The organism is Pseudomonas sp. Z18(2022) (assembly GCF_036346535.1).
Taxonomy (GTDB): domain Bacteria; phylum Pseudomonadota; class Gammaproteobacteria; order Pseudomonadales; family Pseudomonadaceae; genus Aquipseudomonas; species Aquipseudomonas yamanorum_A.
This window is the reverse complement of the sequence record NZ_JAOTOA010000003.1, coordinates 1-110,132: the sequence shown is the minus strand read 5'-3', so window position 1 is coordinate 110,132 and position 110,132 is coordinate 1. Positions and strand designations below refer to the sequence as shown.

General features: G+C 61.7%; 109 protein-coding genes and 1 pseudogene (1 of these 110 running past the window's edge). 61 read left to right on the top strand and 49 right to left on the bottom strand.

Annotated elements, in window-relative coordinates:
* The 7 genes from V3W39_RS08550 to V3W39_RS08520 form a co-directional block, all read left to right on the top strand.
* Positions 1-451, top strand: the 3' portion of a protein-coding gene (locus V3W39_RS08550) for a peroxiredoxin (RefSeq protein ID WP_177112435.1). 188 nt of this gene lie to the left of the window's left edge; 451 of the gene's 639 nt are visible here — the last part of the coding sequence; the start codon falls outside the window, past its left edge; its stop codon occupies positions 449-451.
* A gap of 315 nt (positions 452-766) precedes the next feature.
* Positions 767-1,360 (top strand): NADPH-dependent FMN reductase, encoded by a 594-nt coding sequence (gene ssuE, locus V3W39_RS08545; protein WP_177043808.1) that lies wholly within the window; start codon positions 767-769, stop codon positions 1,358-1,360.
* 107 nt (positions 1,361-1,467) lie between these two features.
* Positions 1,468-2,436: a sulfonate ABC transporter substrate-binding protein gene (locus V3W39_RS08540; protein ID WP_177043809.1), complete on the top strand. Its 969-nt coding sequence runs from the start codon at positions 1,468-1,470 to the stop codon at positions 2,434-2,436.
* 25 nt (positions 2,437-2,461) lie between these two features.
* Positions 2,462-3,610 carry an FMNH2-dependent alkanesulfonate monooxygenase gene (gene ssuD / locus V3W39_RS08535; RefSeq protein WP_003213905.1) on the top strand — a complete coding sequence of 383 codons (1,149 nt, stop codon included), beginning with the start codon at positions 2,462-2,464 and terminating at the stop codon, positions 3,608-3,610.
* Between the two features lie 9 nt (positions 3,611-3,619).
* Positions 3,620-4,408, top strand: a complete 789-nt coding sequence (gene ssuC / locus V3W39_RS08530; protein WP_010167854.1) for an aliphatic sulfonate ABC transporter permease SsuC — start codon at positions 3,620-3,622, stop codon at positions 4,406-4,408.
* Positions 4,405-5,208, top strand: a complete 804-nt coding sequence (gene ssuB, locus V3W39_RS08525; RefSeq protein WP_177043810.1) for an aliphatic sulfonates ABC transporter ATP-binding protein — start codon at positions 4,405-4,407, stop codon at positions 5,206-5,208. Before ssuC ends, ssuB begins: the two co-directional genes overlap by 4 nt.
* Before the next feature lie 29 nt (positions 5,209-5,237).
* Positions 5,238-5,453 carry a TOBE domain-containing protein gene (locus V3W39_RS08520; RefSeq protein ID WP_003213899.1) on the top strand — a complete coding sequence of 72 codons (216 nt, stop codon included), beginning with the start codon at positions 5,238-5,240 and terminating at the stop codon, positions 5,451-5,453.
* A gap of 103 nt (positions 5,454-5,556) precedes the next feature.
* On the opposite strand, the gene V3W39_RS08515 is transcribed toward V3W39_RS08520, so the two are convergent.
* Together V3W39_RS08515 and V3W39_RS08510 are read right to left on the bottom strand one after the other, a co-directional pair.
* Positions 5,557-6,192, bottom strand: coding sequence for a TetR/AcrR family transcriptional regulator (locus V3W39_RS08515; RefSeq protein WP_177079207.1), 636 nt, complete (start codon positions 6,190-6,192; stop codon positions 5,557-5,559).
* Positions 6,193-6,442: 250 nt separating this feature from the next.
* Positions 6,443-7,819, bottom strand: a complete 1,377-nt coding sequence (locus V3W39_RS08510; protein WP_003213894.1) for a glutamine synthetase family protein — start codon at positions 7,817-7,819, stop codon at positions 6,443-6,445.
* A gap of 278 nt (positions 7,820-8,097) precedes the next feature.
* Between V3W39_RS08510 and V3W39_RS08505 the strand changes: the two genes are divergently transcribed.
* From V3W39_RS08505 to V3W39_RS08470, 8 genes are all read left to right on the top strand, one after another.
* Positions 8,098-8,877: a gamma-glutamyl-gamma-aminobutyrate hydrolase family protein gene (locus V3W39_RS08505; protein WP_177079208.1), complete on the top strand. Its 780-nt coding sequence runs from the start codon at positions 8,098-8,100 to the stop codon at positions 8,875-8,877.
* 39 nt (positions 8,878-8,916) lie between these two features.
* A complete protein-coding gene (locus V3W39_RS08500; RefSeq protein ID WP_177043813.1) occupies positions 8,917-10,275 on the top strand; it encodes a glutamine synthetase family protein in 1,359 nt (452 codons plus the stop codon).
* A gap of 58 nt (positions 10,276-10,333) precedes the next feature.
* Positions 10,334-11,698, top strand: coding sequence for an aspartate aminotransferase family protein (locus V3W39_RS08495; RefSeq protein ID WP_177079209.1), 1,365 nt, complete (start codon positions 10,334-10,336; stop codon positions 11,696-11,698).
* Positions 11,699-11,905: 207 nt separating this feature from the next.
* On the top strand, positions 11,906-13,000 hold the full coding sequence (locus tag V3W39_RS08490; protein WP_177043883.1) for a polyamine ABC transporter substrate-binding protein: 1,095 nt from the start codon (positions 11,906-11,908) through the stop codon (positions 12,998-13,000).
* A 164-nt stretch (positions 13,001-13,164) separates the two neighbouring features.
* Entirely contained in the window at positions 13,165-14,259 is a 1,095-nt protein-coding gene (locus V3W39_RS08485; RefSeq protein ID WP_177043814.1) for a polyamine ABC transporter substrate-binding protein, read from the top strand.
* A gap of 67 nt (positions 14,260-14,326) precedes the next feature.
* Positions 14,327-15,469 carry an ABC transporter ATP-binding protein gene (locus tag V3W39_RS08480; RefSeq protein WP_003195240.1) on the top strand — a complete coding sequence of 381 codons (1,143 nt, stop codon included), beginning with the start codon at positions 14,327-14,329 and terminating at the stop codon, positions 15,467-15,469.
* Positions 15,466-16,386 (top strand): ABC transporter permease subunit, encoded by a 921-nt coding sequence (locus V3W39_RS08475; RefSeq protein ID WP_177043815.1) that lies wholly within the window; start codon positions 15,466-15,468, stop codon positions 16,384-16,386. Before V3W39_RS08480 ends, V3W39_RS08475 begins: the two co-directional genes overlap by 4 nt.
* Positions 16,383-17,270 carry an ABC transporter permease subunit gene (locus V3W39_RS08470; protein ID WP_177043816.1) on the top strand — a complete coding sequence of 296 codons (888 nt, stop codon included), beginning with the start codon at positions 16,383-16,385 and terminating at the stop codon, positions 17,268-17,270. Before V3W39_RS08475 ends, V3W39_RS08470 begins: the two co-directional genes overlap by 4 nt.
* 142 nt (positions 17,271-17,412) lie before the next feature.
* Here the strand turns inward: V3W39_RS08470 and V3W39_RS08465 are convergent, their stop codons facing one another.
* Entirely contained in the window at positions 17,413-18,054 is a 642-nt protein-coding gene (locus V3W39_RS08465; protein WP_177043817.1) for an HD domain-containing protein, read from the bottom strand.
* 254 nt (positions 18,055-18,308) lie between these two features.
* Here V3W39_RS08465 and V3W39_RS08460 point away from each other — a divergent pair, with 254 nt between their 5' ends.
* Positions 18,309-19,274, top strand: a complete 966-nt coding sequence (locus V3W39_RS08460) for a GlxA family transcriptional regulator (RefSeq protein WP_330212500.1) — start codon at positions 18,309-18,311, stop codon at positions 19,272-19,274.
* On the opposite strand, the gene V3W39_RS08455 is transcribed toward V3W39_RS08460, so the two are convergent.
* Positions 19,252-19,605: a carboxymuconolactone decarboxylase family protein gene (locus V3W39_RS08455; RefSeq protein WP_016973032.1), complete on the bottom strand. Its 354-nt coding sequence runs from the start codon at positions 19,603-19,605 to the stop codon at positions 19,252-19,254. The two genes, V3W39_RS08460 and V3W39_RS08455, sit on opposite strands and share 23 nt — an antisense overlap.
* A 99-nt stretch (positions 19,606-19,704) precedes the next feature.
* On the opposite strand from V3W39_RS08455, the gene V3W39_RS08450 reads away from it, so the two are divergent.
* Complete coding sequence (locus V3W39_RS08450) at positions 19,705-20,607, top strand: AraC family transcriptional regulator (protein WP_259195531.1); 903 nt, start codon at positions 19,705-19,707, stop codon at positions 20,605-20,607.
* Positions 20,608-20,767: 160 nt separating this feature from the next.
* Here the strand turns inward: V3W39_RS08450 and V3W39_RS08445 are convergent, their stop codons facing one another.
* Positions 20,768-23,122: a penicillin acylase family protein gene (locus V3W39_RS08445; protein ID WP_330212499.1), complete on the bottom strand. Its 2,355-nt coding sequence runs from the start codon at positions 23,120-23,122 to the stop codon at positions 20,768-20,770.
* A 226-nt stretch (positions 23,123-23,348) separates the two neighbouring features.
* Between V3W39_RS08445 and V3W39_RS08440 the strand changes: the two genes are divergently transcribed.
* Positions 23,349-24,434 carry a GNAT family N-acetyltransferase gene (locus V3W39_RS08440; RefSeq protein ID WP_177079214.1) on the top strand — a complete coding sequence of 362 codons (1,086 nt, stop codon included), beginning with the start codon at positions 23,349-23,351 and terminating at the stop codon, positions 24,432-24,434.
* Positions 24,431-25,312: a hypothetical protein gene (locus tag V3W39_RS08435; RefSeq protein WP_330212498.1), complete on the top strand. Its 882-nt coding sequence runs from the start codon at positions 24,431-24,433 to the stop codon at positions 25,310-25,312. The genes V3W39_RS08440 and V3W39_RS08435 overlap by 4 nt, the downstream gene beginning before the upstream one ends.
* Here the strand turns inward: V3W39_RS08435 and V3W39_RS08430 are convergent.
* The 4 genes from V3W39_RS08430 to V3W39_RS08415 all read right to left on the bottom strand — a co-directional run bounded on the left by V3W39_RS08430 (position 25,302) and on the right by V3W39_RS08415 (position 27,988).
* Entirely contained in the window at positions 25,302-26,528 is a 1,227-nt protein-coding gene (locus tag V3W39_RS08430) for a DegT/DnrJ/EryC1/StrS family aminotransferase (RefSeq protein WP_177112449.1), read from the bottom strand. The two genes, V3W39_RS08435 and V3W39_RS08430, sit on opposite strands and share 11 nt — an antisense overlap.
* Complete coding sequence (locus V3W39_RS08425) at positions 26,525-26,938, bottom strand: DMT family transporter (protein ID WP_177043825.1); 414 nt, start codon at positions 26,936-26,938, stop codon at positions 26,525-26,527. The genes V3W39_RS08430 and V3W39_RS08425 overlap by 4 nt, the downstream gene beginning before the upstream one ends.
* On the bottom strand, positions 26,938-27,294 hold the full coding sequence (locus V3W39_RS08420; protein WP_177043826.1) for an EamA family transporter: 357 nt from the start codon (positions 27,292-27,294) through the stop codon (positions 26,938-26,940). The genes V3W39_RS08425 and V3W39_RS08420 overlap by 1 nt, the downstream gene beginning before the upstream one ends.
* Positions 27,295-27,403: 109 nt before the next feature.
* Positions 27,404-27,988, bottom strand: a complete 585-nt coding sequence (locus V3W39_RS08415; RefSeq protein ID WP_177043827.1) for a DUF6436 domain-containing protein — start codon at positions 27,986-27,988, stop codon at positions 27,404-27,406.
* A 112-nt stretch (positions 27,989-28,100) separates the two neighbouring features.
* Here V3W39_RS08415 and V3W39_RS08410 point away from each other — a divergent pair, with 112 nt between their 5' ends.
* On the top strand, positions 28,101-29,042 hold the full coding sequence (locus tag V3W39_RS08410; protein WP_330212497.1) for an alpha/beta hydrolase: 942 nt from the start codon (positions 28,101-28,103) through the stop codon (positions 29,040-29,042).
* 103 nt (positions 29,043-29,145) lie between these two features.
* Here the strand turns inward: V3W39_RS08410 and V3W39_RS08405 are convergent, their stop codons facing one another.
* On the bottom strand, positions 29,146-29,898 hold the full coding sequence (locus V3W39_RS08405) for a DUF2059 domain-containing protein (protein WP_177043829.1): 753 nt from the start codon (positions 29,896-29,898) through the stop codon (positions 29,146-29,148).
* Between the two features lie 131 nt (positions 29,899-30,029).
* Here V3W39_RS08405 and V3W39_RS08400 point away from each other — a divergent pair, with 131 nt between their 5' ends.
* Entirely contained in the window at positions 30,030-30,662 is a 633-nt protein-coding gene (locus tag V3W39_RS08400) for a 2OG-Fe(II) oxygenase (RefSeq protein ID WP_330212609.1), read from the top strand.
* A 2-nt stretch (positions 30,663-30,664) separates the two neighbouring features.
* The gene (locus V3W39_RS08395; RefSeq protein ID WP_330212608.1) at positions 30,665-31,159 is read left to right on the top strand and encodes a DUF523 domain-containing protein; all 495 of its coding nucleotides are present in this window, start codon (positions 30,665-30,667) and stop codon (positions 31,157-31,159) included.
* Between the two features lie 109 nt (positions 31,160-31,268).
* On the opposite strand, the gene V3W39_RS08390 is transcribed toward V3W39_RS08395, so the two are convergent.
* On the bottom strand, positions 31,269-32,048 hold the full coding sequence (locus V3W39_RS08390) for a transporter substrate-binding domain-containing protein (protein ID WP_177079218.1): 780 nt from the start codon (positions 32,046-32,048) through the stop codon (positions 31,269-31,271).
* Positions 32,049-32,174: 126 nt separating this feature from the next.
* Between V3W39_RS08390 and V3W39_RS08385 the strand changes: the two genes are divergently transcribed.
* Entirely contained in the window at positions 32,175-32,615 is a 441-nt protein-coding gene (locus V3W39_RS08385; protein ID WP_017139512.1) for a DUF4399 domain-containing protein, read from the top strand.
* 61 nt (positions 32,616-32,676) lie between these two features.
* On the opposite strand, the gene serA is transcribed toward V3W39_RS08385, so the two are convergent.
* On the bottom strand, positions 32,677-33,906 hold the full coding sequence (serA, locus tag V3W39_RS08380) for a phosphoglycerate dehydrogenase (protein WP_003213846.1): 1,230 nt from the start codon (positions 33,904-33,906) through the stop codon (positions 32,677-32,679).
* A 204-nt stretch (positions 33,907-34,110) separates the two neighbouring features.
* Here serA and V3W39_RS08375 point away from each other — a divergent pair, with 204 nt between their 5' ends.
* From V3W39_RS08375 to V3W39_RS08360, 4 genes are all read left to right on the top strand, one after another.
* Positions 34,111-35,505, top strand: a complete 1,395-nt coding sequence (locus V3W39_RS08375) for an FAD-binding oxidoreductase (protein WP_010167808.1) — start codon at positions 34,111-34,113, stop codon at positions 35,503-35,505.
* A 22-nt stretch (positions 35,506-35,527) separates the two neighbouring features.
* Positions 35,528-36,193, top strand: a complete 666-nt coding sequence (locus V3W39_RS08370; RefSeq protein ID WP_177043831.1) for a fumarylacetoacetate hydrolase family protein — start codon at positions 35,528-35,530, stop codon at positions 36,191-36,193.
* 237 nt (positions 36,194-36,430) lie between these two features.
* Complete coding sequence (locus V3W39_RS08365; protein WP_330212496.1) at positions 36,431-37,360, top strand: SdiA-regulated domain-containing protein; 930 nt, start codon at positions 36,431-36,433, stop codon at positions 37,358-37,360.
* A gap of 119 nt (positions 37,361-37,479) precedes the next feature.
* A complete protein-coding gene (locus V3W39_RS08360; protein WP_177043833.1) occupies positions 37,480-38,385 on the top strand; it encodes an SdiA-regulated domain-containing protein in 906 nt (301 codons plus the stop codon).
* Between the two features lie 119 nt (positions 38,386-38,504).
* On the opposite strand, the gene rpiA is transcribed toward V3W39_RS08360, so the two are convergent.
* Positions 38,505-39,176: a ribose-5-phosphate isomerase RpiA gene (gene rpiA, locus V3W39_RS08355; protein ID WP_008438935.1), complete on the bottom strand. Its 672-nt coding sequence runs from the start codon at positions 39,174-39,176 to the stop codon at positions 38,505-38,507.
* Positions 39,177-39,312: 136 nt separating this feature from the next.
* On the opposite strand from rpiA, the gene ilvA reads away from it, so the two are divergent.
* On the top strand, positions 39,313-40,827 hold the full coding sequence (gene ilvA, locus V3W39_RS08350) for a threonine ammonia-lyase, biosynthetic (protein ID WP_003213834.1): 1,515 nt from the start codon (positions 39,313-39,315) through the stop codon (positions 40,825-40,827).
* A gap of 40 nt (positions 40,828-40,867) precedes the next feature.
* Positions 40,868-41,281, top strand: coding sequence for a DUF2269 family protein (locus V3W39_RS08345; RefSeq protein ID WP_330212495.1), 414 nt, complete (start codon positions 40,868-40,870; stop codon positions 41,279-41,281).
* A gap of 120 nt (positions 41,282-41,401) precedes the next feature.
* On the opposite strand, the gene V3W39_RS08340 is transcribed toward V3W39_RS08345, so the two are convergent.
* Positions 41,402-42,058 (bottom strand): HAD family hydrolase, encoded by a 657-nt coding sequence (locus tag V3W39_RS08340; RefSeq protein ID WP_330212494.1) that lies wholly within the window; start codon positions 42,056-42,058, stop codon positions 41,402-41,404.
* A 143-nt stretch (positions 42,059-42,201) separates the two neighbouring features.
* Between V3W39_RS08340 and V3W39_RS08335 the strand changes: the two genes are divergently transcribed.
* Both V3W39_RS08335 and ptsP read left to right on the top strand, forming a co-directional pair.
* The gene (locus tag V3W39_RS08335) at positions 42,202-42,681 is read left to right on the top strand and encodes an RNA pyrophosphohydrolase (protein WP_003176750.1); all 480 of its coding nucleotides are present in this window, start codon (positions 42,202-42,204) and stop codon (positions 42,679-42,681) included.
* Positions 42,682-42,703: 22 nt separating this feature from the next.
* Positions 42,704-44,983, top strand: a complete 2,280-nt coding sequence (ptsP, locus tag V3W39_RS08330; protein ID WP_010167790.1) for a phosphoenolpyruvate--protein phosphotransferase — start codon at positions 42,704-42,706, stop codon at positions 44,981-44,983.
* Between the two features lie 112 nt (positions 44,984-45,095).
* On the opposite strand, the gene V3W39_RS08325 is transcribed toward ptsP, so the two are convergent.
* On the bottom strand, positions 45,096-45,842 hold the full coding sequence (locus tag V3W39_RS08325) for an NRDE family protein (protein WP_330212493.1): 747 nt from the start codon (positions 45,840-45,842) through the stop codon (positions 45,096-45,098).
* Positions 45,843-45,931: 89 nt separating this feature from the next.
* On the opposite strand from V3W39_RS08325, the gene V3W39_RS08320 reads away from it, so the two are divergent.
* The 3 genes from V3W39_RS08320 to V3W39_RS08310 all read left to right on the top strand — a co-directional run bounded on the left by V3W39_RS08320 (position 45,932) and on the right by V3W39_RS08310 (position 48,478).
* Entirely contained in the window at positions 45,932-46,714 is a 783-nt protein-coding gene (locus V3W39_RS08320; RefSeq protein ID WP_177043837.1) for a sulfite exporter TauE/SafE family protein, read from the top strand.
* 66 nt (positions 46,715-46,780) lie between these two features.
* Positions 46,781-47,593, top strand: a complete 813-nt coding sequence (gene lgt / locus V3W39_RS08315; RefSeq protein ID WP_010167785.1) for a prolipoprotein diacylglyceryl transferase — start codon at positions 46,781-46,783, stop codon at positions 47,591-47,593.
* Between the two features lie 51 nt (positions 47,594-47,644).
* On the top strand, positions 47,645-48,478 hold the full coding sequence (locus V3W39_RS08310; RefSeq protein WP_076013026.1) for a thymidylate synthase: 834 nt from the start codon (positions 47,645-47,647) through the stop codon (positions 48,476-48,478).
* 93 nt (positions 48,479-48,571) lie between these two features.
* Here the strand turns inward: V3W39_RS08310 and cadR are convergent, their stop codons facing one another.
* Positions 48,572-49,021: a Cd(II)/Pb(II)-responsive transcriptional regulator gene (gene cadR, locus V3W39_RS08305; RefSeq protein WP_017476559.1), complete on the bottom strand. Its 450-nt coding sequence runs from the start codon at positions 49,019-49,021 to the stop codon at positions 48,572-48,574.
* Between the two features lie 85 nt (positions 49,022-49,106).
* Between cadR and V3W39_RS08300 the strand changes: the two genes are divergently transcribed.
* The 7 genes from V3W39_RS08300 to V3W39_RS08270 all read left to right on the top strand — a co-directional run bounded on the left by V3W39_RS08300 (position 49,107) and on the right by V3W39_RS08270 (position 58,131).
* Positions 49,107-51,377, top strand: a complete 2,271-nt coding sequence (locus V3W39_RS08300) for a heavy metal translocating P-type ATPase (RefSeq protein ID WP_330212492.1) — start codon at positions 49,107-49,109, stop codon at positions 51,375-51,377.
* A 16-nt stretch (positions 51,378-51,393) separates the two neighbouring features.
* Positions 51,394-52,257, top strand: a complete 864-nt coding sequence (locus V3W39_RS08295; RefSeq protein WP_330212491.1) for a LysR family transcriptional regulator — start codon at positions 51,394-51,396, stop codon at positions 52,255-52,257.
* Positions 52,258-52,486: 229 nt separating this feature from the next.
* Positions 52,487-53,551, top strand: coding sequence for a putative 2-aminoethylphosphonate ABC transporter ATP-binding protein (locus V3W39_RS08290; RefSeq protein WP_177043840.1), 1,065 nt, complete (start codon positions 52,487-52,489; stop codon positions 53,549-53,551).
* A 1-nt stretch (position 53,552) separates the two neighbouring features.
* Positions 53,553-55,277: a putative 2-aminoethylphosphonate ABC transporter permease subunit gene (locus V3W39_RS08285; RefSeq protein WP_177120017.1), complete on the top strand. Its 1,725-nt coding sequence runs from the start codon at positions 53,553-53,555 to the stop codon at positions 55,275-55,277.
* A gap of 23 nt (positions 55,278-55,300) precedes the next feature.
* A complete protein-coding gene (locus V3W39_RS08280) occupies positions 55,301-56,326 on the top strand; it encodes a putative 2-aminoethylphosphonate ABC transporter substrate-binding protein (protein ID WP_177079226.1) in 1,026 nt (341 codons plus the stop codon).
* A gap of 126 nt (positions 56,327-56,452) precedes the next feature.
* Positions 56,453-57,577 carry a TIGR03364 family FAD-dependent oxidoreductase gene (locus tag V3W39_RS08275; protein ID WP_177079227.1) on the top strand — a complete coding sequence of 375 codons (1,125 nt, stop codon included), beginning with the start codon at positions 56,453-56,455 and terminating at the stop codon, positions 57,575-57,577.
* Positions 57,577-58,131, top strand: coding sequence for a phosphonate degradation HD-domain oxygenase (locus tag V3W39_RS08270; protein WP_177079228.1), 555 nt, complete (start codon positions 57,577-57,579; stop codon positions 58,129-58,131). The genes V3W39_RS08275 and V3W39_RS08270 overlap by 1 nt, the downstream gene beginning before the upstream one ends.
* On the opposite strand, the gene V3W39_RS08265 is transcribed toward V3W39_RS08270, so the two are convergent.
* Together V3W39_RS08265 and V3W39_RS08260 are read right to left on the bottom strand one after the other, a co-directional pair.
* The gene (locus tag V3W39_RS08265) at positions 58,128-59,501 is read right to left on the bottom strand and encodes a DUF3482 domain-containing protein (RefSeq protein ID WP_177112464.1); all 1,374 of its coding nucleotides are present in this window, start codon (positions 59,499-59,501) and stop codon (positions 58,128-58,130) included. The genes V3W39_RS08270 and V3W39_RS08265 overlap by 4 nt on opposite strands.
* Positions 59,494-60,873, bottom strand: coding sequence for a DUF2868 domain-containing protein (locus V3W39_RS08260; protein ID WP_330212490.1), 1,380 nt, complete (start codon positions 60,871-60,873; stop codon positions 59,494-59,496). The genes V3W39_RS08265 and V3W39_RS08260 overlap by 8 nt, the downstream gene beginning before the upstream one ends.
* A 90-nt stretch (positions 60,874-60,963) precedes the next feature.
* Between V3W39_RS08260 and V3W39_RS08255 the strand changes: the two genes are divergently transcribed.
* On the top strand, positions 60,964-61,476 hold the full coding sequence (locus V3W39_RS08255; protein WP_259195550.1) for a dihydrofolate reductase: 513 nt from the start codon (positions 60,964-60,966) through the stop codon (positions 61,474-61,476).
* Positions 61,477-61,643: 167 nt separating this feature from the next.
* Here V3W39_RS08255 and V3W39_RS08250 read toward each other — a convergent pair whose 3' ends face one another.
* Complete coding sequence (locus tag V3W39_RS08250; RefSeq protein WP_177043848.1) at positions 61,644-63,035, bottom strand: L-cystine transporter; 1,392 nt, start codon at positions 63,033-63,035, stop codon at positions 61,644-61,646.
* A gap of 241 nt (positions 63,036-63,276) precedes the next feature.
* Here V3W39_RS08250 and V3W39_RS08245 point away from each other — a divergent pair, with 241 nt between their 5' ends.
* The 4 genes from V3W39_RS08245 to V3W39_RS08230 all read left to right on the top strand — a co-directional run bounded on the left by V3W39_RS08245 (position 63,277) and on the right by V3W39_RS08230 (position 68,603).
* Positions 63,277-64,335 carry a haloacid dehalogenase-like hydrolase gene (locus V3W39_RS08245; protein WP_256348106.1) on the top strand — a complete coding sequence of 353 codons (1,059 nt, stop codon included), beginning with the start codon at positions 63,277-63,279 and terminating at the stop codon, positions 64,333-64,335.
* 211 nt (positions 64,336-64,546) lie between these two features.
* On the top strand, positions 64,547-65,080 hold the full coding sequence (locus V3W39_RS08240) for an RNA polymerase sigma factor (RefSeq protein ID WP_177079232.1): 534 nt from the start codon (positions 64,547-64,549) through the stop codon (positions 65,078-65,080).
* Entirely contained in the window at positions 65,077-66,024 is a 948-nt protein-coding gene (locus V3W39_RS08235) for a FecR family protein (protein ID WP_330212489.1), read from the top strand. The genes V3W39_RS08240 and V3W39_RS08235 overlap by 4 nt, the downstream gene beginning before the upstream one ends.
* Before the next feature lie 131 nt (positions 66,025-66,155).
* Positions 66,156-68,603, top strand: a complete 2,448-nt coding sequence (locus V3W39_RS08230; RefSeq protein WP_330212488.1) for a TonB-dependent siderophore receptor — start codon at positions 66,156-66,158, stop codon at positions 68,601-68,603.
* 55 nt (positions 68,604-68,658) lie between these two features.
* On the opposite strand, the gene ilvD is transcribed toward V3W39_RS08230, so the two are convergent.
* The 3 genes from ilvD to V3W39_RS08215 all read right to left on the bottom strand — a co-directional run bounded on the left by ilvD (position 68,659) and on the right by V3W39_RS08215 (position 73,349).
* Positions 68,659-70,500, bottom strand: coding sequence for a dihydroxy-acid dehydratase (gene ilvD, locus V3W39_RS08225; protein WP_122716573.1), 1,842 nt, complete (start codon positions 70,498-70,500; stop codon positions 68,659-68,661).
* A 259-nt stretch (positions 70,501-70,759) separates the two neighbouring features.
* Positions 70,760-71,953 (bottom strand): MFS transporter, encoded by a 1,194-nt coding sequence (locus V3W39_RS08220; protein WP_330212487.1) that lies wholly within the window; start codon positions 71,951-71,953, stop codon positions 70,760-70,762.
* 199 nt (positions 71,954-72,152) lie between these two features.
* Positions 72,153-73,349, bottom strand: a complete 1,197-nt coding sequence (locus V3W39_RS08215) for a class I SAM-dependent rRNA methyltransferase (protein ID WP_259195553.1) — start codon at positions 73,347-73,349, stop codon at positions 72,153-72,155.
* Positions 73,350-73,662: 313 nt separating this feature from the next.
* Here V3W39_RS08215 and V3W39_RS08210 point away from each other — a divergent pair, with 313 nt between their 5' ends.
* Positions 73,663-74,475, top strand: a complete 813-nt coding sequence (locus tag V3W39_RS08210; RefSeq protein WP_259195637.1) for an HDOD domain-containing protein — start codon at positions 73,663-73,665, stop codon at positions 74,473-74,475.
* A 21-nt stretch (positions 74,476-74,496) separates the two neighbouring features.
* Complete coding sequence (gene mutM, locus V3W39_RS08205; protein WP_259195554.1) at positions 74,497-75,309, top strand: bifunctional DNA-formamidopyrimidine glycosylase/DNA-(apurinic or apyrimidinic site) lyase; 813 nt, start codon at positions 74,497-74,499, stop codon at positions 75,307-75,309.
* On the opposite strand, the gene V3W39_RS08200 is transcribed toward mutM, so the two are convergent.
* The 5 genes from V3W39_RS08200 to V3W39_RS08180 form a co-directional block, all read right to left on the bottom strand.
* Complete coding sequence (locus V3W39_RS08200; protein WP_003213796.1) at positions 75,306-75,557, bottom strand: YfhL family 4Fe-4S dicluster ferredoxin; 252 nt, start codon at positions 75,555-75,557, stop codon at positions 75,306-75,308. The two genes, mutM and V3W39_RS08200, sit on opposite strands and share 4 nt — an antisense overlap.
* A 183-nt stretch (positions 75,558-75,740) precedes the next feature.
* Positions 75,741-76,220, bottom strand: a complete 480-nt coding sequence (gene coaD, locus V3W39_RS08195) for a pantetheine-phosphate adenylyltransferase (protein ID WP_003176711.1) — start codon at positions 76,218-76,220, stop codon at positions 75,741-75,743.
* A gap of 114 nt (positions 76,221-76,334) precedes the next feature.
* Positions 76,335-77,930 carry a GMC family oxidoreductase gene (locus V3W39_RS08190; RefSeq protein WP_330212486.1) on the bottom strand — a complete coding sequence of 532 codons (1,596 nt, stop codon included), beginning with the start codon at positions 77,928-77,930 and terminating at the stop codon, positions 76,335-76,337.
* A 33-nt stretch (positions 77,931-77,963) separates the two neighbouring features.
* A complete protein-coding gene (locus V3W39_RS08185; RefSeq protein WP_177043855.1) occupies positions 77,964-78,509 on the bottom strand; it encodes a twin-arginine translocation pathway signal protein in 546 nt (181 codons plus the stop codon).
* A 28-nt stretch (positions 78,510-78,537) separates the two neighbouring features.
* Positions 78,538-79,965 carry a coniferyl aldehyde dehydrogenase gene (locus V3W39_RS08180; protein WP_330212485.1) on the bottom strand — a complete coding sequence of 476 codons (1,428 nt, stop codon included), beginning with the start codon at positions 79,963-79,965 and terminating at the stop codon, positions 78,538-78,540.
* Positions 79,966-80,112: 147 nt separating this feature from the next.
* Between V3W39_RS08180 and V3W39_RS08175 the strand changes: the two genes are divergently transcribed.
* Both V3W39_RS08175 and V3W39_RS08170 read left to right on the top strand, forming a co-directional pair.
* Complete coding sequence (locus V3W39_RS08175; RefSeq protein WP_003213791.1) at positions 80,113-80,784, top strand: TetR/AcrR family transcriptional regulator; 672 nt, start codon at positions 80,113-80,115, stop codon at positions 80,782-80,784.
* A gap of 39 nt (positions 80,785-80,823) precedes the next feature.
* Complete coding sequence (locus tag V3W39_RS08170) at positions 80,824-81,678, top strand: sulfurtransferase (RefSeq protein ID WP_330212484.1); 855 nt, start codon at positions 80,824-80,826, stop codon at positions 81,676-81,678.
* A gap of 120 nt (positions 81,679-81,798) precedes the next feature.
* On the opposite strand, the gene V3W39_RS08165 is transcribed toward V3W39_RS08170, so the two are convergent.
* The 4 genes from V3W39_RS08165 to V3W39_RS08150 all read right to left on the bottom strand — a co-directional run bounded on the left by V3W39_RS08165 (position 81,799) and on the right by V3W39_RS08150 (position 86,449).
* Entirely contained in the window at positions 81,799-82,794 is a 996-nt protein-coding gene (locus V3W39_RS08165) for a hydrolase (RefSeq protein ID WP_330212483.1), read from the bottom strand.
* Between the two features lie 199 nt (positions 82,795-82,993).
* Complete coding sequence (gene rsmD, locus V3W39_RS08160) at positions 82,994-83,611, bottom strand: 16S rRNA (guanine(966)-N(2))-methyltransferase RsmD (RefSeq protein WP_177112478.1); 618 nt, start codon at positions 83,609-83,611, stop codon at positions 82,994-82,996.
* Positions 83,611-85,101, bottom strand: a complete 1,491-nt coding sequence (locus V3W39_RS08155; protein ID WP_177043860.1) for a M16 family metallopeptidase — start codon at positions 85,099-85,101, stop codon at positions 83,611-83,613. Before V3W39_RS08155 ends, rsmD begins: the two co-directional genes overlap by 1 nt.
* On the bottom strand, positions 85,094-86,449 hold the full coding sequence (locus tag V3W39_RS08150; protein ID WP_330212482.1) for a M16 family metallopeptidase: 1,356 nt from the start codon (positions 86,447-86,449) through the stop codon (positions 85,094-85,096). Before V3W39_RS08150 ends, V3W39_RS08155 begins: the two co-directional genes overlap by 8 nt.
* 231 nt (positions 86,450-86,680) lie before the next feature.
* Here V3W39_RS08150 and ftsY point away from each other — a divergent pair, with 231 nt between their 5' ends.
* The 4 genes from ftsY (at position 86,681) to rpoH (ending at position 90,761) form a co-directional block, all read left to right on the top strand.
* Positions 86,681-88,090 carry a signal recognition particle-docking protein FtsY gene (gene ftsY / locus V3W39_RS08145; protein WP_330212481.1) on the top strand — a complete coding sequence of 470 codons (1,410 nt, stop codon included), beginning with the start codon at positions 86,681-86,683 and terminating at the stop codon, positions 88,088-88,090.
* Entirely contained in the window at positions 88,087-88,758 is a 672-nt protein-coding gene (gene ftsE, locus V3W39_RS08140) for a cell division ATP-binding protein FtsE (RefSeq protein ID WP_003213784.1), read from the top strand. Before ftsY ends, ftsE begins: the two co-directional genes overlap by 4 nt.
* Positions 88,755-89,777: a permease-like cell division protein FtsX gene (gene ftsX, locus V3W39_RS08135; RefSeq protein WP_177043863.1), complete on the top strand. Its 1,023-nt coding sequence runs from the start codon at positions 88,755-88,757 to the stop codon at positions 89,775-89,777. Before ftsE ends, ftsX begins: the two co-directional genes overlap by 4 nt.
* 129 nt (positions 89,778-89,906) lie before the next feature.
* Entirely contained in the window at positions 89,907-90,761 is an 855-nt protein-coding gene (gene rpoH / locus V3W39_RS08130) for an RNA polymerase sigma factor RpoH (RefSeq protein ID WP_003176698.1), read from the top strand.
* A 195-nt stretch (positions 90,762-90,956) separates the two neighbouring features.
* Here the strand turns inward: rpoH and mtgA are convergent, their stop codons facing one another.
* Positions 90,957-91,679, bottom strand: a complete 723-nt coding sequence (gene mtgA, locus V3W39_RS08125) for a monofunctional biosynthetic peptidoglycan transglycosylase (RefSeq protein ID WP_177079241.1) — start codon at positions 91,677-91,679, stop codon at positions 90,957-90,959.
* A gap of 74 nt (positions 91,680-91,753) precedes the next feature.
* On the opposite strand from mtgA, the gene V3W39_RS08120 reads away from it, so the two are divergent.
* The 4 genes from V3W39_RS08120 (at position 91,754) to trmB (ending at position 93,998) form a co-directional block, all read left to right on the top strand.
* Positions 91,754-92,131, top strand: coding sequence for a DUF423 domain-containing protein (locus tag V3W39_RS08120; protein ID WP_003213781.1), 378 nt, complete (start codon positions 91,754-91,756; stop codon positions 92,129-92,131).
* Positions 92,132-92,202: 71 nt separating this feature from the next.
* On the top strand, positions 92,203-92,403 hold the full coding sequence (gene thiS, locus V3W39_RS08115; RefSeq protein ID WP_010167710.1) for a sulfur carrier protein ThiS: 201 nt from the start codon (positions 92,203-92,205) through the stop codon (positions 92,401-92,403).
* 65 nt (positions 92,404-92,468) lie between these two features.
* A complete protein-coding gene (locus V3W39_RS08110) occupies positions 92,469-93,263 on the top strand; it encodes a thiazole synthase (protein ID WP_010167708.1) in 795 nt (264 codons plus the stop codon).
* A gap of 9 nt (positions 93,264-93,272) precedes the next feature.
* Positions 93,273-93,998 (top strand): tRNA (guanosine(46)-N7)-methyltransferase TrmB, encoded by a 726-nt coding sequence (gene trmB / locus V3W39_RS08105; protein ID WP_177043866.1) that lies wholly within the window; start codon positions 93,273-93,275, stop codon positions 93,996-93,998.
* 138 nt (positions 93,999-94,136) lie between these two features.
* Here trmB and V3W39_RS08100 read toward each other — a convergent pair whose 3' ends face one another.
* From V3W39_RS08100 to V3W39_RS08060, 9 genes are all read right to left on the bottom strand, one after another.
* On the bottom strand, positions 94,137-94,460 hold the full coding sequence (locus V3W39_RS08100; RefSeq protein WP_003213776.1) for a DUF3392 domain-containing protein: 324 nt from the start codon (positions 94,458-94,460) through the stop codon (positions 94,137-94,139).
* Between the two features lie 19 nt (positions 94,461-94,479).
* Positions 94,480-95,682, bottom strand: a complete 1,203-nt coding sequence (gene hemW / locus V3W39_RS08095; protein ID WP_330212480.1) for a radical SAM family heme chaperone HemW — start codon at positions 95,680-95,682, stop codon at positions 94,480-94,482.
* Entirely contained in the window at positions 95,679-96,275 is a 597-nt protein-coding gene (gene rdgB / locus V3W39_RS08090) for an RdgB/HAM1 family non-canonical purine NTP pyrophosphatase (protein ID WP_177043868.1), read from the bottom strand. The genes hemW and rdgB overlap by 4 nt, the downstream gene beginning before the upstream one ends.
* Positions 96,272-96,706, bottom strand: coding sequence for a DUF4426 domain-containing protein (locus tag V3W39_RS08085; protein ID WP_177131998.1), 435 nt, complete (start codon positions 96,704-96,706; stop codon positions 96,272-96,274). Before V3W39_RS08085 ends, rdgB begins: the two co-directional genes overlap by 4 nt.
* A gap of 21 nt (positions 96,707-96,727) precedes the next feature.
* Positions 96,728-97,348, bottom strand: coding sequence for a methionine biosynthesis protein MetW (metW, locus tag V3W39_RS08080; RefSeq protein ID WP_010167698.1), 621 nt, complete (start codon positions 97,346-97,348; stop codon positions 96,728-96,730).
* 7 nt (positions 97,349-97,355) lie between these two features.
* Positions 97,356-98,495: a homoserine O-succinyltransferase MetX gene (gene metX, locus V3W39_RS08075; RefSeq protein ID WP_177043869.1), complete on the bottom strand. Its 1,140-nt coding sequence runs from the start codon at positions 98,493-98,495 to the stop codon at positions 97,356-97,358.
* A 128-nt stretch (positions 98,496-98,623) separates the two neighbouring features.
* On the bottom strand, positions 98,624-99,211 hold the full coding sequence (locus V3W39_RS08070; protein WP_177043870.1) for a YggT family protein: 588 nt from the start codon (positions 99,209-99,211) through the stop codon (positions 98,624-98,626).
* A gap of 24 nt (positions 99,212-99,235) precedes the next feature.
* On the bottom strand, positions 99,236-100,054 hold the full coding sequence (proC, locus tag V3W39_RS08065; RefSeq protein ID WP_010167692.1) for a pyrroline-5-carboxylate reductase: 819 nt from the start codon (positions 100,052-100,054) through the stop codon (positions 99,236-99,238).
* A gap of 33 nt (positions 100,055-100,087) precedes the next feature.
* The gene (locus V3W39_RS08060; protein ID WP_330212479.1) at positions 100,088-100,774 is read right to left on the bottom strand and encodes a YggS family pyridoxal phosphate-dependent enzyme; all 687 of its coding nucleotides are present in this window, start codon (positions 100,772-100,774) and stop codon (positions 100,088-100,090) included.
* A 57-nt stretch (positions 100,775-100,831) separates the two neighbouring features.
* On the opposite strand from V3W39_RS08060, the gene V3W39_RS08055 reads away from it, so the two are divergent.
* Positions 100,832-101,866, top strand: coding sequence for a type IV pilus twitching motility protein PilT (locus V3W39_RS08055; protein ID WP_177112484.1), 1,035 nt, complete (start codon positions 100,832-100,834; stop codon positions 101,864-101,866).
* A gap of 155 nt (positions 101,867-102,021) precedes the next feature.
* Here V3W39_RS08055 and V3W39_RS08050 read toward each other — a convergent pair whose 3' ends face one another.
* Positions 102,022-102,657 (bottom strand): C40 family peptidase, encoded by a 636-nt coding sequence (locus V3W39_RS08050; protein WP_177043889.1) that lies wholly within the window; start codon positions 102,655-102,657, stop codon positions 102,022-102,024.
* Between the two features lie 250 nt (positions 102,658-102,907).
* Here V3W39_RS08050 and V3W39_RS08045 point away from each other — a divergent pair, with 250 nt between their 5' ends.
* Positions 102,908-103,336, top strand: coding sequence for an NINE protein (locus V3W39_RS08045; protein ID WP_177043873.1), 429 nt, complete (start codon positions 102,908-102,910; stop codon positions 103,334-103,336).
* 138 nt (positions 103,337-103,474) lie between these two features.
* On the opposite strand, the gene V3W39_RS08040 is transcribed toward V3W39_RS08045, so the two are convergent.
* From V3W39_RS08040 to gshB, 7 genes are all read right to left on the bottom strand, one after another.
* Positions 103,475-104,746 carry a dihydroorotase gene (locus tag V3W39_RS08040; protein ID WP_177043874.1) on the bottom strand — a complete coding sequence of 424 codons (1,272 nt, stop codon included), beginning with the start codon at positions 104,744-104,746 and terminating at the stop codon, positions 103,475-103,477.
* Positions 104,743-105,747, bottom strand: coding sequence for an aspartate carbamoyltransferase catalytic subunit (locus V3W39_RS08035; RefSeq protein WP_330212478.1), 1,005 nt, complete (start codon positions 105,745-105,747; stop codon positions 104,743-104,745). The genes V3W39_RS08040 and V3W39_RS08035 overlap by 4 nt, the downstream gene beginning before the upstream one ends.
* 24 nt (positions 105,748-105,771) lie before the next feature.
* Entirely contained in the window at positions 105,772-106,278 is a 507-nt protein-coding gene (gene pyrR / locus V3W39_RS08030) for a bifunctional pyr operon transcriptional regulator/uracil phosphoribosyltransferase PyrR (RefSeq protein ID WP_330212477.1), read from the bottom strand.
* Positions 106,279-106,350: 72 nt separating this feature from the next.
* Complete coding sequence (gene ruvX, locus V3W39_RS08025; RefSeq protein ID WP_008434150.1) at positions 106,351-106,788, bottom strand: Holliday junction resolvase RuvX; 438 nt, start codon at positions 106,786-106,788, stop codon at positions 106,351-106,353.
* Positions 106,788-107,357, bottom strand: coding sequence for a YqgE/AlgH family protein (locus V3W39_RS08020; protein ID WP_177043877.1), 570 nt, complete (start codon positions 107,355-107,357; stop codon positions 106,788-106,790). The genes ruvX and V3W39_RS08020 overlap by 1 nt, the downstream gene beginning before the upstream one ends.
* Before the next feature lie 67 nt (positions 107,358-107,424).
* A complete protein-coding gene (locus tag V3W39_RS08015) occupies positions 107,425-108,324 on the bottom strand; it encodes an energy transducer TonB (protein ID WP_330212476.1) in 900 nt (299 codons plus the stop codon).
* 77 nt (positions 108,325-108,401) lie between these two features.
* A complete protein-coding gene (gene gshB / locus V3W39_RS08010) occupies positions 108,402-109,355 on the bottom strand; it encodes a glutathione synthase (RefSeq protein WP_010167673.1) in 954 nt (317 codons plus the stop codon).
* A gap of 196 nt (positions 109,356-109,551) precedes the next feature.
* On the opposite strand from gshB, the pseudogene V3W39_RS08005 reads away from it, so the two are divergent.
* Positions 109,552-110,132 (top strand): annotated as a pseudogene (locus V3W39_RS08005) (hypothetical protein); the annotation flags it as partial.

Here is a 110,132-nt window from a genome sequence, read left to right as displayed (position 1 = left end):
CGTCAAGGCCATTGCCCTGTCGGTCGACCCGGTGGACTCCCACCACAAGTGGATCGAAGACATCAACGAAACCCAGAACACCCTCGTCAACTTCCCGATCCTGGCCGACGCAGACCGCAAGGTCTCCGACCTGTATGACCTGATCCACCCGAATGCCAGTGACACCCTCACTGTGCGCTCGCTGTTCGTGATTGATCCGAACAAAAAGATTCGCCTGACCATTACCTATCCGGCCAGCACCGGTCGCAACTTCCACGAAATCCTGCGGGTGATCGACTCGCTGCAACTGACCGACAACTACAAAGTCGCCACCCCAGCCAACTGGCAGGACGGTGACGAGGTGGTGATCGTGCCGTCGCTCAAGGACGAAGAAGAGATCAAGAAACGCTTTCCGAAAGGCTACCGGGCAGTGAAGCCGTACCTGCGGCTCACGCCTCAACCGAATCGTTAAGGCTGATATCGCCATCGCGGGCAAGCCCGCTCCCACAGTTGAACCGCATTCCCCTGTGGGAGCGGGCTTGCCCGCGATGGCGGCCTGCCAGCAACAGAGAGTTCAGGTTGTAAACCGTTTCACATGCAGGGGTTTTAAGGCCGTTTCGACGGCCTTTTTTTATGCCTGGAGTTTGATGAACGGCATATGCATTTAGGGAATAAACAAATGAAAAAATAAGATTTATAGATATATAAATTGGCTGATATGGTCTGTCCCATCTTGGCGCCATCGCCACATAGCGAACCGCCGACACTTTCCAAAGGAATTTCCTAAATGCTGGTCGTAACACTTGGTGGTAGCCCCAGCCAACGTTCCCGGTCCGGGGTGTTGCTGGATCACACCCGCAACTGGTTGCAGCAACAAGGCGTGGAAGTGGTGAGTTATCAGATACGGGACTTCCCGGCCGAAGACTTGCTGCACGCGCGGTTCGACAGCCCCAAGATCATCGACCTGCTGCAGCAAGTGGCGAATGCCGATGGCCTGGTGATTGCCACGCCCGTGTACAAGGCCTCGTTTTCCGGCGCCCTGAAAACCATCCTCGACCTGCTGCCCGAGCGCGCCCTGGCCCACAAAATCGTGTTGCCGATGGCCACTGGCGGCAGCATCGCCCACATGCTGGCGGTGGACTACGCACTGAAGCCGGTGCTGTCGGCCCTGAAAGCCCAGGAATTGCTCCACGGGATTTTTGCCGAAGACAGCCAGATCGCCTACGGCGAAGGCAGTGCCCAGGCGCAGTTGGTGCCGGTGTTGGAACAACGCCTGAGCGAGGCCCTGGAGACGTTCTACGCCGCCATGGCCCGCCGCCCGAAACCCCTTGATCCCCATGTGTTGAATGAACGTTTGTTGAGTGCTCGCTGGAGCATTTAAGCCTTACCCAGCTTTACCTGGATTCAACAAGTACTACTCACCTTACTCAGCCGCCAACGGCCAAGCAGGTGCAGCCAACCCCCTAATCGTATTGTGGAGAGAGCGCCATGCGCACTGTCATCTTGCGTCGTGGTCTGGTCGCACTGTTTGCTGCGGCTGTGTCCTTCGGTGCCATTGTTCAAGCTCAAGCGGCCGAGACCCTGCGGATCGGCTATCAGAAATACGGCACCCTGGTGCTGCTCAAGGCCAAGGGCTCGCTGGAGAAGCGGCTGGCCGAGCAGGGCGTGCAGGTGCAGTGGACCGAATTTCCCGGCGGCCCCCAGCTGCTGGAAGGACTGAACGTCGGTTCCATCGACTTCGGCGTGACGGGCGAAACCCCGCCGGTGTTCGCCCAGGCCGCCGGTGCCGATCTGCTCTACGTCGCCTACGAACCACCAGCGCCCACCAGTGAAGCGATCCTGGTACCGAAAGACTCGCCGATCAAATCGGTGCAAGACCTCAAGGGCAAGAAAGTCGTCCTCAACAAAGGCTCCAACGTGCACTACCTGCTGGTACGTGCCCTGGAAGATGCCGGCCTGAAATACACCGACGTGCAGACCGTGTTCCTGCCGCCCGCCGATGCCCGCGCTGCGTTCGAGCGTGGCAGCGTCGATGCCTGGGTGATCTGGGACCCGTACCAGGCGGCCGCCGAGAAACAACTGCAAGCCCGCACCCTGCGTGACGGCACCGGCATTGCCGACAACCATCAGTTCTACCTGGCCACCAAGCCTTACGCCGAAAAACACCCTGAGGTGATCAAGGCGCTAGTGGAAGAAGTGCGCGCCGTGGGCGAATGGTCCAAGGCCAACCCGGAACAAGTCACCGAACAAGTTGCACCGCTGCTGGGCCTGCCCGCCGACATCACCCTGACCTCGGTGAAACGCCAGGGCTACGGCGCGCTCTTCCTGACCCCGGAAGTGGTCGCCGCGCAGCAGAAAATCGCCGACAGCTTCTACCAACTCAAATTGATCCCCAAGCCCTTGAGCGTCAAGGACGTGATCTGGACACCCCCCGCCGCCGTTGCCAAAGCGCCGTAATCCGGCTTCTTCAGGAGACAACTCCATGAGCCTCAATATTTTCTGGTTTCTGCCTACCCACGGCGACGGCCATTACCTTGGCACCGCCGAAGGCGCTCGCGCCGTTGATCACGGTTACCTGCAGCAAGTGGCCCAGGCGGCAGACCGCCTTGGCTTCGGCGGGGTACTGATTCCCACCGGCCGCTCCTGCGAAGACTCGTGGCTGGTGGCGGCGTCGCTGATCCCGGTGACCCAGCGCTTGAAATTCCTTGTCGCGCTGCGCCCCGGGATCATTTCCCCGACGGTGGCTGCGCGCCAGGCCGCGACCCTGGATCGGTTGTCCGGTGGCCGGGCGTTGTTCAACCTGGTGACCGGTGGAGACCCGGATGAATTGGCCGGCGACGGTTTGTTCCTGAGCCATGAAGAGCGTTACCAGGCGTCGGTGGAATTCACCCGCATTTGGCGCCGCGTGCTGGAAGGCGAAACCGTGGATTACGACGGCCAGCACATCAGCGTCAAAGGCGCCAAGTTGCTCTACCCGCCGATCCAGCAACCGCGTCCGCCGCTGTATTTCGGCGGGTCCTCCGAAGCGGCCCAGGACCTGGCAGCCGAACAAGTGGAAATGGTGTTGACCTGGGGCGAGCCACCGGCTGCGGTAGCGGAAAAGATTGCACAGGTTCGCGCCAAGGCCGCCAAGCTCGGGCGTACCCTGCGCTTCGGCATTCGCCTGCATGTGATCGTGCGTGAAACCAACGCCGAAGCCTGGCAGGCCGCCGACAAGCTGATCTCCCACGTTGACGATGAAACCATCGCCCGCGCCCAGGCCTCGCTGTCGCGCTTTGACTCCGTTGGCCAGCAACGCATGGCCGCCTTGCACGGTGGCAGCCGCGACAACCTCGAAGTCAGCCCTAACCTGTGGGCCGGCGTCGGCCTGGTGCGCGGCGGTGCGGGCACCGCCCTGGTAGGCGACGGCCCGACCGTGGCGGCACGGGTGAAGGAATACGCTGACCTGGGCATCGACACCTTTATCTTCTCCGGTTATCCACACCTGGAAGAGTCGTATCGGGTGGCCGAGTTGCTGTTCCCGCACCTGGACATCGAACGTCCCGAGCTGCCCAAGGGCGCCGGCTACGTCAGCCCGTTCGGCGAAATGGTCGCCAACGACATCCTTCCCAAAGCTGCGTCCCAGAGCTGAGGCGCCGCCATGAACCTTGAAAAATTGAGTCATCGATTGGCGCCCTGGGCGCTGCCGATTCTGTTGCTGGCGGTATGGCAGTTGTCCGTCTCGGCCGGTTGGCTGTCGACGCGCATTCTGCCGGCACCCAGCGCCGTGATCGAAGCGGGCATCAGCCTGGTGCGCAGTGGCGAAATCTGGACGCACCTGGCTATCAGTGGCTGGCGTGCGGGCCTGGGTTTTGTGATCGGCGGCAGCATCGGCCTGGCCCTGGGCTTTATTACCGGTCTGTCGACCTGGGGTGAACGCCTGCTGGACAGCTCGGTGCAGATGATCCGCAACGTGCCGCACCTGGCGCTGATCCCGCTGGTGATCCTGTGGTTCGGCATCGACGAGACCGCGAAGATATTCCTGGTGGCCCTCGGCACGCTGTTCCCGATCTACCTCAATACCTACCACGGCATCCGCAACGTCGACCCGGCGTTGGTGGAAATGGCCCGCAGTTATGGCCTGTCCGGTTTCAGCCTGTTTCGCCAGGTGATCTTGCCGGGTGCCTTGCCTTCGATTCTGGTGGGCGTGCGCTTTGCGTTGGGCTTCATGTGGCTGACGTTGATCGTCGCCGAAACCATCTCCGCCAGTTCCGGCATCGGCTACCTGGCAATGAACGCCCGGGAGTTCCTGCAAACCGACGTGGTGGTACTGGCCATCGTGCTGTACGCGGTACTCGGCAAGCTGGCAGACCTGGCGGCTCGCGGCCTGGAACGTGTCTGGCTGCGCTGGCACCCAGCCTATCAAGTGAATAAAGGAGGTGCGGCATGACCGCTCAACCTCCACGCCTGCTGCGGGGCATTCCCCTGGCAGTGCGCAAGTTGCGCAAGGCTTTCGGCACGCGCGAAGTGCTGAAGGACATCGACCTGCATATTCCGGCCGGTCAATTCGTAGCAGTCGTGGGCCGCAGCGGCTGCGGCAAAAGTACCTTGCTGCGCCTGCTGGCGGGCCTGGATAAGGCCAGCGGTGGTGAACTGCTCGCCGGCTCCGCACCGCTGAGCGATGCGATTGAAGACACGCGGTTGATGTTCCAGGAAGCACGCCTGCTGCCGTGGAAAAAGATCATCGACAACGTGGGCCTGGGGCTCAAGGGCAACTGGCGCCCACAGGCGTTGGAAGCGCTGGAAGCGGTCGGCCTGGCCGAGCGCGCCAACGAGTGGCCGGCGGCGTTGTCCGGTGGCCAGAAGCAACGCGTGGCCCTGGCCCGCGCCCTGATTCACCAACCGCGTCTGTTGCTGCTGGACGAGCCGCTGGGGGCCCTGGATGCCCTGACCCGGATCGAGATGCAACAACTGATCGAGAACCTCTGGCGCAAGCACGGTTTCACCGTGTTGCTGGTGACCCACGACGTCAGCGAAGCCGTGGCCATTGCCGACCGGGTGATCCTGATCGAAGACGGCGAAATCGGCCTCGACCTGTACGTGGAACTCCCACGTCCGCGGGTGCGTGGCTCCCACCGCCTGGCGGCGCTGGAAACCGAAGTGCTTAACCGTGTGTTGTCGCTGCCCGGCACTCCGCCGGAACCCGAACCTGTTTCACCGCTGCCTACGCAATTGCGTTGGGCTCAATAACTCACTTGTCTTACACAGGAAGAACGACCATGACTATTAAAGCCATCAACGTACGTAACCAGTTCAAAGGCACCATCAAGGAAATCGTCGAAGGTGACGTGCTGTCGGAAATCGACGTGCAGACCGCGTCCGGCATCGTGACTTCGGTGATCACCACTCGCTCGGTGAAAGAGCTGGAGCTGGTGATTGGCAGCGAAGTGATTGCCTTCGTCAAATCCACCGAGGTGTCGATCGCCAAGTTGTGATTGGCGTTCTTGAAACCGCCATCGCAGGCAGGCCAGCTCCCACATTTTGATCTGTGTGGGAGCTGGCTTGCCTGCGATAAGGCCTTTGTGGGCAACACATCAATCAGGCAGTGACCACCCGCTTGGGTAAAAACGCCGGCAGGTAAAGCCCCACATACGCATCAAACACCCGCATGCCTTCCTCGGCCATGCGCGGGGTGATCTGCCCGTGCTGATGCACCGAGCGCGCGTAGACGCGGTCGCTCAGTTCCAGGGCCAGCGCAAACACGTCGACATCGGCGGGCAGGCTCGGCAGCTCGAAGTGCCGGTTGAACACTTCATGCATCAGGTTTCCCAGCTCCAGATCGTGCTGGCGGTCAGCCTGTGTCACTTCGGTCAACCCGTGCTGGGCGAGGATCAATTGCCGGGCGGCGGCGTCGTTGCTGTAGATGGTGAGCATGCGCTGTTCCACCACGCCGGACAGGTCGCGCCAGTGTTTGAGTGAATCATGATCGATGGGCGCTTGGATGGCTGCGCGGAAGGCGGCGTGCACATCGGCGGTCAACGCTTCGAGCAAGGCCGGCACACTGGCAAAGAAGTGGTACACCGACGAAGGCGGAATCTGCGCCCGTTCGGCCACGCTGTAGATCGACAGGCTGGCCACGCCTTCGGCGGCCAGCAAGGTGCGGGCGGCGTCGAGTATCGCGTCGATCCGGGCCTGGCTGCGGGCGCGGGGTTTGCGAGGGGCGGGGCGATTCATTGAAGTCTCCTACAGGGCAGCGGGCATTGTACGCAGAGCCACTGGATGATCCATACCTTGTGGCGAGGGAGCTTGCTCCCGCTGGGCTGCGCAGCAGACCCAAACCGGCACCCCGGTCCTGCCTGAAAGAGCGCGGTGTTCTGATGGGGGCCGCTTCGCAGCCCGGCGGGAGCAAGCTCCCTCGCCACAACCGGCATAAAAAAACGCCGCAGGCCAAAAGCCTGCGGCGTTCCTTTAATCAAGCAACCGCTTACACGGTATGCAGGTACCAGTTGTACTCAAGGTCGGAGATGGAGTGTTCGAACTCTTCCAGCTCACTTTCCTTACAGGCGACGAAGATATCGATGTATTTAGGATCGATGTACTTGGCCATCACCTCGCTGTCGTCCAACTCGCGCAGGGCATCACGCAGGTTGTTCGGCAGGCTCTGTTCGTTCTGCTCGTAGCTGTTGCCTTCCACCGGTGCGCCAGGCTCGATCTTGTTGGTCAGGCCGTGATGCACGCCCGCCAGTACCGAAGCCATCAGCAGGTAAGGGTTGGCGTCGGCGCCGGCCACACGGTGTTCGATACGTACGGCGTCGGACGAGCCGGTCGGTACGCGAATCGCTACGGTGCGGTTATCCAGGCCCCAGCACGGCGAGTTCGGCACGTAGAACTGTGCGCCGAAACGACGGTAGGAGTTGACGTTAGGGCACAGGAACGCCATTTGGGCGGGTAGGGTCTCCAGCACACCGCCGATCGCGTGACGCAATGCGGCGTTCTGCTCGGGATCCTCGCTGGCAAAGATGTTCTTGCCGTCCTTGTCCAGGATCGAAATGTGTACGTGTAGGCCGTTGCCTGCCTGGCCCGGGTAGGGCTTGGCCATGAAGGTGGTGTCCATCTCATGGTCGTAGGCGATGTTCTTGATCAAGCGCTTGAGCAGTACCGCGTAGTCGCAGGCCTTTATAGGGTCGGCAACGTGGTGCAGGTTCACTTCGAACTGCGCCGGGGCACTTTCCTTGACGATGGCGTCGGCAGGGATGCCTTGCTCTTTTGCACCTTCCAGAATGTCCTGGAGGCAGTCGACGTATTCGTCGAGGTCGTCGATCAGGTAGACCTGTGTCGAGTGCGGGCGTTTGCCGGAGATCGGCGAGCGGGGCGGTTGTGGCCGGCCATTCACGTTCTCCTGGTCAATCAGGTAGAACTCCAGCTCGAATGCGGCGCAGATGGTCAGACCGAGGTCGTCAAACTTGCTTACAACTTGGCGGAGAACTTCGCGAGGATCGGCGAAGAAAGGTTCACCTTCGAGTTCGTGCATGGTCATCAGCAGCTGCGCGGTTGGGCGCTTTTGCCAGGGTTCATTGCACAGGGTGTCGGGGATTGGATAACAGATTCGGTCAGCATCACCGATGTCCAGGCCCAGGCCGGTGCTTTCCACCGTTGAGCCGTTGATATCCAGGGCAAATAGAGAGGCAGGCAGGTTAATGCCCTTCTCGTAAACCTTGTGGAGGCTGGTGCGTTCGATGCGCTTGCCGCGCACCACACCATTCATATCCGCAATTAGAAGGTCTACGTACAGAACCTCAGGATGATCCTTAAGGAACGCGTTCGCTTCGTTAAGCTGAACGGCACGCGGGGGTACCGACATGATGCAACACCTTTGTTGTTAAAAATATCAATCATTGATCTCTTCGGGTTTCAGTCAACCCGAACGGCATGCCGAAGTCAAGCGAGGCCTTTTTTGCCCTAAAAAAGCGCCATGAGGGCTTTTTTGGGGCTTTTTGGGGCAGTTTTTTGGGATTGGGGCTCTTGGAACCAGCACGTTTGAGCGGGCCGTGTTGTATTTTTTACGGGGGTGTTGTGTAAAAAAATGAACAAGGCTAAGCTCGATTCAAACCCATAACAGCAATAATACCGGGGTGCTTCATGTCTCGCCTGCCGTTAATCGGCGTCACCGCCTGCTCCAAACAGGTCGGTCTGCATGCTTATCACATCAGTGGCGACAAATACGTCCGTGCAGTGGCCACCGCTGCCAAGGGCTTGCCATTGATCATTCCGTCCCTGGCGGATGTGCTCGACCCGGCCAATATTCTTGACGGCCTGGACGGCATTCTTTTTACCGGCTCACCTTCCAACATCGAACCCTTTCACTACGACGGTCCGGCCAGCGCGCCCGGGACTGCTCATGATTCTGCACGGGACCAAACCACCCTGCCGCTGCTGCGTGCCGCCATCGCGGCCGGCGTTCCGGTGCTGGGGATTTGCCGTGGCTTCCAGGAAATGAACGTGGCGTTTGGCGGCAGCCTGCACCAGAAGGTTCACGAAGTGCCGGGCATGATGGATCACCGCGAAGACGACACCCAGCCGCTGGACATCCAGTATGGCCCGGCGCACCCGGTGGCCATCTCCCCGAATGGGGTATTGGCAAGCCTGGGCTTGCCGTCGACGATCCAGGTCAACTCGATTCATTCACAGGGCATCGACCGCCTGGCGCCGGGTTTTCAGGTCGAGGCCACCGCGCCGGACGGCTTGATCGAAGGCTTTTCGATCCCCGCGGGCAAGGCTTTTGCTTTAGGAGTGCAATGGCACCCCGAATGGCAGGTAAGCTCTAACCCGCACTACCTCGCAATCTTCCAGGCATTTGGCAATGCCTGTCGAAAGCGGGTGATGCAACGCGACGCGGATGCTGCGTCAACTTACGCCTGACCTTTAATGGATGTCAGGAAACACAGCCCAGAGGCATTTATGAGTAACAACCTCGACCAGCTCACCGATTGGTTGAAAGACCACAAGATCACAGAAGTCGAATGCATGATTGGCGACCTCACCGGCATCACCCGGGGCAAGATCTCGCCGACCAACAAGTTCATCGCCGAAAAAGGCATGCGCCTGCCCGAAAGCGTTCTGTTGCAGACCGTGACCGGCGACTATGTCGAAGACGACATCTATTACGAATTGCTCGACCCGGCCGACATCGACATGATCTGCCGCCCGGACGAGAACGCGGTGTACCTGGTGCCCTGGGCCATAGAGCCTACCGCCCAGGTGATCCACGACACCTACGACAAGCAAGGCAACCCGATCGAGCTGTCGCCGCGCAACGTGCTCAAGAAAGTCCTCAAGCTCTACGCCGACAAAGGCTGGCAGCCCATCGTGGCGCCGGAGATGGAGTTCTACCTGACCAAACGCTGCGAAGACCCGGACTTCCCGCTGCAACCGCCGATTGGCCGCTCCGGTCGCCCGGAAACCGGCCGCCAGTCCTTCTCTATAGAAGCCGCCAACGAATTCGACCCGTTGTTCGAAGACGTCTACGACTGGTGCGAGCTGCAGGAGCTGGACCTCGACACGTTGATCCACGAAGACGGCACCGCGCAGATGGAAATCAACTTCCGTCACGGCGATGCATTGTCCCTGGCCGACCAGATCCTGGTGTTCAAGCGCACCATGCGCGAAGCGGCGCTCAAGCACAACGTGGCGGCCACCTTCATGGCCAAGCCCATGACCGGCGAGCCCGGCAGCGCGATGCACCTGCACCAGAGCATCATCGATATCGCCACCGGCAAGAACGTCTTCTCCAATGAAGACGGGAGCAAGAGCGAGCTGTTCCTGCATCACATCGGTGGCCTGCAGAAATTCATCCCCGAGTTGTTGCCGCTGTTCGCGCCCAACGTGAACTCGTTCCGCCGCTTCCTGCCCGACACTTCGGCGCCGGTCAACGTGGAGTGGGGCGAAGAAAACCGCACCGTTGGCCTGCGGGTACCGGATGCCGGCCCACAGAACCGTCGGGTGGAAAACCGCCTGCCGGGCGCCGACGCCAACCCGTACCTGGCGATTGCCGCCAGCCTGCTGTGTGGCTACATCGGCATGGTCGAAGGCATCAGCCCAAGTGCGCCAGTGGTTGGCCGTGGTTACGAGCGCCGCAACCTGCGCCTGCCGCTGACCATCGAAGACGCCCTGGAACGCATGGAAAACAGCAAGACCATCGAGAAATACCTGGGTCACAAATTCATCACAGGCTACGTCGCGGTCAAGCGGGCCGAGCATGAAAACTTCAAGCGCGTGATCAGTTCGTGGGAGCGGGAATTCCTGCTCTTCGCCGTCTGATGCGCCGGGCGCGCCCTTTAAACGGCGCGTCCTCACCTGAAACATCTAGGAGATTGGTATGTCCAGCAACAACCCGCAAACCCGTGAATGGCAAGCCTTGAGCAGCGATCACCACCTGGCGCCGTTCAGCGACTTCAAGCAATTGAAAGAGAAAGGCCCACGGATCATCACCAAAGCCCACGGCGTTTACCTGTGGGACAGCGAAGGCAACAAGATTCTCGACGGCATGGCCGGCCTGTGGTGCGTGGCGATCGGTTACGGTCGCGACGAACTGGCTGATGCGGCTGCCAAGCAGATGAAAGAGCTGCCTTACTACAACCTGTTCTTCCAGACGGCCCACCCGCCGGTGCTGGAACTGGCCAAAGCCATCTCCGATATCGCCCCGCAAGGCATGAACCACGTGTTCTTCACCGGTTCCGGCTCCGAAGGCAACGACACCATGCTGCGTATGGTCCGCCACTACTGGGCGATCAAAGGCCAGCCGAACAAGAAAACCATCATCAGCCGCAAGAATGGCTACCACGGCTCCACCGTGGCCGGCGCGAGCCTGGGCGGCATGACCTACATGCATGAACAGGGCGACTTGCCGATCCCGGGCATCGTCCATATCGCCCAGCCGTACTGGTTCGGCGAAGGCGGCGACATGAGCCCGGAAGAGTTCGGCGTGTGGGCGGCCAACCAGTTGGAAGAGAAGATTCTGGAACTGGGCGTGGACAACGTCGGTGCCTTTATTGCCGAGCCGATCCAGGGCGCCGGTGGCGTGATCGTGCCGCCTGCCAGCTACTGGCCGCGCATCAAGGAAATCCTCGCCAAGTACGACATCCTGTTCGTGGCCGATGAAGTGATCTGCGGCTTTGGCCGTACCGGTGAGTGGTTCGGTAGCGATTTCTACGACCTCAAGCCAGACATGATGACCATCGCCAAGGGCCTGACCTCGGGCTACATCCCGATGGGCGGCCTGATCGTGCGCGACGACGTGGTTGCGGTGCTGAACGAAGGCGGTGATTTCAACCACGGTTTCACCTACTCCGGTCACCCGGTGGCGGCGGCTGTCGCCCTGGAAAACATCCGCATCATGCGCGATGAACAAATTGTTAAGCGCGTTCACGACGAAACGGCACCCTATTTGCAAAAGCGTCTGAGGGAACTGGCTGATCACCCGCTGGTGGGTGAAGTTCGCGGTGTGGGCATGCTCGGTGCGATCGAGTTGGTACAGGACAAGGCAACACGCAAACGTTACGAAGGCCGTGGCGTTGGCATGATCTGCCGTACGTTCTGCTTCGAGAATGGCCTGATCATGCGCGCCGTGGGCGACACCATGATCATTTCGCCACCGCTGGTGATCAGCAAGGCCGAGATAGACGAGTTGGTGACCAAGGCGCGGCACTGCCTGGACCTGACTTTGGCGGCATTGCAGGGCTAAATGCTAGGCTCAGAACGCAGCGCCGGTTGGGCGCTGCTTCTGGGATGTTAGAAAAGTGGGGCATTGGTTGAAAGCCGGCCCTTGAACTTGCCAGACTGTCGCCCTGTTTTGTTGCCCTTAGACGGGCTGCGAAACACGTTGTACTTAAAGAACGAACGTGGCCCAAAAAAGAAAAAATTGGAGCATGACCGAATGAAGGCATTAGGTTTGAAGAACGCTGGCAAGACCCTCCTGGCCTTGTCCCTGATGGGGGCCATGGCAGGCGCGGCGCACGCCGACGATAAAGTGCTGCACGTTTATAACTGGTCCGACTACATCGCACCGGACACCATCGCGAACTTTGAAAAAGAGTCCGGGATCAAGGTGGTCTATGACGTGTTCGACTCCAACGAAACCCTGGAAGCCAAGTTGCTGGCAGGCAAGTCCGGTTACGACATCGTCGTGCCGTCGAACAACTTCCTGGCCAAGCAGATCAAGGCCGGTGTTTACCAGGAACTGGACAAGTCCAAACTGTCGAACTACGACAACTTGAACAAATCCCTGCTTAAAGCCGTGTCCGTCAGCGACCCGGACAACAAGCACGCCTTCCCGTACATGTGGGGCTCGATCGGCATCGGTTACAACCCGGAGAAGGTCAAGGCCGCACTGGGCATCGACAAGATCGACTCGTGGGACACCATCCTCAAGCCGGAAAACCTCGCCAAGCTCAAAGGCTGCGGTGTGAGCTTCCTCGATTCGCCAACCGAAATGCTGCCGGTGGCGCTGCATTACCTGGGCCTGCCGACCGACACCCAGAAGAAAGAAGACCTCAAGCAAGCCGAGGCGCTGTTCCTCAAGCTGCGTCCTTCGATCGGCTACTTCCACTCGTCCAAGTACATCTCCGACCTGGCCAACGGCAACATCTGCGTAGCCGTGGGTTACTCGGGTGACGTGCAACAGGCCAAGTCCCGCGCGGCTGAAGCCGGTGGCAAGGTCAAGGTTGCCTACGACATTCCGAAAGAAGGTGCCGGCAGCTTCTACGACATGGTCGCCATCCCTAAAGATGCCGAAAACGTCGACGCCGCCTACAAGTTCATGAACTACCTGCTCAAGCCGGAAGTCATGGCGAGCATTACCAACAGCGTGCGTTTCCCGAACGGTAACGAGAAAGCCACCGCACTGGTCGACAAAGACATCACCAGCGACCCGGGTATCTACCCGCCGGCGGACGTGCAAGCCAAGCTTTATGCAATTGCTGACTTGCCGGCTGCTACTCAGCGGGAAATGACCCGCAGCTGGACCAAAATCAAATCGGGCAAGTAAGCCGACTTGATACCCGTTTTGTTAACCGCCGCGATGCGCGCGGTGGTTAACAAAACAATTTAATGACAGAAAGTTTTGCCGGATCGGTTTATCGAGGGTAAGTTGCGCGCCGGTTTTGTTGCCGGGCAACAACTTCGGGCCCAACTATTTAAGAGGACCTCCACTTGCCAATTTCTTTATTTCGCAAAGCCATGCTGGTGGGTGCAGGTATCACGCTGGCTGTCAGCGTGCAGGCCGCGCCGACTGTGCATATTTATAACTGGTCGGACTACATCGGCCCCGACACCCTGGCCAACTTTGAAAAGGCCACCGGCATCAAGCCGGTCTACGACGTGTTCGACTCCAACGAAACCCTGGAAGGCAAGTTGCTGGCCGGGCGTACCGGGTATGACGTGGTCGTGCCGTCGAACCACTTCCTCGGCAAGCAGATCAAGGCCGGGGCGTTCCAGAAGCTCGACAAGTCGCAGCTGACCCACTACGCCAACCTCGACCCGGCGCTGCTCAAACGCCTGGAAAAAAATGACCCAGGCAACCAGTACGCCGTGCCGTACCTGTGGGGCACCAACGGCATTGGCTACAACGTCGACAAGGTCAAGGAAGTGCTGGGCGTCGACCATATCGATTCCTGGGCCGTGCTGTTCGAGCCGGAAAACATGAAGAAGCTGGCCACGTGCGGCGTGTCGTTCATGGACTCGGCGGATGAAATGCTGCCGGCGGTGCTCAACTACATGGGCCTGAACCCCAACAGCACCAACCCTGAAGACTACAAGAAGGCTGAAGAGAAACTCCTGAAAGTGCGTCCGTACGTGACCTACTTCCATTCTTCCAAGTACATCTCGGACCTCGCCAACGGCAACATCTGCGTGGCGGCCGGCTTCTCCGGTGATGTGTTCCAGGCCAAGGCCCGTGCGGCCGAGGCGGGCAAAGGCGTGAACATCGCCTACGTGATTCCCAAAGAAGGCGGCAACCTGTGGTTCGACGTGCTGGCCATCCCCAAGGATGCGACCAACGTCAAAGAGGCCCTCGCCTTCATCAACTATTTGCTGAAACCTGAGGTGATCGCTCAGGTCAGTGATTACGTCGGTTATGCCAACCCTAACCCAGGGGCGGACAAACTGATGGAGCAATCGATACGCACTGACGAAGCGGTTTACCCACCGCAGGCGGTTCTCGACCGGACTTTTGTCAACTTCGAGCTACCCCCGAAAGTGCAACGTTTGATGACCCGTAGCTGGACCAAGGTCAAGACGGGCAAGTAAGGCTCAAACTATCCAAGGCTCGTCCGTATTGGGCGAGCTGCACTCTTTTTTTCTGGGAGTTTCGTAAATGGCAGTTGCCTCCGGCGCCTATAAGAAAGCCCTCGAGGGCGACCAGACACCGAAAAAGGTGCTGGTCAAAATCGACCGGGTCACGAAGAAGTTCGACGAGACGATTGCCGTGGACGATGTGTCCCTGGAAATCAAGAAAGGCGAGATATTCGCCTTGCTCGGCGGATCGGGTTCGGGCAAATCCACCTTGCTGCGCATGCTCGCAGGCTTCGAGCGCCCAACGGAAGGACGCATTTACCTCGACGGTGTAGACATCACCGACATGCCGCCCTACGAGCGGCCGATCAACATGATGTTCCAGTCCTACGCCTTGTTCCCCCACATGACCGTGGCCCAGAACATCGCGTTTGGCCTGCAACAGGACAAGATCCCCAAGGCCGAGGTCGACGCCCGCGTGGCCGAGATGCTCAAGCTGGTGCAGATGAGCCAGTACGCCAAGCGCAAGCCGCACCAGCTGTCTGGTGGCCAGCGTCAGCGGGTGGCGTTGGCGCGTTCCCTGGCAAAGCGTCCGAAACTGCTGTTGCTCGATGAGCCGATGGGCGCATTGGACAAGAAGCTGCGTTCGCAGATGCAACTGGAGCTGGTTGAGATCATCGAGCGCGTAGGCGTGACCTGCGTGATGGTGACCCACGACCAGGAAGAGGCCATGACCATGGCCGAGCGCATCGCGATCATGCACCTGGGCTGGATCGCCCAGATCGGCAGCCCGATCGACATCTATGAAACGCCTACCAGCCGCCTGGTGTGCGAGTTCATCGGCAACGTCAACATCTTCGACACCCAGGTGGTGGACGACGCCGAAGGCCACGCGGTACTCAAGTGCCCGGACCTGGACCGCGACATCTACGTCGGCTACGGCATCGCTACCTCGGTGGAAGACAAGTCGGTGACCTACGCCATCCGCCCTGAAAAGCTGCTGGTGACCACCGAAATGCCGACCTGCGAGCACAACTGGTCCAGCGGCAAGGTGCACGACATCGCCTACCTGGGCGGCCACTCGGTGTTCTACGTCGAATTGCCGAGCGGCAAGCTGGTGCAATCCTTCGTGGCCAACGCCGAACGCCGTGGCCAGCGCCCAACCTGGGGTGACCAGGTGTACGTGTGGTGGGAAGACGACAGCGGCGTGGTACTTCGCTCATGAACATGAAGAAGTTCAAACGCCAGCTGCAACGAATAACGCCCGGTGGCCGGCATGTGGTCATCGGGATCCCTTTCCTCTGGCTGTTCCTGTTCTTCGCGCTGCCGTTCTTCATCGTCTTGAAGATCAGCTTTGCCGAAGCCGACGTGGCGATCCCGCCGTACACCGAGATCTACACCTTCGTTGAACAGAAACTGCAGTTGGTGCTGAACCTGGCCAACTACGGGATGCTGGGCGATGACGAGTTGTACATCGCGGCGTACCTGGGCTCGCTGAAGATGGCGTTTTTCAGCACCATCCTTTGCCTGCTGATCGGCTACCCGATGGCCTACGCCATTGCCAGCGCCCGCAAGGAAATCCAGACCGTGCTGGTGCTGCTGATCATGATGCCGACCTGGACGGCCATCCTGATCCGCGTGTATGCGTGGATGGGCATCCTCAGCAACAACGGTTTGCTCAACAGCTTTTTGATGTCCATCGGGCTGATCAACGAACCGCTGCAGATCCTCAACACCAACATCGCGGTGTACATCGGCGTGGTTTATTCGTACCTGCCGTTCATGATCCTGCCGTTGTACGCCAACCTGGTGAAGCACGACCAGAGCCTGCTGGAAGCCGCATCGGACCTCGGTTCGAGCACCTTCAACAGCTTCTGGAAAATCACCGTGCCGCTGTCCAAGAACGGCATCATCGCCGGCTGCATGCTGGTGTTTATCCCGGTGGTGGGCGAGTTCGTGATCCCGGAACTGCTGGGCGGTCCGGAAACCCTGATGATCGGTAAAGTGTTGTGGCAAGAATTCTTCAACAACCGTGACTGGCCGGTGGCGTCTGCCCTGGCGGTGGTGATGCTGGCGATCCTGATTGTGCCGATCATCCTGTTCAACCGCAGCCAAGCCAAAGAGATGGAGGGCAAGATATGAAGCGCGTCAGTTTCTCAAGCTTCATGCTGGTGGCGGGGTTGCTGTTCATCTACCTGCCGATGCTGATCCTGGTGATCTACTCGTTCAACGAATCCAAGCTGGTGACAGTGTGGGGCGGTTGGTCGGTGAAGTGGTACGTCGGCCTGTTGGACAACACCCAGTTGATGGGCTCGGTGGGTCGCTCCCTGGAAATTGCCTGCTACACGGCGATCGCGGCGGTGGCGCTGGGTACGTTGGCGGCATTCGTGCTGACGCGTATCAGCCAGTTCAAGGGCCGCACGCTGTTCGGCGGCCTGGTGACGGCACCGCTGGTCATGCCGGAAGTGATTACCGGCCTGTCGCTGTTGCTGCTGTTCGTGGCCATGGCGCAGATGATCGGCTGGCCCCAGGAACGTGGCCTGGTCACCATCTGGATTGCCCACACCACGTTCTGTTCGGCGTATGTGGCGGTGGTGGTGTCGGCGCGCTTGCGTGAGCTGGACCTGTCGATTGAAGAGGCGGCAATGGATTTGGGGGCGCGGCCATGGAAGGTGTTCTTCCTGATCACCATCCCGATGATCGCGCCGTCGCTGGCGGCGGGCGGCATGATGTCGTTCGCGCTGTCCCTGGATGACCTGGTGTTGGCCAGCTTCGTGTCGGGGCCGGGCTCGACCACGTTGCCGATGGAAGTGTTCTCGGCGGTGCGCCTGGGGGTTAAACCCGAGATCAACGCCGTGGCCAGCCTGATTCTGTTGGCGGTGTCGCTGGTGACCTTCCTGGTGTGGTTCTTCAGCCGTCGTGCCGAAGAACACCGCAAGAAAGCCATCCAGCAGGCGATTGAAGAAGCGGCTGCGGATGGTTGGGAGAAGCCGGCGGACTCGCGTCGTGCACCGGCACCGGTCTAACTGACGGAACCGGCTTTAAAAATGTGGGAGCTGGCTTGCCTGCGATGGCGGTGTATCAGTCAACAAATTAGTCGACTGTCACACCGCCATCGCAGGCAAGCCAGCTCCCACAGTGGTTTTGTGGTGTTTACAAGGTTGTGTTTCAGGCCACCCAAGGCGACTTGCGAATCACCTCGACAAAGTTCATCGGCTTGAACCCAGGCTCCTGATCCACCAACACATCGGTCTTCACGTTGCCAAACGTGGTCTGCGGGCGATGGCGCAAGCCGTCGGCAAACGCGCAGATGATGCACTCCTTGAACCCTTCACCCCGAGGGTGCGCATGCACCACGGCTTCGCGCTGCACGCTGCTGAACGCCGCGTACTCCATCCCCAGCACGTCCATTTCCACGCCGGCCGTCACTAGCGCCACGGTCGGACGCAGATGCTTGGGCACACCCGGTGTGGTGTGCAGGGCGATCGACAACCACACTTGCTCGATATCGTCGTCGCTCAACCCGTACGGCTTGAGAAAGTCCGCCGCGGCGTTGGCGCCGTCCACTTCAAAACGCTCGTCGTCACTGCGGTGCCCGTCCACCAGGCCCAAATCGTGGAACATCGCGCCGACGTACAACAACTCCGGGTTATAGGCCAACTGCTGGCGCTCACCGCTCAAGGCGCCGAACAGGAATACCCGGCGGGAGTGGTGGTACAGCAGGTCGGATTCGATGTCGCGGATGTATTCGGTGGTGGCCTTGGCCAGGGCGCTGTCCGGGATCTTGATGCCGGCGATGGTGGTGCTCATGGTCGTTCTCCTCAAGAAAGCGCCGGGGTTGGCGCTGATGAGTCCAGTCTGGTCGCGCACCCGCGAGGGGGCTACCGCGGCGAGGGCGCGATCCCGGCCAATGTGCCGCGATATCGCGCCAAGCAGCCTGTGGGAGCTGGCTTGCCTGCGATGCGGCCAACGCGGTCTGTCAGTTAGACTGAGGTGATGCCATCGCCGGCAAGCCAGCTCCTACAGGGGTTTGTGTTTATTCAGTTGAAAAGGTGTTCCTGCTCATGGGCAAAACCGTCGCCATCCTGATCTTCCCCGGCGTCCAGTCACTGGACGTGACCGGGCCCCTGGATGTGTTCTGTGAGGCCAACCGGTTTCTGCCGCCCGGGGAGCATTACCAGCTGGAGGTGATTGGCCTGGGGCACGGCAACATGGCCTGTTCCAACGGTTTGTCATTGCAGGCGCACCGGCATTTCAGCGACGCCCTCGAGCCTTACGACCTGCTGTTGATGGCCGGCGGGCCGCAGCTGCCGTTCGAGGATTTTGGCCCGGTATTCAATCAATGGCTGCGGGACGCCAGTGCTCGAGCGAAGCGCTTCGGCTCCATCTGCAACGGTGCCTTCCTGCTCGCCCGCGCCGGGTTGCTGGACGGGCGCACGGTCACCACCCACTGGGGCGACGCCGCCGATCTGGCCAGCTTATGCCCGTCGGCCCAGGTGGAAGCCGACCGCCTCTATGTGCAGGACGGCAACCTCTACACCTCCGCCGGGGTGACGGCGGGCATTGACCTGTCGCTGTACCTGCTGGCCCAGGACCACGGCTCGGAAGTGGCCCTCAGCGTGGCCAAGCGTCTGGTGGTGTTTACCCAGCGTTCCGGCGGGCAGTCGCAGTTCAGCCCGTTTCTCACGCCCCACGCCGAAGCCACCTCGGCGGTGGCATTGGTGCAGCTGTACGTATTGGCCAACCTGACGGGCGACCTGACCATCGCCGACCTGGCCAAGGCGGCGAACATGAGTGCGCGCAACTTCTCGCGGGTATTTGCCCGGGAAGCGCAGATCACCCCGGCGGAGTTCGTCGAGCGGGCGCGGGTGGATGCGGCGCGGGTGATGCTGGAAAGCACCCACGCACCGCTCAAGACCGTGGCGTATCAGTGCGGCTTTCGCGATGCCCAGCACATGCGCAGTGTGTTCAATCGCCGGCTGGGCGTGACGCCGCAACAATTCCGGCTTAACTTTGCGGCGCCGGTTTGAGCGTGTCGTAGGCTTCCAGGGCGCGCAGCGAGTAGATGTACGCCGCACCGGCGTTCAGCGAGATCGCCGTGGCCAGGGTCGCGGCCACTTCTTCGCGGGTGGCACCGGCCTTGATCGCCGCGTCGGCATGTACACCGATGCAACCGTCACAGCGGGTGGTGATGGCCACGGCGATGGAAATCAGCTCGCGGGTCTTGGCATCGAGGACGTTGTTTTCCTCGGCAGCTTCCCCCAGCGCCATGTAGGCTTTGACCATCTTCGGGTTGCTCTTGCCCAGTGCGCCAAAGGCTTTCTTCACGGTAGGCAGCAAGTCGGACCAGTTATTGAACATTGCGTTAACTCCTCAGCGGGTTGGGTATGAAGCCAGTGTGCCCGGTGCAGGTTTGCTGCTTTTGTTCGATCCACTCACCTTTTTGACCGATGCTCGCAAATGAACTCCATCGACACCTTGATCGCCCTGGCCAACCTGCGGGGCAGCCTGGACCTGCGTTGCCAGTTCCAGGGCGCCTGGGCCATGGACCACGAGCCCGAGCCGCTCGGCGTGGCGCCGTATCACATCGTGCTGGCGGGCACCTGTCGCGCCGAATTGTCCGGCGGCCAGCAAGTGACGCTGGAGGAGGGCGACATCCTGTTGATGCCCGGTGGCGCGACGCATCTGGTGCGCAGCCAGGGCGCGCGGGTAGAGCCGGTGGCGCAGACCGTGATCAAGGGCGGCCTGCTGCCGATCCATCGCCTGGGGAGTGATCAGCCGGACGTGGACATGCTCTGCGGCAGTTTTCGCTACAACCGCCAGTCGCTGTTGTTCAGTGCGTTGCCGGACTACCTGGTGGTGTCCAGCCGGCAGTGGCAGGCCGATGGACAGTTGGCGGCACTGATCGCCTTGCTGCGCAGCGAGGCGGACGGTCAGCAGTTGGGCGCGCGGTTTTTTATCGATGCGCTGTCGTCGGCGTTGTTCACCCTGATTTTGCGGGCCTGGCTTACGCAGCAAGCCCCGGCGGCGGGCACCTTTGCCTTGCTGGCCGACAAACGTCTGGGCAAGGCCTGGCAGGCGATGTTGGCCGAGCCCGGGCATGAGTGGACCATCGACAGCCTGGCCAGCGCCGCGTCGATGTCCCGGGCGACGTTCATGCGGGCGTTTGTCAAAGTGGCCGGCGTTTCGCCGTGGGTGCTGCTGACGCAATTGCGCATGGAGTTGGCGTTCAACCTGCTGCATCAGTCGCGGCTGAGCCTGACGGACATCGCCGCCCAGGCGGGGTATCAATCCCAGGCGGCGTTCAGCAAGAAATTCAAGGAAACCTACGGTGAGGCGCCGGGGCGGCTTCGAGCACGGTAGATGCCACGATGGAGCGCTAAATGTGGGAGCTGGCTTGTGTGGGAGCCGGGCTTGCCCGCGATGGCATCACCGCGGTGTAACTGAGATACCGAGGCGCCTGCATCGCAGGCAAGCCAGCTCCCACACAAGCCAGCTCCCACACAGTCCGTATTTCAACCACCTATCTGGCAGGCAACAGCTTCAGCGTACTGCGGGTATTCGCCGTCACTTCCTCATCATTGAAATGTGCCTGCTCATACCCGCCTTCGATATACGTTTCCGCCTGGTCGGCGTAGTGCTTGTCGAACGGCACGCCACTCTGCCCGACCGGGTTGATGGTCAGCGCATGCGCAGCGTCGGCGAAGTCGATCAGGCGCCGGGTCGATGGGCCGTAGGTCACTGGCCACGGCGCCGGGCCGATCTGTGCCGACAGGTTGTTGGGCACTTCATGGGTACCGGGAGCGGCAAACGGGCCGACGTTGACGATCTTGTCCAACGGCTTCTGCGAGCCCAGCGGATGGCCGTGGGTCAGGGTGTGGGCCTTGCCCCACTGCCACTGCGACGGGTCATCGCCGAAGGTCGCCTTGAGGTGTTGCAGGCTGTTGTCCCAGGCGAGCTTGACGGTGTCGGCGCGGTGGCCGTCCCACCAGGGCGAATCCGCTGAAGCCGTCAGGCGCGGCAAGGCGGCGTCCACCACGCGGGTGCTCAGGAGCGTCTTGAACATCGCGCCCCCCAGTTTCGGGCGAAACGCTGCATCGGTGAGGTTGAACAGGAACTGGTTGAACAGCGTGGCACTGGTGGAGTCCAGCGGGTAATCACCTTTCCACGTTGCCAGTTGCTCCACCAGTTTCAACTGCGCCGGGTCCTTGACTACTTCACGCAGCACCGGCAGCAGCGGCGCCAGCAGTCGCGGGCCGTAGGCGGTGGTGGTGCCGAGCTGCAGGGCCTGGCTGTTCTCCACGTCCCATTTCACGCTGTTGTCGCTCAGTTGCGCGTTCAGCTGCTGGCCACGGTCGGCGAGGTTGTAATAACCGGGGATCGGCATGCCGGTGGGCGACGCCGGCTGGGCGTTGGCGGATACCACATAACCCCGCGCCGGGTTTTCTTCCTGGGGATTGGCGCTGAACGGGTAGAACCCGAGTTTGTCCGCCTGGGCGGTGCTGCCGTCGAGGATAAAACCCGGGTTGACCCCCGCCGGGCGGATCGGCAATTGCGCTGCCGCCCACCAGCCGATATCGCCCTTGGCATTCGCCCACACGATGTTCAGGCCAGGCGCCTGGACCTTGGCCGCCGCCGCCCGGGCCTTGGCCAGCGTGTCGGCACGGTTGAGCTGGTAGAAGCCGTCGAGGATCGGGTTCTCGGTATCGAGGAACGCCCACCACATGGCGATCGGGGTCTTGCCGGCGTTTTCCCCGAGTACGTCATTGATGATCGGGCCGTGGGGCGAAGTGCGCAGGGTGAGGGTTACCGGGTCCTGGCCCTTGACCGCGATCTGCTGCTCGCTGCTGGTCATGTCCACCCACTTGTCGTGGTACCAGACCTGGTTGGGGTTGTCCGGGTTGACCTTCTCGGCGATCAGGTCGAGGTCATCGTTCTGGAACATGGTCAGGCTCCAGCCGAAATCCTTGTTGTGGCCCAGGAACGCCACCGGCACCAGCGCGTTGTGATAACCGTAAAGCTCGAAGCCCGGCGCCGACAGCTGCGCCTCGTACCACACCGACGGCACCGAGAAGCGAATATGCGGGTCACCCGCCAGCAACGGCTTGCCGCTCTTGGTGCGGCTGCCGCTGATGGCCCAGGCGTTGCTGCCTTCGAACTGCGGCAGGCCGTTGTCGGCCAGGGCCTGTTCGCTCAATTGGGCGATGGCGCCGAGGTCTTTCCAGTCTCCGGCCGCCAGGTTCAGCGCGCCCTTGGGCTGCCAGTCGAGGTCGAATACTTTCAGGTAGTCGTTGCCCAACTGGTCGCGCACGTAAGTCAGCAAGGGTTCGGTGCGAAAGGCGGCGGCAAAGCTGTAGGCCAGGTAGCCGGCGACGCTGATGGTGTCTTCGGCGGTAAACGGGCGCTTGGGGATGCCCAGTACGTCGAACTCCATGGGGCTGGCGTGGCGGTCCTGATACTGGTTGACCCCGTCCAAGTAGGCTTGCAGGGCCTTCCAGGATGCCGACTCATGGTCCATGTGCTCGACGTAGCTCAAGGCGCGTTCGCGGATGCGCAGGCTGCGGAACAGTTTGTCGGTCTCCAGCAGCTTGGGGCCCAGCACTTCGGCCAGTTCGCCACGGGACAGGCGCCGCATGATTTCCATCTGGAACAGCCGGTCCTGGGCGTGCACATAGCCGAGGGCGCGGTACAGGTCGGTCTCGTTCTCGGCGCGGATATGCGGCACGCCACGGTCGTCGTAACGCACGGTGACCGAGCCTTGCAGGTGGGCCAGCTCCACCGTGCCCTGGCGGGTCGGTTGCTTGCTGTACACGTACCAGCCGGCGCCCACCATAAGGGCGACGAGCAGGATGGCCAGCGCGGTCAGGATGCGTTTCATGGGTTGTCCCTTATTAGTGATCCGGGCAGTTTAGTGGGTTTGGCGAGCGGTGAGGAAGAAGCTGTTGGCTTTGCGTTCCCTGAACCTCACCTGCATGAAGTTGGGGTTCTGAAGTTCGACGCGGATGGGCGGGTTATTATGTTTGCTCTGTTACATGAAGCCCGCTGCGCCGTGATCAACCAGGCCATCCGGGCGCGCCTTTGCTATCACTTTCGGAATGCAATTTATGTCAGATCCCAGCCGTGCACAGGTGCCTTATGCCTGCTGCATGGAAACGCCAGCGCTGATCAGCAGCTTTTTGCGCCACCCGCCGGTGGGCTTCAATGCCCAGCTGTCAGCACAGGGACTGCCGTACTTTTTCACCCGGTTCGACCTGCTGACCACCGCCGACGATGAGCTGCGTGCCCGCCTGCACAGTTGGCCGGGGTATCGGTTGTGGCAGTCATGGCTGCATATCGACACCTGCTTTGTCGGCACCACGGTCAGCGAATATTCCCCGTTCCCGCTGAGCGTGCCACCGCAGGACCTGGCGCAATGGCTGCAACAGGAATGCGCCCCGCAACGCAAACTCACCATCGTCAAGGATGTGCCGCTGGATTCTCCGCTGCTCAGCGTCGAGGACAATCGCTATGCACAGGCGTTGATCGAAGCCTGCACCCAGCGCGGGTTCATCAGCGTGGAGGGCCAGGCGCTGGCCTACGTGCCCATCGACTTCACCTCGACCGACGAGTATCTGTCGCGCTTGTCCCACAGCCGCCGGCGCAATATCCGCCGCAAGTTGCGCAGCCGTGAGGCATTGCGCATTGAAATCCTGGACACCGGCGATGCGCGGTTCAGCGACGAGCAATGGCAGCAGGAGCTGTATCGGCTGTACAAGGCGGTGTATGCGCAGAGCGAAATCCACTTCGATCTGCTCACCCCCGAATTCTTCATCCAGTTGCTGACCGATGCCGACAGCGGTGGGCATGTGTTCTGCTATTGGGACGAGGATGAGCTGGTGGGCTACAACCTGTGCTACCAGCAAGACGGCAAGCTGCTCGACAAGTACATCGGCCTGAACTACCCGCTGGCGCTGGAGCACAACCTGTACTTTGTCAGCTGGTTTGTGAACCTGGAATACGCCCTGGAAAAGGGCCTGCAGTTTTACGTGGCGGGCTGGACCGACCCGCAGGTCAAGTCCAGCCTCGGCGCCAAATTCACCTTCACCCGCCATCTGGTGTGGGTGAGGAACCCGCTGTTACGCAAGGTGTTGAACCGCTTCCGTCACCACTTTGAAAGCGACATGCAATGGCAGCAGGAGCAAACCTCATGAGCCAGGCCCGCCCGGCGTTGATCCTCGATTTTGATGGCGCGGTGAGCAACATCCCTGGCGCCATCACCCTGCCGATGCAAACCTGGCAGGAGAAGATTCGTTTCGGCTGCCGCTGGGCGCAGTTCAAGGAACTGGAGAACGCCCTGCAAGCGCAGATGCCCAGCGACTACGGCTGTGTGTTTACCGGCAGTGGCGATTATCACCACCTCAGCCAGCTGTTGTTGAACCGCCTGCCCAGCCAGCAAAAAATCCAGCTGATCATTTGCGACAACCACCCGGACAACATGCGTTATCCGTTTGGCATCCATTGCGGGTCCTGGGTCTACTGGGCCAGCCGCCTGCCGCAGGTCGAGCATGTTCACGTGCTGGGCATTGGCTCGCCGGACATTTCCCTCAAGCACGCCTGGGAGAATCACTGGTCGCCGCTGGTGAAACGCAAGCTGACCTACTGGAACACCAACGTCGATACTCGCTGGTTGAACTGGATCGGCGCGGGCCGCAGCAACCGGGCCTTCAGCAATGCCGACGAGTTGATGAGCGCGTTCCTGGCGCAGCTCGACCGGTCGCTGCCGGTGTATCTCTCCATCGATAAAGACGTGTTGAGCCCGGAGGTGGTGAACACCAACTGGGACCAGGGCGAGTTTCTGGAGAAGCACCTGAATCAGCTGATCGATGCATGCCAGGGCAGCATCATTGGCGCCGACATTACCGGTGACGTGTCGGCCTACCACTACCAGAGCAAGTTCAAGCGTTGGCTGAGTGCGTCGGATGGCCAGGAAGAATTGCCGGAGAACCAGGTGGTCATCTGGCAACAGCAGCAGAATGAGTTGAATGCACGCTTGCTGACCCGTATCGATCAGAGCTGGGTCAGCGCTTAAGAATCCGCCGCAGATGATCCAGCACCTGCTCAAACAGCTCGTCTGTCAGCCAGTGGCTGTTGCTGATCGATAGCGTCTGGGCGGCGAAGCTTTGCGCGCAGGGGATAGCGGCGCCTGGCTGTAACAGCGAAGTGAGTGCCGGGTAGCCCGGCAATACGTGGATAAACAGGCGGGTGACGCCCAGGCCCGCGGTCCACAGCTGCGCCATGGCGGTATCGCGGGTTTGTGCGCTGGGCATCACCACCATCAGGAACGGCCAGGTGCCTTGCTGGCCCGGGCCGTCGGTCAGTACCGACACACCGGGCAGGCTGTTGAGCAACGCCACGCGACGCAGCGCTCGCAGGCGCCCTTGCTGCAAATGCTCGGGCAAGCGTTTCAGCGCTGCGGCGCCGACCTTCTGGCGATAGCCGCCCAGGCGATGCAGCGGAATGTCGTTGACGGAAAAGTCGTCGCCCACCGCCGCCACTTCATCGCCCCGCGCCAGCGCCGCCCGCAGTGGATTGCCGTACACGTACTTCAGCCCGCGGGGCTGATAGGCCGCGGCATAGCCCCACAGCTCGGCGCTGCGTTGCAGTTCCCAGCGCAGGCTGAAGGGCAAGTCCTGCCGGCATTGCCGATGCAACGCCTGATGCAACGCGGCATCCCGGCTGAACAACACGCCACCTTCGGCCGTTGTCAGGCCTTTGCCCAGCGCCATGCTGAAAAAGCCGATGTCGCCTTTAAGCCCGACGCTTTTGCCCTCATCCCGCGCGCCCATGGCCTGGGCGGCATCCTCGATGACGGCTACGCCGAAAGGCTCGGCAATGCGTGTGGCGGCATCCACATCCGCCACGCGCCCGGCGAGGTGGGTGACGACGATGGCCAAGGTGTTTTCGTTGCACAGCTGCGCCAGCTGTTGCTCGTCGAGGTCGATGCTGCCCGGCTTTAAATCGCACGGCACCACGCGTAACGGCGGGCAGTGATGGGCCGCCAGGGCCACCAGCGGGCAGGTATAGGCCGGCACGATCAGCTCGGTGCGCCCAGGCATGCGCTGCTGCAACACGCGCAGCGCCATGATCAGCGCGGCGGTGCCGGAGCAGGGCAGGGCCGGCAGCGGGATATCGAGTTGTTGGGCCAGGTCGCGGGCCAGGTCGCCCGAGCGGTTGAACAAATCCTGCCAGCGCAGGGGAAGCCCCGCCGTCGGCGGAATCTCCCGCTGGCCGGCAACGCGGGTCATGAGGCCAGCGTCTGCGAGGGTTCGGCCTCGACGGTCTTGCTCTCTTTGTCTTCACTGCGCGCCAGGCACAGGATGCCCGCGATAATCAGCGCGCCCCCGACGATTTTAGGCAGGGTCAAGGTGTCGTTGAACAGCCACACGGAAATCAGCGTCACGCTGATCAGCTCCAGGTGGGACGCCGCAAATGCCGGGCCCACCGGCGCGTACTTGAGCAAGGTCATCCAGGTAAAAAACGCGCCGATGTAGCCCACGAAGGCGCCGTAGATCCACGGGGCACCGAACACGCGTACCAGCCACGCGGCGTCCATGGTCAGCGGCTCGGCATGAATCGAGGCGAATTTGAAACTCACCTGCGCCAACGTATCGAAAATGATCAGCGACAGAAAACCCAGGATATAAAAACGCTTCATTACTCAAACCCCACGACGGTCACGCCACAGGCGATCAGCATGATGCCGATCAACCGCCATTTGGTCAGGCTTTCCTTGAACAGGAAACGGCCCGCAATCATGATCACCACGATATTGATGGAGCCCAGCATCACGCCCACCGACAACGGTACCAGCGTCAGGAACGCCAGCCACAACACGAATTCGAAGACGTAGCAGATCACGCCAATCCAGATCCAGGGCCGCTTGAGCATATGGCGCCAGTGGGCCATGCCGTCATGCTCGGCACTGGCTGAGGCAGCGGCTTTAAATGCCAGCTGGCCGGACGTATCAACAATGACGTTGAGTATCCAGAGGATGATGGTTAATTGGCTCATGTGTTCCCGTGTCGTCAGCTGGTACGGCTAGCTGCTTACGATACAGCAGCATGCCGATACAGTTGTCCGAGTTTGCCGAACGAACAGCGTCTGTTCAGCTTGCGCCCGGTCAGGGTGGCGACGTTTCGCCGCTCCACTCGCAATAGCAGCCCACCGCCAGGGTGTGGGTGGCATTGACCTCGCGCCCGCCTTCGAGGGCTTGCAGGATGGGTTCGATAAAACTGTTGCTCGAATTACACGTCAGCCCTTCGCTGTAGGGCCCGAAATACGCGAGCTTGCCGCTGCGGTCCCAGATGCCCACGGCGGGGCTTGCGGGCAGGTGCTGGGCGCCGGGTACGGCCTTGAGGGCCTTCATCGCGCCGAGGGTGGCGGGCAGCTGGCCGTGGCTGCCGGCTTTCTGCAGGGAATAGAACTCCACGCCCCGGGGCGCGTACTGCTCGATCAGTTCGCCAAGGTGCTGCTGGTTGCCGACGTTGCACGGGCAGGCCGGGTCCCAGAAGTGCACCAGGCGGATCGGGCCGGGGCCGGCAAGCTCGGCGGGCAGGCTCAGGCTGTCACCGGAAAACACCGCCGTATGCTCACTGAACGCCCGCAGGTAACGACCCTGGAACCAGTCATACGCCGCCCATAACACGCCGGCGCAAATAATCACGATCAGGCTGGCGAAGAGGGTGGTGCGGTAGGGCTGTCGCATTTTGGATCAATCCTCGGAGGACGCGTAGCTTGCCATGCTTGCCCTGACAGATGAATATCGCGACTCGATATTCATCTGTTCAATGCGTTGAAGCCACAGTCTGGAAGTTTTTATGCCCGTTACGTTTGACCCTGATCATCTACGCGAAAGCTTGCGCCCCCTGGTGGACGCGCAGCCGCTTTCTGCCGAGGCCCGGGTCTACCAGCGCTTCTACGGCCTGGACCTGGCGACCCGCAAGTTGCCGCCAGTGAGTCGCCTGGGGCGCTTTGCGGTGGACGGGTTCGAGGTGGTCTGCCAGGTGTGGTGGCCGCCCGTTCCGGTGGCGACGATGTTTTTGTTCCATGGCTTCTACGACCATATGGGCCTGTACCGCCACGCGGTGGATTGGGCGTTGGACCAGGGTTTTGTGGTGATCGCCTGCGACTTGCCGGGCCATGGCCTGTCCAGCGGCGAGCGGGCCAGCATCGATGATTTTGCGGTGTATCAGGACGTGGTGCAGGCGCTGTTCGAACAGGCCAGGTCGTTGCAGTTGCCGCAGCCCTGGCACCTGTTCGGGCAGAGCACTGGCGGCGCGATTGTGGTGGATCACCTGCTTGACCATGGCACTGACAGCCCGGCCCAGGGCAAGACGTTCCTGCTCTCGCCGCTGGTGCGGCCTCGTGCCTGGGGCTGGTCGCAGCTCAGTTATTACCTGCTTCGGCCGTTCGTCAAAGGCATCGCCCGGCGTTTCAGCGATAACACCAACGACCCGCAGTTCAAGCCGTTCCTGGAAGCCGACCCGCTGCAACCGCGGCAACTGCCGACTGCCTGGGTGGGCGCCCTGGCGCGTTGGATCAAGCGCATTGAAGCGGCGCCACGCAGTACGCGGCGGCCGTTGATCGTGCAGGGTGAAGAGGACATGACGGTGGACTGGCAGCACAACCTGAAAGTGCTGCGCAGCAAGTTCGACCAGCCGGAAGTGTTGATGCTGCCGCGCGGCAGGCATCACTTGGCGAATGAGATTCCGGAGATTCGGCAGCAATACTTCAGGTTTCTCACCGACCACCTGAAATAACGCTGTTCCCTGTGGGAGCTGGCTTGCCTGCGATAGCGGTGTATCAGGCCACACGTTCATTACTGACCCACCGCTATCGCAGGCAAGCCAGCTCCCACATCGTTTACGGTGCCAGGCTTGAAGTACTTTGCCCCACCGCCAGCCCGGCCCGAATCGCCGCCAATGCCGCCTTGTAGTACGCCTTGCCATCCGGCGACTCCGCGAACGTCGCGAACTCCTCCAGCTCCGGGTCGGACAAATCCCGGTAGACATACAGCAGCGTGTTGTTCAAATCATTGCCAATCTGCTGCATCAAGCGCTCGCGCTGGCCGTTCAACATGCCTTGAGCCTGACCGCCGCCCAACAGGCCGGGGATCATCTGGCTCAAACTGTCGGCGGCCACTCCGGCGATCGCCAGGCTGACCTCAGCCCCGGCTTCCCGCGCAGGCAGCGCCTGGGCCAGGTGGCCGATGATCAGGCTGCGGGTGGCGTCGGCTTCCATGTGCGGCAAGCCCTGGGCATTCTTCGCCAATTGATCGCGGCGGGTCGCCAGCAACTCGGCGGCGACAATCTTGCGGCCGAGGGGCGACTGGAAAAAGGCCAGGGCCGGCTTCGGGTCCGTCAAATTCTTGCGCAGCTGCGCCTCGGCCCGCTGGTCTACCGACTGGGGCGCAAAGCGTTTATTGCTGTTGTCCACCAGCGCCTGATACACGGCGGGCGGCAAGCTGTTGCGGTAGCGTTGCTGGGCGGCACTGAGGGCGTCATTAAAATGCGCGCGCTGGTCTGCCCAGCCGGCGACCTTGTACAACTGGTCATGGCCGTCTGCCCAAGCGGGCAAAACGCAGAACATCAGCAAGGAAAAAAACAAACGACGCATATGGACTCCTGTCAGTCGGCCACTATTGTCCGTGTCGGGCGTAGGATTTGTCGAGAAATCCTATCGGTCACCTGACTAAAGTGTATTCAGACGCTCGGCGGCTCTGTCGGATTCACAGGCGTATGGATACTATGCGCGCCATGTCCATACCCTCCGATCACCCGCTGCTGTTACGCATTGTCGATGACCTGGCCGCACAAGGCTGGTCGCAGCAGAATATCTTCCTGCCCGAGGCTCTGACCCTCGAACTGGCGGCTGAGTGCCAAAAACGCGCCGCCGAAGGTGAATTGGCGCCGGCAGCCGTCGGACGCGGGCCGTCCCAGGAGATTCGCGAGGGCATTCGGGGTGACCATATCCAATGGCTGGAGCCGGGCGAAGTGGTCGCCTGCGACAACTACCTGGAGCTGATGGACAGCCTGCGGGTGGCGATGAACCGCGGCCTGTTCCTGGGGCTGGAAGATTTCGAAAGCCACTTCGCGATGTACCCGCCGGGGGCGTTTTACCTCAAGCATGTGGACCGCTTCCGCGATGACGACCGGCGCATGGTGTCGGCGGTGATCTACTTGAACAACGCCTGGCTGCCGGAGCACGGCGGCCAGTTGCGCATGTACCTCAAGGGCGACGTCGAATACGATGTGGTGCCCACCGGCGGTTGCCTGGTGGTGTTCCTGTCGGGGGAAATCCCCCATGAAGTCATGCCCGCCACTCGCGAACGCCTGTCCCTTACCGGTTGGTTTCGCCGGCGGGGTAACGAGCCGTTCTGATGATGCAAAAGATTCTGGTCAGCCGCTGCCTGCTGGGGCATCGGGTACGCTACGACGGAGGGGCCAGCGGGCCTTTCGACCAGTTGGCCGCGTGGCAGGCCGAAGGCCGGGTGGTTGCCGTGTGCCCGGAAGTGGCGGGTGGCTTGCCGACGCCGCGCCCGTCTGCCGAAATCCCCGGTGGGCAGGGCATTGATGTGTGGGAAGGCCGCGCCCAGGTGCTGACGGCCCAGGGCGAAGACTTCAGCGAAGCCTTCCTCGATGGCGCCCGGCAGGCGTTGGCGTTGGTGCAACGCCACGGCATCCGGGTTGCGGTGCTCAAGGCCAACAGCCCGTCTTGCGGCAACCTGCTGACCTATGACGGCACCTTCACCGGCGTGAAGGTGACGGGTGAAGGTGTGACGGCGGCGCTGCTCAAGCACCATGGGGTGCTGGTGTTCAGTGAGCTGGAGTTGCCCGAGGCGGCAGCGGCCCTGGCAAGACTCTCAAGCCCGACATAGATCAAAATGTAGGAGCTGGCTTGTCTGCGATAGCGGTGTATCAGCCTACATTTCTGGTGCTGACCCACCGCTATCGCAGGCAAGCCAGCTCCTACACTGACCGAGTCGTTTATTCGGCCCTGGCCACCGGCTTGCTCGCATCCATCCCGAACCACTTCTCCGACAGCGCCGTCAGCCGGCCATCGGCCTTCACCCGTTGCAGGGCCTTGTCCAGGCTGGCCTTGAACGCCGGGTTACCCTTCTGGAACGGAATCGCCAGGCTCAACGTCGGGCCCACATCTGCGCCTCCCTTCACCGGTAACTCGCTGTCGCGAATCGCGTAGGGAATCAGCAAGCGGTCACTGATGGCGGCATCAATCTGCTGGTCGGCAACGTCCTTGATCGGCTGTTTGGCATCGGCATAACTGCGCAGATCAACGCCCTCGGCGGTGCGCGCCTGTTCCACAAACTGGCTGCCCTGGGCCACGCCCAACGCCTTGCCCTTGAGCGCCGCAAAGCTGCCCAGCGGGCGTTGTTCCTGCTTGCGCACGATGAGTTGCGCGCTGGAGTAGCTGTAGGGCTCGCTGAAGTCGAAACGATCCGCCAGTTCAGGAGTCATAGCGATATGGTTGATCGCCACGTCGTACTTGGCGCTTTCCACGCCAGCCAGTAACTCGGCGGCATCGACGGTGATAAAGGAGGGGCGTACGTCCATTTCCTTGGCCAGCAACTCGCCCAGTTCCACTTCAAAACCGGTGAGTTTGTCGCCTTCCTTGAAATTGAAGGGCGGGGTGTTGGCTTCCAGGGCGATGCGCAGTTCCCCGCGGTCAAACACATCGTCGATCAGTTCGGCATGGGCCAAGGGGCTCACAAGGGGCAATAAAAGTAACAGGCCAGGCAGGAAGCGCATGGTCTCTCCTAAAAAATTCGAATGAGCGAGGCGTTGTTCAGGCTCGCTTTGCTATGGTGTTGAGTGCCTTGGACAGCAATTTGTCGCGAAGTTGTCATAACCCTACAGATTAAACTGGAGAAGTGAATGAAAGCTCTTTTGTCTCGTGCAACCCTGGCCAGCCTGCTGCTGGGCGCTTCGATGCTGGCAACTGCCGCCGATGGCATCCCGCGCAGCGCGCCACCTGAAGGCGCCAAGGTGTTCATCGTGTCGCCGAAAGATGGCGCCACTGTCGACAAGACCTTCACCGTGAAATTCGGCATGGAAGGTCTGAAACTGGCCCCGGCCACCAGCCAGGATCCGGGCACCGGCCACCACCACCTGCTGATCGACCAGAAAGAATTGCCTGACGCCAGCGTGCCGATCCCGGCCACCGACACCGTGATCCACTACGGCAAGGCCCAGACCGAAACCGAACTGACCCTCACCCCGGGCAAGCACACCCTGCAACTGGTCGCCGGCGACAAACTGCACATGCAGTTCAACCCGACTGTAGCGTCAAAAGTCATCACGGTTAACGTGAAGTAAGATTTGTTCAGACAAAAAAAGGGAGACCCGAGGGTCTCCCTTTTTTGTGCGCGTTTAACGATTAGAACAACACGCGGCTACGGATAGTGCCGTTGATGTGTTGCAGCTTCTCTTGCGCCAGGTCCGAGTACTCGGCGTCTACGTCGATAACCACGTAGCCGACTTTCTCGTTGGTCTGCAGGAACTGACCGGAAATGTTGATGCCGTTTTCCGCGAAGACCTTGTTGATCTCCATCATCACGCCAGGGATGTTCTGGTGGATGTGCAGCAGACGGTGCTTGCCAGGGTGAGCCGGCAGGGCTACTTCCGGGAAGTTGACCGAGGACACCGACGTACCGTTGTCGCTGTACTTGACCAGTTTCTCCGACACTTCCAGGCCGATGTTGGCTTGGGCTTCAGCGGTGGAACCGCCGATGTGCGGGGTCAGGATCACGTTGTCCAGGCCGCGCAGCGGGCTTTCGAAGATGTCGTCGTTAGAGCGCGGCTCTACCGGGAACACGTCGATGGCGGCGCCGATCAGGTGCTTGTCCTTGATCGCGTCGGCCAGGGCATCCAGCTCGACCACGGTGCCGCGTGCAGCGTTGATCAGGATCCCGCCCTTCTTGATGGCGCGGATTTCCTTCTCGCCGATCATCCACTGGGTTTCAGCGGTTTCCGGTACGTGCAGGGTCACGATGTCGGACATGCCCAGCAGCTCGGTCAGGCTCGACACCTGGGTGGCGTTGCCCAATGGCAGCTTGGTCAGGGTGTCGTAGAAGAACACCTGCATGCCCAGGCCTTCGGCCAATACCGACAGTTGAGTGCCGATCGAGCCGTAACCGACGATACCCAGCTTCTTGCCGCGGATTTCGAAGGAGTTGGCTGCGCTCTTGATCCAGCCGCCACGGTGGCAGGAAGCGTTCTTCTCAGGGATGCCGCGCAACAGCAGGATCGCCTCGGCCAATACCAGCTCGGCTACGGAGCGGGTGTTGGAGTACGGTGCGTTGAACACCGCGATGCCGCGCTCGCGCGCCGCGTTGAGGTCGACCTGGTTGGTGCCGATGCAGAAACAGCCCACAGCCACCAGCTTCTTGGCGTGATCGAAGATCTCTTCGGTGAGCTGAGTGCGGGAGCGAATGCCGATAAAGTGCGCGTCGGCGATCTTTTCCTTGAGCTGGGCTTCCGGCAGAGAACTGGTGATGTACTCAATGCTGGTGTACCCGGCGGCCTTCAGGACTTCGACGGCCGATGGGTGGACGCCTTCCAGAAGAAGGAACTTGATCTTGCTCTTATCGAGAGAAGTCTTGCTCATCTGCGTAAACCTGTATCCCGGAGAAAAATGGCAGGGAATCGGATCGCTTAAGCTGACCCGGACGGCAGGAAAGCCGTCACCGCAGAACGCCCTTGGGCACTATCCTGCGGGGGCGGTATGCTAGCATACGTGCCCCGCTAAACACCCATTCCTGCGACGTGAAGCGTTCTCAGGATGACCATGAATTGTTCGAGAGTTCTGTCGATGACCCATCCTGCCCTGATTGATGAGCTGAAGACCCTGGTTGAGCCTGGCAAGGTCCTGACCGATGCTGACTCCCTTGAGGCTTACGGCAAGGACTGGACCAAGCATTTCGCGCCGGCCCCGGTGGCCATCGTCTTCCCGAAGACCACCGAACAGGTACAGGCCATCGTCCGTTGGGCCAATGAACACAAGGTGGCGCTGGTGCCGTCCGGTGGTCGTACCGGCTTGTCGGCCGCTGCGGTGGCGGCGAATGGCGAAGTGGTTGTGTCGTTCGACTATATGAACCAGATCCTCGACGTGAACCTCACCGACCGCACCGCCGTGTGCCAGCCGGGCGTGGTCACCAAGCAATTGCAGAACGTCGCTGAAGAAAAGGGCCTGTACTACCCGGTGGACTTCGCCTCGTCCGGTTCCAGCCAGATTGGCGGCAATATCGGCACCAATGCCGGCGGGATCAAGGTGATTCGCTACGGCATGACCCGTAACTGGGTGGCCGGCATGAAGGTCGTCACCGGCAAGGGCGACCTGCTGGAACTGAACAAAGACCTGATCAAGAACGCCACCGGCTACGACATGCGCCAACTGTTCATCGGCGCCGAAGGCACCCTGGGCTTTGTGGTGGAAGCCACCATGCGCCTGGACCGTGCGCCGAAAAACCTCACCGCCATGGTGCTCGGCACCACCGATTTCGACTCGATCATGCCGGTGCTGCACGCGTTCCAAAGCAAGCTGGACCTGACGGCCTTCGAGTTCTTCTCCGACAAGGCCCTGGCCAAAGTCCTCGGTCGCGGCGACGTACCGGCGCCGTTCGAGTCCGACTGCCCGTTCTACGCGCTGCTGGAATTTGAAGCCACCACCGAAGAAGTGGCCAACCAGGCCCTGGAAACCTTCGAGCACTGCGTGGAGCAGGGCTGGGTGCTGGACGGCGTGATGAGCCAGAGCGAAACCCAGCTGCACAACCTGTGGAAGCTGCGCGAATACATCTCCGAGACCATTTCCCACTGGACGCCGTACAAAAACGACATTTCGGTGACTGTGTCGAAAGTGCCGGCCTTCCTCAAGGAAATCGACGCGATCGTCGGCGAACACTACCCGGACTTCGAAATCGTCTGGTTCGGTCATATCGGTGACGGCAACCTGCACTTGAACATCCTCAAGCCGGAAAACCTGAGCAAGGACGAGTTCTTCGCCAAGTGTGCCACCGTCAACAAGTGGGTGTTCGAGACCGTGCAGAAGTACAACGGCTCGATCTCCGCCGAACACGGCGTGGGCATGACCAAGCGCGATTACCTGACCTACAGCCGTTCGCCGGTTGAAATTGAATACATGAAGGCAGTGAAAGCGGTGTTCGACCCTAACGGGATCATGAACCCGGGCAAGATTTTCGCTGTTTAACAGTCCCTGAAGGAGTCGGTCCATGAGCTACCAGCACAAGTATGTCGACGGCACCAATATTCACTTTCCCCTGGGGAAAGTGGTGTGCATCGGGCGTAACTACGCCGAACACGCCAAGGAACTGGATAACCCGGTACCGACCGAGCCGCTGCTGTTTATCAAGCCCGGCAGCTGCGTGGTGGCACTGGAAGGCGGTTTCGCCATTCCTACCGAGCGCGGTTCGGTGCATTACGAAGCGGAAATCGCGGTGTTGATCGGCAAGCCGTTGTCGGCCAAGCCGAGCCGCGAGGAAGTGCTGGACGCCATCTCCGGCTTCGCTCCGGCCCTGGACCTGACCCTGCGCGACAAGCAGGCCGAGCTGAAAGCCAAGGGCCTGCCGTGGGAAATCGCCAAGTCGTTTGATGGCGCGGCGGTGATTGCCCCGTTCGTGGTCGGCAGCACCTTCCCGGACGTGACCGACATCGGCATCCGCCTGACCATCAATGGCGAAGTGCGCCAGGACGGCAACAGCGCGATCATGCTCAACCCGATCATCCCGATGATCCAGTACATGGCCGGTTGCTTCTCGCTGCAGGCCGGGGATGTGATCCTTACGGGCACGCCGGTGGGCGTGGGCCCGCTGAATGTGGGTGATGAGCTGGTGCTGGAATTGCCGGGTGTGAGCCGCTTCGAAAGCAGCGTTCGCTAAGACGCGGTCAAAAATGTGGGAGCCGGGCTTGCCCGCGATGACGGTGTGTCAGTCGCCTTGAATGTTGACTGACCCGCCGCCATCGCGGGCAAGCCCGGCTCCCACATTGTTTTGTGTTTGCCTGGAAATATCGGGTTTTGCATTTTTTTCACACCCCATCCGGATAATCCTCAGCCTCCTGCGCGCGGACCTTGTGATCCTGTGCTATCCCCTAAAGCTGACTTTCTGGAAAGCGTAATGGCCGTGCCCCTCCCTTCCGTAAAACCCACGTTGCGTTCCCGCCTCGCCATGCGCTGGTATTCCTGGTTTTTCCTGGCCGGTGCCATCATCTATGGCGTTGCCTGGGCGATGCACTGGGACGACCGTGGCTTGCTGTGGGTTGCAGAGCGCTTCGAAACCCCGAGCGAGCGCCTGCAAAGCGTCTGGCTCCCGGACTACCACGCGGTGATCGACGCCAAGCTGCTGCCCGGCATGGAGAAGGACGAAGCCTCGGACCTGACCTATAACCCGCAGACCAAGACCCTGTTCTCGGTGATGGGCAAGAACCCGTTCCTGGTTGAATTGACCCTGCAAGGCGACGTGCTGCGCAAGATGCCGCTGAACGGTTGGAACAACCCCGAAGGCGTGACCATGATGGAAAACGGCCTGATGGCCGTGGTCGACGAGCGCCAGCACAGCCTGACCCTCATCAAGGTCGACCCGCAGACCCGGCAGTTGAACAAAGCCGACTTCCCGTCCTACGACCTCGGCCCGTCGAAAGACCAGAACAAAGCCTTTGAAGCGGTCACCTGGGACAAGCGCAACCAGCAGCTGATCCTCGGCGAAGAGCGGCCACCAGCCCTGTTCACCTGGAAAAGCGACGGCGGCCAGACCCTCACCGGTGACAAACAGAAGCTCGCCAGTACCGAATTGGACATGCGCAACCTCTCGGCGCTCGCCGTCGACCCGCGCACCGGCCATCTGCTGGCGCTGTCGGCCGATTCCCACCTGCTGCTGGAACTGGACGAGAAAGGTGAGCAAGTCAGCTTCATGACCCTGCTTGGCGGCTTCAATGGCTTGAAGAACACCATTCCCCGTGCCGAAGGCGTGACGATGGACGAGAACGGCACGCTGTACTTGGTCAGTGAACCCAACCTGTTCTATCGCTTCGAGAAGCAGGCGCAGTAGTTCGATTACGTCAGATTTTTCTCTATCTGCGGCATCCGCCACACACCCGGGGCGTTTAAGTTTAAATTCAGGCGACCGTGATATTCATTCGCCAGTTTTTACTTTGAGCCCCGCCTCCGATGCGCCGACTTGCACGCCCCAAACCTGCTTTTTTCATCCTGATCCTGATCGCCCTGGTGGCTGTCGGCGTGGTCGCCCAGCAATTGCGCCTGTTCGAGCGTGCCTGGTTCAATTGGCAGACCTGGCGTCATCCTGCCGGCGAGCATTCCATTGGCCTGGGGGATTACCGGGTGACCCTGGAGGCGCAGGTGATCGACGGCCTCGACGATGATGTCTCGGCCCTGACCTTTGATCCGGCGCGCAACAGCCTGTTTACCGTCACCAACAAGAATGCCGAGCTGGTGGAGCTGTCCCTGGACGGCAAAATCCTGCGGCGCATTGCGCTGGTGGGGTTTGGCGATGCCGAGGCGGTGGAGTACATCAGCGACAACACCTATGTGATCAGTGATGAGCGCCAGCAGCGGCTGATCAAGGTCCATGTGGATGACGACACCCGGTTCCTGGACGCCGCGGATGCCGAGCAAATGACCCTCGGCGTGCACCTGGGTGGCAACAACGGTTTTGAAGGCCTGGCCTATGACTCGGTGGGCAAGCGCCTGTTTGTGGCCAAGGAGCGCGACCCGATGCTGATCTACGAGGTCCACGGCTTTCCCCATTTCAAACCGGAAAAAACCTACTCGGTGCACGTGATCAACAACCCCAAGCGCGATGCCGGGTTGTTTGTGCGCGACTTGTCGAGCCTGCAATACGATGAGCGCAGCGGCCATCTGCTGGCGCTGTCGGATGAGTCATTCCTGGTGCTGGAACTGGATATCGACGGTCGCCCCTTGAGCAGTCTGTCGCTGCTCAAGGGCCGCCATGGCCTGAAGCAGCGCGTGCCTCAGGCCGAAGGGATCGCCATGGACAACGACGGCACGTTGTACATGGTCAGTGAGCCCAATCTGTTTTACGTCTTCAAAAAATAAACCCGATCCCGGCCATGGCGAGGATCGAATGTGGGAGCTGGCTTGCCTGCGATGCAGACGACGCGGTTTTTCAGTAGTGCCGAGGCGATGCCATCGTAGGCAAGCCAGCTCCCACACTTTTATGCCTTGAGGGTTTTCACGCCTTCCGGGGTGCCCAACAGCAGTACGTCAGCCGGGCGGGCGGCGAACAGGCCGTTGGTGACCACGCCGACGATGGCATTGATCTGACGCTCCAGCTCCACCGGGTTGGTGATCTGCATGTTGAACACGTCGATGATGATGTTGCCGTTGTCGGTCAGCACGCCTTCGCGGTACACCGGGTCGCCGCCCAGTTTCACCAGCTCGCGGGCCACGTGGCTGCGGGCCATCGGGATCACTTCCACCGGCAGCGGGAACGCGCCGAGTACCGGCACCAGTTTGCTGGCGTCGGCGATGCAGATGAAGGTCTTGGCCACGGCCGCGACGATCTTCTCGCGGGTCAGGGCTGCGCCGCCGCCCTTGATCAGGTTCAGGTGGGCGTCGCTTTCATCGGCGCCGTCGACGTAGAACTCCAGGTCGCTGACGGTGTTCAGCTCATACACCGGAATACCGTGGCCCTTGAGGCGCGCAGCGGTGGCTTCGGAACTGGCGACCGCGCCGTCGAACGCGCCCTTGTGCAGGGCCAACGCATCGATAAAGCAATTGGCGGTGGAACCGGTGCCGACACCGACGATGCTTTTATCGTCGAGTTTAGGAAGGATTAAATCGACGGCGGCCTGGGCCACTGCCTGTTTGAGTTGATCCTGGGTCATGCGGGCTCCGGAACGGGCGGGGAGTAAAGAGGGGCGCGAGTATAACCCAACAAAACCTCGGTTTTCGTGTGGTCGCCCGGCCAAACGCTGGGTTAGACTCCTTGGCCCTGCCCAACCCGCCCAGTGATGCTTTCCGATGCTTGAACAGTACGTCAAAAAGATCCTCACCTCGCGCGTTTACGACGTTGCCGTAGAAACCCCGCTGCAGACCGCCCGCCAGCTCTCCGAGCGCCTGGGCAACAAGGTCTGGCTCAAGCGCGAAGACTTGCAGCCGGTGTTCTCGTTCAAAATTCGCGGTGCCTACAACAAGCTGACCCAGCTGAGCGCCGAAGAACGTGCGCGTGGTGTGGTCACCGCCTCGGCGGGCAACCATGCCCAGGGCCTGGCCCTGGCGGCCAAGGTGCTGGGGGTCAAGGCCACCATCGTGATGCCCAAGACCACCCCCGAGATCAAGGTCGAAGGCGTGCGCTCCCGTGGCGGCAAAGTGGTGCTGCACGGGGATTCTTTCCCGGAGGCGTTGGCGTATTCGCTGAAGCTGGTCGACGAAAAAGGCTACGTCTACATTCACCCCTACGATGATCCGCACACCATTGCCGGGCAGGGCACCGTGGCGATGGAGATCCTGCGTCAGCACCCGGGGCCGCTGGACGCGATTTTCGTCCCGGTGGGCGGCGGCGGCCTGATCGCCGGTATCGCGGCGTACGTGAAGTACCTGCGGCCCGAAATCAAGATCATCGGCGTCGAGCCTGACGACTCCAACTGCCTGCAAGCCGCCATGGCTGCGGGCGAACGCGTGGTATTGCCGACCGTGGGCATCTTCGCCGACGGCGTGGCGGTGGCGCAGATCGGCCAGCACACCTTCGACATCTGCAAGGATTACGTGGACGAAGTGATCACCGTCAGCACCGATGAAATCTGCGCGGCGATCAAGGACATCTACGACGACACCCGTTCGATCACCGAGCCGGCCGGCGCCCTGGGCGTGGCGGGTATCAAGAAGTACGTCGAGACCCGTGGCATCACCGGGCAAACCCTGGTGGCCATCGATTCCGGGGCCAACGTCAACTTCGACCGCCTGCGCCACGTGGCCGAGCGCGCCGAGCTGGGTGAAGGCCGCGAAGCCATCATCGCCGTGACCATCCCCGAGAAACCGGGCAGCTTCAAGGCCTTCTGCGAAGCCGTGGGCAAGCGCCAGATCACCGAATTCAACTACCGCTACCATTCCGGCCGTGAGGCGCACATTTTTGTCGGCGTGCAGACCCATCCGGAAAACGACCCGCGCAGCGCGCTGATCGCCAGCCTCACCAGCCAGGGTTTCCCGGTGCTGGACCTGACGGAAAACGAACTGGCCAAGCTGCACATCCGTCATATGGTCGGCGGCCATGCGGCGCACGTCAGCGATGAAGTGGTGTTTCGCTTCGAATTTCCGGAGCGTCCGGGTGCGCTGTTCAACTTTCTTAACAAATTGGGCGGGCGCTGGAACATCTCGATGTTCCACTATCGCAACCACGGCGCCGCCGACGGGCGTGTGGTGGCTGGCCTGCAAGTGCCGGCGGACGAGCGCCACCTGGTGCCGGCGGCGCTGGAAGCCATTGGCTACCCCTACTGGGATGAAAGTGATAACCCGGCCTACCAGCTGTTCCTCGGTTGAGCGACTACGCTGACTGGGCGGCCTTCAAGGAATCGAGAACATGGAAACATTGACCACCCTTAAAGTGATCCACATCGCGGCCACGGTGTTGCTGCTGCTCAGCGGCGTTGCGCTGGCGGTGCTGGCCTGGCGCAAGCGCAGTGCGGGGCCTGCCTATACCGTGCAGCGGCCGTGGGGGTTTGTGTGGTTGTTGATGGGCATTTGCGTGGTGAGCATGCCGTTCACCGGCTGGTGGCTGGCGCATTTGATCGGCTGGCCGCTGGGGCAAACCTGGATTCTGGGCTCGAGTGTGATCTACACCGTGGCGGCGCTGAGCTGGTTCTGGCTGGTGGCGCGGCTTAATCGACTGCGGTTGGGCGGGGCGGGGAGTGTGAACTTCACCGTGGCGCTGGCGGTGGTGAGCCTGGTGGGGTTTGTGGCGATTGCCGGGTTGATGGGCGCCAAGCCGGTTTAAGGCTTGGGACCGAGTTGCCTTCATCGCGGGCAAGCCCGGCTCCCACATTGGACCCTGTTCACAAATCAAAATGTGTGAATACATTCAAGTGTGGGAGCTGGCTTGCCTGCGATGGCGTCCTCAGCCGCGCAGGCTAATCACCGGCCAGCCACGCTTCTCGGCCTCAGCCCGCAGATTCGGATCCGGATCCACCGCCACCGCGTGCGTCACCTGCTCCAGCAGCGGCAGGTCATTCATCGAGTCGCTGTAGAAGTAGCTGTCCTCCAGGTTGTACCCGGTCTCTTCCAGCCAACGATTCAAGCGCGTCACCTTGCCCTCGCGAAAGCACGGGATATCGGTACTGCGCCCGGTGTAACGCCCATCCTGCATCTCGCATTCCGTGGCAATCAGGGTCTCAACCCCCAGCCGCTCGGCAATCGGTGCGGTCACAAAGCGGTTGGTCGCGGTGATGATCACCAGCTTGTCGCCCGCCGCCCGGTGCTTGGCCAGCAATTCAATCGCCTGTGGCAGCAGGATCGGCTCGATGCAGTCGCGCATGTAGTCGCGGTGCCATTCATCCAGTTGGGCCATCTCGGTGCGGCCGAGGATTTCCAGGCAGAAGTTCAGGTACTCGGCGTTATCCAGCTTGCCGGCCAGGTAATCCTGGTAGAACTCATCGTTGCGGGCCTTGTAGGCCACCGCATCGAGAATCCCGCGTTCACAGAGGTAATCGCCCCAGGCGTGATCGCTGTCACCCCCCAAAAGCGTGTTGTCCAAGTCGAATAAAGCCAGGCGCATTGCAGTTACTCGCTGAAAAGTCTGTAAAAAGGCGTCCAGAATACGGTCTTTTCACAAGAGTGCACATAAGGTAAGCAGCCTCGTTGCCGCTGTATCAATCTTTGTGGAACAATGCGGTGACATGCGTTTGCGAGGTTGTTGCCGTGATCGACCCCGATGGTTTCCGTCCTAATGTCGGGATTATTCTTACGAATGATGCCGGACAGGTGCTATGGGCTCGCCGTATCAACCAAGATGCCTGGCAGTTTCCTCAAGGCGGAATCAACCCCGACGAAACCCCTGAAGACGCCTTGTACCGTGAGTTGAACGAAGAAGTAGGCCTGGAACGCGAAGATGTGCAAATTCTGGCCTGCACCCGAGGCTGGTTGCGCTATCGTTTGCCGCAACGTCTGGTCCGCACCCACAGCCAACCGCTGTGCATCGGCCAGAAACAGAAATGGTTTCTCCTGCGCCTGATCTCCAACGAGCAGCGGGTGCGGATGGATTTGACCGGTAAACCGGAGTTCGATGGCTGGCGCTGGGTCAGTTATTGGTATCCGTTGGGCCAGGTGGTGACATTCAAGCGCGAGGTTTATCGTCGCGCTCTTAAAGAGCTTGCCCCGCGCCTTTTAGCGCGCGACTGACGACGGAGTTCGACCCCGAGCCATGCTCAATACGCTGCGCAAGATCGTCCAGGAAGTTAACTCCGCCAAGGATCTCAAGGCGGCGTTGGGGATTATTGTGTTGCGCGTCAAGGAAGCCATGGGCAGCCAGGTCTGCTCGGTTTACCTGCTGGACCCCGAGACCAACCGTTTTGTCCTGATGGCCACCGAGGGCTTGAACAAGCGCTCCATCGGCAAGGTCAGCATGGCGCCCAATGAAGGTCTGGTGGGCCTGGTGGGGACGCGTGAAGAACCCCTGAACCTCGAAAACGCGGCCGACCACCCGCGTTATCGCTACTTTGCCGAAACCGGCGAAGAGCGCTACGCCTCGTTCCTCGGTGCGCCGATCATTCACCACCGCCGCGTTGTCGGCGTGTTGGTCATCCAGCAAAAAGAACGCCGCCAGTTCGACGAAGGCGAAGAAGCCTTCCTCGTGACCATGAGCGCGCAGCTCGCCGGGGTTATCGCCCACGCCGAGGCCACCGGCTCGATTCGCGGCCTGGGGCGCCAGGGCAAGGGCATCCAGGAAGCCAAGTTCGTCGGCGTACCGGGTTCGCCGGGTGCAGCCGTCGGTACCGCCGTGGTCATGCTGCCGCCGGCCGACCTGGACGTGGTGCCGGACAAGACCGTCACCGACATCGACGCTGAAATCATCCTGTTCAAGACCGCCCTCGAAGGCGTGCGCAATGACATGCGCACCCTGTCGACCAAGCTGGCCACCCAGCTGCGGCCTGAAGAGCGGGCGCTGTTCGACGTGTACCTGATGATGCTCGACGACGCGTCCCTGGGCAGCGAAGTCAAGGACGTGATCAAGACCGGCCAATGGGCCCAGGGCGCGCTGCGCCAGGTGGTCACCGATCACGTCAACCGTTTCGAATTGATGGACGACGCCTATCTGCGCGAACGCGCCTCGGACGTGAAGGACCTCGGTCGCCGTCTGCTGGCCTACCTGCAGGAAGAGCGCTCGACCACGTTGGTGTACCCCGACAACACCATCCTGATCAGTGAAGAACTGACCGCCACCATGCTCGGCGAAGTGCCCGAAGGCAAACTGGTGGGCCTGGTTTCGGTATTGGGTTCGGGCAACTCCCACGTCGCGATCCTGGCTCGGGCCATGGGCATTCCGACGGTGATGGGCCTGGTGGACCTGCCGTATTCCAAGGTCGACGGCATCGAAATGATCGTCGACGGCTACCACGGCGAGGTCTACACCAACCCCAGCGAAGTACTGCGCAAGCAATACGCCGAAGTGGTGGAAGAGGAACGCCAGCTGTCCCAGGGCCTCGACGCTCTGCGGGAACTGCCGTGCGTGACCCTCGACGGCCACCGCGTGCCGCTGCTGGTCAACACCGGCCTGCTGGCGGACGTGGCCCGTGCTCAGCAGCGCGGCGCCGAAGGTGTTGGGCTGTACCGCACCGAAGTGCCGTTCATGATCAACCAGCGTTTTCCGAGTGAGAAGGAGCAGCTGGCGATTTATCGCGAGCAACTGTCCGCCTTCCATCCGTTACCGGTGACCATGCGCAGCCTGGACATTGGCGGCGACAAGTCACTGTCGTATTTCCCCATCAAGGAAGACAACCCCTTCCTTGGCTGGCGCGGTATTCGCGTTACCCTCGACCACCCTGAAATCTTCCTCGTCCAGACCCGCGCCATGCTCAAGGCCAGCGAAGGCCTGAACAACCTGCGCATTTTGCTGCCGATGATCTCCGGCACCCACGAGCTGGAAGAAGCCCTGCACCTGATCCACCGGGCCTGGGGCGAAGTGCGCGACGAAGGCGCCGACGTGCCGATGCCGCCGATTGGCGTGATGATCGAGATTCCGGCGGCGGTGTACCAGGCTAAAGAGCTGGCGCGGCAGGTGGACTTCCTGTCGGTGGGCTCCAACGACCTGACCCAGTACCTGCTGGCCGTGGACCGCAACAACCCGCGGGTGGCCGATCTCTACGACTACCTGCACCCGGCGGTGCTGCAAGCCTTGCAGAACGTGGTGCGCGACGCCCATGCCGAAGGCAAGCAAGTGAGTATCTGCGGCGAGATGGCCGGTGACCCGGCGGCGGCGGTGCTGTTGATGGCAATGGGCTTTGACAGCCTGTCGATGAACGCCACCAACTTGCCGAAGGTGAAATGGATGCTGCGCCAGATCAATTTGAGCCGGGCCAAGGAGCTGCTGGCGGAGTTGATGACCATCGACAACCCGCAAGTTATCCACAGCTCGCTGCAATTGGCGCTGAAGAACCTTGGGTTGGCGCGGATGATCAATCCGGCGTCTGCAAAAACCTTATAGATGGGTAACGCGTACGTAGCAGCTGTCGAGCCTTGGCGAGGCTGCGTCCGCGGTGTGTCAGGCACACCGCTAACGCAGCCTCGCCAAGGCTCGACAGCTGCTACGTGAGTAATTACACCTTCAGTTCAACTTCACCCAGTTGGCCACCATACGGCCCAAAACTGCGCTCCACGATATGTCGTGTCCCGTCGGCATTCACAATCAGCGCCGTACTCGCCCGCGTCCCGTAGCTGGGGCTGGCAATGAACACACTCGACAATAAACTCTCCGTCGCCAACCCCACGCCGGTGTCCGGCAGGTCGGCAAACGGTGCGGTCTGCGGGTCGCTCAAAATCCCCAGCAAGGCCTCAGGCTGCGGATCTTCCAATAAGGCCTCCAGCGCCGCCTTGGCCTTCACCAACTTCGGCCAGGGCGTATCCAGCCCGGCATTGGATAACCCATAAACCCCTGCCACCAATTGACTCGGCGCTGAATCCTTGGCGTTGTAATGCCACAGTTCATCCCGCGTTCCGACCAACAGGTTAAACCCGGCATATTCAATTGACCTGCCGTTAACATCGGCCAAATAGTCGTCAATCGGCAGCGAACCACTGAGAAAGCGCGCCACCAGCTCACCTCGCGACTTGCGCGCCGGCGGCTGGTGCGGATCCCGAATATTGGTCAGCGCCGCAAAGCGCCCATCTGCGCCAACCCCCAGCCAGGTCCCGCCCGCTTCCTGGTCGCGGCCCGCGTAAACATGAGGCACATCCAGCCATTGGGCCAACGGCAAGCTGGGCCGGGCATAAAATTCATCACGGTTGGCCGCGACGATCAGCGGCTGGGCGTGGCCCGGCCGCCAGGCGAAAACAATCAGGCACATAAGGCGATCCCTTTGTGTTTTGCCCACTCTACCCATAGAACCCTGTGCTTTGCATCCGTTAACATGCCGGTCTGTTTTCGGGGGCTGCCATGGAATTTCTGCTGTATTTGCTGCTGGGTTCCTGTGCGGGCATGCTCGCGGGGCTGTTCGGCGTGGGCGGCGGCATCATTATTGTGCCGGTGCTGGTGTTCAGTTTCACCTTGCAGGGCTTTGATCCCTCGGTGCTGACCCACCTGGCTGTGGGCACGTCCCTGGCGTCTATTATCTTCACGTCGGTGAATGCGGTGCGTGAGCATCACCGACGCGGCGCGGTGCGCTGGCCGATCTTCGTATGGATGGCCGTGGGCATCCTGCTGGGCGCAGGCGTCGGCGCGCTGACCGCCGAGGCGATCTCCGGGCCGCATCTACAGAAGATCATCGGTGTGTTCGCCTTGGTGATCGCCGTGCAGATGACCCTGGAGCTCAAGCCCAAGGCCAGCCGCCAGGTGCCGGGCAAGCTGGGCCTGACGTTGGCGGGCGGGGTGATTGGCTGGTCGTCGGCGATTTTCGGCACCGGCGGCGGTTCGTTGACCGTACCGTTCCTGACCTGGCGCAGCGTGCCGATGCAGCAGGCGGTGGCCACTTCATCGGCCTGCGGCTTGCCGATTGCCCTGGCCAGTGCGTTAAGTTTCATGATTCTGGGCTGGCATGATCCGCTGCTGCCCGATCATAGTCTCGGCTTTGTGTACTTGCCGGCGCTGCTGGGCATTGCCCTGACCAGCATGGTGGCCGCCCGTTTCGGCGCGCGCCTGGCGCACCGGTTGTCGCCACGCTTGCTCAAGCGGCTGTTCGCCGGGCTGCTGTTTTGCGTAGGGCTGAATTTTTTGCTGTAACGCAGGCTTAATCGCGCACCGGCATGGTCCGATGCGCCATGACTATTGATTTAACGAGGAGTCGTAATGCTGCCTTACCCGCAGATCAACCCGGTGGCCGTGGCCATCGGTCCGCTGCAAATCCACTGGTACGGGTTGATGTACCTGATCGGCATCGGCGGTGCCTGGCTGCTGGCTTCCCGGCGCCTGAACCGTTTCGACCCGACCTGGACCAAGGAGAAGCTCTCCGACATGGTGTTCTGGATGTCGATGGGGGTCATCGTCGGCGGACGCCTGGGGTATGTGCTGTTCTACGACCTGCCAGCCTACATCGCCAACCCGACGCTGATCTTCGAGGTGTGGAAGGGCGGCATGGCGTTCCACGGCGGGTTTGTGGGCGTGATGATCGCCGCCTGGTGGTTTGGCCGGCGTAACGGCAAGTCGTTCTTCCAGTTGATGGACTTCGTCGCCCCGTTCGTGCCGATTGGCCTGGGTGCCGGGCGTATCGGCAACTTCATCAACGCCGAATTGTGGGGCAAGCCGAGCGATGTGCCGTGGGCCATGGTGTTCCCGCCGTTCAGCGACCCGGCGCAGTTGCCTCGTCACCCGTCGCAGCTGTACCAGTTCGCCCTGGAAGGTGTGGCGTTGTTCCTGATTCTTTATATCTTCTCGCGCAAGCCACGCCCGACCATGGCCGTGTCGGGCATGTTCGCGCTGTTCTACGGGATCTTCCGCTTTATCGTCGAGTTCGTCCGGGTGCCGGATGCGCAGTTGGGCTACCTGGCGTGGGGCTGGGTGACCATGGGTCAGATTCTCAGCCTGCCGATGATCATCGCCGGCCTGGGCCTGCTGTGGTGGGCTTACAATCGCCCCCAAGGCATCAAGAACACCGCGCTTTAAATTCGAACGCCGGGGCCCGAGGGTCCCGGCTTCAACGATACAGGTATACACATGAAGCAATATCTCGAACTACTGAACGATGTCGTGACCAATGGCCTGACCAAGGGCGACCGCACCGGCACCGGCACCAAGGCCGTGTTTGCCCGTCAGTTTCGGCATAGCTTGGCCGACGGCTTCCCGCTGCTGACCACCAAGAAGCTTCACTTCAAAAGCATCGCCAACGAATTGATCTGGATGTTGAGCGGCAACACCAACATCAAGTGGCTGAATGAAAACGGCGTAAAGATCTGGGACGAATGGGCCACCGAAGACGGCGACCTGGGCCCGGTGTACGGCGAGCAGTGGACCGCCTGGCCAACCAAGGACGGCGGCAAGATTAACCAGATCGACTACATGGTCGAGACGTTGAAGACCAACCCCAACAGCCGCCGCATCCTGTTCCACGGCTGGAACGTCGAGTACCTGCCGGACGAGACCAAAAGCCCCCAGCAAAACGCCCGCGACGGCAAGCAGGCCCTGCCGCCGTGCCACCTGCTGTACCAGGCGTTTGTGCATGACGGTCACCTGTCGATGCAGTTGTATATCCGCAGCTCCGACGTATTCCTCGGCCTGCCGTACAACACCGCGGCCCTGGCGTTGCTCACCCATATGCTGGCCCAGCAGTGCGACCTGATCCCTCACGAGATCATCGTCACCACGGGCGACACCCATGCGTACAGCAACCATATGGAACAGATCCAGACCCAGCTGGCGCGCACGCCGAAGAAGCTGCCGGAACTGGTGATCAAGCGCAAACCCGAGTCGATCTACGATTACAAATTCGAAGACTTTGAAATCGTGGGCTACGACGCCGACCCGAGCATCAAGGCTGATGTAGCGATCTGAGACCGCAGTGTCTGCATCGCAGGCAAGCCAGCTCCCACAGTTGAAATGCATTCCCCTGTGGGAGCGGGCTTGCCCGCGATGGCGCCAAGCTTCTCAATGGCCGTGGCTCCTGCCCACATGCGAGGGCTCAGCCTCGCTGGCCGCGACACTCCCGCTGACTTCCAGCCGCTGCAAAATCCCGCACTGATCCAGGTCCGGCCCGCCGCCACAGCGTTGGCGCAGGTCGAGCAACTGTTCCTGCAATGCCAGCAGCCCGTCGATCCGCGCCTTGACGTGGTGAATGTGCTCGTCGATCAATGCGTTCACGCTTTCGCACTGGTCCTGAGGGCTGTCCCGCAGGCCCAGCAGGCTGCGAATCTCCTCAAGCGTCATGTCCAGACTGCGGCAATTGCGGATAAACACCAGCCGTTCGGTGTGCGCCTGGGTGTACAGCCGGTAATTACCGTCACTGCGCGCAGGCGGCGGCAGCAGGCCTTCCTTCTCGTAATAACGGATGGTTTCCACCTGGCAATCCGTCAATTTTGCCAATTCGCCGATCTTCATCGCAGCAATCTCCAAAAGGGTGCTTGACCCTATAGTGGCTACAGGGTCTTTACTTGGCAACAGGCACCTTTACGGACGCGACAGAATGAGCGACTCCATCCACACCCCGCACAAGCACGACCATGATCATGACCACGCGCACGATCATGGCCCCAAGCTGCAACCTGTGCAGAAGCACGACCATGGCAGCCATGGTGATTCCTGCTGTTCCAGCAAGGCCGCGCCTGCGCTGGTGAAGCTGACCGAAGCCCCGACAGCGGGCTCGCGGCTGAGCACCTTCCGTATCGAAGCCATGGACTGCCCCACCGAACAGACGCTGATCCAGAACAAACTGGGCAAGCTCGCCGGCGTGCAGCAGCTGGAATTCAACCTGATCAACCGCATCCTCGGCGTGACCCACGACCTGCCGACTACTGCGCCGATTGTCGAGGCCATCAAGTCCCTGGGCATGCAGGCAGACCCCATCGAAGAAGGCGTGGCCCCGGCTGAACCGCCTGCGAAGAAACACTGGTGGCCGCTGGCCGTGTCCGGCATCGGTGCCTTGGGCGCCGAAGTGCTGCACTTCACCAACGCCGCCCCGACGTGGGTGATTGCCCTGGTCGCATTGATCTCGATCTTCAGCGGCGGCCTCACCACCTATAAAAAGGGCTGGATCGCCCTGAAGAACCTCAACCTGAACATCAACGCCCTGATGAGCATCGCCGTGACCGGTGCGATCCTGATCGGCCAGTGGCCGGAAGCGGCGATGGTGATGTTCCTGTTCACCGTGGCCGAACTGATCGAGGCCAAATCCCTCGACCGCGCGCGCAATGCCATCAGCGGCTTGATGCAGATGACACCGGAGCAGGCCACTGTGCGTCAGGCTGACGGCAGTTGGGTTGAACAAGACGTCAAAGTCATCGAACTGGACGCCATCGTGCGGGTTCGTCCCGGCGAGCGTATTGGCCTGGATGGCGTAGTCACCTCCGGCCAGTCCACCATCGACCAGGCGCCGATCACCGGCGAAAGCCTGCCGATTGAAAAGACCGTGGGCGACAAAGTCTTCGCGGGCACCATCAACCAGGCCGGTTCCCTGGAGTACAAAGTCACCGCCGCCGCCAACAACTCCACCCTGGCGCGGATCATCCACGCCGTGGAACAGGCCCAGGGCGCCCGCGCGCCGACGCAGCGGTTTGTCGACAGCTTCTCGAAAATCTACACCCCTGCAGTGTTCCTCTTTGCCTTGGGCGTGGCCCTGATTCCGCCACTGTTCATGGGCGGCGTCTGGTTCGACTGGATCTATCGCGCCCTGGTATTGCTGGTGGTCGCGTGCCCGTGTGCACTGGTGATTTCCACACCGGTGACCATCGTCAGCGGCCTGGCCGCCGCGGCGCGCAAAGGCATCCTGATCAAGGGCGGCGTGTACCTGGAGGGCGGTTACAAGCTTGACTACCTGGCCCTCGACAAGACCGGCACCATCACCCACGGCAAGCCGGTGCAAACCGATTACCTCGCGCTGTTCCCGAACATGCAAGACAGCGCGCCGGCCCTGGCCGCCAGCCTGGCCGGGCGTTCCGATCACCCAGTGTCCCTGGCGATCGCCAACGCGGCTGTGGATAAGAATCTCAGCGTGCACACTGTGGATAACTTCGAGGCCCTGACTGGTCGCGGTGTGAAGGGCGAGATCAACGGCGAAGTCTATTACCTGGGCAACCACCGTCTGGTGGAAGAACTGAACCTGTGTTCGCCGGCCCTGGAGAAGAAGCTCTTCGCCCTGGAAAAACAAGGCAAGTCCGTGGTCCTGTTGCTGGACAAGTCCGGCCCGCTGGCGCTGTTCGCCGTGGCCGACACCGTGAAGGACACCAGTCGCGAAGCCATCCAGCAGTTGCATGACCTGGGCATCAAGACCCTGATGCTCACCGGCGACAACACCCACACCGCCAAGGCGATCGCCGATCAGGTCGGCATCGACCAGGCCCAGGGCGACCTGTTGCCCACCGATAAACTGCAAGCCATCGAAGCGCTCTACGCCAAGGGCCACCGGGTCGGCATGGTGGGCGACGGCATCAACGACGCCCCGGCGCTGGCCCGTTCCGAGATCGGTTTTGCCATGGCGGCCGCCGGTACCGACACCGCCATCGAGACCGCCGACGTGGCGCTGATGGACGATGACCTGCGCAAGATTCCGGCATTCATTCGGCTGTCGCGGCAAACGTCGAGTATCCTCAAGCAGAACATCGCCCTGGCCCTGGTGATCAAGGCGATCTTCCTGGCGGTGACCTTCCTCGGAATGGCCACCATGTGGATGGCGGTGTTCGCCGACATGGGCGTGAGCCTGCTGGTGGTGTTCAATGGTCTGCGCCTGTTGCGCAAATAGTCGATGAGAGGATGGTGTGCTGAGTGCCGAGCTGAAGGCGTTTTACATGGTCGCCCGCCTGGGCAGCATTACCCAGGCGGCGAAAAAGCTCGGGCTGAGCCAGCCCACGGTGACCACCCAGATTCGTCACCTGGAAAGCCAGTACTCGGTAGAGTTGTTCTACCGCGGCGGGCGCCGCCTCACCGTCAGCGACGAAGGCGCGCGGCTGTTGCCGATGGTCAAGGCGCTGTTGCAGCAGGAAGCGGATATCGAGTTTTTCCTGCGCAACAGTGGCCAGGTGCAAGGCGCGTTGAGGATTGCCGCGACGGCGCCGTATTACATCCTCGACCTTGTCAAAACCTTCCGCGAGCGGCTGCCGCAGGTCGAGGTTTCGGTGGAAATCGGCAACTCCCAGCAAGTGCTGGAAGCGCTGGATGATTACCGCGTCGACGTCGCCGCCTCATCCCAGTTGCTTGAAGACCCGCGCCTGATTCGCCGGGTGCTGGGCATGGACCCGCTGGTGCTGGCGGTGCATCGCAACCATCCGCTGGCGGTGCTCGACCATGTACCGCTGACCGCGCTGGCCGGGCACACCTTGCTGATGCGCGAACCGGGCTCCACTACCCGCCGATTGACCGAAGAGATGTTGCAGAGCGCCGGTGTGAGTTACGGGCCGCTGCTGGAGATCGGCAGCCGGGAATCGATCCGTGAGGCGGTGCTGCGCAACATCGGCATCAGCATCATTGCCCGTCAGGAAGTGCCCCACGACCCGCAATTGCGTGTGCTGACCATCGAGAATGCCCCGCAGATTCCTGAGTACTTGTACTGCCTCAAAGAGAGAAAGAGTGCGCGGTTGCCGGCGGCGTTTCTGGGGTTGGCGCAGGAAATGTCGCCGATCTGAAGGCGCCATCGCAGGCAAGCCAGCTCCCACAGTTGGAATGCATTTCGCTGGCCCGACTCGATCAACTGTGGGAGCCGGGCTTGCCCGCGATGGCGCCGGTCCAGGCAAAACCTTCCTCAAACCCTACCCAAATCCACCAATACCACTATCGCCACGTTTTGCCTTTCTGCCACAAGAGGGACGCATTGCCTGCCTAGGATGACCTTCATCAGTTTGATGAGGTGCCTCCATGAACACAGTCCTGAGCAACCCCGGCGCGCCAATGAAAGTGCGCGGTGTACAGAAACGCTTCGGCGCCTTCACCGCGCTGGATAACGTGTCCCTGGACGTCGCCGCCGGCGAACTGGTGTGCCTGCTGGGCCCGTCGGGCTGCGGCAAGACCACCTTGCTGCGCTGCATTGCAGGCCTGGAGCGTCAGGACAGCGGCGAGTTGTACCTCGGCGAACGCGACGTTTCCCTACTGGCACCCCAGGCGCGGGACTACGGCATCCTGTTCCAGTCCTACGCGCTGTTCCCCAATCTCACTGTCGAAGCAAACATCGGCTACGGCCTCACCGGCAGTGGTCGCGATGAAGTGCGCAAGCGCGTCGGGCAGATGCTGGAACTGGTGGGCCTGGTAGGCAGCGAAAAAAAATACCCCGGCCAACTCTCCGGCGGCCAGCAACAACGTGTAGCCCTGGCCCGCGCGTTGGCACCGGCGCCATCCTTGCTGCTGCTGGACGAACCCATGTCGGCCCTCGACGCCCGGGTGCGCGAGCATCTGTGCACCGAGCTGCGCCAGCTGCAACGCCGCCTGGGCATCACCACGTTGATGGTCACCCACAACCAGGACGAGGCCATGTTGATGGCCGACCGCATCGCCGTGATGAACAACGGCAAGGTCGAGCAATACGCCACGCCCCAGGAAATCTACGACCGCCCGGCCACGCCGTTCGTGGCCGAGTTCGTCGGCCAGGGCAACTGGCTGCCGTTCAGCCGCAACAGCGCCAGCCACGCCCAGGTCGGCGGGATGAATATGCGCCTGGCGGACAACGCAGGCGTTGCAAAGTCGGGCCGTCTGTTCTGCCGCCCGGAAGCCATCAGCGTCAACCCGCCGGTGCATGAAGAAAACCTGTTCCCGGCCAAGGTCCGCGAGATCACCTTCCTCGGCAACCGCTGCCGCATGAGCTTCGAGCTGGACCAACTGCCTGGCCATCCGCTGCTGGCCGAGCTGGCCCCGGAAGCCATGCCGCGCCTCGGCGCCCAGGACATCTGGGTCGCGCTGCCCCCGCGCAGCCTGCAGGTGTTTGCCTGAGATGGCCCGCGATATGACGCTGCCGATACCCGAAAACGTGGCTCGACAGGCTTCTCGTGCCGAAGTCGGCGACCGTATTTTTGTGGTCGGCGGCAAGCTGCTCTGGCTGTGCCTGTTGAGCGTTGCGGTGCTGATGCCGCTGGCGGCTATCTTCTGGCGCGGCTTCAGCAGTGAAGCCGGGCAGGGCGGCGGCCTGGTGGCCGCGCGGGAGTTGGTCACCAGCGATAACTTTCACTGGTTGCTGGGTAACAGCCTGAAAGTTTCCCTCAGCGTGGCGGCCATCGTCGTACCGCTGGCTTATCTGTTTGCCTACGCCCTGCAACGCACGCTGATTCCCGGCAAGGCGATCTGGCGCGGCATGTCGCTGCTGCCGTTGATGGCGCCGTCGATGCTGCCGGGGATCGCACTGGTCTACCTGTTCGGTAACCAGGGCATGCTGCGGGGGCTGCTGTCGGACAACATCTATGGTTTCTGGGGCATCGTGCTCGGTGAAGTGATCTACACCTTTCCCCATGCCTTGATGATTTTGTTGTCGGCGCTTTCCCTGGCGGATGCGCGATTGTTCGATGCCGCATCGAGCATGGGTGCGAGCCCGTCCCGGGCGTTTCGCAGCATCACCTGGCCCGCGACCCGCCAGGCGGTGTTCGCCGCGTTTTGCCTGGTGTTCACCCTGACCATCACTGACTTCGGCGTGCCCGTCGTCGTCGGTGGCGACTACCAGGTGCTGGCGCTGGAAGCCTACAAGGCCGTGGTCGGCCAGCAGCAATTCGGCCGGGGCGCCTTGATCGGCATGGTCCTGCTGTTGCCGGCGCTGTTCAGCTTCGGTGTGGACGCCTGGTTGCGTCGCCGGCATGGCGACTCCATGAGCGGCCGCGCCCAGGTGTTCCAGCCGGCGCCGTCGAAGCTGCGGGATGGATGCTACCTGGCCGTCGTCCTGCTGATCTGCGCGACCTTGCTGTTGGTGTTCGGCATGGCGGTCTATTCATCGCTGGTGAAGTTCTGGCCCTACAACCTGTCGTTGTCGCTGGCCCACTACCAGTTCGAAGACACGGCCGGCGGCGGTTGGCTGGCCTATCGCAACAGCATCACCATGGCCCTGTGCACCGCGTTGATCGGCAGCGTGCTGATCTTCACCGGCGCCTACCTGATGGAAAAAACCCGCGGCCAGAAGGGCCTGAACCTGGCATTGCGCATGCTCAGCTTCGTGCCGATGGCGGTGCCGGGGTTGGTGCTGGGCCTGGGCTACGTGTTCTTTTTCAACCTCAATGGCAACCCGCTGCATGTGTTCTACGGAACCATGAGCTTGCTGGTGGTGTGCACCATTGCTCACTATTTGACCACCGCACAAATGACCGCCACTACGGCCTTGCGCCAACTGGATGCGGAGTTCGAAGCCGCCGCGCTGTCGCTGAAGGCGCCGCTGTACCGCCATTACTTGCGGGTCACCGTGCCGATCTGCCTGCCGGCGTTGCTGGACATCGTGCGCTACCTGTTCGTGTCGGCGATGACCACCGTTTCCGCCGCGATCTTCCTCTACAGCCCCGACACCATCCTCGCCGCCGTCGCCGTGCTGAACATGGACGACGCCGGCAACGTCGGCGGCGCGGCGGCCATGTCGACCCTGATTCTGTTCACCTCGGCGGGCGTGTCCCTGCTGCTGGCGTGGGCCTCACGCGGCTTGTTGCGCCGCTCCCAGGCCTGGCGCCAAACCGCGCCCGGCCAATAATTCACCCATAAAGGAACTGCACCATGTTCAAGCCCCTGGCGTTAGCCGCTGCTGTGCTCACTGCGTTCAGCCTGAATGCCTTTGCCGCCAAGACCGAGTTGACCGTGTACACGGCCCTCGAAGCCGAGCAATTGAAGACCTACAAACAGGCCTTCGAAAAGGTTAACCCGGACATCGAGATCAAATGGGTGCGCGACTCTACCGGCATCATCACTGCCAAGCTGCTGGCCGAAAAAGCTCGCCCGCAGGCTGATGTAGTGTGGGGCCTGGCGGCTTCCAGCCTGGCGATTCTCGACCAGCAAGGCATGCTGCAAAACTACGCTCCGGCCGACTTGGGCAAGATCGGCGCGAACTACCGCGACGCCGCCAACCCGCCGGCCTGGGTCGGCATGGACGTGTGGGCCGCAACCATCTGCTTCAACACCGTCGAAGCTGAAAAGCAGGGCCTGAGCAAGCCGGTTAGCTGGCAGGACCTGACCAAGCCTGAGTACAAGGGCAAGATCGTCATGCCTAACCCGGCCTCGTCCGGCACCGGTTTCCTGGATGTGAGCGCCTGGTTGCAGACCTTCGGCGAAAAGCAGGGCTGGCAGTACATGGACGACTTGCACCAGAACATCGGCCAGTACGTTCACTCCGGTTCCAAGCCGTGCAAGCTGGCGGCATCGGGTGAATTCCCGATCGGCATTTCCTTCGAATACCCGGCCGTTCAACTGAAGCGCCAGGGTGCACCGCTGGACATCATCCTGCCGAAAGAAGGCCTGGGTTGGGACATCGAGGCTACCGCCGTGATCAAAGGCACCGCCCATGCGGACGCGGCACAGAAACTCGCCGACTTCTCCGCAAGCCCGGCGGCGATGGAGTTGTACAAGGAAAACTTCGCGGTCCTGGCCCAGCCGGGGATTGCCAAGCCGCAGACCGAATTGCCGGCGGATTACGAGCAGCGGTTGATCAAGAACGACTTCGCCTGGGCCTCGAAAAACCGCGACAACATACTGACCGAGTGGCGCAAGCGCTATGACGGTAAGTCGGAAAAGGTGGCCGGCCAGTAGGCATTTCGTTTGGGCTGATGGCCTCATCGCGGGCAGGCCCGGCTCCCACATTTTGGATTGTGAATACCTTCCAATGTGGGAGCTGGCTTGCCTGCGATAGCGGTCTCGAATTCAGGACATCACTTCATGACACAACTGCTGATCATCGGCGCCGGCATCCTCGGCCTGTCCCACGCCTACGCGGCCGCCAAGCGCGGCCTCAAGGTCAAGGTCTTCGAACGCAGCGCCACACCGCTGGGCGCCTCCGTGCGCAACTTTGGCCAGGCCCTGGTCACCGGCCAGCCGCCCGGGCCGATGCTCGACCTGGCCCGTGAAAGCCACGATATCTGGGGCCAGTGGGCGCAACTCGCCGGCATCCAGCTCAAGCGCAATGGCTCCTACCTGTTCGCCCGCACCGAAGCCGAAGAGCACCTGCTTGAAGCCTTCTGCGCCGGGCGCGCCCAGGAGCACGGCTATCGCGTCGAACTGCTCCAGGGTGCAGCGCTGCAAGACCTGTACGGCGGCCAGTTCGCCCATCACCGCGCTGCGCTCCATGGCCTGGACGATCAACAACTGTATTCCCGGGAAGCCATCCCGGCGCTGATCAACTACCTCGGCCGCGAACTCAACGTGGAGTTTCATTTCTCCACCCTCGTACGCGACATCGAGCCCGGCCAGGTGCACACCAGCGCCGGCTCCTTTCGCGGCGAGCAGATCATTGTCTGCTCCGGCCACGACTACCAGACGCTGCTGGCCGAGCAGATCGCCGAACTCAACCCGCAAATCTGCCGCCTGCAAATGCTGCGCGCCCGGCCTGCTGTGGATTTGAACCTGCAACATGCCTTGCTGACCGGTCTCAGCTGCGTGCACTACGGCGCTTTTGCGGATCTGCCGGAAGCGGCGCCGGTGCAGGCTGAAATCCTGCGTGAGGTGCCGCACCTGCATGAAAACGGCATCCACCTGCTGATCAGTCCGACACCGTACGGTGAACTGATCATCGGGGATTCCCATCATTACGGCAGCGATCCATCACCGTTCAACGCCGAACAGGTGGACAACTGGATGATCGAGCTGGCGGAGCACACCCTGGGCTGCAAGATCCAGGTCGTGGAACGTTGGCAGGGCGTCTATGGTTCCCGTGGGCCGGCGCCGTTCTCGTTCCTGCGGGCGGCACCGGGGGTGAGTGCGGCGTTGATGCACACCGGTGTGGGCATGAGCGTCGGGCCGGCGATGGCCGAGCGCAATATCACCGAGCTATGGGGGAATGCGTGATGAACGCTGAGCAGGCAATCGCCGAAGTCTTTGGCTTATACGAACAGCACGGCACCGCCGATTACATCGGTGAGCCGGTCTCGCAGATCGAGCACATGTCCCAGGCTGCGCAGTTGGCCATGGCCGAAGGCTTCGATGATGAAGTGGTGCTGGCGGCGTTCTTCCACGATATCGGGCACATCTGCGGTCAAGGCGGCGAGAACATGGGCGGTTATGGCGTGGTCAGTCATGAACGGCTGGGAGCTGATTATCTGCGCCGGGCAGGTTTCAGCGAGCGCATGGCCAAGCTGGTGGAATATCACGTGCAGGCCAAGCGTTACCTGACCTTCAGCCAGCCGGATTACTACGCGCGCCTGAGCGAAGCCAGTCGCCGCACCCTGGGTTACCAGGGCGGCGTGATGACGGCCGAAGAAGCCCATGCGTTCGAGCAGGACCCTTTGTGCGCCGTGAGTCTACGCATGCGCCATTGGGATGAACAGGCCAAGGAAATGCACGTGCCGGTGCTGGACCTTGAGGTGCTGAAGTCCAAGGCCCGGCACCTGTTGGCGGCTTAGGTCTCGTCGAGGCGCTGGGCCAGGGCTTCGATCTGTTCCTGGCGCTCGGCCTGGCTCAGTTTCGGATGCGGGTTGAGGGACGACCATTGCGGGTGGGCGCGGGCCCTGTTCAGGGCTTCCGGCAGCTTGCCTTCGCGCCAGGTCTTGTCCTGGGGCGTGTCGACCTTGATGCTGTGGATCGCCGCATGCCCGCGCAGGTTCAGGGCCTTGAGCAGTTGCCGCTGGCGCAGGGCCAGCAGGCGCAGCACGCTGTCGTCGACGGTCAGCTCGCGCTGGCCCTTGATCTTGCCCAACAGGCGGCTGCCGTAACTGCGGGCGGTTTGCAGGGCGCCACCGGCGATGGCACCGGCGAGGGCGGCGGCGCCGAGAGTCAGGCCGCCCACCAGTAGATCCACACCCGCACCGGCTGCCGCGCCGGCTGCGATGCCGCCGCCGACCCGCACGCCCAGTTGCTTGAGGGTTTCGGGGTTGAACAGGTCATCGCCCCAACGGCCGTCCAGCAGCGGCAAGTCGCTGGCGGCGGCGTCTTGGGGGCGGAAGCCGAACAGTTTGAGCAGGGCCTCCACACACTTTTGTTCGCGCTGGCGCACGGCTTTGCGCAGTTCGCTGATGGCTTGTTGCTCCACTTCAGCTTCGCTGACCACGCTGCGGCGGCAGGCGGCGCAGTCGATCAGCAGTTCGGCAATCAGCCGCGCCGCGCTTTGCTGGCGTGCCTGGCGTTGGGCTTCCTGGTCGAGGATCAACCGCTCCAGTTGCCCACGGGAATTTTCCAGCAGCAGGGCGAGGCTTTCATACAGGCGGCGCTCGCCGTCTTCCGGCGGCGCCACGCTGTCGAAACGCACCAGCGCGTGCAGGCCCAAACGGGCCAGGGCTTCGCGCCAGTCCGGCTCACGGTGGTCGGCGCTGCTGACAAAATTGAGCACCGGCAGCAGCGGTTTGCCGCAGCTGGCCAGTACTTGCAGCTCGTCGCGATATTTGGCCAGCACCGGTTCACGGGCGTCGATTACGTAGAGGCCAGCATCCGAGGCCAGCAGTTGGCGCAGCACCTTGGCTTCCTGTTCGAAACGCTGGCGGGCCTCGCTGCCTTCCAGAAAACGCGCCAGCCGAGCCGGGCCGTCGAGGCGTTCGCCGGGGCGGTCCAGGCGTTCGAGGTAGTCGAGCAGGGCGATGGCATCTTCCAGGCCGGGGGTGTCGTACAGCTCCAGCAAGGCTTCGCCGTCTACCGACAGGCGTGCGCCCTCGACGTGCCGGGTGGTGCTGGGCCGATGGGACACTTCACCAAAACCGACGTCTCGCGTGAGGGTGCGCAACAGTGAGGTCTTGCCGACGTTGGTGTGGCCGACCACCGCGAGTTTCAGGGGCTTAGTCATGACCGGTCTCCAGCCAAGTGAGCGGCGCGCAATCGGCGAACGGAATCTCCAGTTGTTGCAAGGCCGCATGCCAATCACCCAGGCGTTCTGCGTCCAGGGCCTGGCCCGCCGGCGCTTGCAGCAGCCAGACCCGGGTGGCTGTGGCGCTGCGGGCCAGTTCGGCGATCAGCGCGAGGCTGCCGCGATCCGGCGAGCGCCGTGGGTCGCAGGCGATGGCCAGGCGCGCGGGCGGGAAACGGGTGAGCTGTTCCAGCAGCTTGTTACGCGATTCGCGGCTGTCGAGGATGCCGGCGTCCTTGACGCTGGTCGGGAGCTTCGGCGGCCACGGGCGCTGTTCGTCCAGCTCGATAGCCACCAGCAGGGCGCCGTCACTTTGCAGTTCACTGACGCCGCCGGTCACGTGATGCAATTGGTCGGGCGCTGCATCGTTGACCCCAAGCCGTTCGCTGCTGGGCATCAGCCGTTCGCGCAGTTGGCTGTAGCCGGGCAGGTTGAGGTCGAGGCTCAAGGCGGCGCGCCCGCGTTTCCAGCGCCACAGGCACAGCAGCGCGAGGATCAGCCGCGGCAGGATGCCGTACACCAGCAGCACGCCCACCAGCCAGGCGGCCCAGGCCTGGCGGGCACTTTCGATATTCAGGGCGGCATCGCCGCTGGCGCGGATCATCTCGACGGTGGGCACGCTGAAGCCCAGCAACGCCGGCAGGGCGCCAAGGGTTTGGGTCACGGCGACAAAGGTGTCGGCCCGCAAAATAGTGGTTTCCCACACAAAGCCGTAGCGCCGGGTGGCCAACAGCGTCAGCAGGATCACCATGGCGCTGAGCAACGCCAGCAGCCACAGGCTGTTGACCAGCACGCCGACGGCCCAGCGATTGAGTTTGCGCCGTTGCAGCAACAGCAGCAGGGCGGGCGCCAGTTGCGCGGCCTTGGCGTCGCGAGCGAGTTTTTCGCTGAGCCATAACCACAGGCGCCCAAGGCTGGCGCCGTGTTCACCGGCAAACAGCAGGCCCAGGGCCCAGCTCAACAACAGGATCAGGTTCAAGCCCAGCAGGCTGCCCAGGGCCCAGAACACATTCACCGGCACCAGGCCATTGCCCAGCGCGGCAAACGCCAGGCCGGCGCCGCTGATAATAGCGACCGCCGCCAGCAGGATCAGCGCCAGGCGCGCACCTTGCAGCCAGCGGGTCAGGGCGGCGGTCAGGCCATCGCGTTCGGCCAGCCACAGCGCACGGTTCTGGATGCGCGTGGGCAAGTCACCGCCGGTGCTGCGGGCCAGGCGATTGGCTTCCTGGTCTTCCAGGGCGCCCGCGTGTTCCTCCCGCAGGCGCACGGTTTCGGTCAGCCAGAGTGTTTGCAGGGGATTCAGAGCAGTCACGCGTCGTCCTGTTGAGCCAGTGAGTCTGGAGCATAACCGCTGGAACGCCGGTTGGGGTATGCCGCGCGCGGCTCTGGTATTCTCGTCGCCATGAAAAAAACTCTCCCTTTAAGCCTGATCGCAGCCCTCGGTGAAAACCGTGTGATCGGCGTCGACAACAGCATGCCCTGGCATTTGCCGGGGGATTTCAAATATTTCAAGGCCACCACCTTGGGCAAGCCGATCATCATGGGGCGCAAGACCTGGGATTCCCTGGGTCGACCGTTGCCGGGCCGCTTGAACATTGTGGTCAGCCGTCAGACCGACCTGGCGCTGGAAGGTGCGGAAGTTTTTCCGTCACTGGACGCGGCCGTGGAGCGGGCGGAGGAATGGGCCAAGGCCCAGGGCGTGGATGAGCTGATGCTGATCGGCGGAGCGCAGTTGTATGCCCAGGGGCTGGAACAAGCGGATCGCCTGTATTTGACGCGCGTGGCATTGAGCCCGGAAGGGGATGCGTGGTTTCCCGAGTTTGATTTGAACCAGTGGAAGCTGGTGTCGAATGTCGAGAATGCGGCTGAGGGTGACAAGCCGGCGTACAACTTCGAAGTCTGGGAAAAAGCCTAAAAACTCATGTGGCGAGGGAGCTTGCTGTGGCGAGGGAGCTTGCTCCCGCTGGGCTGCGAAGCGGCCCTAAAAGCTGATCCCTCAATCTCTCAGAAAACTCGGTCGCCTGCTTTGGGGCTGCTGCGCAGCCCAGCGGGAGCAAGCTCCCTCGCCACAAAGTTCGGCCGTTAAGCCTGCGCCAGTTCCGCATGCTCATCGGTATTGAGCAGCTCTTTATCCGTCTGCTGCATGATCTGGCTGGTAATCGCCCCCGCCGTCATCGAACCGTTCACGTTCAACGCCGTACGGCCCATGTCGATCAGCGGCTCAACCGAAATCAGCAACGCCACCAGTGACACCGGCAAGCCCATCGCCGGCAGCACGATCAGCGCGGCAAACGTCGCACCGCCGCCCACGCCCGCCACACCGGCCGAACTCAAGGTCACAATCGCCACCAGTGTTGCGATCCACAACGGGTCCAGCGGGTTGATGCCCACGGTCGGCGCAACCATCACCGCCAGCATCGCCGGGTAAAGACCTGCACAACCGTTCTGGCCAATCGTCGCGCCAAACGAGGCGGCAAAGCCGGCGATGGACTGCGGAATCCCCAGGCGACGGGTCTGCGCTTCAATGCTCAGCGGGATGCTCGCGGCGCTGGAACGGCTGGTGAAAGCAAACGTCAGCACCGGCCACACCTTGCGGAAGAACCGCAGCGGGTTGATCCCGGCCAGGGACAGCAGCACGCCATGCACCACAAACATCAGGCCCAGGGCGAGGTACGACACCACCACAAAACTGCCGAGCTTGATGATGTCTTGCAGGTTGGAGCTGGCGACCACCTTGGTCATCAGTGCCAATACGCCGTACGGGGTGAGTTTCATCACCAGGCGCACCAGGCGCATCACCCAGGCTTGCAGGGTGTCGATGGCGTTGAGGACTTTCTGGCCTTTTTCCACGTCATCCTTGAGCAGTTGCAGCGCGGCAACCCCGAGGAACGCAGCAAAGATCACCACGCTGATAATCGACGTCGGCTTGGCCCGTGCCAGGTCGGCGAACGGGTTCTGCGGGATGAACGACAGCAGCAGTTGCGGGATATTCAGGTCGGCGACCTTGCCCGCGTAATCACTCTGGATCACTTGCAGGCGCGCCATTTCCTGGGTGCCGGCCACCAGGCCTTCGGCGGTGAGGCCGAACAGGTTGGTCAGGCCGATACCGATCAGCGCCGCAATCGCCGTGGTGAACAGCAGCGTGCCGATGGTCAGGAAGCTGATCTTGCCCAGGGACGAGGCGTTGTGCAGGCGGGCCACGGCGCTGAGGATCGAGGCGAACACCAGCGGGATCACGATCATTTGCAGCAACTGCACGTAACCGTTGCCGACCAGGTCGAACCAGCCGATCGAGGCCTTGAGCACCGGGTTGCCGGCGCCGTAAATGGCGTGCAGCACCACACCGAAGATCACGCCGAGTACCAGCGCAAACAACACCTTCTTGGCGAGGCTCCAGTGGGTACGACGGGTTTGTGCCAGGCCCAGCAACAGGGCCACGAACACCAGTAAGTTGAGAATCAGGGGCAGATTCATTGAAGCTCCGTTGAGATGGCAGCCAATCGCGTGAGCCTGCGATTGCGAACCGGCAAGCCTAACAGCTTGATATTTATTGATTTAATACCTTTATAGAATGGTGACTGTCGTTTTTGGAATAAGCGAATGGCGCCCAGGTGTATGGCGTTGGCGCGATCACGACGAAAGCGGTCGCGCTCGGACGGAAACTGTCACAGGGATTTGTTAGCGTCGATGTCTTTCACTCAGGGAGAAAACGCACATGAAGCTAGCGCCGAAACTGTTTGCCGCCGCGCTGTGCCTGGGCCTTGCGAGCCAGGCCTTTGCCGCCACCGAGTTGAAACACTGGCCGGCGGCGGCCGCCAAGCAACTGGACACGATGATTGCCGCCAATGCCAACAAGGGCAACTTCGCGGTGTTCGACATGGACAACACCAGTTACCGCTACGACCTTGAAGAGTCGTTGCTGCCGTACCTGGAAAACAAGGGCCTGATCACCCGCGACACCATGGACCCTTCCCTGAAGCTGATCCCGTTCAAAGACACCGCCGACCACAAGGAAAGCCTGTTCAGCTACTACTACCGCCTCTGCGAAGTCGACGACATGGTCTGCTACCCGTGGGTGGCGCAGATTTTCTCCGGCTTCACCCTCAAGGAGCTCAAAGGCTACGTCGACGAAATGATGGCGTCGGGCAAGCCGGTGCCGGTCACCTACTACGAAGGTGATGTGGTCAAGAACATGGAAGTGCAGCCGCCGAAAGTCTTCACCGGCCAGGCTGAGCTGTTCAACAAGCTGATGGAAAACGGCATTGAGGTCTACGTGATGACCGCCGCGTCCGAGGAACTGGTGCGCATGGTCGCGGCCGATCCGAAGTACGGCTACAACGTCAAACCCGAGAACGTGATTGGTGTGAGCACCCTGCTCAAGGACCGCAAGACCGGCGAACTGACCACCGCCCGCAAGCAGATTGCCGCCGGCAAGTATGACGAGAAGGCCAACCTCGGCCTGGAGCTGACCCCGTACCTGTGGACCCCGGCCACCTGGATGGCCGGCAAGCACGCGGCGATCCTGACCTATATCGATGAGTGGAAAAAACCGGTGATCGTTGGTGGCGACACGCCAACCAGTGACGGCTACATGCTGTTCCACGATGTGGACGTGGCCAAGGGCGGCATCCACCTGTGGATCAACCGCAAGGATAAATACATGACCCAGCTTAACGGCATGATGGCCAAGCACGCGGCGGCCCAGGCCAAGGAAGGGTTGCCGGTGACGGCGGATAAGAACTGGGTGATCGTCAAGCCGGACGAGATTCAGTAATACCGAGGCGTGGCCATCTCAGGCAAGCCAGCTCCCACCTGGACCTAGTTCGCTCAGGCAACTCGGTCCAGGTGGGAGCCGGGCTTGCCCGCGATGAGGCCATCAGCAGCACTGCAAAGCCCCAGCAAAAATAGATATCAATTGCGAACAAATCTCATCTTCTGCTAGCGTGCGCACTTCCTGAACATCCCGTTCTTCTCAAGGTAGTGCTGTGCTCTCCTGGAATTCTCAGATCGCGCGCCTGTTTGCGGAGCAGAAGAAGGCCCTCGAAGCCTTCGTCACCCGCCGCACCGGCAGCGCCCAGGTGGCCGCCGACCTGACCCAGGAATCGTTCCTGCGCCTGGCCCGACTCGACTCCGGCGAGAAGATCGACAACCTCCCTGCCTTCCTCTTCACCATCGCCAGCAACCTGGTGCGCGACCATCAGCGCCAGGCCATTCGCCGCGAGCGCCTGGATGCCGGCGAGCCCAGTGAAGAACTGCCCTGCAGCAACCCAGGTGCCGACGAGCAATTGGCCGCCTATCAACAGGAGCAACTGATGCAGGATGCGATCCTGGCGCTGCCCGAAGCGACTCGGCAGATCTTCCTGCTCTATCATGTCGACGAACTTTCCTACCGCGAGATTGGCGAACGCTTGTCGATCACCCCGCGCAGTGTGGAATACCAATTGCGTCGGGCCTTGATCGAATGCCGTGCCTTTATCAAGGCGCGGCTGGCCTGTGATGAACAAGGACGCCGGTCATGATCGCCGCACCCACTGCCGACGAGTTGTTTGCCGAAGCGTCCGGCTGGTATTTCCGGCTCCAGGCCGACGACGTCACGGCGGCCGAAATCGAGGCGTTTTCCGTCTGGCTGGGGCAGGGCGCCGCCCAGGATGATGCGTGGCAGGAAGTCCAGGCGATGCTGGGCGGCCTGCGCGAACCGGCCCGGGTGATTCGCCGGGCCGAGCAAGCGGCTTGGCGCAAGCCGGCACGGCGTTGGGCGTATGCTGCCGCGATGCTTTTGGCGGTCGGGCTGACGCTGCAAAACACGCCATGGCTGGATCGCCTGCGGGCCGACTACGCCACCGGCACCGGTGAATCGCGCACGGTCGAACTGGCGGATGGCTCGCAACTGCAACTCAACACTGACAGCGCGGTGCAGATCCGCATGAGTGCCGGTGAACGCCAGGTTCGCCTGCTGCGGGGCGAAGGGTTTTTCAGCGTGACCAAGGATCCATCGCGGCCTTTCGTGGTGCAGTCCGGCGATGGCTGGGTGAAGGTGGTGGGCACGCAATTCAGCGTCGCCCGCCGCGATGCACAGACCCAGGTGCAAGTCGCCCAGGGCAAGGTGCAGGTCAGCTCCGGCCTGGGTGAGCCGGTGTATCTGGAGCCGGGTCGTGCGGTGGAGTATCAGGACCAACGCCTGACGGCGGTCCACGCGTTCGACCCTGCCAGTGGTTTTGCCTGGCGCCAGCGGCAACTGGTGTTTCGCCAGCAACCGCTGTCCGATGTGGTTGCCGAATTAAATCGCTACTGGCCCGGCAAGACGCTGGTGCTCGGCGATACGTTGCGCAACCGCGTGGTGTCTGGCGTGTTCGAGATCGACAAGCCCGATGCCGTCATCAAGGCGCTGGAATACACCCTTAACCTGCGTGCCGAGCATTACACCCCGTATTTGCTGGTGTTGCGCGAAGGCAAAGCGTCCTAGACGAATCTTTTTCAAAAAACTTTCAGGGTTTCTCCCCAAGCCATCGTCCTTGATCACTGAGGCGTAAATAGTAAGCACTCTCAAGTAGTGCCGCGCCCGTTCACTGACTTTTGCACCGGGGAGCATCATCCATGGCACACCGATTTGCCGCACGGCCCTTGCTGGCGCTGGCCATTTCCTTGGCGTGCGGCACTGCGCCGTTGTATTTGCAGGCTGCTGAGACGACGCAGGCCCAGACCTACCGCTTCGATATCCAGGAGCAAAGCCTGGACGGCGCGTTGGCGGCGTTTTCGGCGGTGACGCGGCTTCAAGTGCTGGTGCCCAGTGAGTTGACGCAGGGGGTGCTGTCGCCGGGAGTGAGTGGCAACCTGGGGCAGCGGGACGCCCTGGCGAGGTTGCTTGCGGGGACGGGGTTGAGTGCGGCATTTATCAACGCAGATACCGTGACCCTGGAAAAGCGTGTGTCATCAGGCACAGCCCTTGAAGTGGGTGCCACCACCATCAGCGCCGAGCACCTTGGCGCTACAACCGAAGGCACCGGCTCCTACACCACCGGCGCGGTGACCATCGGCAAGGGCGAGCAGAAGCTCAAGGACATCCCGCAATCGGTCAGCGTCATGACCCGCAAGCAGATGGATGACCAGAACACCACCAAACTCTCCGAGGTGGTCAAGCGCACGCCGGGCCTGACGGCGACCAAATCCCCCGGCCCCGGCATGTTCATCTTTTCCCGTGGCTTCGAGGTGGGCACCCTGCAATACGATGGTGTGGGTATCCCGCGTAACACCTACGCGCTGGGCAGCTACCTCACCGAGAACATGGCGATCTATGACCGGGTAGAGACCCTGCGCGGCCCGGCTGCCTTGCTACAGGGCGCCAACAGCCCCGGCGGCACCATGAACCTGGTGCGCAAGCGCGGCCAGCAGGCGCCGACAGTCACCATCACCGCCAAGGCCGGCTCCTGGGACCACTACGGCACCCAGGTTGATGCCGGCGGCCCGCTGAACTCGGAGGGCACCTTGCGCGGCCGGTTTGTGGCGGATTACGACACCACCAACTCCTTCGTCGACTACGCGGGCAGCTGGAACCAGACGGTGTATGCCGCCGTCGACTATGACTTCACCCCCGACACCACCGTCGGCGTAGGCATCAGCAACCAGAAAGGCCACGCCCGCCCGAACTTCATGTCGCTGCCGCGTTATGCCAACGGCAGCGACATCGGTCTGCCACGTTCGACGTTTGTGGGGGCCAGCTGGAACCGCAACGTCAATAACCAGACCCAGGTGTTTGCCGATATCGAGCATCGCTTCAACGATGACTGGAAAATGAAGGCCGCCCTGGTGGCCATGGATGAACACAACGACGCGACTTACCAAGCGACATGGGACACCATCCCCAACCCCGGTGACAGCGGCACCGTGCGTTACGTGGACTGGGTCACCGACTTCAACACCAAGAGTCGCGGTGTGGACGTGTATGTCGACGGCAAGTTCGAAGGCTTTGGTTTGCGGCAGGAGATGGTACTGGGCGCCAACTATTCCAAACTCACCACGGATGATTTCTGGGCGCGCGCGGCAACGCCGGGTGCGGATATCTTCAACATCGACCACAACCGTCCGCAGCGCGACAGGAACCAGTTGTTCCAGGCAGGGAATGCGACGAAGAGCTGGTATGACATTCGCCAGAAGGGGATTTATGGCACCTGGCGCGTCCAGCTATTGGACCCGCTGACGTTGATCCTCGGTGCGCGCACCAGTTGGTATGACTATTCCTACAAGGACGAGAGCGGTTTCCAGGGTGTCTATGGCGACCCGACCCAGAGCACCACGCAAAGCAATGGCCACGTCACTCCCTACGCCGGCCTGGTCTATGCGCTCAACGAGCAATGGTCGGCCTACGCCAGCTATACCGACGCCTTTGAGCCACAAACCAACCTGACCACCTCATTGACCGTGCTCAAGCCCATTGAGGGCCAGAACTACGAACTGGGTCTGAAGGGCGAACTGGCTGACGGCCGGCTCAATACGTCGTTCGCTATCTTCCACTATGACCAGGAAAACCGTGCGGCTCAAGACCTGCAAGGCGGCAAAGTCTGTGGCGGCTGGTACTGCTCGCTCGCTTCCGGCAAGGTCCGCAGCCAGGGCTTTGAAGCCACCTTGAGCGGTGAGGTGTTGCCTGGCCTGCAACTGGTCTCCAGCTACACCTACAACACCACCAAGTTCCTCAAGGACGACACCTACGAAGGCAAGATCTTCAGCACCTGGACTCCTAAACACCTGCTCAAGGTGTGGGGTGACTACCAGTTGCCGGGCGATTGGGAGAAAGTCAGCGTCGGCGCCGGCGTCACCGCGCAAAGCAGCACCGTCGCCTATGACCGCACGTTCAGTGTGCCGGGCAACGCGCTGTGGGATTCGCGGGTGGCCTACAAGGTCAACCAGGAGTTCACCGTCGCGGCGAACCTGAACAACATGTTCGACAAGAAGTACTACATCCCCGCGTACAACGCGAACTGGGGCAGCAATTACTATGGCGACCCGCGTAACGTGATGTTCACCATGACCTACACGCCGCAATTCTGATTCGAGCAGGCAAAAAAATGCCCCGCACCTGGCGGGGCATTTTTATGGGCGAGGCTTACAGGCCGTCGAGCATCGCCTTGTTGCGTACTGCACCCTTGTCGGCACTGGTGGCCAGCAGGGCGTAAGCCTTCAACGCGGTAGTGACTTTGCGCGGACGCTTCTCTACCGGCTTCCAGCCTTTCTTGTCCTGCTCGACCCGGCGTGCCGCCAGTTCTTCATCGCTGATCAACAGGTTGATCGAGCGGTTCGGAATGTCGATCAGTACCTTGTCGCCATCCTGCACCAGGCCAATGGCGCCGCCGGCAGCGGCTTCCGGCGAAGCGTGGCCGATGGACAGGCCCGAGGTACCGCCGGAGAAACGGCCATCGGTCAGCAAGGCGCAGGCTTTGCCCAGGCCCTTGGATTTCAGGTACGAGGTCGGGTAGAGCATCTCTTGCATGCCCGGGCCGCCTTTCGGGCCTTCGTAGCGGATGATGACGATGTCGCCTTCCTTCACTTCGTCAGCGAGGATGCCGCGTACCGAGCTGTCCTGGCTTTCGTAGATCTTGGCGCGGCCTTCGAACACGTGAATCGACTCATCCACGCCGGCGGTTTTCACCACGCAGCCATCCAGGGCGATGTTGCCGTACAGCACGGCCAGGCCACCTTCTTGGGAGTAGGCGTGCTCGACGCTGCGGATGCAGCCGTTTTCACGGTCGTCGTCGAGGGTTTCCCAGCGGGTCGACTGGCTGAACGCGGTCTGCGTCGGGATGCCGGCCGGGCCTGCCTTGAAGAAGGTATGCACGGCTTCGTCGTCAGTCTGGGTGATGTCCCACTTGGCGATGCCTTCGGCGATGGATTTGCTGTGCACGGTCGGCAGGTCGGTGTGCAACAGGCCGCCACGGGCCAGCGAGCCGAGGATCGAGAAGATCCCACCGGCGCGGTGCACGTCTTCCATGTGGTACTTCTGGATGTTCGGCGCGACTTTGCACAGTTGCGGCACGTGACGGGACAGGCGGTCGATGTCCCGCAGGTCGAAGTCGATCTCGGCTTCCTGTGCGGCGGCGAGCAAGTGCAGGATGGTGTTGGTGGAACCGCCCATGGCGATGTCCAGGGTCATGGCGTTTTCGAACGCCTTGAAGTTGGCGATGTTGCGCGGCAACACCGACTCATCGTTCTCGGTGTAGTAACGCTTGCACAGCTCGACGATGGTGCGGCCGGCCTGCAGGAACAGTTGCTCGCGGTCGCTGTGGGTGGCCAGTGTCGAGCCGTTGCCCGGCAAGGCCAGGCCCAAGGCTTCCACCAGGCAGTTCATCGAGTTGGCGGTGAACATGCCGGAGCACGAACCGCAGGTAGGGCAGGCGCTGCGCTCGTATTCCGCGACCTTCTCGTCAGAAGCGCTGGAATCGGCGGCGATGACCATGGCGTCGACCAGGTCCAGGCCATGGGAGGCGAGTTTGGTCTTGCCGGCTTCCATCGGGCCGCCGGAGACGAAGATCACCGGGATGTTCAGGCGCAGGGCGGCCATCAGCATGCCGGGGGTGATCTTGTCGCAGTTGGAGATGCACACGATGGCGTCGGCGCAGTGGGCGTTGACCATGTATTCCACGGAGTCGGCGATGATCTCGCGGCTCGGCAGGGAATACAGCATGCCGTCATGGCCCATGGCGATGCCGTCGTCCACGGCGATGGTGTTGAATTCTTTGGCTACACCGCCGGCGCGTTCGATCTCGCGGGCGACCAGTTGGCCCAGGTCCTTGAGGTGGACGTGGCCGGGTACGAACTGGGTGAACGAGTTGGCAATCGCGATGATCGGCTTCTTGAAGTCGTCATCTTTCATCCCCGTGGCGCGCCACAGAGCGCGGGCGCCGGCCATGTTGCGGCCGTGGGTGGATGTTTTCGAGCGGTAATCTGGCATGGAACACTCCGGGCGGCTAATCAGGTATCAAAGGGGAGTGAGCTTCTATTGACGTCTGGAACACTCAGAAAATGGCCGTGTGTCCGGAAGTTGCCTCAAACGCTGCGGGATCGCCGTGCGCATTGGCCTTGAGCTCATAAACCCGCCGGGGGATGACTGGCGATGAATAGGTCCGATTCTACACCGCTGGCGGCCGGAGGGAATGGCCGCGAGCGTGTAGATGGCGCTTACGAGACGTGTGGGTGTGCAAGTTTCACGCTCAGCGACCGACCCGGGCGTTCGTCACCACCCCCCAGACGCTGAACACGATGAAGCTGATGGCGATGGTCATCAGCAAGTTGCTCCCGGCTTGCGCGAGCGCGGCGCTGCTGACGGCGGCGGTGATGAACATGATGCTGTTGCCGGCCGAGGCGGCGGTGCCGGCGCTGCTGGAGAACAGCAACATGGCCGCAGAAATCGCGGCGGGGCGAACCAGGGTCACGGCCAGGGCGCTGATCAGCATCGGGATGAGCAGGCTGATGGTGGTCATGGCCTCAAAGCGGATGATCAGCGCCAATAACACGCCCGCGACGCCCAGCAGGCCCAGCCCGATATTGATTTGCCGCGTGAGCGAGATGTGTTTTTGCAGGGCGCTCGCCGCAACGCCACCCAGCAGATAGGCGATGCCGTACACCATCAGCACCACCGCGTACTGGTATTCGGACAGCTTCAACTCATCCATGAATATCAGCGGCGTGACGCTGATCAGCGCGAAGTAACAGGCAAATACCAGCGCGGCGATCCACCAATAGCGGATGAAGTCCCGATTCCCGGCGATGGATTTCAGCGTGGTGATGATCGAGACGGGGGCTCTTTCAGGGCTGGCGGCCTTGGACGGCAATATCAGGCAGGCGTGGATAAACATGCCCAGCGCCATTACCGCAAACCCGTAGAAGCTGCCCTGCCAATCGAATGTGGTTTGCAACCAGGAGCCCAGCAACGGCGACAGCGCAACAAACGAGCCGCTCAAGGTCATGTAATAGATGCGGATGCGGGCGCGGTCCTGTTCTTCGAACAGGTCTTCCACCAGCGCATGGCCGAGTACAAAAAAGCCACAGCCAATGGCCTGCACGGCGCGAAACAGCAGGAAGCTCGGGTAGCTTGTTGCGAGTGCGCAGCCGATCGAGCCGAGAGTGGAAACCACGATGCACCCCAGCAGCACTTCCTTGCGCCCGAATTTGTCTGAAAGCGGGCCGGCGATCAGTTGGGAAATTGCAAATACCAGGGTGAACAGGCTGATGGATAAGGCAACCTCGGCGGTTGACGTGTCGAACTTTGCGGCGAGGGCAGGAAAGGAGGGCAGCAGGATATTGATCGGGAAAAAGCTGATCAGGGAGATGCAGGTGATGAGGATGAACCGCGAGAAATGTTGGCGTTTTGCGTCGCCAATGGGCTGGGAGTAAGACTCAGACATTGTTGTTGTTTTCCGGAGTTAAACCAGAAACCGATACTAGTCTGCGAAAAATGGAATTCAATCAAAACCGTTGCGGGAAGCTATAGGGGCTTGTGTGGGAGCCGGGCTTGCCCGCGATGCAAGCACCTCGGTATGTCAGATACCCGGCGGTGATGCTATCGCAGGCAAGCCAGCTCCCACATTGGGTCCGCGGTGTTACTTAGCTATTGGGCAGCAACCGGCAAGTAATGCTCTTGATATACCGAGTCTCGGCAATCGCCGGGTGCACCGGATGGTCCGGGCCCTGGCTGCCGCGTTCCAGCATCTGGATATTGCGGTCCAGGTGACGGGCGCTGGTCAGCAGGATGTTCTGCAGGTCATCTTCCGGCAAGTGCATGGAGCACGAAGCGCTGACCAGGATGCCGTCCTTGCTGAGCAGGCGCATGGCTTGCTCGTTCAGGCGGCGGTAGGCGCCTTCGCCGTTCTTCATGTCTTTCTTGCGCTTGATGAAGGCCGGTGGGTCGGCCACGATCACGTCGAAACGCTCTTCGCTGGCTTTCAGTTCTTTGAGGGCTTCGAACACGTCGCCTTCGATGCAGGTCATCTTTTCGGCAACGCCGTTCAGCGCGGCGTTGCGCTCTACGCCGTCGAGGGCGAAGGCGGAGGCGTCGACGCAGAACACTTCATTGGCACCGAAGGCCGCGGCTTGCACGCCCCAGCCGCCGATGTAGCTGTACAGGTCCAGAACGCGCTTGCCCTTGGCATACGGGGCCAGGCGGGCGCGGTTCATGCGGTGGTCGTAGAACCAGCCGGTTTTCTGGCCCTGGATCACCGGCGCTTCGAACTTCACGCCGTTTTCTTCGAGGGCAACCCACTCCGGCACCAGGCCGAACACGGTTTCGACGTAGCGGTTGAGGCCTTCGGCGTCACGGGCGGCGGAGTCGTTCTTGAACAGGATGCCGCTTGGCTTGAGCACCTGAGTCAGTGCGGCGATCACGTCTTCCTTGTGGGCTTCCATGGTCGCCGAAGCGATCTGCACCACCAGGATGTCGCCGAAACGGTCGACCACCAGGCCCGGCAGCAGGTCGGAATCACCGTACACCAGGCGGTAGAACGGCTTGTCGAACAGGCGGTCACGCAGGGACAGGGCCACGTTGATGCGGTGCACCAGCAGCGATTTGTCCAGCGCCAGCTTGATGTCGCGCGACAGCAGGCGGGCGCAGATCAGGTTGTTCGGGCTCATGGCCACGATGCCGAGGGTCTTGCCGCCGGCTGCTTCCAGGATCGCCTGGTCGCCTGCCTGGAAGCCGTGAAGAGGTGTGGCGGCCACATCGATTTCGTTGCTGTAGACCCACAGGTGGCCGTTGCGCAAACGACGATCGGCGTTGGCTTTGAGACGCAGGCTTGGCAGGGACATGACGTCGCTCCGGAAAAAAGAGCGGGAGTATACCGTGTTGTGTAGTACTTGGCGGCGCCGCCGGACATGTGGGTGGTGATATCCCTGTGGGAGCTGGCTTGCCTGCGATAGCATCACCTCGGTTATCTGAAAGACCGAGCCGTCTGCATCGCAGGCAAGCCAGCTCCCACATTCGATCCGGTTTCAGTTCGGGTTTTTGAGGTGTCAGCCCGGTTGCCATAAAGGTTAGAATCGCCGCCTAGTCCAGAGTGTGCCCCCTATGTCCCAAGAGCTATCCGCCGAACAGATCCAACAGAGCCTCCAGGGCATCAGCGTGCCGCCTCAACCGCAAATCATGGTGGATTTGCAGATGGAGCAGTACATGCCTGATCCGGACCTGGAAGTGATTGCCCGGCTGATCGGCCAGGACCCGGGCCTCTCCGGCTCGCTGCTGAAAATCGTCAACTCGCCGTATTACGGGCTGAGCAACAAGATCGTCTCGATCCAGCGCGCGGTGAACCTGCTGGGCAGCCGCTCCATCGTCAACCTGATCAACGCACAGTCGATCAAGGGCGAGATGAGCGACGACACCATCGTCACCCTCAACCGTTTCTGGGACACCGCCCAGGATGTGGCCATGACCTGCCTGGCCCTGGCCAAGCGCACCGGCAGCCAGGCCGTCGATGAAGCCTACGCATTGGGGCTGTTCCACGATTGCGGCGTGCCGTTGATGCTCAAGCGTTTCCCGAATTACATGAGCGTGCTGGAAGAAGCCTATGCCAGCGCCGGCCCGGAATGCCGCGTGGTCGACACCGAGAATCAGGCGTTCAACACCAACCACGCCGTGGTGGGTTACTACACCGCCAAATCCTGGCGTCTGCCGGAGCATGTGACCGACGCCATTGCCAATCACCACAACGCCCTGGCGATTTTCAGCGATGAGTCCAACCAGAAGCCGCAGCTGAAAAACCTGCTGGCGATCCTGAAAATGGCCGAGCACATCTGTGCGTCCTACCGCGTGCTGGGCAACCAGGTGGATGACCACGAGTGGAACGCCATCGGCCCGCTGGTGCTGGACCATATCGGCCTGTCGGACTACGACTTCGAGAGCCTGAAGTTGTCGATCCGCGAGCTGGGCGCGCACTAACCCTTTTTCCAAGAGGTACACATGCCCGAGTTACCGGAAGTCGAAACCACCCGGCGCGGTATTGCGCCGCACCTGGAAGGCCAGCGGGTCAGCCGTGTGGTGGTGCGTGAGCGGCGCCTGCGCTGGCCGATCCCGGAAGACCTGGATGTGCGGCTGTCCGGGCAGCGCATCGTGCTGGTGGAACGGCGGGCCAAGTACCTGTTGATCAATGCCGAAGTCGGCACCTTGATCAGCCATTTGGGCATGTCGGGCAATTTGCGCCTGGTGGACGCCGGGAGCCCGGCGGCCAAGCATGAACACGTGGACATCGAGCTGGAGTCGGGCCTGGCCCTGCGCTACACCGACCCGCGACGCTTTGGCGCGATGCTCTGGAGCCTCGACCCGCTGAACCATGAACTGCTGATTCGCCTCGGGCCGGAGCCGTTGACCGACCTGTTTGACGGCGAGCGGCTGTTCCAGCTGTCCCGCGGGCGGTCGATGGCGGTGAAGCCGTTCATCATGGACAACGCGGTGGTGGTGGGCGTGGGCAATATCTACGCGACAGAAGCGCTGTTTGCCGCCGGGATTGATCCGCGCCGGGAAGCCAAGGGCATCTCCCGTGGGCGTTACCTGAAGCTGGCGATCGAGATCAAACGCATCCTGGCCGCGGCGATCGAACGCGGCGGCACCACGTTGCGGGACTTTATCGGCGGCGACGGCCAGCCGGGGTATTTCCAGCAGGAATTGTTCGTCTATGGCCGTGGAGGCGAGGCGTGCAAGGTCTGTGGGACCGAATTGCGCAGTGTGACGCTGGGGCAGCGGGCAAGCGTGTTTTGCCCGCGGTGCCAGACTTAGGCCTTCCCGGTAATCAACCGGTACTTCTCCATCAGTTGCTCTTCCGTCTCCGGATGAGCCTCGTCCAGCGGGATGCAATCCACCGGGCAGACTTGCTGGCACTGGGGTTCGTCGTAGTGGCCGACACACTGGGTGCACAGGTTGGGGTCGATCACGTAGATCTCCTCACCCTGGGAAATGGCAGCGTTCGGGCACTCGGGTTCGCAGACGTCGCAGTTGATGCAATCGTCGGTGATGATCAGGGACATGGAAACTCCTGCCAGGGCTGTCAGCCAAGGCATCTGAAAACTAATGCGCGCAATTGTGCCGCATTGGCGCCCGCAGTGCGAGTCACAGCGATGGACTGTAGGAGCCGGCTTGCCGGCGATGGCGATGGGGCAGTTGCACCGTGGCGCCTGGATCGCTGGCAAGCCAGCTCCTACAGTTCGGGATTATTTCTTGAATCGCAGGGTTAGCGCATCCGCCACAGCCGGGTGCACAAACTTGGTGATATCCCCGCCCAGCGCGGCTATTTCCCGCACCAGCGTCGAAGAAATGAACGAATAACGCTCCGACGGCGTAAGAAACAGGCTTTCCACGTCCGGCGCCAGTTGGCGGTTCATGTTGGCCAGCTGGAATTCGTATTCGAAGTCCGATACCGCTCGCAGGCCGCGCAGGAACACATTGGCATTCTGTTCCTTGGCGAAGTGCGCCAGCAGCGTCGAGAAGCCTACCACTTCAACGTTGGGCAGATGCTTGGTGACCTCACGGGCCAGCTCCACGCGCTGTTCCAGGGGAAACAGCGGGTTTTTCTTGGGGCTGGCAGCGACCGCGATAATCACATGGTCGAACAAGCGCGAGGCGCGTTCGACCAGATCGCCATGGCCCTTGGTGATTGGGTCGAAGGTACCTGGGTACAACACTCGGTTCATCGCGTCGTCCTGGCGGAGTCCGTTGGGGAACCGGATGGTATCGCAGCATTACCGGTGGGCCAAGTCGACTTATTCAGAAGAAAGCACTATAGACACCGCGAATACCCGGTTTTTTCAGGCCGTTTTCAGACGTTCGGCCAGCGCCGTCGCCAGTTGCGCGGTCAATCCGTACACCGACAACTGCGGGTTTGCCCCAATGCTGGTGGGGAACAGCGAGCCATCGTGAATCGATAGATTGCGCAGTTGGTGATGGCGCCCAAGGCTGTCGGCCACGGCGTTTTTCGGCTCTTCGCCCATGGCGCAACCGCCCATCACATGGGCACTGCCGAGCCGGGTGCGGTGCAATTCCAGGTTCAGGCCGTCAATCATGCTGCGGGCTTCGGCCAATGTGTTCACGTAGCGTGCATCGCCGTGCAGCGGCATCACCGATTTGGCGCCACCGGCAAACTGAATCTCCGCCATGCTGTGAAACGCCCGGCGCAGGCCATCCCAGGCGTAGGGCGAGACCTGATAGTCGAGCACCGGCGTGCCATCGCCGCGCAATTCGACACTGCCGCCCGGGCTGTCGGGGTGGAAACCGTCCCGCAGCAGCGCAAGCATGGCGTGGGTCTTGGGCAGTTGGCCCATGTCCAGCGCGTTCTGCGTGCCGTAGCCGCCAAGCAAGGTACTGGCAAGCCCCGGATGCAGCGGCGGCACTTCGAGCTTGTAGGACATTTTGCCGGTGGTGCCGTCCTGCCATTGGAAGTGGTCGGAATAGATCGACTGCGGCGCGCCGTAGAACGGGTTGATCACTTCGTCGAACAACCCGGCGGAAAAATTCACCAGGTGCAGGAAGGTACGTTTGCCCAGGCGTGAATGAGGGTCGGGCGCGTCGGAGCGCATCAGCAGCGCCGGGCTGTTGATACCGCCGCCGGCCAGCACGTAGTGCTGGGCTTTGACCGTGATCTTGCGGCCGGTGGGGGCCACGCAGTACTGATCCATGGCCACGCATTCGAGGCTGGTGATGGTGTCACCGCTGAATTTCAGGCGTTCGGCGCGGGCCAGGTACAGCAACTCGCCGCCTTTCTCCAGGGTGGACGGAATGGTCGTCACCAGCATCGATTGCTTGGCATTCACCGGGCAGCCCATGCCGCAATACCCCAGGTTGAAGCAGCCGCGCACGTTGCGCGGGATCACGTGCCAGCTGTAGCCGAGCTTTTCGCAGCCTTTGCGAATCACGTCGTTGTTGGCATTCGGCGGCATGGCCCAGGGCGCGATGCCCAGGCGCTGTTCCATTTTTTCGAACCAGGGCGCCATCTCGGCGCTGCTGTGGCCCTTCACTGCGTACTCGCTGGCCCAGTGGGCGAGGGTCGGGTCCGGGGTGCGGAAGCTGGAGGTCCAGTTGATCAGCGTGGTGCCGCCGACCGCTCGGCCCTGCAAAATGGTGATCGCGCCGTCCTTGCTCATGCGCCCGATGCCTTCCTGGTACAGGCTGGCGTAGGCCTCGTCCTCCAGTAGCTTGAAGTCATTGCTGGTTTTCAGCGGGCCTTCCTCGATCAGCAGCACCTTGTAGCCGGCGGCGCTGAGGATCTCGGCGGTGGTGCCACCGCCGGCGCCGCTGCCGATGATCGCGACGTCGGCCTCCAGGGTCAGGTCCTGGTCGAGGGCGGCGCCATTGTGGGTCTTCCAGCCGCGGGCCATGCCATCGCGGAACAGATCAGGTACGGGCATCAGGGTCGTCTCTTGTTTTTATAGGGATGCGAATCAGATTTTCGGTGGGCCGGGGTAACCGCAATGCGCCCAGGACTCGGGGCGGAAATACCATGCCATGATCACCAGCTTGAGCAGCGAGCCCTGGCCCATGCGCAGCAGGTTCAGGTAGCTGTTTTCCCAGCGGTGCAGGAAGTTGCGGATCTGCTCGGCGCTGGCGTTTTCCCAGCTGCCCCACACGCCGGTCAGCGGCCCGCGGGTGACGGCCATGCCCAGTACGTCGAACAGTTGCTGGGTGAGCTTGAACATCTCCGGCGACAGGTGCTGCAGGCTGAAGTCGAGTTTTTTCAGGGTGTCGTCGATGCCGGCCACCACCACTTCGGCGCTGGCTGCGCCCTCCAGCAGCACCGGGATCACCGCCCGCAGAAACGGCAGGTCACTGCTGCGCAGCATCGCAAAGCCGCTGGCCGGGGTGCTGCTGGAGCAGCCACTGAGGCTGGCACCCAGCCCGGCGGTGGCCAGGAAGGCGCTGGCGCACAGGCCGAGTTTCAGTACGCCGCGCCGTGACAGTGCGGGTGATTCAGTCAGGCTAGGGTTCATTCTTATTGTTATCCCGATGATCGGTTTGTTAGCGGACGAACAGCTTCTGGATCAACTTCTGGATGGATTTGCCGTAGGGCGGGTAAATCAGCTTGGCCGCGTTCAGGCGTTGCTTGATCAGCACGCCCTTGGCCTTGCTGAAGGTCAGGAAACCCTCGTGGCCGTGGTAGTGGCCCATGCCGGACGGGCCGATGCCGCCGAAGGGCATGTCGTCCTGGGCCACGTGCAGTAGGGTGTCGTTCAGGCACACGCCGCCGGAATGGGTCTCGTGCAGTACGCGGTTCTGTTCGGCCTTGTTGTAGCCGAAGTAATACAGCGCCAGTGGGCGAGGTCGCTGATTGATGTAGGCGAAAGCCTGGTCGAGGCCGCGATAGGGCACGATCGGCAGCACCGGGCCGAAGATCTCGTCCTGCATCACGGTCATGTCGTCGCTGACATTCAGCAGCAGGCTGTGGGCCATGCGCCGTTCCTGGCCCTGGTCGTACAGCGGGACCAGGGTGGCGCCCTTGTCGGTGGCGTCTTTCACGTAGCCGTTGAGCCGGGCCAGTTGTCGTTCGTTGATGATCGCGGTGTAGTCCGGGTTGTCGGCCAGGGTCGGATAGAACCCGCGAACCGCCTTGCTGTAGGCCTCGACGAAGCCGTCTACACGGTCTTCCGGCACCAGCACATAGTCTGGCGCCACGCAGGTTTGCCCGGCATTCAGGGCCTTGCCGAAGGCGATGCGTTCGGCGGCGTCCTTGAGCGGCACGTCGGCGGAAACAATCGCCGGTGATTTGCCGCCCAGTTCCAGGGTCACTGGCGTCAGGTGTTCAGCCGCCGCGCGCATCACGTGCTTGCCGATGCTGGTGGCGCCGGTGAACAGCAGGTGGTCGAAGCGCAACTTGGAAAACGCCATGCCGACTTCCGCTTCGCCGAGCACCACGCACACCAGGTCTTCGGGAAAGATCTTCGCCAGCAGGGCCTTGAGCAGCTGGCCGGTGGCGGGGGTGGATTCGCTGAGCTTGAGCATTACCCGGTTGCCGGCGGCCAGGGCGCCCACCAGCGGACCGATGGCCAGGTACAGCGGATAGTTCCAGGGCACGATCACCCCGACCACCCCCAGCGGCTGATAGATGACCTTGGCCGACGCGGGCTGGAAGGCAATGCCTACAGTGCGACGGGAAGGTTTCATCCAGCCCTTGAGGTGTTTGCTGGCGTAGTGAATGCCATGCAGGCTGGGCATCAGTTCGGCGAACAGGGTTTCGTCGGCGCTGCGGTGGCTGAAATCACTGCTGATGGCGTTGATCAGCGCCTGGCGCTCGTCGCTCAGCAGGTCGCGCAGGGCCTTGAGCCACTGCTGGCGCTGGGCCGCCGGCGGCATCGGGTTGGCCGCGTAGGCCCGGCGTTGAGCGTCGAACAGGGCCTGGAGCTGGTCCAGCGCCTGGGAATCTTGCAGGTAGGCAACGTTGGCAGACATGGCGAAGTTCCCGATTGTTATTGGAATGCTTCAGTTTTTAGAGTCATTGCTCTAAATTGTCAAATAACATTGCACGAACGTGCCGATTTATCCGGACAAGGATAGTCCGTAAGATGCCGCCATCACGGGTCTAGAAGTTGATTTCCCATGGCACCACGAGTAAAGACCAGCGAGCGCATTGTGCAAACCAGCCTGGAGCTGTTTAACCAGCAGGGCGAGCGCAGTGTCAGCACCAACCATATCGCTGCCCATATGGAAATTTCCCCGGGCAACCTGTACTACCACTTCCCCAACAAGCAGGCGATTATCGCGGTGCTGTTTCGTGAGTACGAAGCGTTGGTGGACAGTTTCCTGCGCCCGCCCCAGGGCCGCGCGGTGACCGTGGAAGACAAGCGCTTCTACCTGCAGGCCGTGCTGGCCGGCATGTGGCGCTACCGCTTCCTGCACCGCGACCTCGAACACCTGCTGGAAAGCGATCCGGAACTGGCCACCGGCTACCGGCGGTTTTCCCAGCGCTGCCTGATCCAGGGCGCCGCCATCTACCAGGGGTTTGTCGATGCGGGCATCCTGAACATGGACCCGGTGCAAACCGAAGCGCTGACCCTCAACGCCTGGATCATCCTTACCTCGTGGGTGCGTTTCCTGTGCACCACCAATGAAAAGTCCACCCACCTGAGTGCCGAGGCGATCAAGCGCGGTGTGTACCAGGTGCTGGTGCTGGAGGCCGGGTTTATCACGCCCAAGGCCAAGGACGCGGTGGATGCGTTGTTCAAAGAGTTTTATGTGCCGTTGAATCAGGCGCTGGAAGAAGTGAAGTAGGATGTTTCCCGAACGCTAACGTCGCCACAGGAGTCAGTCATGCCGCTTGCCCAACTGATCAGCCCCCAGCAACTGGCCGAGCGCCAGAAGGCCGGCGGGCTGGTGATCCTTGATTGCCGCTTTGCCCTGGAAGACCCGGACTACGGGCTGTGTAGCTACGCCGAAGGGCATATCGAAGGGGCGCAGTATGCGGATCTGGAACGCCACCTCAGCGGGCCGGTGACCAAGGGTGTGACCGGCCGCCATCCGCTGCCGGCGCCGGATGCGTTTATCCAGCAACTGCGGGCATGGGGCGTTAACGCCGACAGCGATATCGTTTTGTATGATGACGGCCCCGGTGCCTACGCCGCCCGCGCCTGGTGGCTGCTGGCCTGGCTGGGCAAGCGTGATGGGGTTTTCATCCTCGATGGCGGCCTGAAAGCCTGGCACTCGGCGGGTTTCCCCCTGAGCCTGGACGCGCCGGTGATTGAGCCCGGGACCTTCAGCGGCACGCCGGACAACCACTTGCTACTGGACGCCGAACACCTGCAAAAACGCCTCGGCCAACCCGGCCTGACCCTGATCGACGCCCGCGCCCAGCCGCGTTTTCGCGGTGACGTGGAGCCGATTGACCCGGTTGCCGGGCATATTCCGGGCGCGCAATGTGCGGCGTTCAATGAAAACCTTGGTGGCGACGGCCGTTTCCTGCCGGCCGAGCAGCTCAAGCAACGCTTTGCCGCCAAACTGCAAGACCGCTCGCCGGATGAGCTGGTGGCGTACTGCGGCTCGGGCGTGACGGCCTGCCACAACCTGTTCGCCCTGTGCCTGGCGGGTTATCCGTTGGGCAAGCTGTATGCGGGGTCGTGGAGCGAGTGGATCACTGATCCTAAGCGGGAAGTTGCAACAGGCGACTGAGTCTCACCTGATTCATCTGGATAAAAAATGTGGGAGCTGGCTTGCCTGCGATGGCGGTGTGTCAGCCACCTATTTGTTGGCTGATATACCGCAATCGCAGGCAAGCCAGCTCCCACAGTTTTATCGGCGTTGTGTCAGTAGCCACTCTGGGATGCGCCGTTCCAGGTAGTAACCGGGCTGTTTCAGCGAGCCATCCACAAACCCGACATGCCCGCCCTTGGCCAGCAGCTCGAACTCGGTGCAATCCGACAGTTCGCTGGCCTCCGGCAGGCTGTGGGCGAACACGAACGGGTCATCAGCGGCCTGGATGATCAGGGTCGGCGTGCGAATCGCCCCCAGGTAATAGCGGCTGGAGGCGCGGCGGTAGTAGTCCTCGGCGCTGAGGAAACCGTGCAGCGGCGCGGTGACGCGGCCGTCGAAGTCCCAGAACGTGCGCATCTTCTCCAGCGAACCCAGGTCGGCCAGGGTTTTCAGGCCTGCATCGTGGCCATCCTTCAGAAACCGGCTCTGCTTGACCCGGATATAGGCCAGCATTTCGCGCATGAAATGCTTCTGATAAACCCGTGAAAAGCCCAGGCCGATGCGATCAGCGCACTGATCCAGGCGAAACGGCACCGACACCGCTGCCGCGCCTTGCAACCCGGAGGCTTCGCCGGTTTCGCCCAGGTGCTTGAGCAGCACATTCCCGCCCAGTGAATAACCCACCGCATACAGCGGCGCAAGTGGGCGCTTGGCCCGTAAGTGAGCGATGGTTTCGGCCAGGTCTTCACTGGCGCCGGAATGGTAGCTGCGGGCGAGCAGGTTGGGTTCGCCGGAGCAGCCACGCCAGTTCAGCGCCACGCTGGCCCAGCCTTGAGCCGCCAGGGCTTTTTGCAGGCCGGCCACGTAAGGCGAGTTGGACGAGCCGGTCAGGCCGTGCAGGACCAGCACCAATGGTGTTTGCGCGTCGTGAGGCCCATGCCAGTCGAGGTCGAGAAAGTCGCCGTCGGCCAGCCACAGCCGTTCACGCTGGCGTTCGATGTGGGTGGTTTTGCGCCACAGCGGACCCCACAGTGTTTGCAGGTGCGGGTTGCCGAGGCCGAAGGCGGGGGTGAAGCGGTCGGGCGTTTTTGACACGGTGGTTCTCGCGGCGTATGGCAGGACGGATGAGCAACCTGTGGCGAGGGAGCTTGCTCCCGCTGGGCTGCGAAGCGGCCCTAAACGCTAACCCATCAGTCTCTCAGGAAACCCGGTCGCCTGCTTTGGGGCTGCTGCGCAGCCCAGCGGGAGCAAGCTCCCTCGCCACAGCAAGCTCCCTCGCCACAGGTTCAGGAGCTTAGGCGGCGTCTGCCGTCGTACGTTGCCACAACGCGTAATACACCCGCCCGGACTTCTGCTCCCGGTGCAGGCGCCACGTGCCCGGCAGGCCCAGCGTCGACGGTGCAGTCTCGCTTTCAGTGTAGATCCAGGCATCCGGCGCCAACCACTGGCGCTCTTCCAGCAGCGCGCAAACGGTCGGCAGCAGGTTCTGGTTAAACGGCGGATCCAGGAACACCACGTCAAACTCGCGGGCTTCCTGGGTCTCCAGATAGCGAAGCGCATCGGCGGTCTGCACCTGGCCGGTGGTGCAACGCAGGGTGCCCAGGTGCTCCTTGAGGCTGGCCACCGCAACGTTGCTGGCATCCAGCGCCTGGCCCAATGCGGCGCCACGGGACAGCGACTCCAGGAACAGCGCGCCGCTGCCCGCGAACGGGTCCAGCACCTTGGCCCCGGCGATATACGGCGCGAGCCAGTTGAACAGGGTTTCACGCACGCGGTCCGGCGTCGGGCGCAGGCCCACGACGTCGGGGAAGCTCAGTTTGCGGCTGCCCCATTCACCACCAATGATGCGCAGTTGGCCCACACCGTTATGAACGTTGTGGACAGGTTTTTTGGGACGGGATGGACGGGCCATTAATGCTCCGGAACCCCGAGCGGTTGCTCGGCGGGTTTATCAGTGGGGGGCGGTAGTGGCTTTTGCGCAATCGTCGGGCCGGCGGTCACGATGACCATCTTGTCGGCACTCAAATGTTTGTTCAAAGCAGCTTTGACCTGATCAACGGTCAGCGCCTGGGATTGTTTCATGAAATCTTCCAGGTAGCTCAGCGGCAGGTTGTAGAAACCCATGGCGCCCAGCTGCCCGACGATGTCGGCGTTGCTCGCGGTGGACAGCGGGAAGCTGCCGGCCAGTTCACGCTTGGCGTCGTCGAGTTCCTTTTGTGTCGGACCGGTCTTGAGGTAGTCGGCCAGCACGTCCTGTACCAGTCTCAGCGTACCGGCGCTCATTTCGGCGCGGGTTTGCAGGTTGATCATGAACGGGCCGCGCACCTGCATCGGTGAGAAACCGGAGTATACGCCGTAGGTCAGGCCGCGTTTTTCGCGAACTTCACTCATCAAGCGGGTACCGAAGCCACCGCCGCCGAGGATCTGGTTGCCCAGGGACAGCGCGGCGTAATCCGGATCGGCACGGTCGATGCCCAGTTGTGCCAGCAGCAGTGTGGTTTGCTTGGACGGGAACTCGATATGCGTGGTGCCAGCCTTTGGTTCCACCGGCTGGGCGATTTTCGCCAGCGCCGGGCCTTTAGGCAGGGACGCGGAAACCTTGGCGGTCATGGCTTCGGCTTCGGCGCGGGTCAGGTCGCCGACTACAGAAATCACGGCGTTGCCGGCGGCGTAGGCCTTGGCGTGGAAGTCCTTCAACTGCGCGAGGGTCACCTTCGGCACGCTCTCGGCGTTGCCTTCGCTCGGGTGGGCGTAAGGGTGGTCGCCATAGAGCTGCTTGAACAGCTCGATGCTCGCCAGTTTGCCGGGGTTCTGCTTCTGGTATTCGAAGCCGGCCAGCAACTGGTTCTTGATTCGCGCCAGGGAGTCGGCCGGGAAGGTCGGCTTGCCGATCACGTCGTCAAACAACGCCAGGGCCGCATCGCGTTTGTCGCTGGCACTCAGGCTGCGCAAGGAAACCAGCGCCATGTCGCGGTAGGCACCATTGCTGAAATCCGCCCCCAGGCCGTCGAAACCGGCGGCAATCTGGCTGACATCCTTGCCCGGCACGCCTTCGTTGAGCATCGCGTTGGTCAACAACGCCAGGCCCGGGGTGTTGCCGTCCTGGCTGCTGCCGGCGGCAAACAGGATGCGCATGTCGAACATCGGCAGTTCATGGGCCTCGACGAACAGCACCTTGGCGCCTTCGGCGGTGGTCCAGGTTTGCACGTCGAGCTTGCGGTTGGTGGGTGCCTTGTCGTCCAGCTCGGCCAACGATTGCAGCTTGTTGGCCGACTTGGCCTGCTCCAGCGCCTGGCTGGCGACCGATTCGCTGGGGCGCAGGAAATACACCGCGCACGCGGCAGCCAAAGTGACCACGATCAGGCCAGGCAGCACCAGGCGGTTGTTTTTACGTTCACTCATGAGCGGTCTCCTCAGGCAAGACATGGGCGACGCTGAGACGTTCGCGGGTGAAGTTGGTGCGTGCAGCTTTCTGGATGTCTTCGGCGGTGACGCTTTGCAGCTCGGCAAGCTCGGTGTCCATGAGTTTCCAGGACAGGCCGACGGTCTCCAGGGAACCGATGGCGGTGGCCTGGCTGGTGATCGAGTCGCGCTGGTAAACCACGCCGGCGATGACCTGGGCGCGGATGCGTTCCAGTTCTTCAGCGCTCGGTGGCTTGGCCTTCAGTTCATCCAGCAGGCGCCACAGGCCGGCTTCAGCCTGGGCAACGGTCTTTTTCTTTTGCAGGTTCGGTGTGGCGGTCAGGGTGAACAGGCTGTCACCGCGGGTGTAGGCGTCGTAGCTCGACGAACCCCCGGATACCAGTTCTTCACCGCGCTCCAGTTGCGTCGAGATGCGTGCGCTGTAGCCGCCGTCCAGCAGCGCCGAGATCAGGCGCAGGGCGTTGACCGAGCGTTTGTCTTCAGCGGTGGCGAGGCTCGGCACGTTGAAACCCAGGATCACGCTCGGCAGTTTGGTCTGTACGTGCAGGGTCAGCAGGCGTTCGCCGGGCTCGGCCAGTTCCAGCGGGATTTTCGCCGGCGGCACGTCGCGCTTGGGAATCGGGCCGAAGTAGCGTTGGGCCAGGGCTTTGACCTCATCCGGGGTGACGTCGCCCACCACCACCAGCGTGGCGTTGTTCGGCACGTACCAGGATTGGTACCAGTGGCGCAGTTCTTCTACCTTCATGCGGTCCAGGTCGGCCATCCAGCCGATGGTCGGCGTGTGGTAGCCGCTGGCTGGATAGGCCATGGCCTTGAAGCGCTCGTAGGCCTTGGACATCGGGTTGTCGTCGGTGCGCATGCGGCGCTCTTCCTTGATCACCTCGATCTCGCGGCTGAACTCGTCGGCCGGCAGGCGCAGGCTGGCCATGCGGTCGGCTTCGAGCTCGAAGGCGACGCCCAGGCGGTCGCGGGCCAACACTTGGTAATAGGCGGTGTAGTCATCGCTGGTGAAGGCGTTTTCTTCGGCGCCCAGGTCACGCAGGATCAACGAGGCTTCGCCTGGGCCGACCTTGGCGCTGCCCTTGAACATCATGTGTTCCAGGGCGTGGGACAAACCGGTCTGGCCCGGGGTTTCGTAGCTGGAGCCCACTTTGTACCAGACCTGGGAAACCACCACCGGGGCGCGATGGTCTTCGCGCACGACCACCTTGAGGCCGTTGTCCAGGGTGAATTCGTGGGTGGGTTGTGGGTCGGCAGCCAAAGCTGAAAGGGGCAGACAAACTGTGCTGAGCAGCAGGCCTGCGGCGCGGCGGGCTAGAGCATTCATTCGTTTTTAAACCTGTTGGACTGCCCGCTTGGTCTTAGCGTCGGCGGGCGAGGAGGTGCTAGGATACTGATCCGACCTAGGGACGGCCACTGCGGCTGTCTTGTTGAGGCCCTATTTTGGCCTTCAAAATGTTGCGCATGAACGAGCTGGCTAAAAAACAGTCTGTTACGCATCGAATTTTATTTACCGGCGCGCCCCTTGGCGCGTCGCTACCTTGAGATAGCCGTCTCCATGTTTGGTTCCAACGACGACAAGAAGACCCCAGCTGCGGCTGGCGAGAAAAAAGGCCTGTTCGGATGGCTGCGCAAAAAGCCGCAGGAAACCGTCGTCGAACAGCCGCAGGTTCAAGCTGAGCCGATCCCCGAATCCATAGTAGAAGCCGAACCGGTTGCCGAAACGCCGGCCCCGGTGGTGTTGCCGATGGCCGAGCCGGTGTTGCAGCCGGTGGTTGAGGCAGAACCAGAGCCAGAACCTGCGCCTGAGCCGTGGCTGGTGTTGCCTGTGGCGGAAGAGCCCGTTGCGTTGGTTGAAGACGAGCAGGCCGAACACGTGACGCCGCCGATTCCGGCCGTTGTCGAGCCCTTGGCTGTCGTGGTTGAAGCGCCGCCTGTGGTTGAAGCGCCTGCACCGGTTGCCGCCGAGCCCGTTCCGGTCGTGGTTGCCGAGCCGGCGATCATCGAAGAGCCTGCCGCGCCCGCCGAAGTCGGCAAGACCGGCTTCTTTGCCCGCCTCAAGCAAGGCCTGAGCAAGACCAGCGCCAGCATTGGCGAAGGCATGGCCAGCCTGTTCCTGGGCAAGAAGACCATCGATGACGAGTTGCTGGAAGACATCGAGACCCGTCTGCTGACCGCCGACGTGGGCGTCGAAGCCACCGCCGTGATCATCCAGAGCCTGACCCAGAAGGTCGCGCGCAAGCAACTGACCGACGCCGATGCGCTCTACAAGTCGCTGCAGGCCGAACTGGCCAACATGCTCAAGCCGGTGGAAGCGCCGCTGGTCATCGATACGCAGAAAAAGCCGTTTGTGATCCTGGTGGTTGGCGTCAACGGCGCCGGCAAGACCACCACCATCGGCAAGCTGGCCAAAAAGCTGCAACTGGAAGGCAAGAAAGTCATGCTCGCCGCCGGTGACACCTTCCGTGCCGCCGCCGTGGAGCAACTGCAGGTCTGGGGCGAGCGCAACAAGATCCCGGTCATCGCCCAGCACACCGGCGCCGATTCGGCCTCGGTGATCTTCGATGCGGTGCAGGCCGCCAAGGCGCGCAACATTGATGTGCTGATCGCTGATACCGCCGGTCGCCTGCACACCAAAGACAACCTGATGGAAGAGCTGAAGAAAGTGCGCCGCGTGATCGGCAAGCTCGACGCCGACGCGCCCCACGAGGTGCTGCTGGTGCTGGACGCCGGTACCGGCCAGAACGCCATCAGCCAGGCCAAACAATTCCACCAGACGGTCCAGCTGACCGGCCTGGCATTGACTAAGCTCGACGGCACGGCCAAAGGCGGCGTGATCTTCGCCCTGGCCAAGCAGTTCGGGTTGCCGATTCGTTACATCGGCGTCGGTGAAGGCATCGACGACCTGCGCACTTTTGAAGCCGAACCCTTTGTACAGGCACTGTTTGCCGAGCGGGAGCGTTCATGATTCGTTTCGAACAGGTCGGTAAACGCTACGCCAACGGGCATGTCGGCTTGCATGAGCTGAGTTTCCGGGTGCGTCGCGGCGAATTCTTGTTTGTGACCGGCCATTCGGGTGCCGGTAAAAGTACCTTGTTGCGCCTGCTGCTGGCCATGGAACGCCCAACCACCGGCAAGCTGCTGCTGGCGGGCCAGGACCTGGCAACCATCAGCAACGCGCAGATTCCGTTTTTGCGCCGCCAGATCGGCGTAGTGTTCCAGAATCACCAGCTGCTGTTCGATCGCACGGTGTTCAACAACATCGCCTTGCCGTTGCAGATTCTCGGGCTGTCCAAGGCCGAAATCGTCAAACGCGTGGATTCGGCCCTGGAGCGCGTTGCGCTGTCGGACAAGACCGACCTCTACCCGGGCGACCTGTCCACCGGCCAGCAACAGCGCGTCGGCATCGCCCGCGCCATCGTGCATCGCCCGGCCTTGCTGCTGGCGGACGAACCCACCGGTAACCTCGACCCGCGCCTGGCCGCCGAAATCATGGGCGTGTTCGAAGACATCAACCGCCTGGGCACCAGCGTGCTGATCGCCAGTCACGACCTGGCATTGATCGCCCGCATGCGCCACCGCATGCTCACCCTGCAACGCGGCCGCCTGATCGGCGACGGGGAGGCTGGGGTATGAGTGCGACACGCAGCCCGAAGGTTTCCGAGCGCGTTGCGCCAAAACCGGCCGACCCGCAGCCACAGAAGAAAAAACGCGACGAAGACGATGGCCCGGACTTCGGCACCCTGGTGCACGCCTGGATCGAAAGCCACCGCGCCAGCCTGGTAGACAGCCTGCGCCGCCTGGGCAAACAGCCGATCGGCAGCTTCTTCACCTGCCTCGTCATGGCCGTGGCCTTGAGCCTGCCGATGGGGTTGTCGCTGCTGCTGAATAATGTCGAGCGCCTGGGCGGCTCGTGGCAGCGGGCGGCGCAGATTTCCCTGTACCTGAACCTGGATGCCAGCGCCAAAGACGGCGAGGCCCTGCGGGACGAGATCAAAGGCCTCCCGGGTGTGGCCGAGGCTGAATACATCAGCCGCGATCAAGCCCTGGAAGAGTTCCAGCAACAGTCCGGCCTGGGTGAGGCGCTCAAGGAGTTGCCGCAAAACCCGCTGCCGGGCGTGGTGCTGGTCACCCCGAATGAAGTCGACAAGACGACCCTGGAAGCCCTGCGACAAAAACTCGCAGAGCTGCCGAAGGTCCAGCAGGCACAACTTGATCTAGTCTGGGTAGAGCGGCTGGCCGCGATCCTCAAGCTGGGTGACCGGTTTGTGTTCGGCCTGACGGTGTTGCTGGTGTCTGCATTACTTTTGGTGATAGGCAATACCATTCGTCTTCATATTGAAAACCGCCGCACCGAGATAGAAGTGATTAAACTCGTCGGCGGCACGGACAGCTATGTGCGTCGTCCATTTCTGTACATGGGCGCGCTTTATGGCTTCGGTGCGGGGATTTTGTCCTGGGGCGTGCTGGCTTTTGGCCTGAACTGGCTGAACGACGCGGTGGTAGGGCTCGCCGGCTTGTACGGCAGTGATTTCGCCCTGGCCGGCGTGCCGGCAGCCGATGGTCTGTCATTGTTGCTTGGGGCAGTGCTCTTGGGGTATATCGGTGCTTGGATTGCGGTCGCACGGCATTTACGTGAGCTGGCGCCGAAGTAGTTAATGTCAAGGTAATGTGGTTTCGTTTGTATTGACCGTATCAGTGGTTTAGGGAACTTGTCCTACGGTTCCCGGTCAATTTTCGCAGTGCTGAACTGCACGAGTTATGTGAGTCGGAGGTTTTTTCGTATGACCACTTCTTTGCAACCTGCTTATGCTCTGGTCCCGGGTGCGAACCTGGAGGCCTATGTGCACACGGTCAACAGCATTCCATTGCTGACGCCCGAGCAGGAGCGTGAACTGGCCGAGAGTCTCTACTATGAGCAGGATTTGGGGGCGGCTCGGCAGATGGTGCTCGCCCACCTGCGTTTTGTCGTACATATCGCCCGTAGCTATAGCGGCTACGGCCTGGCCCAGGCTGACCTGATTCAGGAAGGCAACGTTGGCCTGATGAAAGCTGTAAAGCGCTTCAACCCGGAAATGGGTGTGCGCCTGGTGTCGTTTGCCGTGCACTGGATCAAGGCGGAAATCCACGAGTTCATCCTGCGCAACTGGCGCATCGTGAAAGTCGCGACCACCAAGGCCCAGCGCAAACTGTTCTTCAACCTGCGCAGCCAGAAGAAGCGTCTGGCGTGGCTGAACAACGAAGAAGTGCATCGCGTGGCCGAAAGCCTTGGCGTTGAACCACGTGAAGTGCGCGAGATGGAAAGTCGCCTGACCGGCCATGACATGGCCTTCGACCCGGCCGCCGAAGCGGACGACGACAGCGCTTTCCAATCGCCGGCCAACTACCTGGAAGACCACCGGTACGACCCGGCGCGTCAACTGGAAGACGCCGACTGGAGCGACAACTCCAACCACAACCTGCACGAAGCGCTGGAAGTGCTGGACGACCGCAGCCGTGACATCCTCTACCAACGTTGGTTGGCAGAAGAAAAAGCCACGCTGCACGACCTGGCGCAGAAGTACAACGTGTCGGCTGAGCGGATTCGTCAGCTCGAGAAGAGTGCGATGAACAAGCTGAAACTGTCGATCGCGGCCTAAACAGCTGCGAAGTGACAAAAAAATGCCCCGATCGAGAGATCGGGGCATTTTTGTTTGTGTTCACACAAGTCCAATTCAACTCAGTCCACTGTGGGAGCTGGCTTGCCTGCGATGAGGGCCTGCCAGCCAACACATTGGCAGGCTGACACACCGCTATCGCAGGCAAGCCAGCTCCCACAGTGGTTTTGTGTGGTGTCAGTCGGACCAGGGGGCTTTGCGCGAGTTGTTCAACTCATTCAGGTAACCGTCGCCACCCAACTGACTCATCTGCTGGCGAATCCACGCGGCCCGTCGCGCGACATACGACGTTGGATGGCTGGCACTCCACACCCGCGGGTTAGGCAACACCGCCGCCAGATAGCTGGCCTGTTGGCGGGTCAATGCCTTGGCGCTCACGCCAAAGTGATGCCGCGCCGCCGCTTCGGCGCCGAACACGCCTTCATCCCACTCCACGCTATTGAGGTACACCTCAAGAATTCGCTGCTTGGACCAGAAAATCTCGATCAGCCCGGTAAACCAGGCCTCCAGGCCCTTGCGGAAATAACTGCGGCCCGTCCACAGGAACAGGTTCTTCGACACCTGCTGGCTCAAGGTACTGGCGCCCCGAATCGAGCCGCCGCGCTCGTTATGCAGCAAGGCCGCCTGGATCGCGCCGAAGTCAAAACCCCAATGCTGCGGGAAGCGCTGGTCTTCGCCGGCCATCACCGCCACTTTCAGTTCGTCGGAGATCTGGTCCCACGGCACCCAGGTGCGCTGTACGTCAATCGGCTCGCCATCGACCCAGGACTCGACCTTGCGCTCAACCATCAGCGCAGTCCCCGGCGGCGGCACGAAACGGAACAGCAGCACCAGCAGCACACTGCCAATGGCAAACCACTTGAGGACTTTGAGAAAACGCTTGAAGAGGAGACGCAGCATAGAGATGGCTTGGCCGAACCCGTTGAGCGGGCCATTATACAGACCCTGCCCACCGAGTCTGACTGGAGTTCCTCATGTTGCGTGGCTTTCTGATGCTGGCTGCCTTTTTCGGTTTCACCGGCGTTGCCCTTGGCGCGTTTGCCGCCCACGGCCTGAAAAACCGCCTGAGCGCCGAGTACCTGGCGATTTTCCACACCGGCGTGACTTACCAGTTGGTGCACACCCTGGCGCTGTTCGGCGTGGCGCTGCTGGCGGCGCATATTCCGGGCCGCCTGGTGACGTGGGCGGGCGTGTCCTTTGCCGTCGGCATCCTGCTGTTTTCCGGCAGCCTGTATGTGCTGACCATGACCGGCATCAGCAAGCTCGGCATCATCACCCCGTTTGGTGGCCTGGCGTTCCTGCTGGGCTGGTTCTTCCTGGGCCTCGCTGCGTGGCGCTTGCAGGCTGCCTGACCAAGGGGCTTGGGCCGGCAACGCCAATCACGCTAGAATGCTGGCCCCTAAAAACGATGGCGGCCCGTGGCATGCGCATTCAGTTGAACGGCGAATCCTTTGAACTGCCCGACGGTGAAACCGTTGCGGCCCTGCTGACCCGTCTGGACCTGACCGGACGCCGCGTCGCAGTGGAGCTCAACCAGGATATCGTCCCGCGTAGCCAGCACGCCGAGACCGCGCTCACCGAAGGTGACCAGGTCGAAGTGGTCCACGCCATCGGCGGCGGCTAGCCGCCCGGCGCTCAAGGGCGCCAACCCGCATTCTGCAGAACCTCACCCCATTTCGAGGATTTCCCATGAGCATCGTTCGTAGCGACAAGCCTTTCGTCCTGGCCGGTCGGACCTTCCAGTCCCGTCTACTGGTCGGCACCGGCAAGTACCGCGACATGGAAGAAACCCGCCTGGCCATCGAAGCCTCGGGCGCAGAGATCGTGACCTTCGCCGTGCGCCGCACCAACCTCGGCCAGATCGAAGGCGAGCCGAACCTGCTCGAAGTGCTGTCGCCGGATCGCTACACCTTCTTGCCGAACACGGCCGGCTGCTACGACGCCATCGAGGCCGTGCGCACCTGCCGCCTGGCCCGTGAGCTGCTCGACGGCCACAACCTGGTGAAGCTGGAAGTGCTGGCCGACCAGAAAACCCTGTTCCCCAACGTGATCGAAACCCTCAAGGCCGCCGAGACTCTGGTCAAGGAAGGCTTCGACGTGATGGTCTACACCAGTGATGACCCGATCATTGCCCGCCAACTGGCCGAAATCGGCTGCATCGCGGTGATGCCGCTGGCCGGCCTGATCGGTTCCGGCCTGGGCATCTGCAACCCGTACAACCTGCAAATCATCCTCGAAGAAGCCAGGATCCCGGTGCTGGTGGATGCGGGCGTAGGCACTGCGTCTGACGCCACCATCGCCATGGAGCTGGGGTGTGATGCAGTGCTGATGAACTCGGCCATCGCCCACGCGCAGCAACCGATCATGATGGCTGAAGCCATGAACCACGCGATCGTCGCGGGCCGCCTGGCGTACCTCGCCGGGCGCATGCCGAAAAAACTTTACGCCAGCGCCTCCTCGCCGCTGGATGGTCTGATCAAGTAAGAGCCATTGATGACTGAATCAAACGAAACGCCGAACACCCTGGAAGAAGGCGACGAGTCCAAGCACCGCCGCATCAAGAGTTTTGTGATGCGCGCCGGTCGCATGACCGAAGGCCAGCAAAAGGGCCTGGAGCAGGGCACGCCGCTGTTCGTCCTGCCGCTGGTGGATGAGCCGGTGGATTACGACCAGGTGTTCGGCCGTTCGGCGCCACGCTCCCTGGAAATCGGCTTCGGCATGGGCCATTCCCTGCTGGAAATGGCCGCAGCTTCGCCGGAACAGGACTTTATCGGGGTTGAAGTACACCGCCCAGGTGTCGGCGCGCTGCTTAACGGCGTGCTGACTCAAGGCCTGACCAACTTGCGGGTCTACGATTGCGACGCAATCGAAGTGCTCAACCGCTGCATCGCCGACAACAGCCTCGACCGCCTGATGCTGTTCTTCCCGGACCCATGGCACAAGAGCCGCCACCACAAGCGCCGCATCGTCCAGGCTTCCTTCGCGGAACTGGTGCGCAGCAAGCTGAAAGTGGGCGGCATCCTGCACATGGCCACCGACTGGGAACCGTATGCCGAATACATGCTGGAAGTGATGGATGTAGCCCCGGGCTACCGCAACCTGGCTGAAGACGGCAAATGCGTCCCGCGCCCGGCCGAGCGGCCGATCACCAAGTTCGAACGTCGCGGCGAGCGACTCGGGCATGGGGTTTGGGATTTGAAGTTCGAGAAAGTGGACTGATTAGCTGGAAGCCAATAACACAATCAACTGTGGGAGCTGGCTTGCCTGCGATAGCATCACCTCGGTATCACTGATACACCGAGGTGTCTGCATCGCAGGCAAGCCAGCTCCCACATTTGTTTTGTGCTGTGCTTAACGTCAGCGGCGATCCGCCACAACCCCAATCAACACCAGCACCACCAACAACACCGGCGCCAGGCTGTAGTTATTGAACTGGCTCAACCCCCGCACAATCCACGGCGTGGCATAGATCAGCGCTGCCCCGCTGCCGATCATGCACACCAGCGCCATCAGTGGTACGCGCAGCGCACCCGCAATGCTGCCCAACCGCGCTTCGACCCAGCCCTTGATGTCGGCGCCAAACAGCACCAGCAGGCAGCCGACGAGCGCCAGGGATATTTCCGACAGGTTGCTACGGCTCCAGCGGGACACGGTGGCGAGTAGATCGAGTACCAAATCCATTCGATTTCCTTAAGAGCAATCAGCTCAAAAACTTCTGCAGCAGGTCATTGAGAAAGAGTTGCCCGCGGTCGGTGGCCGCCAGGCGTGACGGTTCGACCTGCATTAAGCCACTTTGTTCGGCATCCTTACGGGCTTCATCGAGGCTGGCCAGGTCCAGGCCGGTACGCTCCGCGTAAAGCTTCGCTTCGACACCATCGGTCAGGCGCAGGGCGTTCATCAGGAACTCGAACGGTAACTCTTCGTTGGTCAGTTCTTTCGCGCCGGCCTGGTAGTTTTTCGCCGGGTTGAGGTAGTCCTTCGGCGCCCGGGTTTTCCAGGTACGCACGATGCGCCCGTCCGGGTGGCTGAGCTTGCCGTGGGCGCCGGCACCGATGCCGATGAAGTCGCCGAAGCTCCAGTAATTCAGGTTATGCCGCGCCGGCCGGCCCGGTTGGGCGTAGGCCGAGACTTCGTACTGCGCGTAACCGTGCTCGGCGAGCAGCGCCTGGCCGGCTTCCTGGATGTCCCACAGGGTGTCGTCTTCCGGCAGCACAGGCGGCTGGTTCCAGAACACCGTGTTGGGCTCCAGGGTCAGTTGGTACCAGGATAAATGCGTGGGCTTGAGGGCGATGGCCTGGCGCAGGTCGCCCAGGGCGTCGTCCAGGGACTGATCGGGCAAACCGTGCATCAGGTCCAGGTTGAAGTTGTCGAACCCGGCCTGGCGCGCCATGCCGGCGGCACGCACGGCTTCGTCACCGTTGTGGATGCGGCCCAGGGCCTCAAGCTTTTCCTGCTGGAAACTCTGGATACCAATCGACAGCCGATTGATCCCCAGCTTGCGGTACGCCACGAACTTCTCTTGTTCGAAGGTGCCGGGGTTGGCTTCCAGGGTGATTTCGATTTCGCCGGCAAACGGGATGCGCGCTTGCACGCCCTTGAGCAGTCGGCCCAGTGCAGCAGCGCTGAACAGGCTCGGCGTGCCGCCGCCGAAGAAGATCGAACTCAGCTCACGGCCATACACCGCGTGCAGGTCCTGATCGAGGTCGGCCAGCAATGCGTCGACGTACTCTTCTTCCGGCAGCACCTTGCTGGCGGTGTGGGAGTTGAAGTCGCAATAAGGGCATTTGCGCACGCACCACGGGATGTGGATGTACAGCGCCAGGGGCGGCAGGTGAGGCAGGGCCGCCCGAGGTGTTTGCGCGCCACCGTGAATCAGTGGCTGCGCGGAGGTGTTCTGGGTCATTTCAGGCCCAGACGCTGGCGCAGCAAATCCATTGCGCGGGCGCGGTGGCTGATCTGGTTCTTGTCGGCCGGGCTCAGTTCGGCGCTGGAGACATTGCGCTCCGGCACCCAGAACAGCGGGTCATAACCAAAACCGTGTTCACCGCTGGCCGCGTGCAGGATGCGCCCGTGCCACAGGCCTTCGCAGAGAATCGGCAGCGGGTCATCGGCGTGACGCACCAGGGCCAGCACGCAGACGAACTGCGCGCCACGCATCGCGTCCGGCACGTCCTTGAGGGCGTCCAGCAGCTTGGCGTTGTTGGCTGCGTCGCCTTTGCCATCGGCATAGCGTGCGGAGTAGATGCCCGGCGCACCGCCGAGGAAGTCCACCGCCAGCCCGGAATCGTCGGCCAGCGCCGGCAGGCCGGAAATGCGCGCGGCATTGCGGGCCTTGAGGATGGCGTTCTCGACAAATGACAGGCCGGTCTCTTCCGGCTCTACCTGACTGAACTCGCCAATCGAACGCAGTTGCACCGACTGGCCGAGCATGGCCTGGAGTTCTTTGAGTTTGCCAGCGTTATGGCTGGCCAATACGAGTTGTGTGAGGTTCATCATTCGGCCGGAAACAGTTCCTGGTTGAAACTGAAACCGTGGGCTTTGCCGCCGGTTTCAACGTTGATCGTGAAAATTCGTACTTCCTGCTGCGGCACGGAGTACTGGGCGAGGTAGTAAATCGCACCCTTCTCGGTGATCTGCTTGAAGGTCAGCATCTCACTCTTGCCGCTCAGGTCCTTGACCGTGCCCGTGACCTGGGCAACCACCGGCGTGACGCCCTTGATCACCGACACATTGATCACGCCCTTGTTCTTGCTGCGCACCAGCTCAACGGCCTGGGCCACATCCGGCTGCAGGAAGCTGGAGGTGAAGGTGTTGTAGTGCACGGTGATGTCGCCGAAATCTTTCTGGCGATTGGGGTCGATAACGTCCGCGGCCATGGCGCTGGCGCCCAGGCAGGCAGTGAGTAGAAAAACAGCCAGGCGACTCATGATCGTCCTCCTTGAAAATGGTTAGACGGCAATCTGGTGGTCCGTCAGGCCCGGGCTGCTGACCCGGTAGATCCCGATCTCACCCAACAGGTTAGGCCATAGCTTACTCGCCCAGCCGTGACGGTGCTGTTGATCGACGGCAAGGCGGTTGATGACCTTGGCATCACGCTCGCCACACAGCGCTTCGAAGTCTTCGAAGGTGCAGAAATGGATGTTCGGCGTGTTGTACCAGGTGTACGGCAGGAAGTCCGACACCGGCATGCGGCCCTTGGTGGCCAGGTACCAGCGGCAGCGCCAGTGACCGAAATTGGGGAAGGTGATGATGCACTGGCGGCCGACGCGCAACATTTCGTCGAGGATCCGGTCCGGGTAATGCACCGCTTGCAGCGCCTGGGTCATGACCACGATGTCGAAGCTGTTGCTGGCAAAGTTGCCCAGGCCCTTGTCCAGGTCCTGCTCGATCACGTTGATGCCCTTGGCCACGCACTGGGCGATGTTGTCCGGGTCGTTTTCCAGGCCATAGCCGGTAACTTGCTTGTTGTCGCGCAGCCAGCTCAGCAGTTCGCCATCGCCGCAACCCAGGTCGAGCACGCGGCTGCCGGCGGGGATCCAGTCTTGGATGATTTCCAGGTCGGCTCTCATGGCGTTCTCACAGTGCGATTCGGTTCATGTAGTTGCTGAAGGCTTGCAGGTAACGCGGGATCGGGATCAGGAAGGCGTCATGGCCCTGCGGTGCATCGATCTCCAGGTAGCAGACATCTTTCTTGGCGGCCATCAAGGCATCCACCAGTTCCCGCGAGCGGGCCGGCGAGAAGCGCCAGTCGGTGGTGAACGACATCACGCAGAACTTCGATGTGGCGTTTTCGAAGGTCTTCGCCAGGTCATCGTCGAAGTTCGCCGCCGGGTCGAAGTAGTCCAGGGCCTTGGTCATCAGCAGGTAGGTGTTGGCGTCGAAACGCCCGGAAAACTCCTCGCCCTGATAACGCAGGTAGCTCTCGACCTGGAACTCGACGCTGTGGAAGTCGTAGTTGAGCTTTTCGCTCTTGAGGCCACGGCCGAATTTCTCGCCCATGGAGTCATCCGACAGGTAGGTGATGTGCCCGACCATCCGCGCCAGCATCAGCCCGCGCTTGGGGATCACGCCCGCTTCCTGGAACGAGCCGCCGTGGAACTCGGGGTCGGTGAGGATCGCCTGGCGCGCCACTTCGTTGAATGCGATGTTCTGCGCCGACAACTTGGGGGCCGAGGCGATGGCCAGGCAATGGCGCACGCGGTCCGGGTAGGTGATGGTCCATTGCAGGGCCTGCATGCCGCCCAGGCTGCCGCCGATCACGGCGGCCCATTGGGCGATGCCTAGTACGTCGGCCAGGCGCGCCTGGCTGTGCACCCAGTCTTCCACGGTCAATACCGGGAAGTCGGCACCAAACGGCTTGCCGGTTTCCGGGTTGAGGCTGCTGGGGCCGGTGGAGCCGTTGCAGCCGCCGAGGTTGTTCAGGCTGACCACGAAGAACGTGTTGGTGTCGATGGGCTTGCCGGGGCCGATGCAGCTGTCCCACCAGCCAGGCTTGCGCTCATCCAGGCTGTGGAAGCCCGCAGCGTGGTGATGGCCGGACAGGGCGTGGCAGATCAGCACGGCATTGCTGCCGGTGGCGTTCAGTTGGCCGTAGGTTTCATAGATCAGGTCGTAGGCGGGCAGCGAACGGCCGCAGGCCAGGGCCAGCGGTTCGCTGAAGTGCGCCACTTGGGGCACGACCAGTCCAACAGAATCGGGGGGGAAGGCAGCTGGCATCGACCCTGCTCTCGTTTAAATGAGGCGTAAGTCTAAAGACCGCTGCACCCAGCGGCAAGCAAAGGCCGGCGGCTGGTGTTTTTAGAGTTTTTTGGGGCAAGGGAGCAAGCTCCCTTGCCTTCCAGCTATCAGATCAGACCGAACAGTTCTTTGGGCATGAATGCATAGAACGCCAGACGCGGAATCACCCAGCTTTGCAGCAGCTGAATCGCGATAAACGCGAAGATCGGCGAGATATCCAGGCCGCCCAGGTTCGGAATCAGGCGACGGAACGGTGCCAGCACCGGTTCAGTGATCTGCGCCACCAGCTCGGCACCCGGGCTGCGGCTGCCTGGAGCGACCCACGAGAGGATTACGCTGATGATCATCGACCAGAAAATGATCTTCAAGAACAGCGAGAAGATCCCGATCAAGGCCCACGGCAGCAACAGCAGCGTGGTGGCCTGGTAGCCGTTGAGCAGCAGGATCACCGCGAACAGCAGGATCTGCAGCAGCAGCGCCAACACCAGCGACGACATGTCCAGGCCGAACAGGCTCGGGATCACCCGGCGCAGTGGCTTGAGCAACGGCTGCGTAGCCTTCACCACGAATTGGCACAGCGGGTTGTAGAAGTTCGCCCGCACCAGTTGCAGGATAAAACGCATCAGCACGATCAGCAGATACAGGCTGCCCAGGGTCTGGATGATGAAAATGGCAGCGTCATTGATTCCGAGCATGTTTGATTCCTATGTTGGGGACGACTATTTGCCCAGCTGCTCGGCCATTTCGGCCGAACGATGTGCTGCGGCACCCAGTGCTTTTTCCACCAGGGCTTCAAAGCCCCCGGCCTGGAACGATTCGATGGCGGCCTGCGTGGTGCCGCCCGGCGAGGTCACGCGACGACGCAACTCGGCGGCATCGACATCGCTGCCGACTGCCATGTTCGCGGCGCCCAGGGCTGTTTGCTCGGCCAGTTGCTCGGCGATTTCGTGGGGCAGGCCCAGTTTCACGCCGGCGGCGGTCATGGCTTCGATCAGCAGGAAAAAATACGCCGGGCCGCTGCCGGACACGGCGGTGACCGCGTCCAGTTGCTGCTCCTGTTCCAGCCACAGGGCGATGCCCACGGCGGACAGCAGCTCTTGTGCCTGGTCGCGCTGCGCAGCGGTCACTTCGCGGGTGGCGTACAAACCGCTCACGCCCTTGCGCAGCAGCGCCGGGGTGTTGGGCATGCAACGCACGATCGGCTGGGCGCCCAACCAGTTGTTCATGCTGGCGCAGGTGATGCCGGCGGCGATGGACACCACCAATTGATGGGGCTTGAGGCTTGGGCGCAGGCTTTCGCACACGGCTTTCATGGCTTGCGGCTTGACCGCCAGCACCACCACGTCCACGCCTTCAATCGCTTGTGCGTTGTCGGCGAAGGTTTCGATACCGTGCTCGGCGCTGACGCGGGCGCGGGTGTCGGCGCCCGGGTCGCTGGCGCGAATCTGTTGTGCTTCCAGGCCCTTGGCCCGCAGGCCGCCGATCAGGCTGGCCGCCATGTTACCGGCACCGATAAAGGCAATACGCGTGTTGCTCATGACAGGTCCTTACTCAGATGGATGTCAGCCATTTCACGGCTGGCCGTAGTCGCGGGCACCAAACAGGGCGGTACCGATCCGCACCCAGGTGGCCCCTTGGGCGATGGCTGACTCAAGGTCATGGCTCATGCCCATGGAAAGTGTGTCGAGCGCCAGGTTCAGGCTCGCTTGCAGGTCGCGCACGGTGGCGAAGGCCGCGTCCTGTTCTGCACGGTCGTCGGTGGGCTCGGGGATCGCCATCAGGCCGCGCAGCTTCAGGCGCGGCAGGGCGCTGATGGCTTCGGCCAGGGCGGGCAGGTCGGCGGGTGTACAGCCGGACTTGCTGGCTTCGCCACTGACATTGACCTGGATGCAGATATTCAGCGGTGGCAGGTCGGCCGGGCGTTGCTCGGACAGGCGTTGTGCGATTTTCAGGCGGTCCACGGAATGCACCCAGGCGAAGTTCTCGGCGATCGCACGAGTCTTGTTCGATTGAATGGGGCCGATGAAGTGCCAACTCAAGGGCAGGTCGGTTAATTCGGCCTGTTTGCCTAGGGCTTCCTGCAGATAGTTCTCGCCAAAGTCTCGCATCCCCGCGGCATGGGCTTCGCGCACGGCGTGTGCCGGTTTGGTCTTGCTCACGGCCAGCAGGTGCACGCTATCACCGTCGCGCTGCGAGGCCTCGGCCGCTGCACGGATCCGCTCGGAAACCAGGCTGATGTTGTCTGCTATGGTCGACATTCAAGTTGCGCCCGTGGATATGGAGTCCGCGGCATTCTACTGGAAATGGAAAGCCCTATGGATATCACTGAACTGCTGGCCGCCGGCGTGCGCCTGCGGGCCTCGGACCTGCATCTGTCGGCCGGGTTGGCGCCGATGTTGCGAGTCGATGGCGAAGTCTGGCCCTTCGACTGGCCGGTGCTCGAGCCTGCGCAAGTGGCGGAGTTGCTCAGCCCTTTACTCAACAATCAGCAGCAAAAGGATTTCGAAATATCTCTTGAAACGGATTTTGCCTTCGAGTTGCCCGAGGTGGCGCGGTTCCGGGTGAATGTGTTTCAGCAGCACCGGGGCATGGGCGCGGTGTTTCGGACCATTCCGTCAACGGTGCAAAGCCTGGAGGGCCTGGGGTTGGGCGAGGTGTTCCGGCGCATCGCAGACTTGCCCCGGGGGCTGGTGTTGGTCACCGGGCCCACCGGTTCAGGCAAGTCCACGACCCTGGCAGCGATGATCGATTACCTCAATACCCATCGCCGCCAGCACATCCTCACCCTTGAGGATCCGATCGAGTTCATCCACCAACCGAAAAATGCCCTGATCAACCAGCGGCAGGTGCATCGCGACACCCACAGTTTCTCGGCCGCCCTGCGTTCGGCATTGCGGGAGGACCCGGATGTGATTCTGGTGGGGGAATTGCGCGACCTCGAGACTATCCGCCTGGCGCTGACAGCGGCGGAAACCGGGCATCTGGTGTTTGGCACGTTGCACACCACGTCAGCGGCGAAAACCGTGGATCGGGTGGTGGACGTATTTCCGGCCGGGGAAAAGGCCATGGTCCGCTCGATGCTCTCGGAGTCATTGCAGGCGGTGGTGTCCCAGGTGCTGGTGAAGAAAGTCGGCGGCGGGCGGGTGGCGGCTCACGAAATCATGCTCGGCACGCCGGCAATCCGTAACCTGATCCGCGAGGACAAGGTGGCGCAGATGTACTCGGCGATCCAGACCGGCGGGGCGCTGGGGATGACGACGCTGGATATGAGCTTGAAGGCGTTGGTCAGCCAGGGGCTGATCAGCCGGGAGCATGCCCGGGAGAAGGCGAGGGTGCCTGGGGATATTTGAGATCGCTTGGACGATGAACATTTAATGCAGGACTGGCTTATGTGGGAGCCGGGCTTGCCCGCGATGCAGGCACCCCGGTGTATCAGTCACACCGCGGTGATGCTATCGCAGGCAAGCCAGCTCCCACACAAGCCAGCTCCTACATCAGCCTCAGATCAGCGCTGCACAATCCGCAGATTATTCTGTTCTTTAGGCAGGACACGCTTGGCAATCACGTAGTTCTTGTCCCAGAACGGCTTCTTCAGCGTATCGATGCTGACCGCTTTGCCACGACGCGGTGCGTGGATGAAGCGGTCGTTGCCCAGGTAGATGGCAACGTGGTTCACCTGGCGGCTCTTCAGTTTGAAGAACAACAGGTCACCCGGCTTCAAATCCTTGCGCTCAACCTTCAGCCCGTGGCCAGCGGCCATGGCGTTGGAGGTGCGCGGCAAATCCACGGCTTTTACGTCGTTAAACGCATATTTCACCAAACCGCTGCAGTCGAACCCTTTACTTGGGCTGCTGCCGCCCCAACGATAAGGAGTACCGAGCACGTTAACGGCGCGGCTGAGGACGTTGCTGCTTTGCTTGGTGTTGACGGCCATCAGCCCTGGAGCTGTTTTACCGTGGGCCTTGCTCAGTTGAGTCGGGCGCTTCACGGTCAGCTTTACCGATTTGGCGGAGCTGGTGGCAGCGTGAGCTTTAGGGGTGAAACCGTTAACTTCTGGAAGACGTTGCTCACGATTGGTGGCGTGGGCGGCCAGTGGCATTAATAGGCAAATGGTTAGCCATGTCTTGAAAAATGGTCGCATTAGGCGTGGCTCTTTTTGGTTTGCGCGCAACTTTATAACAGCTTTTTGTGTCGTTCTAAGGCCGTTTGTCGACTGAACCCTGGGGTCAAATTCAGGAAAACCGTGACGAATTGCCGCGATTGTCCTACACAAGTCAGGCGGTATAAGGCTTTGAGGGATGCGAAGATACCATTTGCCGCATGTCGGGCGCCCGTAAAAAAGTCACAAAGAAACCAGAAATATTTATCTATCGAGGCAAAAGAGGTACTCCATGAACACCTATCGACAGGATGTTTCGCAACAAGACACCCACAGCAAGGTGATCGGTTACCTGCTCTGGATTTTCGGTTTTACCGGTGCTCACCGCTTTTATTACGGCAAGCCGGTGACCGGGACGATCTGGTTTTTCACCTTCGGTTTGCTCGGGATTGGGTGGCTGATCGACTTGTTCCTGATTCCGGCGATGGACCGGGAAGCGGACCTGCGATTCACTGCTGGCCCCATTGAGTACAACGTGGCCTGGATCCTGTTGGCGTTCCTGGGGGTGTTCGGTTTGCACCGCATGTATCAGGGCAAATGGATCAGCGGGATCATTTACCTGCTGACCGGTGGTTTGTTCCTGATTGGCGTGCTGTACGACTTCTGGACGTTGAATACGCAGATTTCGATCCGCAATGCCGAGCGGCTTGGCGGCCGCTAAGCACGTGAACCCAATCAAGTGTAGGAGCTGGCTTGCCTGCGATGCGGGCACCTCGGTGTATCTGATGTACCGAGGTGATGCTATCGCAGGCAAGCCAGCTCCTACATTTGACCGTGCCCACATTAGAGGTGCGAGGGGTCAAGCCTGGTAGCTGATCCGCCCATCCACCAGCGTGTACCGCACCGTCGCCGGCAGGCTATGGCCGATGAACGGGCAGTTCTCGCCCTTGGACAGCCACTGCTCCCCGGCAATCGTGGAGCTGGCCGGGTCAAACAGCACAATATCCGCCGCCGAACCCACCGCCAGCTTGCCCGCCGGCAGGCGCAGCGCCTCGGCAGGGCCCGCACTGAGACGCGCCAGCAGCGTCGGTAGGTCCAGCAAACCATCTTCCACCAGCGTCATCGCCAGCGGCAGCAGCAGCTCGACACTGCTGATGCCCGGCTCTGTCGCGCCGAACGGCGCCAGCTTGGCATCCCGCTCGTGAGGCTGGTGATGGCTGGAAATTGCCGAAACCACCCCGGACTTCACCGCCGCCCGCAAACCGTCACGGTCAGCGCGAGTGCGCAATGGCGGCTGCACGTGATACAGGCTGGAGAAGTCGATCAGCGCCTCATCCGTCAAAATCAGCTGATACAACGCCACGTCCGCCGTCACCGGCAAACCGCGGGCTTGCGCCTGGGCGATCAGGGCCACGCCCCGGGCGCTGGTCAACTGGCTGAAGTGTGCGCGTACGCCGCTTTGCTCCACCAGCAGCAGATCCCGGGCCAGGGCCACGGTCTCGGCGGTTTCCGGGATGCCCGGCAAGCCGAGGAAGCTCGCGGTGGCGCCTTCGTGGGCCAGGCCGCCTTCGGCCAGGTCACGGTCCTGTGAGTGGAAAATCACCGTCAGGTCGAAGGTCGCTGCGTATTCCAGCGCACGGCATAGGGTACGGGTGCTGCGGAAGCTCTCCAGGCCGTTGCCGAAGGCCACGCAGCCGGCATCGCGCAAGGCGATCAGCTCGGCCAGCTGTTCGCCGTCCAGGCCTTTGCTCAGGGCGCCGATAGGGAACACTTTGCAGTTGCCGGCTTCGCGGGCGCGGTCCAGGATCAGCTCGGTCACGGCCGAGGTGTCCAGCACCGGTTTGGTGTGGGGCGGGCAGCACAGGCTGGTGACGCCACCGGCTGCGGCGGCGCGGGTTTCGCTGGTGATGTTGCCTTTGCGGCTGTAGCCCGGCTCGCGCAGGGCTACGTTCAGGTCCACCAGCCCGGGCGCGGCGATCAGGCCTTTGGCGTCGATGGTTTCACTGGCGCTGAAGCCTGCGGGTGCGGCGCCGATGGCAATGATCTTGCCGGCTTCCAGGTGCAGATCGGTGACTTGATCCAGGCCGCTGGCCGGATCGATGACTCGGGCGCCGAGAATGCTGAGCTTCACTGGGCGTTCTCCTGCTCGAATTGACGTTGTGCGGTTTGCCCGCTCATGGCCATGGACAGCACGGCCATGCGGATGGCGATGCCGTACGTAACCTGGTTGAGGATCACCGACTGCTGGCCATCGGCCACCGCCGACTCAATCTCCACGCCACGGTTGATCGGCCCCGGGTGCATCACGATGGCGTCCGGCTTGGCGCCGGCCAGGCGGGCGGTGGTCAGGCCGAACAGGCGGTAGAACTCGCCCTCGCTCGGCAACAGGCCGCCGGCCATGCGCTCGCGCTGCAGGCGCAGCATGATCACCACGTCCACATCCTTCAGGCCTTCGGTCATGTCGGTGTAGACCTTCACGCCGTATTGCTCGATGCCGACCGGCAGCAGGGTCTTGGGGGCGATCACGCGGATGTCCGGGCAACCCAGGGCCTTGAGGGCCAGCATGTTCGAGCGTGCGACCCGCGAGTGCAGGATGTCGCCGACGATAGCCACCGAGAGGTTTTCAAAGCTGCCCTTGTGCCGACGGATCGTCAGCATGTCGAGCATGCCCTGGGTCGGGTGGGCGTGGCGGCCGTCGCCGCCGTTGATGATTGCCACGTTCGGGCACACGTGTTCGGCGATGAAGTGCGCGGCGCCGGAGTCGCCGTGGCGCACCACGAACATGTCGGCGGCCATGGCTTCCAGGTTGCGCAGGGTGTCGAGCAGGGTTTCGCCCTTGCTCGCCGACGAAGTGGACACGTTCAGCGTGATCACGTCAGCCGACAGGCGCTGGGCCGCCAGCTCAAAGGTGGTGCGGGTGCGGGTCGAGTTCTCGAAGAACACGTTGCAGATGGTCTTGCCGCGCAACAACGGGACTTTTTTCACCGCCCGGCCGCCGACTTCGAGGAACGAGTCGGCCGTGTCGAGGATTTCGGTGAGTAGTTCGCGGGGCAATCCGTCGAGGGACAGGAAGTGTTGCAGCTGGCCCTGAGCATTGAGCTGCAGCGGGCGCTTGGCATCTAGAGGCGTCATCGCGGGGACTCTTTACAAGGCGGTTTAAAGGGCAAGGTCTTGCAGTTCGAGTTCGAGCGGCGTGGGACCGGACAATTTTACCCGCTGGTGGGCTTCAAGGGACAGCGTGGCGCCGACCACATCCGGGCTGATCGGCAATTCGCCGGCGTCCAGGTCCAGCAGGCAGACCAGGGTCACGCTGGCCGGGCGGCCGTAGTCGAACAGTTCGTTCAGGGCGGCGCGGATGGTACGACCGCTCATCAGTACGTCATCGATCAGCACCAGGTGCTGGCCTTCGATCTCGAACGGCAGGGCCGAGGGGCGCACTTGCGGGTGCAGGCCGTTCTGGCTGAAGTCGTCGCGGTAGAAGGACACGTCCAGGGTGCCCAGGGGCGACTTGCTGCCCAGTTCTTCCAACAACGCCTGGGCCACCCACACGCCACCGGTGCGAATGCCGATAAAGCGCGGCTCGCTGATGGCACGGTGTTCCAGGTGCGCCTTGAGGCGGATCGCCATCTGGCTGATCAGGTCGGCGGGATTGGGCAGGCTCATGGGTGCTCCTTCTAGGCCTCGCGCAGGCAAGGTCCGGGCTCAAACGTAAGAAGACGCGGCAAGCCGCGTCAGTCAGGATTCAAATAAAGCGGCGTTTTCATCCAGCCATCCCTGCAACAGCAAGGCGGCGGCGATGGCATCCACCGGGTTGTCACGGTAACTGCCTTTCTGCCCGCCACGGTCGCGGCGCTCGCCTTTGGCTTCAAAGGTGGTCAGGCGTTCGTCGTGGGTATAGAAGGGCAGGTTGTAGCGGCCATTCAGGCGGCGGGCGAATTTTTCGGCCCGCAGGCACATCTCGCTCGGGGTGCCGTCCATGTTCAAGGGCAGGCCGACGACTACGGCGTCGGGCTTCCATTCCTTGATCAGGGCTTCGACCTGGTTCCAGTCCGGCACGCCGTTCTGGGCTTTCAGGGTGCACAGCTCGCGGGCCTGGCCGGTGATGACCTGGCCGACAGCGACGCCGATCTGTTTGGTGCCGTAGTCAAAACCGAGGATCAGACGCAAGGCCATCAGGCGTGCCCCGCCTGGCTGGTCAGCAGGCTGAGGTTGATCCGCAGCTTGGCGGCGGCGGCTTCCAGGCGCAGTTCGCTGGGGGTGTTGAACAGGATGTCGGCGTCAAACGGGCAGGTCAGCCAGGCATTGCTCGCCAGCTCCGCCTCCAGTTGCCCGGCTTCCCAGCCGGCGTAACCCAGGGTGATCACACTTTGATCAGGGCCCACGCCATCGGCAATCGCGAACAACACGTCCTGGGAGGTGGACAGGGACAGCCCTTCAAGGTCCACGGTCGCCTGGAATTTCGGCCCGGTGGGGTGCAGCACAAAACCCCGGTCCGTCTGCACCGGCCCGCCGATGTAGATCGGTACGTGCTGGCAACTGGCGGGTGGGTCGATGTCCGGGCGCAATTGCTCGAGGATATCGGCCAGGCTCAGGTCTTGCGGGCGGTTGACCACCAACCCCATCGCACCATTGGCGGTGTGCTCGACGATGTAGGTCAAGGTCTGCGCAAAGTTCGGGTCGGCCATATGGGGCATGGCGATCAGGAATTGGTGCTTGAGGTAGGTCGGGCTGACATTTTTCATGTCCGCTAGTGTGGCGTTGGAGGGGCGAACTGACAAGCTGAGGATGCGTAGGACATTGACGCAATCCTCAATTACTGGACAGCCGATCACCCTTGGCAAAGCGCCAGGTGCGAATGATTTCCAGGCGGTCGATGTCGTTCAAGTCCCCGGTAAACGGCGCAAAAGGCGCCGCCAGGCGCACGATGCGTTGCGCCGCCTGGTCCAGCAGCGGCTGGCCGGAGGACTCCAGCACCTGCACTTCGTACAAGGTGCCATCGCGGTTGATCGACACCAGCAGGCGCAAATTGCCGTAGATCTGCTGGCGGCGGGCTTCGTCCGGGTAGTTCAGGTTGCCGATGCGCTCGACCTTCTTGCGCCACTCGTCCTTATACCAGGCGCCTTTGTCGCGCATGGTGGAGGCGGCATTCAGGCGGTAAATGCGTGGGCGCTTGGCGTACAGCTGTTGTTCGTGGGCCAGTTCGGCTTCCAGGCTGGAGATTTCACTGGAGAGTTGCGAGCTGTCAAACGTCGGGGCCGGCGGGGCAGGCGTGGGTTCGGTCTTGGCCTTTTCCCGTTGGGTGGGGGCCTTTTGCGGTTTGGGCGCAACGGTGGTGACAGAGGCCTTGGGGGCGGCCTGTTTCACTTCCGGCTTGGGCGCCGGCGGTGGCGTGACCTTATTGACCTTGTTGTCCTGGAACGGCGCCACTTCGGTGGTCTTGGGCACGGCCTTCTTGTCGAGGGTGCCGCTGCCTTGCTGGTTGTCCTGGGCGAGAAAGTCAGCCTTCTCGGGCTTCTTTTCGCTTTTGAAGGTGGCGAGGGTGATTTCCAGGGTCTTGGTGATCTGCTTGGGTTCGGCAAAGGTGAAACCCAGGCCGAGGATCAATGCCAGGTGAATCAACGCCGCCAGAAACAGGGTAAATCCGAGCCGATCAGCCGGGCGCACGCCGCTGTGGGAGAGTTCGGGGGGCAGATCGGACGGGAGCGTCATGACAAGAAAACCAACATCGCGCATTTCACAGGTGGGGCATGATAGCGCAATGTTGGTTTGTGTCCGGCTGTTCTATGTCACTTGGCTTGTAGCTTGGAGGCAATCGCCGCCATCAGCATTTCGCCGATGTTCGTGCCAAATGCATTGTCGATCTCGCGAATACACGTCGGGCTGGTGACGTTGATCTCGGTGAGGTTCTCGCCGATAACGTCAAGTCCTACAAACAGCAGGCCTTTTTCGCGCAGGGTTGGGCCGACTTGGGCTGCAATCCAGCGATCCTTGTCTGTCAGCGGGCGGGCTTCACCCCGGCCACCGGCCGCCAGGTTGCCGCGGGTCTCGCCGGCGGCTGGAATACGCGCCAGGCAGTAAGGCACCGGCTCGCCATCAATCATCAGGATGCGCTTGTCGCCGTCCTTGATCGCCGGAATGTAGGCCTGGCCCATGATCTGCTGGGTGCCCAGCGCGGTCAGGGTTTCGAGGATCACCGACAGGTTCGGGTCACCGGCGCGGTGGCGGAAGATCGACGTGCCGCCCATGCCGTCCAGCGGCTTGAGGATCACATCACCGTGCTTGGCGGCGAATTCACGCAGCACATCGGCGCGGCGACTGACCACGGTTGGCGGCGTGCACTGCGGGAACAGCGTGGCGAACAGCTTTTCATTGCAGTCGCGCAGGCTCTGGGGCTTGTTGACGATCAGCACGCCGGCGCGCTCGGCCTGCTCCAGCAGGTAGGTGGAGTAGACGAATTCCATGTCGAACGGCGGATCCTTGCGCATCAGGATCACGTCGAGGTCGCTCAGGGGGCTGTCGATTTCGTCTTGCAGTTCAAACCACTTCTCAGGGTTGGCAAACACCTGCAGGGGGCGCATCCGTGCCCGCGCTTCACCGTCACCCTGGTAAAGGTCCGGCTGTTCCATATAGAACAGGCTCCAGCCGCGGGCCTGGGCGGCCAGCAGCATGGCCAGCGAGCTATCCTTTTTATAGGAGATGCTGGCGATAGGGTCCATGACAATGCCGACGCGAACGCTCATGGGGGATTTCCTCTAGCAAATAAGGGCGCATAAAAGTGGCGTCAGAGTGGCGCTGCGGCTGTTGTGGGTCAAGGGAAATGCTAGGTGCTGTTTGTCGCTGTGGGAAATGTCACACGAGATAGAGTGGGTTGGTCTGATAGCGATTGTGGATGTCGGTTCATAGGGTTGGGGATTCTTTCCGAAAGCGAAAAATCCTATGTACAACCTGTTGAGTCGACTTTTTGGGCTGGGTAACAGTTATGTGGAATCGCGGCCTGAACGGCAGTCTCATCAGGTAAGCCCTGTTCCATCGCCTCCAGTTCCAGAGCCCATTGTCGACCCGCTGCAACCGGTGAAGAACTGGAGCCACCCGTTCAAGGACAAAAACCACCCGCTCTTGCAGTTAACCCAGTTGGCAAAGGCCGAAGCTGGCTACTACCCATTGGGCCGAAATGGTCAGTTTCACGGCGGGGTGCATTTCGACGGTGGTACCGCTGGGGTGCTGGATCAATCCAGCGTGCACTGCCTGGCGGATGGCGAAGTGGTGGCCTACCGCTTCGAAGCACACTCGCCGACGACCACCTTTATCAACAACGAACAGTGCGTGGTCAAACCGTTTTCACGCAATTTCGTGCTGGTCCGCCATCGTCTTCAGCCGCCGAAAATCCAAGGCTGCACGGACACGCCCCCCATCCTGATTTTCTACAGCCTGTACATGCATTTGCAGGACTGGACGGTTTATCAGGCGGATTCAACTATCGTCCGACCAGCCTTCTGGCCTGAGGGCGCCACTCTGCA

What these genes read in the sequence shown, in the direction of transcription:
- pyrR (WP_330212477.1), bottom strand. Translation starts at nt 106,278, where the DNA reads ATGAGCCTGCCCAATCCCGCCGACCTGATCAGCCAGATGGCGATCCGC.
- ftsE (WP_003213784.1), top strand. Translation starts at nt 88,087, where the DNA reads ATGATTCGTTTCGAACAGGTCGGTAAACGCTACGCCAACGGGCATGTC.
- V3W39_RS08505 (WP_177079208.1), top strand. Translation starts at nt 8,098, where the DNA reads ATGTCTCGCCTGCCGTTAATCGGCGTCACCGCCTGCTCCAAACAGGTC.
- V3W39_RS08430 (WP_177112449.1), bottom strand. Translation starts at nt 26,528, where the DNA reads ATGACCCGCGTTGCCGGCCAGCGGGAGATTCCGCCGACGGCGGGGCTT.
- ftsX (WP_177043863.1), top strand. Translation starts at nt 88,755, where the DNA reads ATGAGTGCGACACGCAGCCCGAAGGTTTCCGAGCGCGTTGCGCCAAAA.
- V3W39_RS08345 (WP_330212495.1), top strand. Translation starts at nt 40,868, where the DNA reads ATGGAAACATTGACCACCCTTAAAGTGATCCACATCGCGGCCACGGTG.
- V3W39_RS08155 (WP_177043860.1), bottom strand. Translation starts at nt 85,101, where the DNA reads ATGAGTGAACGTAAAAACAACCGCCTGGTGCTGCCTGGCCTGATCGTG.
- V3W39_RS08385 (WP_017139512.1), top strand. Translation starts at nt 32,175, where the DNA reads ATGAAAGCTCTTTTGTCTCGTGCAACCCTGGCCAGCCTGCTGCTGGGC.
- V3W39_RS08085 (WP_177131998.1), bottom strand. Translation starts at nt 96,706, where the DNA reads ATGAGTCGCCTGGCTGTTTTTCTACTCACTGCCTGCCTGGGCGCCAGC.
- metW (WP_010167698.1), bottom strand. Translation starts at nt 97,348, where the DNA reads ATGAGAGCCGACCTGGAAATCATCCAAGACTGGATCCCCGCCGGCAGC.
- V3W39_RS08425 (WP_177043825.1), bottom strand. Translation starts at nt 26,938, where the DNA reads ATGAAGCGTTTTTATATCCTGGGTTTTCTGTCGCTGATCATTTTCGAT.
- rpoH (WP_003176698.1), top strand. Translation starts at nt 89,907, where the DNA reads ATGACCACTTCTTTGCAACCTGCTTATGCTCTGGTCCCGGGTGCGAAC.
- V3W39_RS08045 (WP_177043873.1), top strand. Translation starts at nt 102,908, where the DNA reads ATGAACACCTATCGACAGGATGTTTCGCAACAAGACACCCACAGCAAG.
- V3W39_RS08185 (WP_177043855.1), bottom strand. Translation starts at nt 78,509, where the DNA reads ATGAACCCTAGCCTGACTGAATCACCCGCACTGTCACGGCGCGGCGTA.
- V3W39_RS08365 (WP_330212496.1), top strand. Translation starts at nt 36,431, where the DNA reads ATGGCCGTGCCCCTCCCTTCCGTAAAACCCACGTTGCGTTCCCGCCTC.
- V3W39_RS08300 (WP_330212492.1), top strand. Translation starts at nt 49,107, where the DNA reads ATGAGCGACTCCATCCACACCCCGCACAAGCACGACCATGATCATGAC.
- V3W39_RS08235 (WP_330212489.1), top strand. Translation starts at nt 65,077, where the DNA reads ATGATCGCCGCACCCACTGCCGACGAGTTGTTTGCCGAAGCGTCCGGC.
- V3W39_RS08440 (WP_177079214.1), top strand. Translation starts at nt 23,349, where the DNA reads ATGTCAGATCCCAGCCGTGCACAGGTGCCTTATGCCTGCTGCATGGAA.
- ssuD (WP_003213905.1), top strand. Translation starts at nt 2,462, where the DNA reads ATGAGCCTCAATATTTTCTGGTTTCTGCCTACCCACGGCGACGGCCAT.
- coaD (WP_003176711.1), bottom strand. Translation starts at nt 76,220, where the DNA reads ATGAACCGAGTGTTGTACCCAGGTACCTTCGACCCAATCACCAAGGGC.
- V3W39_RS08450 (WP_259195531.1), top strand. Translation starts at nt 19,705, where the DNA reads ATGAACTCCATCGACACCTTGATCGCCCTGGCCAACCTGCGGGGCAGC.
- V3W39_RS08340 (WP_330212494.1), bottom strand. Translation starts at nt 42,058, where the DNA reads ATGCGCCTGGCTTTATTCGACTTGGACAACACGCTTTTGGGGGGTGAC.
- V3W39_RS08540 (WP_177043809.1), top strand. Translation starts at nt 1,468, where the DNA reads ATGCGCACTGTCATCTTGCGTCGTGGTCTGGTCGCACTGTTTGCTGCG.
- V3W39_RS08470 (WP_177043816.1), top strand. Translation starts at nt 16,383, where the DNA reads ATGAAGCGCGTCAGTTTCTCAAGCTTCATGCTGGTGGCGGGGTTGCTG.
- V3W39_RS08020 (WP_177043877.1), bottom strand. Translation starts at nt 107,357, where the DNA reads ATGAAAAATGTCAGCCCGACCTACCTCAAGCACCAATTCCTGATCGCC.
- V3W39_RS08395 (WP_330212608.1), top strand. Translation starts at nt 30,665, where the DNA reads ATGCAAAAGATTCTGGTCAGCCGCTGCCTGCTGGGGCATCGGGTACGC.
- V3W39_RS08445 (WP_330212499.1), bottom strand. Translation starts at nt 23,122, where the DNA reads ATGAAACGCATCCTGACCGCGCTGGCCATCCTGCTCGTCGCCCTTATG.
- V3W39_RS08035 (WP_330212478.1), bottom strand. Translation starts at nt 105,747, where the DNA reads ATGACGCCTCTAGATGCCAAGCGCCCGCTGCAGCTCAATGCTCAGGGC.
- V3W39_RS08230 (WP_330212488.1), top strand. Translation starts at nt 66,156, where the DNA reads ATGGCACACCGATTTGCCGCACGGCCCTTGCTGGCGCTGGCCATTTCC.
- V3W39_RS08170 (WP_330212484.1), top strand. Translation starts at nt 80,824, where the DNA reads ATGCCGCTTGCCCAACTGATCAGCCCCCAGCAACTGGCCGAGCGCCAG.
- thiS (WP_010167710.1), top strand. Translation starts at nt 92,203, where the DNA reads ATGCGCATTCAGTTGAACGGCGAATCCTTTGAACTGCCCGACGGTGAA.
- V3W39_RS08250 (WP_177043848.1), bottom strand. Translation starts at nt 63,035, where the DNA reads ATGAATCTGCCCCTGATTCTCAACTTACTGGTGTTCGTGGCCCTGTTG.
- V3W39_RS08435 (WP_330212498.1), top strand. Translation starts at nt 24,431, where the DNA reads ATGAGCCAGGCCCGCCCGGCGTTGATCCTCGATTTTGATGGCGCGGTG.
- V3W39_RS08500 (WP_177043813.1), top strand. Translation starts at nt 8,917, where the DNA reads ATGAGTAACAACCTCGACCAGCTCACCGATTGGTTGAAAGACCACAAG.
- V3W39_RS08465 (WP_177043817.1), bottom strand. Translation starts at nt 18,054, where the DNA reads ATGAGCACCACCATCGCCGGCATCAAGATCCCGGACAGCGCCCTGGCC.
- V3W39_RS08265 (WP_177112464.1), bottom strand. Translation starts at nt 59,501, where the DNA reads ATGACTAAGCCCCTGAAACTCGCGGTGGTCGGCCACACCAACGTCGGC.
- V3W39_RS08280 (WP_177079226.1), top strand. Translation starts at nt 55,301, where the DNA reads ATGTTCAAGCCCCTGGCGTTAGCCGCTGCTGTGCTCACTGCGTTCAGC.
- V3W39_RS08370 (WP_177043831.1), top strand. Translation starts at nt 35,528, where the DNA reads ATGAGCTACCAGCACAAGTATGTCGACGGCACCAATATTCACTTTCCC.
- rpiA (WP_008438935.1), bottom strand. Translation starts at nt 39,176, where the DNA reads ATGACCCAGGATCAACTCAAACAGGCAGTGGCCCAGGCCGCCGTCGAT.
- V3W39_RS08390 (WP_177079218.1), bottom strand. Translation starts at nt 32,048, where the DNA reads ATGCGCTTCCTGCCTGGCCTGTTACTTTTATTGCCCCTTGTGAGCCCC.
- V3W39_RS08495 (WP_177079209.1), top strand. Translation starts at nt 10,334, where the DNA reads ATGTCCAGCAACAACCCGCAAACCCGTGAATGGCAAGCCTTGAGCAGC.
- V3W39_RS08275 (WP_177079227.1), top strand. Translation starts at nt 56,453, where the DNA reads ATGACACAACTGCTGATCATCGGCGCCGGCATCCTCGGCCTGTCCCAC.
- V3W39_RS08405 (WP_177043829.1), bottom strand. Translation starts at nt 29,898, where the DNA reads ATGCGTCGTTTGTTTTTTTCCTTGCTGATGTTCTGCGTTTTGCCCGCT.
- V3W39_RS08510 (WP_003213894.1), bottom strand. Translation starts at nt 7,819, where the DNA reads ATGTCGGTACCCCCGCGTGCCGTTCAGCTTAACGAAGCGAACGCGTTC.
- V3W39_RS08150 (WP_330212482.1), bottom strand. Translation starts at nt 86,449, where the DNA reads ATGAATGCTCTAGCCCGCCGCGCCGCAGGCCTGCTGCTCAGCACAGTT.
- ftsY (WP_330212481.1), top strand. Translation starts at nt 86,681, where the DNA reads ATGTTTGGTTCCAACGACGACAAGAAGACCCCAGCTGCGGCTGGCGAG.
- V3W39_RS08120 (WP_003213781.1), top strand. Translation starts at nt 91,754, where the DNA reads ATGTTGCGTGGCTTTCTGATGCTGGCTGCCTTTTTCGGTTTCACCGGC.
- ssuB (WP_177043810.1), top strand. Translation starts at nt 4,405, where the DNA reads ATGACCGCTCAACCTCCACGCCTGCTGCGGGGCATTCCCCTGGCAGTG.
- rdgB (WP_177043868.1), bottom strand. Translation starts at nt 96,275, where the DNA reads ATGATGAACCTCACACAACTCGTATTGGCCAGCCATAACGCTGGCAAA.
- metX (WP_177043869.1), bottom strand. Translation starts at nt 98,495, where the DNA reads ATGCCAGCTGCCTTCCCCCCCGATTCTGTTGGACTGGTCGTGCCCCAA.
- lgt (WP_010167785.1), top strand. Translation starts at nt 46,781, where the DNA reads ATGCTGCCTTACCCGCAGATCAACCCGGTGGCCGTGGCCATCGGTCCG.
- V3W39_RS08375 (WP_010167808.1), top strand. Translation starts at nt 34,111, where the DNA reads ATGACCCATCCTGCCCTGATTGATGAGCTGAAGACCCTGGTTGAGCCT.
- V3W39_RS08200 (WP_003213796.1), bottom strand. Translation starts at nt 75,557, where the DNA reads ATGTCCCTGATCATCACCGACGATTGCATCAACTGCGACGTCTGCGAA.
- mtgA (WP_177079241.1), bottom strand. Translation starts at nt 91,679, where the DNA reads ATGCTGCGTCTCCTCTTCAAGCGTTTTCTCAAAGTCCTCAAGTGGTTT.
- V3W39_RS08245 (WP_256348106.1), top strand. Translation starts at nt 63,277, where the DNA reads ATGAAGCTAGCGCCGAAACTGTTTGCCGCCGCGCTGTGCCTGGGCCTT.
- hemW (WP_330212480.1), bottom strand. Translation starts at nt 95,682, where the DNA reads ATGACCCAGAACACCTCCGCGCAGCCACTGATTCACGGTGGCGCGCAA.
- V3W39_RS08110 (WP_010167708.1), top strand. Translation starts at nt 92,469, where the DNA reads ATGAGCATCGTTCGTAGCGACAAGCCTTTCGTCCTGGCCGGTCGGACC.
- serA (WP_003213846.1), bottom strand. Translation starts at nt 33,906, where the DNA reads ATGAGCAAGACTTCTCTCGATAAGAGCAAGATCAAGTTCCTTCTTCTG.
- trmB (WP_177043866.1), top strand. Translation starts at nt 93,273, where the DNA reads ATGACTGAATCAAACGAAACGCCGAACACCCTGGAAGAAGGCGACGAG.
- V3W39_RS08420 (WP_177043826.1), bottom strand. Translation starts at nt 27,294, where the DNA reads ATGAGCCAATTAACCATCATCCTCTGGATACTCAACGTCATTGTTGAT.
- V3W39_RS08310 (WP_076013026.1), top strand. Translation starts at nt 47,645, where the DNA reads ATGAAGCAATATCTCGAACTACTGAACGATGTCGTGACCAATGGCCTG.
- V3W39_RS08475 (WP_177043815.1), top strand. Translation starts at nt 15,466, where the DNA reads ATGAACATGAAGAAGTTCAAACGCCAGCTGCAACGAATAACGCCCGGT.
- V3W39_RS08325 (WP_330212493.1), bottom strand. Translation starts at nt 45,842, where the DNA reads ATGTGCCTGATTGTTTTCGCCTGGCGGCCGGGCCACGCCCAGCCGCTG.
- mutM (WP_259195554.1), top strand. Translation starts at nt 74,497, where the DNA reads ATGCCCGAGTTACCGGAAGTCGAAACCACCCGGCGCGGTATTGCGCCG.
- V3W39_RS08290 (WP_177043840.1), top strand. Translation starts at nt 52,487, where the DNA reads ATGAACACAGTCCTGAGCAACCCCGGCGCGCCAATGAAAGTGCGCGGT.
- ssuC (WP_010167854.1), top strand. Translation starts at nt 3,620, where the DNA reads ATGAACCTTGAAAAATTGAGTCATCGATTGGCGCCCTGGGCGCTGCCG.
- V3W39_RS08515 (WP_177079207.1), bottom strand. Translation starts at nt 6,192, where the DNA reads ATGAATCGCCCCGCCCCTCGCAAACCCCGCGCCCGCAGCCAGGCCCGG.
- V3W39_RS08220 (WP_330212487.1), bottom strand. Translation starts at nt 71,953, where the DNA reads ATGTCTGAGTCTTACTCCCAGCCCATTGGCGACGCAAAACGCCAACAT.
- V3W39_RS08400 (WP_330212609.1), top strand. Translation starts at nt 30,030, where the DNA reads ATGCGCGCCATGTCCATACCCTCCGATCACCCGCTGCTGTTACGCATT.
- V3W39_RS08255 (WP_259195550.1), top strand. Translation starts at nt 60,964, where the DNA reads ATGAAAAAAACTCTCCCTTTAAGCCTGATCGCAGCCCTCGGTGAAAAC.
- V3W39_RS08285 (WP_177120017.1), top strand. Translation starts at nt 53,553, where the DNA reads ATGGCCCGCGATATGACGCTGCCGATACCCGAAAACGTGGCTCGACAG.
- proC (WP_010167692.1), bottom strand. Translation starts at nt 100,054, where the DNA reads ATGAGCAACACGCGTATTGCCTTTATCGGTGCCGGTAACATGGCGGCC.
- V3W39_RS08190 (WP_330212486.1), bottom strand. Translation starts at nt 77,930, where the DNA reads ATGCCCGTACCTGATCTGTTCCGCGATGGCATGGCCCGCGGCTGGAAG.
- rsmD (WP_177112478.1), bottom strand. Translation starts at nt 83,611, where the DNA reads ATGGCCCGTCCATCCCGTCCCAAAAAACCTGTCCACAACGTTCATAAC.
- cadR (WP_017476559.1), bottom strand. Translation starts at nt 49,021, where the DNA reads ATGAAGATCGGCGAATTGGCAAAATTGACGGATTGCCAGGTGGAAACC.
- V3W39_RS08215 (WP_259195553.1), bottom strand. Translation starts at nt 73,349, where the DNA reads ATGTCCCTGCCAAGCCTGCGTCTCAAAGCCAACGCCGATCGTCGTTTG.
- V3W39_RS08455 (WP_016973032.1), bottom strand. Translation starts at nt 19,605, where the DNA reads ATGTTCAATAACTGGTCCGACTTGCTGCCTACCGTGAAGAAAGCCTTT.
- V3W39_RS08360 (WP_177043833.1), top strand. Translation starts at nt 37,480, where the DNA reads ATGCGCCGACTTGCACGCCCCAAACCTGCTTTTTTCATCCTGATCCTG.
- V3W39_RS08175 (WP_003213791.1), top strand. Translation starts at nt 80,113, where the DNA reads ATGGCACCACGAGTAAAGACCAGCGAGCGCATTGTGCAAACCAGCCTG.
- V3W39_RS08180 (WP_330212485.1), bottom strand. Translation starts at nt 79,965, where the DNA reads ATGTCTGCCAACGTTGCCTACCTGCAAGATTCCCAGGCGCTGGACCAG.
- V3W39_RS08015 (WP_330212476.1), bottom strand. Translation starts at nt 108,324, where the DNA reads ATGACGCTCCCGTCCGATCTGCCCCCCGAACTCTCCCACAGCGGCGTG.
- V3W39_RS08270 (WP_177079228.1), top strand. Translation starts at nt 57,577, where the DNA reads ATGAACGCTGAGCAGGCAATCGCCGAAGTCTTTGGCTTATACGAACAG.
- V3W39_RS08055 (WP_177112484.1), top strand. Translation starts at nt 100,832, where the DNA reads ATGGATATCACTGAACTGCTGGCCGCCGGCGTGCGCCTGCGGGCCTCG.
- V3W39_RS08410 (WP_330212497.1), top strand. Translation starts at nt 28,101, where the DNA reads ATGCCCGTTACGTTTGACCCTGATCATCTACGCGAAAGCTTGCGCCCC.
- V3W39_RS08520 (WP_003213899.1), top strand. Translation starts at nt 5,238, where the DNA reads ATGACTATTAAAGCCATCAACGTACGTAACCAGTTCAAAGGCACCATC.
- V3W39_RS08480 (WP_003195240.1), top strand. Translation starts at nt 14,327, where the DNA reads ATGGCAGTTGCCTCCGGCGCCTATAAGAAAGCCCTCGAGGGCGACCAG.
- gshB (WP_010167673.1), bottom strand. Translation starts at nt 109,355, where the DNA reads ATGAGCGTTCGCGTCGGCATTGTCATGGACCCTATCGCCAGCATCTCC.
- ilvA (WP_003213834.1), top strand. Translation starts at nt 39,313, where the DNA reads ATGCTTGAACAGTACGTCAAAAAGATCCTCACCTCGCGCGTTTACGAC.
- V3W39_RS08070 (WP_177043870.1), bottom strand. Translation starts at nt 99,211, where the DNA reads ATGCTCGGAATCAATGACGCTGCCATTTTCATCATCCAGACCCTGGGC.
- V3W39_RS08320 (WP_177043837.1), top strand. Translation starts at nt 45,932, where the DNA reads ATGGAATTTCTGCTGTATTTGCTGCTGGGTTCCTGTGCGGGCATGCTC.
- ssuE (WP_177043808.1), top strand. Translation starts at nt 767, where the DNA reads ATGCTGGTCGTAACACTTGGTGGTAGCCCCAGCCAACGTTCCCGGTCC.
- ptsP (WP_010167790.1), top strand. Translation starts at nt 42,704, where the DNA reads ATGCTCAATACGCTGCGCAAGATCGTCCAGGAAGTTAACTCCGCCAAG.
- V3W39_RS08060 (WP_330212479.1), bottom strand. Translation starts at nt 100,774, where the DNA reads ATGTCGACCATAGCAGACAACATCAGCCTGGTTTCCGAGCGGATCCGT.
- V3W39_RS08460 (WP_330212500.1), top strand. Translation starts at nt 18,309, where the DNA reads ATGGGCAAAACCGTCGCCATCCTGATCTTCCCCGGCGTCCAGTCACTG.
- V3W39_RS08415 (WP_177043827.1), bottom strand. Translation starts at nt 27,988, where the DNA reads ATGCGACAGCCCTACCGCACCACCCTCTTCGCCAGCCTGATCGTGATT.
- V3W39_RS08050 (WP_177043889.1), bottom strand. Translation starts at nt 102,657, where the DNA reads ATGCGACCATTTTTCAAGACATGGCTAACCATTTGCCTATTAATGCCA.
- ruvX (WP_008434150.1), bottom strand. Translation starts at nt 106,788, where the DNA reads ATGGCCTTGCGTCTGATCCTCGGTTTTGACTACGGCACCAAACAGATC.
- ilvD (WP_122716573.1), bottom strand. Translation starts at nt 70,500, where the DNA reads ATGCCAGATTACCGCTCGAAAACATCCACCCACGGCCGCAACATGGCC.
- V3W39_RS08100 (WP_003213776.1), bottom strand. Translation starts at nt 94,460, where the DNA reads ATGGATTTGGTACTCGATCTACTCGCCACCGTGTCCCGCTGGAGCCGT.